The organism is Methylobacterium oryzae (assembly GCF_021398735.1).
Taxonomy (GTDB): domain Bacteria; phylum Pseudomonadota; class Alphaproteobacteria; order Rhizobiales; family Beijerinckiaceae; genus Methylobacterium.
In genome coordinates, this window is the sequence record NZ_CP090349.1 from 5665039 (window position 1) to 5776521 (window position 111483).

108 protein-coding genes and 2 tRNA genes (2 of these 110 cut by a window edge) are annotated in these 111483 nt (G+C 71.7%); 47 read left to right on the plus strand and 63 right to left on the minus strand.

Annotation, left to right across the window (positions count from 1 at the left end; all coding sequences use genetic code 11):
• A protein-coding gene (locus tag LXM90_RS27025; protein WP_020095643.1) for a type II secretion system F family protein crosses the window boundary here: on the plus strand, positions 1-3 show its 3' end. Its footprint begins 975 nt before the window's first position; only the last 3 of its 978 coding nucleotides appear in the window; the start codon falls outside the window, past its left edge; the stop codon is at positions 1-3.
• A 25-nt stretch (positions 4-28) separates the two neighbouring features.
• Here LXM90_RS27025 and LXM90_RS27030 read toward each other — a convergent pair whose 3' ends face one another.
• Positions 29-286 (minus strand): GcrA family cell cycle regulator, encoded by a 258-nt coding sequence (locus tag LXM90_RS27030; RefSeq protein WP_012320730.1) that lies wholly within the window; start codon positions 284-286, stop codon positions 29-31.
• A 378-nt stretch (positions 287-664) separates the two neighbouring features.
• Here LXM90_RS27030 and sseA point away from each other — a divergent pair, with 378 nt between their 5' ends.
• Both sseA and LXM90_RS27040 read left to right on the plus strand, forming a co-directional pair.
• Positions 665-1510, plus strand: coding sequence for a 3-mercaptopyruvate sulfurtransferase (gene sseA, locus LXM90_RS27035; RefSeq protein WP_234081270.1), 846 nt, complete (start codon positions 665-667; stop codon positions 1508-1510).
• Between the two features lie 126 nt (positions 1511-1636).
• Positions 1637-2125, plus strand: a complete 489-nt coding sequence (locus LXM90_RS27040) for a hypothetical protein (RefSeq protein WP_020095640.1) — start codon at positions 1637-1639, stop codon at positions 2123-2125.
• A gap of 147 nt (positions 2126-2272) precedes the next feature.
• On the opposite strand, the gene LXM90_RS27045 is transcribed toward LXM90_RS27040, so the two are convergent.
• From LXM90_RS27045 to LXM90_RS27060, 4 genes are read right to left on the minus strand one after another with little or no spacing between them, the layout of a single operon-like run.
• Positions 2273-3097 carry an FTR1 family iron permease gene (locus LXM90_RS27045; RefSeq protein ID WP_020095639.1) on the minus strand — a complete coding sequence of 275 codons (825 nt, stop codon included), beginning with the start codon at positions 3095-3097 and terminating at the stop codon, positions 2273-2275.
• Between the two features lie 53 nt (positions 3098-3150).
• The gene (locus LXM90_RS27050) at positions 3151-4584 is read right to left on the minus strand and encodes a 4Fe-4S binding protein (protein WP_020095638.1); all 1434 of its coding nucleotides are present in this window, start codon (positions 4582-4584) and stop codon (positions 3151-3153) included.
• Positions 4581-4931 (minus strand): cupredoxin domain-containing protein, encoded by a 351-nt coding sequence (locus LXM90_RS27055; protein WP_091683039.1) that lies wholly within the window; start codon positions 4929-4931, stop codon positions 4581-4583. The genes LXM90_RS27050 and LXM90_RS27055 overlap by 4 nt, the downstream gene beginning before the upstream one ends.
• A 17-nt stretch (positions 4932-4948) precedes the next feature.
• A complete protein-coding gene (locus tag LXM90_RS27060; protein ID WP_207904130.1) occupies positions 4949-5512 on the minus strand; it encodes an iron transporter in 564 nt (187 codons plus the stop codon).
• A 353-nt stretch (positions 5513-5865) separates the two neighbouring features.
• Here LXM90_RS27060 and LXM90_RS27065 point away from each other — a divergent pair, with 353 nt between their 5' ends.
• Complete coding sequence (locus LXM90_RS27065) at positions 5866-7989, plus strand: carbohydrate porin (protein WP_234081272.1); 2124 nt, start codon at positions 5866-5868, stop codon at positions 7987-7989.
• 148 nt (positions 7990-8137) lie between these two features.
• On the opposite strand, the gene lipB is transcribed toward LXM90_RS27065, so the two are convergent.
• Complete coding sequence (gene lipB, locus LXM90_RS27070; protein ID WP_091927707.1) at positions 8138-8869, minus strand: lipoyl(octanoyl) transferase LipB; 732 nt, start codon at positions 8867-8869, stop codon at positions 8138-8140.
• Positions 8870-8958: 89 nt separating this feature from the next.
• Here lipB and LXM90_RS27075 point away from each other — a divergent pair, with 89 nt between their 5' ends.
• Positions 8959-9264 (plus strand): FliM/FliN family flagellar motor switch protein, encoded by a 306-nt coding sequence (locus LXM90_RS27075; protein ID WP_020095633.1) that lies wholly within the window; start codon positions 8959-8961, stop codon positions 9262-9264.
• Positions 9265-9382: 118 nt separating this feature from the next.
• Positions 9383-9467: transfer RNA gene (locus LXM90_RS27080), tRNA-Leu, on the plus strand.
• Between the two features lie 200 nt (positions 9468-9667).
• Here the strand turns inward: LXM90_RS27080 and LXM90_RS27085 are convergent.
• Entirely contained in the window at positions 9668-10645 is a 978-nt protein-coding gene (locus tag LXM90_RS27085) for a helix-turn-helix domain-containing protein (protein ID WP_234081275.1), read from the minus strand.
• Positions 10646-11246: 601 nt separating this feature from the next.
• Here LXM90_RS27085 and LXM90_RS27090 point away from each other — a divergent pair.
• A complete protein-coding gene (locus LXM90_RS27090; protein ID WP_020095631.1) occupies positions 11247-12797 on the plus strand; it encodes a DEAD/DEAH box helicase in 1551 nt (516 codons plus the stop codon).
• A gap of 170 nt (positions 12798-12967) precedes the next feature.
• Here the strand turns inward: LXM90_RS27090 and LXM90_RS27095 are convergent, their stop codons facing one another.
• Positions 12968-15106, minus strand: coding sequence for a molybdopterin-containing oxidoreductase family protein (locus LXM90_RS27095; RefSeq protein WP_234081276.1), 2139 nt, complete (start codon positions 15104-15106; stop codon positions 12968-12970).
• A gap of 228 nt (positions 15107-15334) precedes the next feature.
• On the opposite strand from LXM90_RS27095, the gene LXM90_RS27100 reads away from it, so the two are divergent.
• The 4 genes from LXM90_RS27100 to LXM90_RS27115 all read left to right on the plus strand — a co-directional run bounded on the left by LXM90_RS27100 (position 15335) and on the right by LXM90_RS27115 (position 16718).
• Positions 15335-15520: a YegP family protein gene (locus LXM90_RS27100; RefSeq protein ID WP_026605317.1), complete on the plus strand. Its 186-nt coding sequence runs from the start codon at positions 15335-15337 to the stop codon at positions 15518-15520.
• A gap of 162 nt (positions 15521-15682) precedes the next feature.
• Positions 15683-15952 (plus strand): hypothetical protein, encoded by a 270-nt coding sequence (locus LXM90_RS27105; protein WP_020095628.1) that lies wholly within the window; start codon positions 15683-15685, stop codon positions 15950-15952.
• Positions 15953-16101: 149 nt separating this feature from the next.
• Complete coding sequence (locus LXM90_RS27110; protein ID WP_020095627.1) at positions 16102-16239, plus strand: hypothetical protein; 138 nt, start codon at positions 16102-16104, stop codon at positions 16237-16239.
• Between the two features lie 26 nt (positions 16240-16265).
• Positions 16266-16718, plus strand: a complete 453-nt coding sequence (locus LXM90_RS27115; RefSeq protein ID WP_020095626.1) for an acyl-CoA thioesterase — start codon at positions 16266-16268, stop codon at positions 16716-16718.
• On the opposite strand, the gene LXM90_RS27120 is transcribed toward LXM90_RS27115, so the two are convergent.
• Positions 16711-17250 carry a superoxide dismutase family protein gene (locus LXM90_RS27120; RefSeq protein ID WP_020095625.1) on the minus strand — a complete coding sequence of 180 codons (540 nt, stop codon included), beginning with the start codon at positions 17248-17250 and terminating at the stop codon, positions 16711-16713. The two genes, LXM90_RS27115 and LXM90_RS27120, sit on opposite strands and share 8 nt — an antisense overlap.
• A 109-nt stretch (positions 17251-17359) precedes the next feature.
• Between LXM90_RS27120 and LXM90_RS27125 the strand changes: the two genes are divergently transcribed.
• From LXM90_RS27125 to LXM90_RS27195, 15 genes are all read left to right on the plus strand, one after another.
• Positions 17360-18151: a TlyA family RNA methyltransferase gene (locus LXM90_RS27125; protein WP_020095624.1), complete on the plus strand. Its 792-nt coding sequence runs from the start codon at positions 17360-17362 to the stop codon at positions 18149-18151.
• The gene (locus LXM90_RS27130) at positions 18148-19413 is read left to right on the plus strand and encodes a class I SAM-dependent RNA methyltransferase (protein ID WP_042672474.1); all 1266 of its coding nucleotides are present in this window, start codon (positions 18148-18150) and stop codon (positions 19411-19413) included. Before LXM90_RS27125 ends, LXM90_RS27130 begins: the two co-directional genes overlap by 4 nt.
• A 53-nt stretch (positions 19414-19466) precedes the next feature.
• The gene (locus LXM90_RS27135; protein ID WP_020095622.1) at positions 19467-19739 is read left to right on the plus strand and encodes a hypothetical protein; all 273 of its coding nucleotides are present in this window, start codon (positions 19467-19469) and stop codon (positions 19737-19739) included.
• A 490-nt stretch (positions 19740-20229) separates the two neighbouring features.
• The gene (locus LXM90_RS27140) at positions 20230-22158 is read left to right on the plus strand and encodes a methyl-accepting chemotaxis protein (RefSeq protein WP_103986039.1); all 1929 of its coding nucleotides are present in this window, start codon (positions 20230-20232) and stop codon (positions 22156-22158) included.
• Positions 22159-22212: 54 nt separating this feature from the next.
• Complete coding sequence (locus tag LXM90_RS27145) at positions 22213-23796, plus strand: chemotaxis protein CheW (protein WP_020095619.1); 1584 nt, start codon at positions 22213-22215, stop codon at positions 23794-23796.
• A 50-nt stretch (positions 23797-23846) separates the two neighbouring features.
• Complete coding sequence (cheB, locus tag LXM90_RS27150; protein WP_091980855.1) at positions 23847-24902, plus strand: chemotaxis-specific protein-glutamate methyltransferase CheB; 1056 nt, start codon at positions 23847-23849, stop codon at positions 24900-24902.
• Between the two features lie 19 nt (positions 24903-24921).
• Positions 24922-25521 (plus strand): HEAT repeat domain-containing protein, encoded by a 600-nt coding sequence (locus LXM90_RS27155; RefSeq protein ID WP_100253164.1) that lies wholly within the window; start codon positions 24922-24924, stop codon positions 25519-25521.
• Positions 25522-25533: 12 nt separating this feature from the next.
• Positions 25534-26397, plus strand: a complete 864-nt coding sequence (locus LXM90_RS27160) for a CheR family methyltransferase (protein WP_091927700.1) — start codon at positions 25534-25536, stop codon at positions 26395-26397.
• Between the two features lies 1 nt (position 26398).
• Positions 26399-26770: a response regulator transcription factor gene (locus tag LXM90_RS27165; RefSeq protein ID WP_020095615.1), complete on the plus strand. Its 372-nt coding sequence runs from the start codon at positions 26399-26401 to the stop codon at positions 26768-26770.
• Entirely contained in the window at positions 26767-29349 is a 2583-nt protein-coding gene (locus LXM90_RS27170; RefSeq protein ID WP_234081278.1) for a chemotaxis protein CheA, read from the plus strand. Before LXM90_RS27165 ends, LXM90_RS27170 begins: the two co-directional genes overlap by 4 nt.
• Positions 29350-29610: 261 nt before the next feature.
• Entirely contained in the window at positions 29611-30408 is a 798-nt protein-coding gene (locus LXM90_RS27175) for a ParA family protein (RefSeq protein WP_234081280.1), read from the plus strand.
• 51 nt (positions 30409-30459) lie between these two features.
• Positions 30460-30828: a response regulator gene (locus LXM90_RS27180; protein ID WP_085986780.1), complete on the plus strand. Its 369-nt coding sequence runs from the start codon at positions 30460-30462 to the stop codon at positions 30826-30828.
• Between the two features lie 93 nt (positions 30829-30921).
• Positions 30922-32169, plus strand: coding sequence for a methyl-accepting chemotaxis protein (locus LXM90_RS27185; protein ID WP_042672510.1), 1248 nt, complete (start codon positions 30922-30924; stop codon positions 32167-32169).
• 138 nt (positions 32170-32307) lie between these two features.
• On the plus strand, positions 32308-33312 hold the full coding sequence (locus LXM90_RS27190; RefSeq protein WP_012320756.1) for a magnesium transporter CorA family protein: 1005 nt from the start codon (positions 32308-32310) through the stop codon (positions 33310-33312).
• Positions 33313-33409: 97 nt separating this feature from the next.
• A complete protein-coding gene (locus tag LXM90_RS27195) occupies positions 33410-35095 on the plus strand; it encodes a methyl-accepting chemotaxis protein (protein WP_234081282.1) in 1686 nt (561 codons plus the stop codon).
• A 15-nt stretch (positions 35096-35110) separates the two neighbouring features.
• Here the strand turns inward: LXM90_RS27195 and LXM90_RS27200 are convergent, their stop codons facing one another.
• The 5 genes from LXM90_RS27200 to LXM90_RS27220 all read right to left on the minus strand — a co-directional run bounded on the left by LXM90_RS27200 (position 35111) and on the right by LXM90_RS27220 (position 40866).
• Complete coding sequence (locus LXM90_RS27200; RefSeq protein ID WP_020096241.1) at positions 35111-35431, minus strand: DMT family transporter; 321 nt, start codon at positions 35429-35431, stop codon at positions 35111-35113.
• A 128-nt stretch (positions 35432-35559) separates the two neighbouring features.
• Entirely contained in the window at positions 35560-37245 is a 1686-nt protein-coding gene (locus LXM90_RS27205) for a B12-binding domain-containing radical SAM protein (protein ID WP_020096240.1), read from the minus strand.
• A 264-nt stretch (positions 37246-37509) separates the two neighbouring features.
• Complete coding sequence (locus LXM90_RS27210; RefSeq protein WP_234081285.1) at positions 37510-38352, minus strand: SDR family NAD(P)-dependent oxidoreductase; 843 nt, start codon at positions 38350-38352, stop codon at positions 37510-37512.
• The gene (locus LXM90_RS27215; RefSeq protein WP_234081288.1) at positions 38349-39116 is read right to left on the minus strand and encodes an enoyl-CoA hydratase-related protein; all 768 of its coding nucleotides are present in this window, start codon (positions 39114-39116) and stop codon (positions 38349-38351) included. Before LXM90_RS27215 ends, LXM90_RS27210 begins: the two co-directional genes overlap by 4 nt.
• 10 nt (positions 39117-39126) lie before the next feature.
• Entirely contained in the window at positions 39127-40866 is a 1740-nt protein-coding gene (locus LXM90_RS27220) for an acyl-CoA dehydrogenase (protein WP_234081290.1), read from the minus strand.
• Between the two features lie 137 nt (positions 40867-41003).
• Here LXM90_RS27220 and LXM90_RS27225 point away from each other — a divergent pair, with 137 nt between their 5' ends.
• Positions 41004-42002, plus strand: a complete 999-nt coding sequence (locus LXM90_RS27225) for an L-threonylcarbamoyladenylate synthase (protein ID WP_234081292.1) — start codon at positions 41004-41006, stop codon at positions 42000-42002.
• 133 nt (positions 42003-42135) lie between these two features.
• Here the strand turns inward: LXM90_RS27225 and wrbA are convergent, their stop codons facing one another.
• Positions 42136-42738: an NAD(P)H:quinone oxidoreductase gene (gene wrbA / locus LXM90_RS27230; RefSeq protein WP_091683025.1), complete on the minus strand. Its 603-nt coding sequence runs from the start codon at positions 42736-42738 to the stop codon at positions 42136-42138.
• Between the two features lie 135 nt (positions 42739-42873).
• Here wrbA and LXM90_RS27235 point away from each other — a divergent pair, with 135 nt between their 5' ends.
• Positions 42874-43746: a LysR family transcriptional regulator gene (locus LXM90_RS27235; RefSeq protein WP_234081294.1), complete on the plus strand. Its 873-nt coding sequence runs from the start codon at positions 42874-42876 to the stop codon at positions 43744-43746.
• A 6-nt stretch (positions 43747-43752) separates the two neighbouring features.
• Here the strand turns inward: LXM90_RS27235 and greA are convergent, their stop codons facing one another.
• Complete coding sequence (greA, locus tag LXM90_RS27240) at positions 43753-44226, minus strand: transcription elongation factor GreA (protein WP_020096234.1); 474 nt, start codon at positions 44224-44226, stop codon at positions 43753-43755.
• Between the two features lie 129 nt (positions 44227-44355).
• Here greA and LXM90_RS27245 point away from each other — a divergent pair, with 129 nt between their 5' ends.
• Positions 44356-45165 (plus strand): class I SAM-dependent methyltransferase, encoded by an 810-nt coding sequence (locus LXM90_RS27245; RefSeq protein WP_100253155.1) that lies wholly within the window; start codon positions 44356-44358, stop codon positions 45163-45165.
• A gap of 12 nt (positions 45166-45177) precedes the next feature.
• Here LXM90_RS27245 and LXM90_RS27250 read toward each other — a convergent pair whose 3' ends face one another.
• The 14 genes from LXM90_RS27250 to tuf all read right to left on the minus strand — a co-directional run bounded on the left by LXM90_RS27250 (position 45178) and on the right by tuf (position 64613).
• A complete protein-coding gene (locus LXM90_RS27250) occupies positions 45178-46164 on the minus strand; it encodes an MDR family oxidoreductase (RefSeq protein ID WP_026605425.1) in 987 nt (328 codons plus the stop codon).
• A gap of 73 nt (positions 46165-46237) precedes the next feature.
• Complete coding sequence (locus tag LXM90_RS27255) at positions 46238-46822, minus strand: hypothetical protein (RefSeq protein ID WP_020096231.1); 585 nt, start codon at positions 46820-46822, stop codon at positions 46238-46240.
• A 212-nt stretch (positions 46823-47034) separates the two neighbouring features.
• Positions 47035-48132 (minus strand): cell wall hydrolase, encoded by a 1098-nt coding sequence (locus tag LXM90_RS27260; RefSeq protein ID WP_103986048.1) that lies wholly within the window; start codon positions 48130-48132, stop codon positions 47035-47037.
• A gap of 425 nt (positions 48133-48557) precedes the next feature.
• A complete protein-coding gene (gene rpoC, locus LXM90_RS27265) occupies positions 48558-52769 on the minus strand; it encodes a DNA-directed RNA polymerase subunit beta' (protein ID WP_026605423.1) in 4212 nt (1403 codons plus the stop codon).
• Positions 52770-52945: 176 nt separating this feature from the next.
• Positions 52946-57070: a DNA-directed RNA polymerase subunit beta gene (rpoB, locus tag LXM90_RS27270; protein ID WP_020096228.1), complete on the minus strand. Its 4125-nt coding sequence runs from the start codon at positions 57068-57070 to the stop codon at positions 52946-52948.
• Between the two features lie 245 nt (positions 57071-57315).
• Complete coding sequence (gene rplL / locus LXM90_RS27275; RefSeq protein WP_020096227.1) at positions 57316-57693, minus strand: 50S ribosomal protein L7/L12; 378 nt, start codon at positions 57691-57693, stop codon at positions 57316-57318.
• A gap of 49 nt (positions 57694-57742) precedes the next feature.
• Complete coding sequence (gene rplJ / locus LXM90_RS27280; protein ID WP_026605422.1) at positions 57743-58261, minus strand: 50S ribosomal protein L10; 519 nt, start codon at positions 58259-58261, stop codon at positions 57743-57745.
• A 539-nt stretch (positions 58262-58800) separates the two neighbouring features.
• Positions 58801-60444, minus strand: coding sequence for a B12-binding domain-containing radical SAM protein (locus tag LXM90_RS27285; protein WP_020096225.1), 1644 nt, complete (start codon positions 60442-60444; stop codon positions 58801-58803).
• Positions 60445-60702: 258 nt separating this feature from the next.
• Positions 60703-61401 carry a 50S ribosomal protein L1 gene (rplA, locus tag LXM90_RS27290; RefSeq protein WP_020096224.1) on the minus strand — a complete coding sequence of 233 codons (699 nt, stop codon included), beginning with the start codon at positions 61399-61401 and terminating at the stop codon, positions 60703-60705.
• A gap of 11 nt (positions 61402-61412) precedes the next feature.
• On the minus strand, positions 61413-61862 hold the full coding sequence (rplK, locus tag LXM90_RS27295; RefSeq protein ID WP_010686899.1) for a 50S ribosomal protein L11: 450 nt from the start codon (positions 61860-61862) through the stop codon (positions 61413-61415).
• A gap of 218 nt (positions 61863-62080) precedes the next feature.
• Positions 62081-62614 (minus strand): transcription termination/antitermination protein NusG, encoded by a 534-nt coding sequence (gene nusG / locus LXM90_RS27300; protein ID WP_012320778.1) that lies wholly within the window; start codon positions 62612-62614, stop codon positions 62081-62083.
• Positions 62615-62690: 76 nt separating this feature from the next.
• Positions 62691-62987, minus strand: a complete 297-nt coding sequence (secE, locus tag LXM90_RS27305; protein WP_020096222.1) for a preprotein translocase subunit SecE — start codon at positions 62985-62987, stop codon at positions 62691-62693.
• 182 nt (positions 62988-63169) lie between these two features.
• Positions 63170-63246, minus strand: a tRNA-Trp gene (locus tag LXM90_RS27310).
• A gap of 176 nt (positions 63247-63422) precedes the next feature.
• On the minus strand, positions 63423-64613 hold the full coding sequence (gene tuf / locus LXM90_RS27315) for an elongation factor Tu (RefSeq protein WP_020093754.1): 1191 nt from the start codon (positions 64611-64613) through the stop codon (positions 63423-63425).
• Positions 64614-64921: 308 nt separating this feature from the next.
• Between tuf and LXM90_RS27320 the strand changes: the two genes are divergently transcribed.
• Complete coding sequence (locus LXM90_RS27320) at positions 64922-65785, plus strand: outer membrane protein (protein WP_020093755.1); 864 nt, start codon at positions 64922-64924, stop codon at positions 65783-65785.
• 173 nt (positions 65786-65958) lie between these two features.
• Here the strand turns inward: LXM90_RS27320 and phnN are convergent, their stop codons facing one another.
• From phnN to phnG, 9 genes are read right to left on the minus strand one after another with little or no spacing between them, the layout of a single operon-like run.
• Positions 65959-66489, minus strand: a complete 531-nt coding sequence (gene phnN / locus LXM90_RS27325; protein WP_234081296.1) for a phosphonate metabolism protein/1,5-bisphosphokinase (PRPP-forming) PhnN — start codon at positions 66487-66489, stop codon at positions 65959-65961.
• Positions 66489-67625, minus strand: coding sequence for an alpha-D-ribose 1-methylphosphonate 5-triphosphate diphosphatase (locus LXM90_RS27330; RefSeq protein WP_234081297.1), 1137 nt, complete (start codon positions 67623-67625; stop codon positions 66489-66491). The genes phnN and LXM90_RS27330 overlap by 1 nt, the downstream gene beginning before the upstream one ends.
• A gap of 11 nt (positions 67626-67636) precedes the next feature.
• Positions 67637-68344 (minus strand): phosphonate C-P lyase system protein PhnL, encoded by a 708-nt coding sequence (gene phnL / locus LXM90_RS27335; protein ID WP_020093758.1) that lies wholly within the window; start codon positions 68342-68344, stop codon positions 67637-67639.
• Entirely contained in the window at positions 68341-69114 is a 774-nt protein-coding gene (phnK, locus tag LXM90_RS27340; protein WP_234081299.1) for a phosphonate C-P lyase system protein PhnK, read from the minus strand. Before phnK ends, phnL begins: the two co-directional genes overlap by 4 nt.
• The gene (locus LXM90_RS27345) at positions 69111-69584 is read right to left on the minus strand and encodes a GNAT family N-acetyltransferase (RefSeq protein WP_234081301.1); all 474 of its coding nucleotides are present in this window, start codon (positions 69582-69584) and stop codon (positions 69111-69113) included. The genes phnK and LXM90_RS27345 overlap by 4 nt, the downstream gene beginning before the upstream one ends.
• Before the next feature lie 8 nt (positions 69585-69592).
• Entirely contained in the window at positions 69593-70480 is an 888-nt protein-coding gene (locus LXM90_RS27350) for an alpha-D-ribose 1-methylphosphonate 5-phosphate C-P-lyase PhnJ (protein ID WP_234081303.1), read from the minus strand.
• Positions 70477-71583, minus strand: a complete 1107-nt coding sequence (locus LXM90_RS27355; RefSeq protein ID WP_234081304.1) for a carbon-phosphorus lyase complex subunit PhnI — start codon at positions 71581-71583, stop codon at positions 70477-70479. Before LXM90_RS27355 ends, LXM90_RS27350 begins: the two co-directional genes overlap by 4 nt.
• Positions 71584-71586: 3 nt before the next feature.
• Positions 71587-72174, minus strand: a complete 588-nt coding sequence (gene phnH, locus LXM90_RS27360; protein WP_234081306.1) for a phosphonate C-P lyase system protein PhnH — start codon at positions 72172-72174, stop codon at positions 71587-71589.
• Positions 72175-72176: 2 nt separating this feature from the next.
• The gene (gene phnG / locus LXM90_RS27365) at positions 72177-72659 is read right to left on the minus strand and encodes a phosphonate C-P lyase system protein PhnG (RefSeq protein WP_091980051.1); all 483 of its coding nucleotides are present in this window, start codon (positions 72657-72659) and stop codon (positions 72177-72179) included.
• A gap of 79 nt (positions 72660-72738) precedes the next feature.
• Here phnG and phnF point away from each other — a divergent pair, with 79 nt between their 5' ends.
• Entirely contained in the window at positions 72739-73482 is a 744-nt protein-coding gene (gene phnF, locus LXM90_RS27370; protein ID WP_103985862.1) for a phosphonate metabolism transcriptional regulator PhnF, read from the plus strand.
• A 163-nt stretch (positions 73483-73645) separates the two neighbouring features.
• On the opposite strand, the gene phnE (LXM90_RS27375) is transcribed toward phnF, so the two are convergent.
• The 7 genes from phnE (LXM90_RS27375) to LXM90_RS27405 all read right to left on the minus strand — a co-directional run bounded on the left by phnE (LXM90_RS27375) (position 73646) and on the right by LXM90_RS27405 (position 79914).
• A complete protein-coding gene (gene phnE / locus LXM90_RS27375) occupies positions 73646-74512 on the minus strand; it encodes a phosphonate ABC transporter, permease protein PhnE (RefSeq protein WP_103985861.1) in 867 nt (288 codons plus the stop codon).
• Positions 74509-75390 carry a phosphonate ABC transporter, permease protein PhnE gene (gene phnE / locus LXM90_RS27380; protein WP_103985860.1) on the minus strand — a complete coding sequence of 294 codons (882 nt, stop codon included), beginning with the start codon at positions 75388-75390 and terminating at the stop codon, positions 74509-74511. Before phnE (LXM90_RS27380) ends, phnE (LXM90_RS27375) begins: the two co-directional genes overlap by 4 nt.
• A gap of 16 nt (positions 75391-75406) precedes the next feature.
• A complete protein-coding gene (phnD, locus tag LXM90_RS27385) occupies positions 75407-76333 on the minus strand; it encodes a phosphonate ABC transporter substrate-binding protein (protein WP_234083068.1) in 927 nt (308 codons plus the stop codon).
• Positions 76334-76477: 144 nt separating this feature from the next.
• Entirely contained in the window at positions 76478-77326 is an 849-nt protein-coding gene (gene phnC, locus LXM90_RS27390; protein WP_103985859.1) for a phosphonate ABC transporter ATP-binding protein, read from the minus strand.
• Positions 77327-77440: 114 nt separating this feature from the next.
• Complete coding sequence (locus LXM90_RS27395) at positions 77441-78061, minus strand: chloramphenicol acetyltransferase (protein ID WP_103985858.1); 621 nt, start codon at positions 78059-78061, stop codon at positions 77441-77443.
• Positions 78054-78740 carry a DUF1045 domain-containing protein gene (locus LXM90_RS27400; protein WP_234081308.1) on the minus strand — a complete coding sequence of 229 codons (687 nt, stop codon included), beginning with the start codon at positions 78738-78740 and terminating at the stop codon, positions 78054-78056. Before LXM90_RS27400 ends, LXM90_RS27395 begins: the two co-directional genes overlap by 8 nt.
• A gap of 25 nt (positions 78741-78765) precedes the next feature.
• Entirely contained in the window at positions 78766-79914 is a 1149-nt protein-coding gene (locus LXM90_RS27405; RefSeq protein ID WP_234081310.1) for a ceramide glucosyltransferase, read from the minus strand.
• Between the two features lie 197 nt (positions 79915-80111).
• Here LXM90_RS27405 and LXM90_RS27410 point away from each other — a divergent pair, with 197 nt between their 5' ends.
• Positions 80112-81740, plus strand: a complete 1629-nt coding sequence (locus tag LXM90_RS27410; protein WP_103985855.1) for an inorganic phosphate transporter — start codon at positions 80112-80114, stop codon at positions 81738-81740.
• Between the two features lie 89 nt (positions 81741-81829).
• Here LXM90_RS27410 and LXM90_RS27415 read toward each other — a convergent pair whose 3' ends face one another.
• The 7 genes from LXM90_RS27415 to LXM90_RS27445 all read right to left on the minus strand — a co-directional run bounded on the left by LXM90_RS27415 (position 81830) and on the right by LXM90_RS27445 (position 88175).
• Positions 81830-82081, minus strand: coding sequence for a hypothetical protein (locus LXM90_RS27415; RefSeq protein ID WP_020093774.1), 252 nt, complete (start codon positions 82079-82081; stop codon positions 81830-81832).
• Positions 82082-82084: 3 nt separating this feature from the next.
• The gene (locus LXM90_RS27420) at positions 82085-82492 is read right to left on the minus strand and encodes a MucR family transcriptional regulator (protein WP_020093775.1); all 408 of its coding nucleotides are present in this window, start codon (positions 82490-82492) and stop codon (positions 82085-82087) included.
• Positions 82493-82969: 477 nt separating this feature from the next.
• Positions 82970-84298 (minus strand): MFS transporter, encoded by a 1329-nt coding sequence (locus LXM90_RS27425; protein ID WP_020093777.1) that lies wholly within the window; start codon positions 84296-84298, stop codon positions 82970-82972.
• Positions 84299-84637: 339 nt separating this feature from the next.
• On the minus strand, positions 84638-85564 hold the full coding sequence (locus LXM90_RS27430; protein ID WP_020093778.1) for a hydroxymethylglutaryl-CoA lyase: 927 nt from the start codon (positions 85562-85564) through the stop codon (positions 84638-84640).
• Entirely contained in the window at positions 85561-86754 is a 1194-nt protein-coding gene (locus LXM90_RS27435) for a CaiB/BaiF CoA transferase family protein (RefSeq protein WP_020093779.1), read from the minus strand. The genes LXM90_RS27430 and LXM90_RS27435 overlap by 4 nt, the downstream gene beginning before the upstream one ends.
• Positions 86755-86854: 100 nt before the next feature.
• Complete coding sequence (locus LXM90_RS27440; protein WP_020093780.1) at positions 86855-87775, minus strand: LysR family transcriptional regulator; 921 nt, start codon at positions 87773-87775, stop codon at positions 86855-86857.
• A gap of 25 nt (positions 87776-87800) precedes the next feature.
• Positions 87801-88175: a hypothetical protein gene (locus LXM90_RS27445; protein ID WP_020093781.1), complete on the minus strand. Its 375-nt coding sequence runs from the start codon at positions 88173-88175 to the stop codon at positions 87801-87803.
• A 230-nt stretch (positions 88176-88405) separates the two neighbouring features.
• Here LXM90_RS27445 and LXM90_RS27450 point away from each other — a divergent pair, with 230 nt between their 5' ends.
• The 9 genes from LXM90_RS27450 to LXM90_RS27490 all read left to right on the plus strand — a co-directional run bounded on the left by LXM90_RS27450 (position 88406) and on the right by LXM90_RS27490 (position 97054).
• The gene (locus LXM90_RS27450; RefSeq protein WP_376738905.1) at positions 88406-89029 is read left to right on the plus strand and encodes a LemA family protein; all 624 of its coding nucleotides are present in this window, start codon (positions 88406-88408) and stop codon (positions 89027-89029) included.
• 34 nt (positions 89030-89063) lie between these two features.
• Positions 89064-89876 (plus strand): TPM domain-containing protein, encoded by an 813-nt coding sequence (locus LXM90_RS27455; RefSeq protein ID WP_234081312.1) that lies wholly within the window; start codon positions 89064-89066, stop codon positions 89874-89876.
• Positions 89866-90498, plus strand: a complete 633-nt coding sequence (locus LXM90_RS27460; protein WP_026605021.1) for a TPM domain-containing protein — start codon at positions 89866-89868, stop codon at positions 90496-90498. Before LXM90_RS27455 ends, LXM90_RS27460 begins: the two co-directional genes overlap by 11 nt.
• A 303-nt stretch (positions 90499-90801) precedes the next feature.
• Positions 90802-92118 (plus strand): glycosyltransferase, encoded by a 1317-nt coding sequence (locus LXM90_RS27465; RefSeq protein ID WP_234081313.1) that lies wholly within the window; start codon positions 90802-90804, stop codon positions 92116-92118.
• Positions 92118-92354: a ferredoxin gene (locus tag LXM90_RS27470; RefSeq protein ID WP_020093786.1), complete on the plus strand. Its 237-nt coding sequence runs from the start codon at positions 92118-92120 to the stop codon at positions 92352-92354. The genes LXM90_RS27465 and LXM90_RS27470 overlap by 1 nt, the downstream gene beginning before the upstream one ends.
• The gene (locus LXM90_RS27475; RefSeq protein ID WP_020093787.1) at positions 92351-93676 is read left to right on the plus strand and encodes an NAD(P)/FAD-dependent oxidoreductase; all 1326 of its coding nucleotides are present in this window, start codon (positions 92351-92353) and stop codon (positions 93674-93676) included. The genes LXM90_RS27470 and LXM90_RS27475 overlap by 4 nt, the downstream gene beginning before the upstream one ends.
• Positions 93669-94910, plus strand: a complete 1242-nt coding sequence (locus tag LXM90_RS27480; RefSeq protein WP_020093788.1) for a cytochrome P450 — start codon at positions 93669-93671, stop codon at positions 94908-94910. Before LXM90_RS27475 ends, LXM90_RS27480 begins: the two co-directional genes overlap by 8 nt.
• 185 nt (positions 94911-95095) lie before the next feature.
• Positions 95096-96271: a zinc-dependent alcohol dehydrogenase gene (locus LXM90_RS27485; protein WP_020093789.1), complete on the plus strand. Its 1176-nt coding sequence runs from the start codon at positions 95096-95098 to the stop codon at positions 96269-96271.
• 114 nt (positions 96272-96385) lie between these two features.
• On the plus strand, positions 96386-97054 hold the full coding sequence (locus LXM90_RS27490) for an SOS response-associated peptidase (protein ID WP_234081315.1): 669 nt from the start codon (positions 96386-96388) through the stop codon (positions 97052-97054).
• A gap of 6 nt (positions 97055-97060) precedes the next feature.
• On the opposite strand, the gene LXM90_RS27495 is transcribed toward LXM90_RS27490, so the two are convergent.
• The 3 genes from LXM90_RS27495 to LXM90_RS27505 form a co-directional block, all read right to left on the minus strand.
• A complete protein-coding gene (locus LXM90_RS27495; RefSeq protein WP_234081316.1) occupies positions 97061-97831 on the minus strand; it encodes a lytic transglycosylase domain-containing protein in 771 nt (256 codons plus the stop codon).
• A gap of 72 nt (positions 97832-97903) precedes the next feature.
• Positions 97904-98164 carry a hypothetical protein gene (locus tag LXM90_RS27500; RefSeq protein WP_020093792.1) on the minus strand — a complete coding sequence of 87 codons (261 nt, stop codon included), beginning with the start codon at positions 98162-98164 and terminating at the stop codon, positions 97904-97906.
• Positions 98165-98199: 35 nt separating this feature from the next.
• Positions 98200-98490: a hypothetical protein gene (locus LXM90_RS27505; RefSeq protein ID WP_170855206.1), complete on the minus strand. Its 291-nt coding sequence runs from the start codon at positions 98488-98490 to the stop codon at positions 98200-98202.
• Positions 98491-98627: 137 nt separating this feature from the next.
• Between LXM90_RS27505 and LXM90_RS27510 the strand changes: the two genes are divergently transcribed.
• Positions 98628-98849 (plus strand): hypothetical protein, encoded by a 222-nt coding sequence (locus LXM90_RS27510; RefSeq protein WP_100252755.1) that lies wholly within the window; start codon positions 98628-98630, stop codon positions 98847-98849.
• An 80-nt stretch (positions 98850-98929) separates the two neighbouring features.
• Here LXM90_RS27510 and LXM90_RS27515 read toward each other — a convergent pair whose 3' ends face one another.
• The gene (locus LXM90_RS27515) at positions 98930-100159 is read right to left on the minus strand and encodes a hypothetical protein (protein WP_234081318.1); all 1230 of its coding nucleotides are present in this window, start codon (positions 100157-100159) and stop codon (positions 98930-98932) included.
• Between the two features lie 115 nt (positions 100160-100274).
• On the opposite strand from LXM90_RS27515, the gene LXM90_RS27520 reads away from it, so the two are divergent.
• From LXM90_RS27520 to der, 3 genes are all read left to right on the plus strand, one after another.
• Positions 100275-100886, plus strand: a complete 612-nt coding sequence (locus tag LXM90_RS27520; RefSeq protein WP_234081320.1) for an NnrU family protein — start codon at positions 100275-100277, stop codon at positions 100884-100886.
• A 128-nt stretch (positions 100887-101014) separates the two neighbouring features.
• Positions 101015-101725 carry a tetratricopeptide repeat protein gene (locus LXM90_RS27525; protein ID WP_234081322.1) on the plus strand — a complete coding sequence of 237 codons (711 nt, stop codon included), beginning with the start codon at positions 101015-101017 and terminating at the stop codon, positions 101723-101725.
• Positions 101726-101756: 31 nt separating this feature from the next.
• Entirely contained in the window at positions 101757-103106 is a 1350-nt protein-coding gene (gene der / locus LXM90_RS27530; protein WP_234081323.1) for a ribosome biogenesis GTPase Der, read from the plus strand.
• A 123-nt stretch (positions 103107-103229) separates the two neighbouring features.
• Here der and LXM90_RS27535 read toward each other — a convergent pair whose 3' ends face one another.
• The 5 genes from LXM90_RS27535 to LXM90_RS27555 form a co-directional block, all read right to left on the minus strand.
• A complete protein-coding gene (locus LXM90_RS27535; RefSeq protein ID WP_020093799.1) occupies positions 103230-104348 on the minus strand; it encodes a carboxylate-amine ligase in 1119 nt (372 codons plus the stop codon).
• Between the two features lie 61 nt (positions 104349-104409).
• Complete coding sequence (locus LXM90_RS27540) at positions 104410-104820, minus strand: dihydrofolate reductase (protein WP_012320823.1); 411 nt, start codon at positions 104818-104820, stop codon at positions 104410-104412.
• A gap of 196 nt (positions 104821-105016) precedes the next feature.
• Entirely contained in the window at positions 105017-105766 is a 750-nt protein-coding gene (locus tag LXM90_RS27545) for an SDR family NAD(P)-dependent oxidoreductase (RefSeq protein WP_026605024.1), read from the minus strand.
• A 246-nt stretch (positions 105767-106012) separates the two neighbouring features.
• Positions 106013-107488: an amidophosphoribosyltransferase gene (purF, locus tag LXM90_RS27550; protein WP_026605025.1), complete on the minus strand. Its 1476-nt coding sequence runs from the start codon at positions 107486-107488 to the stop codon at positions 106013-106015.
• Between the two features lie 131 nt (positions 107489-107619).
• Positions 107620-108228 carry a CvpA family protein gene (locus LXM90_RS27555; RefSeq protein ID WP_020093803.1) on the minus strand — a complete coding sequence of 203 codons (609 nt, stop codon included), beginning with the start codon at positions 108226-108228 and terminating at the stop codon, positions 107620-107622.
• Positions 108229-108504: 276 nt separating this feature from the next.
• Between LXM90_RS27555 and alr the strand changes: the two genes are divergently transcribed.
• Positions 108505-109614: an alanine racemase gene (gene alr / locus LXM90_RS27560; RefSeq protein ID WP_020093804.1), complete on the plus strand. Its 1110-nt coding sequence runs from the start codon at positions 108505-108507 to the stop codon at positions 109612-109614.
• Between the two features lie 45 nt (positions 109615-109659).
• A complete protein-coding gene (gene radA / locus LXM90_RS27565; protein ID WP_020093805.1) occupies positions 109660-111096 on the plus strand; it encodes a DNA repair protein RadA in 1437 nt (478 codons plus the stop codon).
• Positions 111097-111202: 106 nt separating this feature from the next.
• Here the strand turns inward: radA and moaA are convergent, their stop codons facing one another.
• Positions 111203-111483: the end of a GTP 3',8-cyclase MoaA gene (gene moaA / locus LXM90_RS27570; RefSeq protein ID WP_234081326.1), read on the minus strand. Its footprint extends 772 nt past the window's final position; the window shows 281 of its 1053 coding nt (coding positions 773-1053); the start codon falls outside the window, past its right edge; it ends in the stop codon at positions 111203-111205.

Genomic DNA, 111483 nt, shown 5'->3' on the forward strand with positions numbered 1-111483 from the left:
TGACGGCCGGGATGGCGCAAGGAGAGGCTCAGCGGATGCGGCCGGGGCGGGTCGGCTCGAACACGATGCGGCGGTGGTAGGCGCACCAGCTCTTGCCGTCGGACACGGGGGCGCCGCAGCAGACGGCGCGGTCGTTCGGCTCGCCGATGATGTACTTGCACACGAAGGCGCCGGACTGCGCGAAGGGCACGCGCAGGTCGGCCGACGGCTCCTCGACGGTCTCGGCGTCGCCGATCTGGGACATGCGGACGAGTTGATTCATGGTGTCGATCGGCTCAATAAGCATCCTGCACGGTGGGTCGGGCGCCCGGGCAGACAGGGAAGGTTTGAACGCATCTCGTTCAGGCGACGTCCCCGTATCGCGTCCGCGAGCGGAACGTCCGGGGCGGCCAACACGATGCCGGCCGGACGGCCGACGCGATTGGCGTCATCATGGTGTCGTAACTGGGGTTACGGCTCTTTAAAACAAGACCAGCCTGCGCTGGATGCATCGGACCACGGTGCGGGATGCGTAGCTCATCCGATCCGGCGCGCGCTCGATTGGCATTGGCGCGGCTGACGAATCCGCCCGAACGCCGCCGTCCCGCGGTGACCCAGGCGTGCAACGCCGGGCGACCTGTGGTTCTGTGAGCCCGCAACGCGAACAGAGCCGGATCCGCCGACCATGGCCCAGCCGCCCCTCGTGTCACCCGAATGGCTGCACGACCGCCTCGCGGCCCCCGACATCGTCGTGCTCGACGCCTCCTGGTACCTGCCCGCAGCGGGCCGCGATCCCGAGGCCGAGTTCCGCACCGCCCACATACCCGGCGCCCGCCGCTTCGATCTCGACGCCATGAGCGACACCGAGTCGAACCTGCCGCACATGCTGCCACGGCCCGAGGTGTTCGCGGCGCGGATGCGCGCGCTCGGCGTCGGCGACGGCATGCAGATCGTTGTCTACGACGGGCAGGGGCTGTTCTCCGCCCCGCGGGTCTGGTGGATGCTCAAGGCCTTCGGCGTGCGCGACGCGCTGGTGCTGGACGGCGGCCTGCCGGCCTGGGTGGCGGCGGGCTACCCGACCGAGGAGGGCGACCCGCGCCAGCCCGAGCGGCGGCACTTCACCGCCCGCTTCGACCACGGCGCCGTGGCGGACGCGGACGACGTCGCCCGCGCCCTGGACAGCGGCTCGGCGCAGGTCGTCGACGCCCGCTCGGGGACGCGGTTCCGCGGCGAGGAGCCGGAGCCCCGCCCCGGCGTCCGGCCGGGGCACATGCCCGGCGCGCGCAACCTGCACTACGCGGCCCTCCAGCGCGACGGCCGGATGAAGAGCCCCGAGGAGTTGAAGACGGTCTTCGCCGAGAACGGCGTCGATCCGGACCTGCCGATCGTGACCACCTGCGGCTCCGGCGTGACCGCTGCGATCATCGCGCTGGCGCTGGAGACCATGGGCCGCCCGGCGCGGGGGCTCTACGACGGCTCCTGGTCGGAATGGGGCGCCGACCCGGCCCGGGCGGTGGCGACGGGTCCTTGAGAGGCGGTTCTCCGGCCCTCAGGTCCGCCGACGTGACCGGGCCGCCCCGGTCGCCCGCTTGAAAGCTCCGTGATCGATTTCGATATATCGATTGCGCCTGCGGTTGGGCGCCCTACGGAGAAAATCATGCCGCATCACGACACCACCGCCCTCTCGGGCACGATACGACACGTCTTCGCCCATCGCTTCACCGTCGAGGCGGGCGGCGAGACGCACCTCGCCGATCTCGGCCCGAAGGGTGCGGAGGCGTTCCCGCTCGCGAGCGGCCTGCACGTCACCCTCACCGGAGAGCGTCGCCCCTCGGAGATCAAGGTCACGCGGATCTCGGCGGAGGGCCGGGATCCGGTGGAGATCCATCACAAGAAGCCCCATCACGCGCCCGGCACCGGGCGGCCGGACGGGGCAACGGACGCCCCGTCCGATCCCGCGCGCGCTCTGGCGGCGGTGGCCGCGGCGGGGTGGGCGGTGGCGGACGCGCCGCGCCGCAAGCCGAGGCATTTCGAGGTGCTGGCACGTCGGAGCGACCGCGCGGCGACGGAACTGCACGTCGACTTCGCCGGCACGATCTACAGGGAGAAGCCGGCCGACCGGGCGAAGTGGACCGTGCTGGCCTGAGGGTCGCGGGCCGACCGACCCACCGCACCGATGGACGGTGCGGCGGGACCCGTCGCGTCGAGCCGAGGATGCACAGCCGGGCCGCCACGCAGCCCGGCGCCTCGACGCCTAGCTGTCGGATGTATCCCCGCGGCGCCGGACGGTTCGCTACGCCGCCCGCACCGCGCGGCGCTTGTCGGCGGCGCTCCACTGCATCAGGCCGACCATCACCGCGATGGTGGCGACGTAGACCAGCCCCTGGAGGGCGGTCGGACGGTCGGTGTAGCCGACCAGGGCGTGCAGGACGCGGCCCGGCCAGGAATTCTCGGCGATCACGCCGGAGCTGTTCCAGAGGGTGTATCCGAGGACCTCGACCACCCCGGCATTCGCCAGGAACTGCGCCGCCTGCGCGGCGAGGCCGGCCGCGAGGAAGATGATCAGGACGCTGGTCACCGAGAAGACGTAGCGGCTCGGAATCGAGGCGAGCCCGAGATAGGTCACCGCCGAGAGGAGCGCGCCGGCGCCGATGCCGGCGACCGCACCGAACTGGATGTCGGCGCCCGAGGTGCCCGAGGCCACGAGGCCGTAGAGGAACAGGACCAGCTCGGCCCCCTCGCGCAGGATCGCGGCGCCGATCACGATCGACAGGGCCGCTGCCTCCCGCTCGCCCGAGCGCACCGCCGCGCCGGCGGCGCGCAGTTCGCCCGCCAGCTCCTTGCCGTGCTTGCTCATCCAGGTGTTGTGCCAGATCAGCAGCAGCACCGCGACGATCAGGACCGCGGCGTTCAGGATGTCCTGCCCGCTGCCCTCGAACGCGTCCGAGATCTTCTCGGCGAACAGCGCCACCAGGGCGGCGCCCGCGAGGCCGCCGGCGATGCCGAGCAGGACCCAGCGCATCCGGCCCGGGATGCCGCGGGTGGCGGCCAGCACGATGGAGATGATGAGGCCCGCCTCGATGACTTCGCGGAAGGCGATGACGAAGGCGCCGATCATGGCGGTCTCCAGGGTTTGTGAGGTCGTGTGACGCGGCGCGCGCGGACCGCGCGCTACCAGATCCAGAACAGGAGCACCCAGTTGGCCACCGAGAGGGCGGCCGCGCCGGCGATGCAGGCCGAGGCCGCCACCCGGCGGAGGCCGCCGGCGGCGAGACCCGCCACCCGCCAGGCCAGCCAGACGCTCCACAGGCTGGCGCCGGCGAGCAGGCCCGCGCGGATCTCCGCCACGTAGGGGATCACGATGCCGTCGCCGCGCAGGAACGTCACGGTGAGCGCCGACAGGCCCAGGAACACGCCGCAGCCCGCGACCGGGATCAGGGTCTGGGTCAGGTGGTGGAAGCGCCGGAGCGACCAGCCGCCGAGGCTCAGGGTCGCGAGCGCCACGATCCCCGACAGGGCGAGCCCGAGGACGAGCGTCGCGGCGCCGATGTAGGCCAGCAGCAGCCCGCCGTCGAGGAGCGTCATGACGTCGTTGCGGTCGGGGTAGTTCGTCAGCACGAACCAGGGCGCCGAGTGCTCCAGGGGCCACGTCGTCCCGCGCTCGATGAGCCACGTGGCCGCCCATTGCTTGGCATCGACGAACCAGGGGCTCGAGGACCACTGGAAGGCGCCCACCGCCAACGCCAGCATGCCGAACAGGATCAGCATGGTCTGGTCGAGGCTGGGCTCCGCGCCGGCCACGTGGACGATCTCGTGGTTGGGCGAGCGCAGGGCGAGGCGCACGGCGCCGCGGTGGCCGCTGCAGCGGCCGCACATGTGGCAGGCGCCCGCGCCGCGCATGGTCTTGACCGGCACGAGGGGCGCGCAGTTGAAGGACTCGGTGCCGCCGACGGGTTTGGGCGAGTCCGCCCAGGCGGCGCGGTCGACCTGGAAGCTCACCGGCGCGAGCTTCGACAGCACCGCGAAGACGCCGTTGACCGGGCAGAGGTAGCGGCACCAGACGCGCTTGTTGCGCCCGTACAGCAGCCCGACCACGATCGCCGCCAGGGTCGAGCCGCCGAGCACCGCGAGGACCGGCTTCGGGTAGCCGTAGACGCTGGTCATCTGGCCGTAGACGGTGGTTCCCGCGAAGGCCACGAACGGCCAGCCCTGCCAGGTGATCCAGCGCGGCACGGCGTAGCCGCGGCTCCACCGGCTCGCGAACTCGCTGAGGGCCCCCTCCGGGCAGAGCACGCCGCACCAGGCCCGGCCGACCAGCACCATGCTGACCAGCACGAACGGCCACCAGATCCCCCAGAAGGCGAACTGCGCGGCGAGCGTCAGGTTGGTCCAGATGTGGGCGGCGTTGTCGGGCAGCGGCAGCAGGGCCGGCACGATCACCAGCACCGCGTAGACGGCGACGATCAGCCACTGCACGGACCGGATGATCCAGCCGTACCGGCGCAACGCGTCGCCGAACCGGGCGAGCCGCGCGTCGACCGCGGAGCGGCGCGGCGTGACGTCGGCGAGGGCCAGGGAGCCGGGCGCTGTCGTGAACGCGCTCATTTGGCCACCAGGGTCGCCTTCGCTTCCGGGTGGAAATCGTCGAACACCTGGTACGTGCCGGCATCGAGGGTGCGGAACACGATCGCCGAGGTCGAGCCAGCGGCCAGCGCCTTCTCGCGGCGCAGCTCCGTGCTCTCGAACTCCACCGGCGTCTGGCCGGTGTTCGAGATCTCGAGCTTGAACCGGGTGTTGGCCGGAACCTCGATCACCGTCGGGATGATCACGCCGTCGCGCATCTCCACCTTGATGACCGGCATGTCGTCCGCCCGCGCGGGCACGGCGGCCGACGCGGCGGCGACCAGCAGCAGCGGTAGGGCTCGGAGGAGGGAGCGCGGCAGGCGGGACACGGTCAGCTCCGGCACTCTCAGTAGGCGCCCTTCTTGCCGACGCCGGCGAAGGTGAAGTCCTGGGTGATCTCGAAGGGCTCGAACCACGGGCCGACGCCCGTCTCCTTGTCGACGTGGCGGCCGAAATGGCTGTCCTTGCCCGGGGGCGCGACGGTGACCTTCAGACGGTAACGACCCGGGCCGAACAGCTTGACGTTGTCGCCGTAATGCGGCCCGTCATTGGCGACCATCGGCATCAGCATGCCCGACACCGTCTGGTCGGTGGGCTTGTCGCCGTCGAGCTTCACCGCCTCGAAGCGGACGGCGAGCGCCGGCACCCAGTCCCCTTCCGCGAAGCCGTTGCGGTTGTCCTTGGCGGCGCGGATATCGGTCTCGAGGTGGATGTCCGACTTGGCGGCCTCGCGCATCATGCCGGGCGGATCCATCTCGATCGGCTGCAGATAGACGGCCGCGACCTCCAGGCCGTTGCGCGTCACGTGCGGACCGATCGGCACCTCCTTGGCGGCCGCGGCACCGGCGAACGCCAGGAGCGAGGCCGCGGCGAGGCCGCGGAGAACCGGGAGGATGTGCGAGGCGTGCATGCGACCGCACATAATCCAGGCCGCGGGAAGATCAAACCGGAATCGCACGACAGTCAAATAATAACAATTCTAATCTGTCCATCAGCCGAATCGACATTACGGTATTCGCATGTCGTTGCATCGAAAAAGGTCGATCACGGCGCACTTTCACGAAGCTATTCGCGGTGCGATGCCCTCTGGATCTTGACGAATCCAACGCGGGCTGGATCGTCACGCCAGTGCCATGCGACGAACCGAGGATGCGAGGCAGCAAGGCCATGGATCGCACGATGGCCCGCGATCACGAGCGCGCGACCCGGCTTGCGCGGCCCCGTGCCGCGTTTTAGCAAATGCTATACTTTTCTGTGAGTCGGATGAGATCCCGTTCCGTGTCCCTGGTCCGCACTGCGGCGCTCGTCCTGGCCGCCCTTCTCCTGGCGCCCGCCGCCGCGTGGGCGGCCGACATCTCCCCGCCGCGCCCAGTCGAGGCGCCGTCCTACACCGACTGGTCGGGGGGCTATGTCGGCCTCGAGGGAAGTGCCGGCGGGTCCTACGGCACCTACAATTTCGGTCCGACGACGATCGGCGCCCGGCCGGTCCCGGCCTTCAAGAGCGGCGATTCCACCGGCCGCAGCGACCAGGGCAAGAACGCCACGACGGCGGTCGGCGGCCTGTTCGGCGGCTGGAACTGGCAGGCCGGGCCGTGGGTCTACGGCGTCGAGGCGAGTCTCGACGCGGCGAATCTGAAGCGGCCCGTCCCCTCGACGATCGCGGGCTTCGGCTACGCGGACGTGGACCCGGCCTTCAACATCGTGCGCGCCAAGACGGATCTCTACGGCACCCTGCGCGCCCGGCTCGGCTACAGCTTCGACCGCTACCTGATCTACGGCACCTTCGGCCTCGCAGGGGCGAACGCACGTATCCTGGCGAATTACCCGGACCTCGACACGGGCGGCCAGACCACTGCGCGGCGGGACCTCGGCTACGTCGGCTTCACCCTCGGCGCGGGCGTGCAGTACGCCATCACCGACAGCCTCGCGCTGGGCATCGACTACCGCTACATCGATCTCGGGGGCAGCCCGCGCTTCCCGCTGGGCACGGTGCCCGGCGACGCGGGCGGGCCGGTCACGACCCGGGCGCGCTTCACGTCCAACGAGCTGTTCGCGCGGCTGATGTGGTTTCCGGACGGGCTGAAGGTCCCCCCGGACCGGGACGAGACCGCCCCGCACGATCCCGACAACGGCGATACCGGCCGCTTCTCGCTCCACGGCCAGACGACGCTGATCGCGCAGGGCGTTCCCGGCTTCCGCTCGCCCTACGAGGGTGCGCAGAGCCTGATCCCCCATCAGGCCCGGCAGACCACGACGGCCACGATCTTCCTCGGCCTCAAGCTCACCGATAGCACCGAGGTCTACTACAATCCCGAGTTCAGCCAGGGCTTCGGCCTGTCGCGGACGCTGGGCGTCGCCGGCTTCGTCAACGGCGAGGCGCAGAAGGCCGGCGCCCCGTTCCCGAAGCTGCGCTCGAACCGCTACTACGTGAAGCAGACCTTCGGGCTGGGCGGCGAGACCGTCGAGGTACCGGACGGCCCGAACCAAGTGGCCACCCGCTACGACGCCGAGCGGATCACGCTGATCGCCGGCAAGTTCGCGCTGGGCGACTTCTTCGACGGCAACATCTACGCGCACGACCCGCGCGTGGACTTCTTCAACTGGTCGCTCTGGGGTGCCTCGGCCTGGGATTTCCCGGCGAATCTCCCGGGCTTCACGCAGGGCGTCTACGCCGAGTACAACCGGCCCGAGTTCGCGATCCGCGCCGCCTACACGCAGGTGCCCAAGGAGCCGTCGAGCGACGTGCTCGACCCGCGGGTGTTCCGGCGCGCCGGGCTGAACGTCGAGTTCGAGGAGCGCCACGTCCTCCCCTGGCTCGATCAGCCCGGCAAGATCCGCATCGGGCTGTTCTCGAATGTCGGCGTCTCGGCCAACAACCGCGACGTCGTCACCCTGACGCAGCTCGGCCTGTTCGACGACATCAACGACGCCGTCGCGGCGACCCGCCGCCCCCGCCGCAAGACCGGCGGCTACATCAACCTGGAGCAGGCGCTGACGCCCGAACTCGGGCTGTTCGCCCGGGCGAGCCTGAACGACGGGCGCACCGAGAACATCTCGTTCACCGACATCGACCGGAGCTTCTCCGGCGGCCTGTCGCTGAAGGGCAAGGCCTGGGACCGCCCCGACGACACGGTCGGCATCGGCGCCGCAATGAACGGGCTCTCGCCCTCGCACCGGGCCGCCTTCGCGGCCGGGTATCTCGGGCTGCTGATCGGCGACGGGCGCCTCAACTACGGTACCGAGCGCACGCTGGAGACCTACTACGCCCTGAACCTCACGAAGTTCGTCACGCTGACCTTCGACTACCAGTTCATCGACAATCCCGGATACAATCGCGACCGCGGGCCGGCGCACTTCTTCGCCTCGCGGCTGCACGCCGATTTCTGATCGGCGCCGGTGAGACGGCCTCCGACCGGAGCGTTCGGACGCTATGCGTATTCGCGAGCGAAGCGATCCGGTCCGGGCTCCGGACGACACGCACCCTGGGTCGCTGCGCTCGCTACGACGGCGGCATCGCCCGATGGCGCGGCCCTGCTCACTCCGCCGCCTCGATCGCGGTCGCCCCGAAGATCGCCTCGAAGGCGGCGCGGAGCTGCATGTCGACCTCGGCCATGCTCACCGGCAGGCCGAGATCGACGAGGCTTGTCACGCCGTGCTCCCGGACGCCGCACGGCACGATCCCGTCGAAATGCGCGAGGTCGGGCTCCACGTTCAGGCTGATGCCGTGGAAGCTGACCCAGCGGCGGACCCGGATGCCGATCGCCGCGATCTTGTCTTCGACGCCGGGCCCCTTCTCGGGCCGGCGCACCCAGACGCCGACCCGGTCCTCGCGGCGCTCGGCGCGGACGTTGAAGGCGGCCAGCGTCTCGATCAGCCACGCCTCCAGGCTCGCCACGTAGGCGCGCAGGTCGCGGCTGCGCCGGTCGAGGTCGAGCATCACGTAGGCCACCCGCTGGCCCGGACCGTGATAGGTGTACTGCCCGCCCCGCCCCGTCGCGTGGACCGGGAACCGGTCCGGCGCGACGAGATCCTCCGGCCGGGCCGACGTGCCCGCCGTGTAGAGCGGCGGGTGTTCCAGCAGCCAGACGCATTCGGGCGCCGCGCCGCGGGCGATCGCCTCCGCGCGCGCCTCCATCCAGGCGAGGGCGGCGGCGTAATCCACCGCCGCGTCACTCACGCGCCAGCCCACCGGGCCGGCGACCGGATCGGTGCCGGGCCGCTTCGGGAAGGCGGGCGGGCTGACCGTGAGGCGGGGCGCGTTTACCAAGAGTTCACCATCCTGCGTCGATGGTCGAAGCCTTCAACATCCGCGGCCGGCGGTTGCAAGGTTCCGGCTGCGAGACGGGATGGCGGACGGTGGCGGTCTTCGAGACCCTGAAGGTCGATCTGACGGTGGTGCTGGGCCGGGCCCGCATGCCGCTGCACATGCTCCTCCGGATGGGCCGCGGCGCCGTGATCGAGCTCGAAGCCAGCGACAGCGACATGGTCGAGATCCTGGCCAACGACCACCCGATCGCGCGCGGGCAGATCGTGGTGACGGGCGACCGCATCTCCGTGGAGGTGACCGAGCTGATCCGCAAGGCGGCCTCGATCGTCGAGCCGGGCGTCAGCATCGGCGACGGCGCGGCGCCTTTCCTGGAGGGCGGCTACGATTCCCCGTGACTGCGCTTGTCGGCGGCCGGACGATCTGTTATCCGCTGCGCCGCGCGACACGAAAGCGGCCCCGGGTTCTCCCGCGGCGCGCGACGGTCGAGCGAACGGACCGGTCTTCGCGTCCGATGCGGCCATGGCGGAATTGGTAGACGCGCTAGCTTGAGGTGCTAGTCCCGAGAGGGGTGGAGGTTCGAGTCCTCTTGGCCGCACCACATTGTTTTGGTTGCCCGGATCTTCGGCAACCCGGATGTGGCGCATGACAGGGCGGTGCGCCGCCGATCACGATACACCATTATCTGAGCCGACACGCCGGGCGCAGGCGCCTGCGCCCGGCCAGGGGTTGCGCGAGAACCGCGCGCATCATTCCGCGCCGGGACGTCGCGGGATCGGCGGAGGCCGGCCACCGTCCCGATCAGGGAGCCGACGGAGCACCGGAAGCCCGCAGCAGGGCGGCCTCCCTGTACTCGCGCGGGGTCAGGCCGTGGCGGTCCTTGAACCGGCGGGAGAAGTGCGCCTGGCTGGTGAACCCGCAGCCGTAGGCGAGCATCCCGATCGACAGGTGCAGGCAGGCTGGGTCGGACAGCCGCTTGGCCGCCGCCGCCAGCCGGCGCTCCCAGATCCAGTCGGAGATATGCTGGCCGCGCTCGTGGAACAGCTCCTGAAGCCGGCGCAGCGAGACCCCCGTGGCGGCCGCGAGCTGGGGAGGGTCCAGTCCCGGATCGTCCAGATGGGCCTCGACATGTGCCTTCGCGCGCTGAACGACGACGCTGCCGTGGACGGGGCGAGGCACATCCTGCGCGAGCCGCTCGGCGAGGCTCGCCACGATCAGGTCGACCGCGATCTCCGACATGCGCTCGGCGGCGTCGGGCGTGAGCTGGTGCCGCACCCGGATCAGGTCGTGGATGAAGCCGGTCGCCAGCGTGGCCGACGCGAGGTCCGCCCCGACCGACAGGCCGGTGTAGAGCCGTGTCGAGCCGAGCACGCCTTCCAAGCGCTCCCGCGGCAGCTCCAGGAACAGGGCCTGGCTGTCCCTGTGGGTCGTCAGCACGGAGGGGCGATGGTCGAGCACGACCATGTCGCCCGGCCGCTGCACGGCCTCCCGGCCGTCCTGAACGCTCGTCGACAGGCCCGCGAGCTTGAACAGCACCACGACCATCCCGGCCCTGTCGTGGCGCCGGGCCGCGCTGGGCGTCGTCTCGCATCGCAGGGCGCTCTGCGTCAGGCGCGAGAGGTACAGCGCGCCGATCTCCGCGACGTCGAGCCTGCCCCGGAACGGCCCGTCGTCGAGGCGCTCGACCTCGATCGGCACGAGCCGCTCCCCGAGAAGGTCTCGCCAGAGCTTGAAGCCGCTCCGGGGGTGGAGACCCTCCGTCGAAAACACTGTCTGCATAGGCAATATCTGAAGTCGCGGCTGCGCCGTTCGGCCGCGCAGCGATCGTTGAATACCGATCGCTGCGTATCTTTAGATACACTTTCACGCCCGGACGATCCAACAATACCGTCAATTCCGAAACAATTATATCTCAACGGACAGATCAGAGGCTATCCTCGGCCACAACGCCGATAAACGCCCGCCCCGACCACATCGGGAAGACGGGATCGACACGTATCGGCAGCCGAGCCGCGTCTTCGGGCGATCCCGAGTACACGGGGCACGGCACCCTCGGACGAGCGCCCGCTGTTCACCGGCGCGACGGCGGCGCTCAGCCTGAGCGGACCGCAACCCGGCCCTGGTCCGGCCCTGCATTGACTTCGCAGCCGCACACACGCATATCGGCGATGCAGCGTCAGCGGCCGCCACGGCCCGCTTGAGGGGGCTGCGTGACGGATCGGGCGCTACCCGGCGTGATCCGGCCCCCCTCTTCATAACGTGCATGCACCCGGGCCGCCCCATCACGCGGGCTGCCCCCTGCCAACGGACCGGCTCATACACGGCACAGCTCGCGATCGACGCGAGGCGCCCGGCCGGCCCTGCTGCATCGGATACATCCTTGACCCAATTCACCGATTTCGGCCTCGCCCAGCCCGTGCTGCGGGCGCTTAGCGAGGCCGGCTACGTCGCGCCGACCCCGATCCAGGCCCAGGCGATCCCGCCGGCCATGGCGGGCCGCGACCTCTGCGGCATCGCCCAGACCGGCACCGGCAAGACCGCGGCCTTCGCGCTGCCGATCCTGCACCGCCTCTCGCTCTCGGACCGCCGCGCGCCGCGCCGCGGCTGTCGGGTGCTGGTGCTCTCGCCGACCCGCGAGCTCGCCAACCAGATCGCCGAGTCGTTCACCGATTACGGTCGGCACCTGTCCTACACCACGACGGTGGTGTTCGGCGGCGTCACCATCAGCCGCCAGGAGCGGGCGCTGGCGCCGGGCGTCGACGTCCTCGTCGCCACCCCCGGCCGGCTGATCGACCTCGTCGACCGCCGCTCGCTGACCCTGGAGGGCGTCGAGATCCTCGTCCTCGACGAGGCCGACCAGATGCTCGATCTCGGCTTCATCCACGCCCTCAAGCGCATCGTGAAGATGCTGCCGCAGAAGCGCCAGAGCCTGTTCTTCTCGGCCACCATGCCCAAGAACATCGCGGGCTTGGCGTCCCAGTACCTCACCGATCCGGTCCAGGTCGCGGTGACGCCGGTCGCCACCACGGCCGAGCGGGTCGAGCAGGAGGTGATCTTCGTCCATACCGGCGCCAAGCAGGCGCTGCTGGGGCACATCCTGCGCGATCCGGCGATCGAGCGCGTGCTCGTCTTCACCCGGACCAAGCACGGGGCGGACCGGGTCGTGCGCGGCCTCGACAAGGTCGGCATCGCGGCCGCCGCGATTCACGGCAACAAGAGCCAGCCCCAGCGCGAGCGGGCGCTGGCCGCCTTCAAGGACGGCTCCTGCCGGGTCCTGGTCGCCACCGACATCGCGGCCCGCGGCATCGACGTCGAGGGCGTGAGCCACGTGGTCAACTTCGACCTGCCGAACGTGCCGGAGAGCTACGTCCACCGGATCGGCCGCACGGCCCGCGCCGGCGCCGACGGCCTCGCCATCTCGTTCTGCAACGACGAGGAGAAGGCCTACCTGCGCGACATCGAGCGCGTGACCCGGCAGAAGGTCCCGGTGGCGGGCTTCCCCGAGGGCTTCACCCCGCCGTCCCGCCAGGAGGCCGCCGAGATCGCCCGCGAGGAGGAGCGCCGGCCCGAGCGTCCGCAGCAGCGCCCCGGCGGCGGCCGCCAGGGCCAGCGGCCCCGGCAGCAGCAGGGCCGTCCCCAGCAGGGCCGGCCCGAGGGCGGCCGCGGCTTCGGCGGTCCCGGCCAGGGCGCGCCCCGGCAGGGCCGACCCCAGGACGGCCGCGGCGACAACCGCGGTGACAATCGCGGCCACGCCCCGCAGGGCCGCGACGCCCGCGCGGACCGGCCCGCCCGCCCGCAGGGCGAGCGCCCGAATCAAGGTCGCCCGAGCCGCGACGCCCGGCCCCAGCGCGCCGATGCCCGTCCGCGCAGCGGCGGTGGCGGCGGCGAGGGTCGCAGCATCGGCTGGCTGGAGCGGGCGCCCCGTTCCTGAGCGAAGATGGCCTGAGTGACGATCGAGCCGCCCGGGACGGATCCGTCCCGGGCGGCTTCGTTTCCGGTGACCGCGCCGGACGAGCGGCGAAACCGCAACCGGATGACGGCTCGACTCTCCGTGTGAACCCGGCGCGGCGATCGGGAGCGGATCGCCGCGCGCGGAGCCGTTCAGTTCGCCCGTGAGACCTCGACGAGGTTGTCGGAGAACGAGGGCGCGTGGCCCATATCGGTGAAGGCGCCGGACGAGATGCTGTTCACCGTGCCCTCGTTGAGCTGGCGCCAGTAGCCCAGCGTCGCCACCACGATCCCGGCCTTCACGTCGTCGGTGATACGGGCCACGCCCTTGAAGGCGCCGCGGTCGTTGGCGACCTGGACCCGGTCGCCGTCCCGGATGCCGCGCGCGTCGGCGTCGGCTTGGCTGATCATCACGAACTGCTCGCCCTGGCCCTTCTGCTTGTCCTCCATGTTGGCGTAGCAGGAGTTCAGGAAGTAGTGGCTCTTGGGCGAGACGATGTTGAGCGGGTAGCGCTTGGCGAGTTCGGGATCGTTCGTGTGCGACTCGCGCGGGCCGAGGTAGTCCGGCAGCGGGTCGAGCGCCTCGCCGGGCTGGAAGCCCTCGTACATCTGCCGGAAGGGCGGGGCGACGAAGTTCGTGGCGCCCTCCACCTTCAGCATGCACTTGCCGGTCGGTGTCGGGAAGTTGCCCTCCCGGTGCGGCGCCCGGTCGTCCGGCGTGCCGACCTTGAGCCGGGCGAAGCCGTGCTCGCGCATGTACTGGAGGTCGATGCCCTCGCAGGCCGGCGATGACCAGTCGACGTAGTGCTCAAGGCACTCGCTGTCGCTCCACTTGAAGTTCTCCTCCTCGAAGCCGAGCCGGGCGGCCAGCCGGCGGAAGATCTCGTTGTTGGGGATCGCCTCGCCCGGCGCCTCGGCGCACTTGGTGTTGTAGGTCAGGTAGAGGTGCCCCCAGGAGAGGATCATGTCCTCCATCTCGGCGCCCATGGTGGCGGGCAGCAGGATGTCGGCGTAGGAGGCGGTGTCCGAGATGAAGTGCTCGGCCGAGACCATGAACAGGTCCTCGCGCATCAGCCCCTCGACGATCTTGTCGGTCTCGGGCGCCTGCGTCACGGGGTTCGAGTTCCAGCACATCATCGACATGATCGGCGGGTCGAGCTGCATCTCGCCGGTGAGCGCCCGGCCGATCTGAAGGTTCGAGACGACCCGGGTCCCCTCCGGGATCAGGTCCGGGCGGCAGATGACGTCGAACTTGTAGGGATGCTCCCAGACGCCGAACTGCGTGATGCCGCCGCCGACATGGCGCCACGCGCCGGTCAGCGCCGGGATGCAGGTCACCGCCCGGATGGTCTGGCCGCCGCCGTAGTGCCGCTCCAGCGCCACGCCGATGCGGATGCCCACCGGCTGCTCGGTCGCCATCTCGCGGGCGAGCTTCCGGATGTCGTCGGCGGAGACGCCGGTGATCGCCGCGGCCCATTCGGGCGTGCGCGTGCTGGCCCGCTCCTTCAGCTCCGCGAAGCCGACCGTGTGGTTGTCGACGTAGTCCTGGTCGACGAGGCCCTGTTCGATGATCGAGTTGATCAGCGCCATGGCGAGCGCGCCGTCGGTGCCGGGCTTCGGCGCGATGTGCCAGTCGGCGGCCTTGGCGGTGCGCGACGCGTAGGTGTCGATCACCACGACCTTGGCGCCCTTCTTCTGGGCGTCCTTCACGATCGCCCAGTGGTGCAGGTTCGTGCTGACCGAGTTGCAAGCCCAGATGACGATGTACTTGGAATGGATGTAGCTGTCCGGGTCGAGGCCGGCCGTCGGACCGACGGTGAGGAGCCAGGCCGTGCATGAGCCCTCGCCGCAGAAGGTCCGCTCGGTCACGGTGGCGCCCATGCGGTTGAAGAACGCGTCGCCGCCGTTCAGCCCGTGCACGAGGCCCTGGTTGCCGAGGTAGCTGTAGGGCGCGATGGCCTGCGGCCCGTACTGGTCGATGATCGCCTTCCAGCGGGTGACGATGGTGTCCAGCGCCTCGTCCCAGGTGATCCGCTCGAACTGCTTCGAGCCCTTCGGGCCGACGCGCTTCATCGGGTAGAGTAGCCGGTCGGGGTGGTAGTGGCGCTTCTCGTAATCCTTCAGCTTCACGCAGAGACCGCCGCGGGTCATCGGGTGGTCCGGGTTGCCGCGCACGCTCAGGAGCTCGCCGCCCTTCACCTCGAACAGCATCGAGCACGTGTCGGGGCAATCGTGCGGGCAGCCTCCGTAGAAGACCTCCGAGTAGGCCTCGGGCTGGACGATCTCGTTCATACTCTCTTCCTCACCGGCCGCGGGCGTCCCGTTATTGTTCAGGCGTCCCGGATCCCGATCGGCGAAGCGTACAATGAGAGGAAGAAAAATTCTAACTCGAATCCCGGCGGCCGATCGCGCACGCGCGCCGCTCGGTGGCCCGTCCGCCCCGCGGCGCCCTCACCGCCCCGCCTTCCCTTGCGCGGGCGCGCCCCCATCTGAGGGATGGACGAAGCGGGGGCCTGCGACATGCGGTTCGAACTCTACCGGGACGCCAAGGGCGAGTGGCGCTGGCGCCTGCGGGCGCGCAACGGCGAGGTGATCGCCGATTCGGGCGAAGGCTATGTCCGCCGCGAGGATTGCGAGCACGGCATCGCGTTGGTCCGCCAGAGCGCCGAGGCGCGCATCGAGGACATGACGACGAAGATCGCCTGACCCCGCGCGTCTCAACCTGCGATCAACCCTGTCCGAAACGTCGCAGCGGTTAAGCTGCAACGCTTCCGCTCGCCCACGCGTTGCAGCGGTTCGGACCGAGCGGAGCCCGTCGCCCTGCGCGGTTCGTCGACCAGGACGAATGACACAAAGGGAGTCGAGACCGTGCTGAGGAAATTCCTGCTCGCGGCCCTGCTGGCGCTGGGCTTCGCGGCCGCGGCGCCGGAGGGCGCGTCCGCCGCGCCCATCGGCCCGGGGCTGGCTCTGCCCGCCGAAGCCGCGCCGGCGGTGGCCGAGAAGGCCCAGTACTACTACCGTCGCCGGTTCTACGGCCCGCGGCCCTACTGGCGCCGCCCGTACTACGGCCGCCGGTTCTACTACGGCCCGCGGCCCTACTACCGTCGTCCCTACTGGCGCCGTCGGTTCTACTACTGATCGGCTCTCCGACCTGACCGGCCCGGCGGCTCCAGCGAGCCGCCGGGCTTTTTCACGCCCCGATTCGGGGTGCGCGACCGCGAGCCTTGCTTTATCGTGCCGGTAACGGGACCGCCGACGGCAGATCGGCGCGCCCGAGAGGAAGCTCGATGAACGATATTGCGCAACGCGCCGAGCCCGCGGCGGCGGCGCCGGACCTCTGGCAATCCATCCCGCTCGAATGCATCCTGAGCGCGGTCGCCGTTCTGCTGGCGGCGGGGCTCAAGCTCGCCGGCGTGATGTCCTGACGGCGTGCGGGGGGCGGATGGACGGCATGCAGCACGTCGCACTCTCACCGGCCGGAGGCGCGCCGCCCGCTGAGGTCGATCTGCCCAAGGGCGATCTCACGGTGCGCACCATCGCCATGCCGGCCGACACCAACGCCAACGGCGACATCTTCGGCGGCTGGGTGCTGTCGCAGATGGACCAGGCCGGCGGCATCGCGGGCGTCGACCGGGCGCAGGGCCGGGTGGTCACCGTGGCGCTGGAATCGATGACCTTCATCCGGCCGGTCCGGGTCGGCGACGTGCTGTGCGTCTACACCCGGGTGTCGCATGTCGGCCGGACCTCGATGAAGATCGAGGTCGAGGCCTGGGCACGGCGGTTCTGCACCCAGGTCCGCGAGCGGGTCACGCAGGCCACCTTCACCTTCGTGGCCATCGACGAGGACGGCCGGCCGCGGCAGATCCCGCCGGCCGTGCCGTCCCCGTCCGCGACGACTACTTGATCACCCCGCAGGCGACGCGGTCGCCGGCACCGCCGATCGGCTGGGTGTTGTGGTCGTCCTCGTTGGCGTGGATGATCAGCGCCGCGCCGTCCCCGTCCTTCAGGCCGCCCTCGCCGTTCAGCGGCGTCTCGCTGGAGACCTCGGCATTGGCCGAGCCGTCCTGCGCCGCGTAGAGGTTCGGCAGGTCGCCCTCGTCGGGGCCCTCCGCGTTGAGCAGCCCGTGCTTGCTCTGGTCGTGGTTCACGTGCGCCTTGGAGTTCATGAACTTCGGGTCCGAGCAGTCGCCCACGGCGTGGAAATGCATCCCGTGCCAGCCGGGCGGCAGGCCACCGGGCTGGATCGTCACGCGCAGGACCAGGGCATTTGCCCCGTCGCGGATCGCCAGCGTGCCGATCGGGTCGCCCTTCGCGTTCTTGATCGGCGCCGTGTAGGTCTCTGCCGGTTTGGCCGCCTCCTTGGGAGGCTCCTGTGCCAGGGCGCCGCCGGCGGCGGCGGTCCCGAGCAGTGCGAGCAGCGGCAGGGTGCGGGTCATGCGGTGGCTCTCCTTTACGGCCCGGTCTAGTTAGGGAGCGCGCCGGCCTTCGACAGGGCGGCGGCCCGAAACCTCCGCCGCAGACCTGCCGGAACCGCACGAAGCCCCGATGACCCGAGACCGGACCAGCCCGGACCGCGCGGCCCCCGCGGACGATCCCGCGGAGAACCCTGCGCCGCGGCGCGCCGACCTGTATCTCGTGGCGCACGGCCATTTCGAGAGCCGGGCCCGGGCCCAGGCGGCGATCCGTGCCGGGCTCGTGCGGGTCGACGGGCGCCCGCTCGCGCGCGCCTCGGACCCGATCGCCCCGGGGGCGCGGGTCGAGGCGGAGCCCGAGCACCCCTACGCCTCCCGCGGCGGCCTCAAGCTCGCCGCCGCGCTGGACGCGTTCGGCGTCGATCCGGAGGGCCGGGTCGCCCTCGACGTCGGCGCCTCGACGGGCGGCTTCACCGACGTGCTGCTCGCCCGCGGCGCCCGCCACGTCCACGCCCTCGACGTGGGCCGAGGCCAGCTCCATCCGCGGCTCGCCGGGGACCCGCGCGTGACCAACCGCGAGGGCACCGACATCCGCGGCCTCGGCCCGGAGGCCCTCGTCCCGCCCCCCGACCTCGCGAGCGTGGACGTGAGCTTCATCGGCCTGCGCCTCGTGCTGCCGGCCCTCCCGGGCCTGCTGAGGCCGGGCTCGGCGATCGTCGCGCTGATCAAGCCGCAATTCGAGGCCGGCCGCGCCCGGGTCGGCCGCGGCGGCCTCGTGCGCGACCCGGCGGTCCACGCCGAGGTCTGCGCGGCCGTCCGCGGGACCCTCGAGGGGCTCGGGGCCGCGATCCTGGGCCTGATCGACTCGCCGGTGCCGGGCGGCGACGGCAATGCCGAATTCCTGATCGGTGCGAGGTTGCCGTGAGCGAGCCAGCGGATAGCGAGACGGTCACGATCCGGGAGCTCGGCGCCCGCGGCGACGGGATCGCCGAGGACGGGACCTTAGTCCCCTACACGCTGCCCGGGGAACGCGCGGAGATCCGCCGGGAGGCGCGGCGCGGCGCCCTGCTCGGCCTAGCGCAGGCCTCGCCCGACCGGGTCGAGCCGTTCTGCCCGTACTACATGCGCTGCGGCGGCTGCCGCACCCAGCACCTCGCGCGGACCGCGGAACTCGCCTGGAAGCGCGACCTCGTCGCCCAGGCCCTGTCCCAGGCGCGCCTCGACGTGACGCCCGGGCCGGCCATCGACGCCCACGGGGCGGGACGCCGCCGCCTCACCCTGCACGTGCGGGAGATCGGCGGCCGGGCCGAGGCTGGGCTGATGCCGGCGCGCAGCCACGCGCTGGTGCCGATCGACCATTGCCCGATCACCGTGCCGGCGCTCCACCCGGCCCCGGAGGTCGCGCGCCGCCTCGCCGCCCCGCTGGGCCACGGGCGCAAGCCCCTCGACGTCGCCGTGACGGCCACCGACCAGGGCCTAGACGTCGACCTGCGCGGTCACGGACCGGTCAGCGCCGGCGTCGGCGCCGCGCTGGTGCGGATCGCCGGCGAACTCGGCCTCGCTCGGCTCTCCCTGCACGGCGAGCGCCTGATGGAGGCCGAGCCGGTCTCGGTCACGGCGGACGGCCCCGCCGCGGCGACCCGCCTCTACCCGGCCCCCGGCGGATTCCTCCAGGCGACCGCGGCCGGTCAGGCGACGCTCTGCGACCTGACTCTGGCGGCCCTCGGCCCCCGCATCCGGCGCGTCGCCGACCTGTTCGCGGGCTGCGGGCCGCTGACGCTGGCGATCGCCCGGACGGCCGCGGTCCACGCCGTCGAATCCGATGCCGCGGCCCTCGCGGGCCTCGAGCGGGCCGCGCGCGCCGCCGCGGGCCTGCGCAAGATCAGCGGCGAGCGCCGCGACCTGTTCCGGCGGCCCCTGCTGCCCCCCGAACTCGATGCCTTCGACGCGGTGGTGTTCGACCCGCCGCGGGCCGGCGCGGAGGCCCAGGCCCGCCAGCTTGCCGCCGCCCGCGTGCCCCTGGTGATCGGCATCGCCTGCGACGCCGGAACCTTCGCGCGGGACGCGGCGACGCTGGTCGCCGGCGGTTACCGGCTGGAGACCGTCACGCCGGTCGACCAGTTCCGCCATTCGGGCCATGTCGAGATGGTCGGGGTGTTCCGGCGCGAGCCCGCGCGGCGGCGCTAGGCCACGCAACCGGCGGCCACGTTTCCCGTTCTCCCGGCGACGGGAGACCTTCCATGATCCGCGGATTCCTCGGTACCGCGACGCTCGGTGCGCTGAGCCTCGCCCTCATCACCCCGCTCGCGGTGCAGACGCGAGCGCCCGACCAGACCGGCACGGGCGGCGGCCCGGTCTCGACCATCACGGCGCCGAACACCAACAGCCTCGGCGTCACCAAGCCGCCCGGCACGTCTCTCGGCCCCGGCGAGGTGCCGACCCCGGAGCAGCGGCGGCGCGAGCGCGCTCTGACCGACAAGATCGAAGGCAGCATCTGCGACGGTTGCAACTGAGATCGGGTCGGGGTCGCTCGGGCCGGGTTCCCGCTCAGACCATCGCCAGTCCGGGTTGCGGTGTTCGACCGGGCCGTGCCCCACAAACGGCTCTCCATTCGGCGCGACCTCGGGCGGCGCGGAACTTCAGATCGCGCTCGCTCCGGCCTGCGGGCCCCGCGGGTCCGCCGAGGGGCTTGGCCAAACCGCCGGCTCGATACAGCAGCGACCGGCGAACAGGATTGTTGCCAGCGCATATTTCCATATTGGTTGCAGTATATCCATATTCATAATCCAATGTCCTATCTTCAAGCCAGTCATTTTGTAGATATACTCCAAATATTGATCTTCATATGCACGGATATGGCGGCACCTACAGCGGATCATTGCTCAAAAATCGTGTTCTCGTTCATTGATTCGCAACTTGATGCTTCGTAAGACTTGCGCGTCGCGGGTCCTAGCCTGGGGGCGGCGACGTACAGCCGCGACTTCAAGTGAAGGAAACGCCGCCATGGCCCTCGTGAAGAAAGCCGCCCTGTCGGGATCGCACGCGCAGGTCCGGAAGGGCGAGCCGGCCAGTCTGAGCCAGCTCGGGCGCCTCAACGAGGAGAGCCGGCGCAAGGCCCGGACCTTCGCCAAGCAGCAGAAGGCGGCGGAGCGCATCGCGGCGGCGACAACCCAGCTCGCCAGCGGCGTCGCCGAGGCCTCGTCGGCGGCCGAGGAGCTGCGCAAGGCGATGGAGCAGATCGCCGCCGGCGCCGAGGAGGCGGCCGGGGCCTCCGAGCAGTCGCAGCGCGCCGTCACGACCGTGTCGGAGGTAATCGGCACCGCCCGCACCGAGGCCGAGACCTCGCGCCAGAAATCGGAGGCGCTCCAGGGACTCATCGCCGGCGTGAGCCAGCAGATCCGGCTCAGCGTCGGCTCGATCGCCACGGCGGCCGAGCGTCAGGCGGCCTCGGTCACGCTGATCGTCGAGCTGGAGCGGCAGGCGGCCAATATCGGCGACATCGTCCGCGCCGTCGCTCGCATCGCCGACCAGACCAATCTCCTGGCCCTGAACGCCGCCATCGAGGCGGCCCGGGCCGGCCAGCACGGCAAGGGCTTCGCGGTGGTCGCCGACGAGGTCCGCACCTTGGCGGAGACCTCCGAGCGCAGCGCCCAGGAGATCCAGGCGCTGATCGGCCGGATCCAGGAAGACGTGAAGGTCATCGCCGAGGGCATCAACCGCGCGGCCGAGGGCGCGCGCCAAGAGGTCGCGCGGGGCGAGACGATCACCGCCCAGCTCGAGGCGGTGCGGCAGGCCATGGTCGAGATCATGCGCGGCGCCGAGACCATCGCCCGGGTGGCCGTCGAGTCTGAGAAGGCCGCGGTCGAGGCGCAGAAGGGGTCCGAGCTGATCGCGGCGGCGGCCGAGGAGCAATCCTCCGCCTGCCAGCAATCGCTCAAGACCATCGAGCAGCAGACCACCGCCCTCGGGGAGAGCGAGCAGGCTGCCACCGAGCTCGCGACCCTGGCGGACGAGCTGAAGAACGCCACCGACGTCGGCAAGAGCGCCGAGGAGGTCGCCTCGGCGGCCGAGGAGCTGTCCTCGGCGGTGGAGGAGATCAACCGGGCCGCCGCGCAGATCACCACGGCGCTCGACCAGATCGACCGGGGCGCCCAGCAGCAGACGGCAGCCGCGCAGCAATCGGCCGCCGCGATCGCGCAGATCGAGAAGGGAGCGCTCCTCGCCCAGGACAGCGCCCGCGACGCCCTGGAGAAGGGCGGCCTGATCACGAGCCAGCTTCAGGAGAACCGGGCCGCGGTAGACGGACTGGTCGCGGGCGTCGGCAATGCCCTCGCGGAGACCGACCGGAGCCGAGAGCAGATCAACGCCCTGGAGCAGGTGAGCCGGAAGATCGACAAGATCGTCGACGCGATCACCACGGTGGCGATCCAGACCAACATGCTGGCGGTGAACGGCTCGATCGAGGCGGCCCGGGCCGGCGAGTTCGGCAAAGGCTTCATGGTGGTCTCCACCGACATCCGCAACCTCGCCCGGGATTCCTCGGAGAACGCGGAGCGGATCAAGGACCTCGTGAAGGCGATCCAGGACCAGATCGTGGTGGTGCGCCGGGACCTGGAGGCGATCTCCGCGGCGGCCGCCGCCGAGGTCGAGAAGAACCGGGCGATCACCCGCGACCTCGAGACCACCGCCGACGACATGGGCGTGGTGCTCGACGGCAACCGGCAGATCCTCCAGGGCGCCGACCTGATCATCCGCAACGTCGAGGAGGCGAAGCGCGGCGTCGACCAGATCGCCACGGCGGCCCGCCAGGGCGGCCAGGCGGTGAACGAGGCGCAGCAGGCCGCCCGCGAGCAGGCGAACGGCGCGGAGGAACTCGCCGCCGCCATCGAGGAGGTCGCGTCGCTGGCCGACGAACTCCAGAACCAGGACTGAGACGCGCCCGGCCGGGACGGCCCCACCCGAATCCTGCTCAGCCCGGAGCCCGCCATGTCCAACGACGCCTCAGCCTCGGCCGCGACCGACCGGTCGGAGACCGCCTCCGCGCTCCAGTTCGTGACCTTCCACGTCGCCCGCGAGACCTACGCGGTGCCCCTCGCGGAGGTGCAGGAGATCATCCGCCTGCCCGACATGGTCGACGTTCCCCTGGCACCCCCCGCCCTGGTGGGACTGGCCAACCTGCGCGGCTCGGTCCTGCCGGTGGCGAGCCTGCGGCGGCTGTTCGAGCTGCCCGACCGGGTCCACGACGACGCCGCCCGGGTGGTCGTGGTCGGCCAGGGGTCCGGCGACGGCGGCGGCGCTGGCGGGACCTCCGGCTTCGTGGTCGACCGGATGGCGAGCGTGATCACCGCCGAGCCCGGGGAGATCGAGGGGACTGACGGCCTCACCGCCACCGCGGCGACCGAGCTGCTCGCGGGCGTGATCAAGCGGCCGGCCGGCATCGTGCTGATCATCGATCTCGGGCGCCTGCTGCAGCGCAGCGGGTCCGTGCGCGCCGGCGCAGAGGGCGGGTCGGGCGGACGGAACGCGGTCGGGCCGATCGAGGCCGGCGGCGCGGCCTCGGCGCGGCCGGAGGGCGAGGCCGGGCTCTCCGACGAGATCCAGCTCGTGTCCTTCGAGCTCGCGGGCCAGGAATACGCCCTGCCGATCGAGCAGGTGCAGGAGATCGTCCAGGTCCCCGACCGCGTCAGCGAGCTGCCGAAGGCCGAGCGCCACGTCATCGGTGTGATCAACCTGCGCGACCGGTTGCTGCCCCTGGTCAGCCTGCGGGCGCTGTTCGGGCTGCCGGGCGTGCCCCTGGGAGAGCAGAACCGGATCGTGGTGGTCGCCTCCCGGGAAGCCGCCGGCTCCGTCGGCATCGTCACCGACACGGTGAAGGAGGTGCTGCGGGTGCCCCGCGCGGTGGTCGACCCGCTGCCCGACCTGCTCGCGCAGGGCGACGCGCTGCGCGAGGTCGAGGCGATCTGCCGGCTCGGCGGCGGCAGGCGGCTGGTCTCGATCCTGTCGGCCGCCCGCCTGTTCGCCACCACCGGGATCGCCGGCGGCCTCGCCGGCCTCGGAGCCGCAGAGGAGGGACCCGTGCAGGAACGTCAGACCGCGACCGCGCCGACGCGCGCCGACGAGGAGGAGCAGTTCGTCGTCTTCCGCCTGGCGGACGAGGAGTACGGCGTGCCGATCGACGCCGTGCACGAGATCGTCCGCGTCCCCGAGCAGCTCACCCACGTGCCGCGGACGCCCGGCTTCATTGAGGGCATCGTCAACCTGCGGGGGGCGGTGCTGCCGGTGGTCGACCAGCGCCGCCGCTTCCGGCTCCCGGAGGCCGCGCGCAACGACCGCCAGCGCATCATGGTCTTCGCGATCGCGGGGGTGCGGACCGGCTTCATCGTCGACTCGGTCTCGGAGGTCCTGAAGATCCCCCGCTCGGCCATCGTGCCGGCGCCGGACCTCGCGCAGGACGAAGACAGCGCCGTGGAGTGGGTCGCCAACCTCGCCGCCGCCAAGCGGATCATCCTGATGGTGAACGTCGACCGGCTCCTCAGCCGGCACGAGGTCGCGGATCTGCAGGCGGCCTGAGCCGCCGTCTCCGGGCCCGGTCCGAGGCCGCTCCTGCCACGCAACCCGCCATGCCCAAGCTCCTGATCGTCGACGACTCCGCTCTGATGCGCAAACACCTTCGCCTGATCTTCGAGGAGACGGGCCAGTTCGAGGTGCGCACGGCGCGCAACGGCCGCGACGCCCTGGACCAGATCGACAGCTTCGAGCCCGACGTGGTCACCCTCGACATCAACATGCCCGAGATGGACGGACTCACCTGCCTCGGCGAGATCATGGCGGCGCGCCCGCGCCCGGTGGTCATGGTCTCGTCGCTGACCCGCGAGAGCGCCGCCGTGACCCTGGAGGCGATGCAGCTCGGCGCCGTCGATTACGTGGAGAAGCCCGGCGGCACCGTCTCCCTCAACATCGGCGAGGTCCGGGACGAGATGGTCGCCAAGGTCCGCGTCGCGGCCCGGGCCAAGCCCGGCCGCGCCCGCGGCCTCCTCGACCGGGTCCGGCGCGGGCGCGGCGAGATCGCGAAGCGCCGCCCGGCGCCCCGGACCGCGGCCCGCGTGGAGGGCTGCGTCCTGATCGGCGTGTCGACCGGGGGACCGCGGACGCTGGAGGAGATCCTGCCGGAGCTTCCGGCCGACCTGCCCTGGCCGGTCGTGATCGCCCAGCACATGCCGGGCTCCTTCACGGGGGCCTTCGCCCAGCGCCTGGACCGCCTCTGCGCCCTGGGGGTGGTGGAGGTGACCGCCCCGGTCCCCCTCGCGGCGGGCCGCGTCTACATCGGCCGGGGCGACGCCGACGTGGTGATCGAGCGCCGGCTCGGCCGGCTCGCGGTCGCCACCGTCCCGAGCGACCCGGCCCTGCGCTGGCACCCCAGCGTCGACCGCCTCGTCCGCAGCGCCCGGGATCACCTGCTGCCCGAAGCCCTGATCGGCGTCGAACTCACCGGCATGGGCGACGACGGCGCCGCCGCCCTGGCGGCCCTGCGGGCTGCCGGCGGCCGCACCATCGCGGAGGCCGAGTCGAGCGCCGTCGTGTTCGGCATGCCGGCCGAGCTGATCCGCCTCGGCGGCGCGACCCTGACGCTGCCCGCCCGCTCCATCCCGGCCCAGCTCGTCGGCTGGCTGTCCTGAGATCGACACCGAGACTGCCATGGCCCTGGTCCGCAAGCACCCCGCCCTCCCCGCGCCGGCGGAAGCCCTGGAGGATCCCCGGATCGCCCTGGAGGGCCCGACGGCCGCCGGGCGCCGCGACGCGGCCCATCGCCTGGCCGCCGATCCCGACGCCGCCGGCCTGCTGGCCGACCGCCTCGGCCGCGAGGCGGACCGGAGCGTCGGCGAGGCGATCCTCGGCGCCCTCGGCCGCATCGGCACCCCGGCGGCGGCCGAGCGCCTGTTCGGCCTGCTGGGCTCGGAGGACGTCTGGTTGCGCAACGCCGCGATCGAGACGCTGCAGGAGATGGACGCGGCGGTGCTCGGCGCCCTCGAGCGGGCCCTCGCCGATCCCGACAGCGACCGCCGGATCTTCGCGGTGAACGTGCTGGTCTCCCTGCGCCACCCGGCGGCCGCGACCTACGCCCGCCGGGTCCTGGCCGAGGACGGGCACGTCAACGTCTGCGCCGCCGCCCTCGACGTGCTCGCCGAGATCGGCACGCCCGAGATGGTGCCGGAGATCGAGGCCGCCGCCGCCCGCTTCCCCGACGCGCCGTTCCTGCGCTTCGCGGCCAGGGCCGCCTGCCGCCGCATCACCTGACCGGCGGCCGGCATGACCGCACCGTTCCCGCCGCCGACGCCCGTCGTCACCGATGCCGACTTCGTCCGCTTCCGCGACTTCTTCTACCGCAAGACCGGCATCATGTTCGCCGACAACAAGCGCTACTTCGTCGACAAGCGCCTGCAGGAGCGGATGCTCGCGAGCGCGCTGCCGGTTTTCCGCGACTACTTCAACACCCTGCGATTCCAGGCCAGCGGCCAGGAGTTCCAGACGCTCGTCAACCTGATGACCGTCAACGAGACCTACTTCTACCGCGAGGAGTACCAGTTCCGCTGCCTCGTCCGGTCGATCCTCCCGGAGGTCACCCGGCGCAAGCGGCCGGGCGAGCCGGTGCGGATCTGGTCGGTGCCCTGCTCGACCGGCGAGGAGCCCTACTCGATCGCCTTCCAGCTCCTCGACACGTGGCCGGAGGTCGACCGGTACGACATCGAGATCGTCGCCTCGGACATCGACACCGCCGTGCTCGACCAAGCCAAGCGCGGCCTCTACGGCGACCGCGCGGTCCAGCACGTCCCCCGGGCGACCCTGGAGCGCTACACCCGGCGGGTGCAGGGCGCCCACGAGGTGATCCCGGACATCCGCGAGTCGATCGCCTTCGCGCGGGTCAACCTCTCGGACCCGCTCTCGACCCGGCAGTTCCGCGGCTTCGACGTCGTGTTCTGCCGCAACCTGCTGATCTACTTCGACGACGCGTCCCGCCGCGGCGCCGCCCAGACGCTCTACGAGGCGCTCGATCCCGGTGGCTTCGTCTGCCTCGGCCATTCCGAGTCGATGAGCCGGATCTCCGCGCTGTTCGACCTCCGGAAGTTCGCGGAGGCGATCGTCTACCAGAAGCCCCTGAGCGCGGAGGCCTGACATGGCCAGGATCCTCGTCATCGACGACGCCACCACGGTGCGCCTGTACTACCGCGACGTGCTGGAAGAGGCCGGCTTCGCGGTCGAGGAGGCCGTGAACGGCTACGAGGGCCTGGAGAAGGCCGTCGCCGAGGGCTTCGACCTCGTCCTCGTCGACGTGAACATGCCCAAGATGGACGGCTACGCCTTCCTGCGGCAGGGCCGGACCATGCCGGAGCTCCAGGCGGTGCCGGCCGTGATGATCTCCACGGAGAGCGCCGGCGCCGACCGCGCGCGGGCCTTCGCGGCGGGCGCCAACCTCTACCTCGTCAAGCCGGTGCGCCCGGACGCCCTCGTCGCGGTCGCCACCGTGATGGCCGGAGCCGCACCGTGACCAACGCCCTGCTCGCCCAGTTCATCCCCGAGGCCCGCGAGCTCCTGGAGCGCGCGGGGAGCGGCATGCTGGCCCTGGAGAAGTCGCCGGGCGCCGAATCCCTCGACGACGTCTTTCGGGCGGTGCACACCCTCAAGGGCACGTCCGGCCTGTTCGAGATCGCGCCGCTGACCCATCTGGTCCACGCGGCCGAGGACCTTCTGGTCGAGGTCCGGGCCGGTACGCTCGTCCTGGAACCCGCCATCGTGGACGGGCTCCTCGACAGCCTCGATCTGGTCGGCCACTGGATCGACGTCCTGGAGAGCCGCGCGGTCCTGCCGGACGAGGCCGACGCCGTGATGGCGAGCCGGGTGACGGCCCTGCGGGCGTGGCTCCCCGCGGCGATCGAGGCCACCGTCGCGCGGGCCGATTACGGGCCGCCGGACTGGCTCGCCGACCTCCCCGAGGCGGACCGGCAGGCCGCCTGGAGGCGCGCCGCGGCCTCGGGCGCCCCCCTGACCGTCTGGCACTACGAGCCCGACGAGACCTGCTTCTTCCGCGGCGACGACCCGGCCCATCTGGTGGCGCAGGCCCCGGGCCTCGTCGCGCTGCGGGTACGGCCGCGCGCCGCAACTCCGTCGCCGGAGACCTGCGATCCGGTGCTGAGCTGGCTCCGCTTCGAGGTTCTGTGCGTCGCCGACGCCGAGGCGGTCGCCGATCATCTGCGCTACGTCGCCGATCAGGTCCGGGTCGGCGCGATCCGGCCGGACGACCTGATCGTCCTGACCGGGACGGAGGATGAGGCCGAGGTGTTCGGCGACTTCGCCGCGCGGGCCGGGACGCTCCTCGCCGAGGACGCCCGGGCGGACCTCGCCGCCGCCGCCGCCGCCCTGCTGGGGATCGTCGGCGCCGGGACCCGGCAGGCCTGCGCCCTGCGCTGGATCGCGGCGCTGGCCGCCACGGCGGAGACCGAGACGCTGCGCCGCCTCGCCGCCGACCTCGGCGGCCCGCGGCCGGCCTCGGGTTCGCCGCCGACCGATCGGCCGCCCGCAGAGGCGCCCGCCCCGGACCTCGCCCTGCGCCAGCAGGCAGAGGCGATCCTCGCCGCGCAGGCCGAGATGCTGGCCGTGCCGACGGACCCGGCCGTCGCGGAGGGCCGGTTCGAGTCCGTGCGCACGGTGGTGCGGCGCTGCCTGCCGCATCTGGTGCCCGGCCGGGCCGCCGCCCTGGAAGCAGCCCTGGGCCGAGCGCGCGCGGGCGCCACCGAGACCCTCGGCGCCGTCCTCCGCGGCGTGGCGAGCGGCGCGGCCGCCGCACCGCCGATGCCGACACCCTCCGGAGATCCCGCGCCGCGGCCCACCGCGGCCCCGCCGCCGGCGACCGGGCCGCGCGATGCCCCGGAGGGATCCGGCCCCGACGCCAAGGGTCCGGCGCGCATGCTGCGGGTCGAGCAGGGCAAGGTCGACGCCCTGATGAACTTCGCGGCCGAGCTGACGGTCGCCAAGAACGGGCTCGCCTATCTCGCCGGACGCGTCGAGCAGGTCAGCGGCTCGCGCCAGCTCGGTCGGGAGATCAAGGAGCAGTACGCGGTCATCGACCGGATCGCCCAGAGCTTGCAGGTCGGCGTCATGGCGATCCGCATGATGCCGGTGAGCCAGGTTTTCCAGCGCTTCCCCCGGCTCGTCCGCGACATCACGCGCAAGCTCGGCAAGGAGGTCGAGCTGGTGATCCTGGGCGAGGAGACCGAGGCCGACAAGAACGTGCTGGAGAGCCTCGCCGACCCGCTGATCCACATGGTCCGCAACGCCCTCGATCACGGCATCGAGACCCCCGCGATCCGGATCGCCGCCGGGAAGCCGGCGCGCGGCACCCTGCGGCTCGCGGCGCGGCAGGAGAACGACAACGTCATCATCGAGGTGGCCGATGACGGCCGCGGCATCGACCCGGAGGCGGTCCGCGAGAAGGCGCTGCGCAGCGGCCTGATCGGCCCGGATCAGGCCGCCCAGATGACCGCGGAGGATCTCGTCAACCTCGTCTTCGCGCCCGGCTTCTCGACGCGGGATCAGGTCTCGGACCTCTCGGGTCGGGGCGTCGGGATGGACGTCGTGCGCAGCGCGGTGCGCAGGGCGGGCGGCGACGTCTGGCTCGCGAGCCAGCCGGGCGCGGGCACCTGCGTGACCGTGCAGCTGCCCCTGACCATGGCGGTGACCCGCATCGTCACCGTGGTGGCGCGGGGCCAGCAATACGGGGTCGCCATGGACGCGGTGGCCGAGACCGTGAAGGTTCCGCGGGACCAGATCCACCGGATCAAGCAGCGCGAGACCTTCGTCCTGCGAGACGCGATGATCCCCCTGATCCGGCTCGCCGACAGCCTGGGCCTCCCGGCGGCCTCGGACGCGCCGCCGGAGGAGGAGGCCGTCATGGTCGCCCGTGTCGGACGCGAGCGGGTCGGCATCGTGGTCGACGGCTTCCGCGAGCGCATGGAGGTCATCGTGCGGCCCCTCGACGGTCTCCTCGCCGGCCTCGCGGGCTTCTCCGGGACGGCGCTCCTCGGCGACGGAAGGGTTCTCCTCGTCCTCAACCTGTCGGATCTGCTCTGATGGCCCTCGAACACAGCGGCGCCCGCATCCGGCTCTCGGGCCACTGCCCGGTCGAGGATGCCGAGCCGCTGCTCGATATCCTGCGCGCCACCCCGGAGGCCGTCGTCGACCTCACCGGCGCGGCGTGGCTCCACACGGCGGTCCTCCAGGTGCTGATGGTCGCGGCACCCGCCCTCCGCGGCCGGCCGGAGCCGTGCCGGCGGCCTGCCTGGCCGCGCTGCCCGAGGCCGCCGCGGAAGGCGCCGCGGAGGCCGAGCGCGGATGACCGAGCCGGGGACCGGGCGCATCCTCGCCGTGGCGAACCGCAAGGGCGGCACCGCCAAGACCACGACGGCCGTGAATCTCGCCGCAAGCCTCGCGGAGCGCGGCCGGCGGGTGCTGCTCGTCGACCTCGACAGCCAGGGCCATGCCGGCCTCGGCTTCGGCGTGCGGGCGAGGCCCGGCGAGCCGACGGTGCACGACCTGTTCCGCGGCACCGGGGTGACGGATCTCGGGCGCGCCGTGCGGCGCACCGCCGTGCCGAACGTGGACGTGCTGCCGGCCGATCGCGGCTTCTCGGGCCCCGACGGCGCCGTCGCGCCCCTCGGCCTCGCGGCGGCGCTGAAGCCCCTGGCGACGGATTACGCGGTGATCCTGATCGACACCGCACCGACGGCCGACGCCCTGCTGATCAGCGCCCTGGCGAGCGCGCACCACGTCTTGGTTCCGACACAGCTCAGCCACCTCGCGGTGGACGGCGTCGGGCAGTTCGCGCGCGCGTTCTTCCGGGTGGCGACGAGCCTCAATCCCGGTCTGCGCGGCCTCTCGATCGTGCCGGTGCAGGTGGATCTCCGGATCACGATGCAGCGGGAGGCCCTCGAGCAGCTCGCGAGCCGGTTCGGCCGGGAGCGCCTCCTGGCTGGGATCCGTACGGACATCGCTCTGGCGGAGGCCTTCGGGTGCGGACAGCCGGTTCGGTACGTGAAGCCCCGTGCGCGGGCGGTGCAGGACTTCGAGCTGTTATGCGACCACGTCATGGAAAAATGCATTGCCGGGCAGATTGGAACGATTAAAACTTAGCCGTTCGCACAGACATGGAGTTCAGAGCGAGAAATGAATACGATATTACTGGTGGACGACTCACCCACCATTCTTTCGAGCATGTCAGGAATACTTCGCAGTTCGGGATATGAAACCGAACAGGCTGCCGATGCCGAGACGGCACTCGCGAAGGTCAAGGCAGGCCTGAAGCCGGCCCTCGTGATCACGGACTTCCACATGCCCGGCATGGACGGCGTCCAGTTGATCCAGGAGTTGCGGAAGCTCGCGCCGACCCGCTTCACGCCGATGCTCGTTCTCACGACGGAATCGCAGCAGGAGAAGCGCGACGGCGCGCGCCAGGCGGGGGCGACCGGCTGGCTGGTGAAGCCGGTCCAGGCCGACAAGCTGCTGCAGGTCCTCACACAGGTCGCCCCCGCGATTCAGCGCCGCGCCGCCTGATCCGGGCGACCCCTCTCCGCTGAAGCCCGCTCCGCGGGCCTCGGCCTCGCCCGGCCCCGCGCCACCGTTTCCGACCGAATGACCGTTCCCGCGATGCAGATTGCTGCCCGTCCCTCCGCGAAGACCGAGCTGCGGACGCTCCTGCTCAGTGCCGCGGCCGGCGGCGCGGTCGGGGCCGTGCCGCTGATCCTGGGGATCGCGCAGCCGGCGCAGCTCCTCTTCGCGGCCGCCGCCGCGCTCTGCGGAGGCCTCGTGACCCGCGGGCTGCAACCGTCCTGCCGCGCGGTCGAGCCGGATGCCTCGCCGATGGCGGTCACGCTTCGGGCCGAACCGGCGGCCGCCCCGGCGCACGGAGCGGCCTGCGCCGAGGCCGTGGCCCGGGATCTCGGCGACCTCGACCCCTATTTCGCCGTGACGGGCGAGCAGCTGCGCAGCATCGTCGCGCAGACCGAGGCGGCCGCCGCCGCGATCCTCGCCTCGCTGCAGAGGCTCGACGCCGCCCAGGCGCGCAGCGCCGCCTGCATCGGCGGCGCGCACGACCGCATCGTCGGCTTCGCCGAGCAGAGCGACGCCGCGCTGCAATCCCTGGCGGCGGCCCTCGGCGCCTATCTCGACCGGCGCCTGAACGAGACCCGCGAGGAACGCGGCACCGTCGAAGTGGCCGTCGGGCAGATGCGCGGGCTCGATGCCCTGATCCTCAGCCTCGAGAAGGTCGGGGCGGCGACCCGGATGCTGGCGCTCAACGCCAACATCGAGGCGGCCCGCGCCGGGGCCCACGGAGCCGGATTCCGGGTCATCGCCCGGGAGCTCCAGGATCTCGCGCAGACCTCCCAGACCGCGATGGCCGAGGCGCGCGTGCAGGTGGCGGACGCGCAGCAGACGATCAGCCGGGTGCTGATCGCCGATCGCGGGGACGACGCGACCCGCACCGAGCAGGAGCGCCTCCGCGCGCTGATGGCCGAACTCGGCGGGATCGCCGAGACGACCACCCGGGTCCTCCTCGGGATGGCGCGGACGGACCTCGCCGAGGTCAAGGCGCAGAATGCGGCGGTGGGCGACGAGGTGCTGTCGGTCTTCGGCCAAGTTCAGTTCCAGGACGTCGTCCGCCAGCAGATCGAGGCGGTCGATGCCGCCAACGCGGCGCTGCAGCTCTGCCTCGACGGCCTGCGCCGGCGACTGATCGGCACCGGGCCGGGGCGGGCGAGCGCGCCGGCGGCGATCCTCGAGACCGCGCGGGCGCGCTACGTCACCCAGATCCAGCGCCGCGTCGACGCCCAGGCCCTTGACCAAGTCGTCGACCAAGCCCTCGACCCGGTAGCGCCCGACATCGAGCTGTTCTGACGGGTCGGGCCGCGATGTCACGGAAGCGTCAGAAAACAGCGCCACATCCGCGGCACAGCTTGCATCGACCGTCGCGGTGCCGGATGCGGGCTGCGGCCCCGCGCTGTCCCGTGACCGATCCGCATCCGAGACCCGTACGTGATCTTCATCCACCAGCCCGCCGTCGGCGCCGGAGCCACGCTGCTTGAGCGCCGCGTCATCGATCTCCAGGACACAATCCCCGAGGACACGGTCTGGCTCGATCTGATCCGCCCGAGCCGCGAGGAGGAACTGAAGGTCGAGTCGTTCGCGGGCATCGAGGTGCCGACCCGCGAGGAGATGAAGGACATCGAGCCCTCGGAGCTGCTCTACGTCGAGGACGGCGCCCGTTACATGACCGGCCGGGTGCTCTCGAAGGTCAGCGACGCCGAGGAGCCGGGGCTGGCCGGCATCACCTTCATCCTGCGCGGCAACCGGCTGGTGACGGTGCGCCACGAGGAGCCGCAGGCCTTCCGCATGTACACGCAGCGCGCCGGGCGCTCCATGGGCAACGGCGGCGCCTCGACACCCTCGGGCGAATCGATCCTGGCCGGGCTGATCGAGGCGGTGATCGACCGCGCCGCCGACGTGCTGCAGCTCCAGGGCGAGCGCATCGACCGCCTGTCGGGCAAGATCTTCGAAGTGCAGGAGGATCCCTCCGCCCGCAACACCGCGCTGCAGGACACGCTGCGGGCGCTGGGCCGGCACGGCGATCTCATCTCCAAACAGCGCGAGAGCCTCGTCTCCATGGAGCGGATCCTGCTCTCGCTGTCGGCGACCTACCGGACCAACAAGGCCCCGCGCGACCTGCGCGAGGACGTGCGCTCGACCCTGCGGGATCTTCAGTCCCTCGAGGAGCACGCCACCTTCCTGTCGACGAAGATCCAGTTCCTGCTCGACGCGACCTTGGGGCTCGTCAACCTCGAGCAGAACAACATCATCAAGCTGTTCTCGGTCATGGCGGTCGTCTTCATGCCGCCGACCCTGATCGCGTCGATCTACGGCATGAATTTTAAGTCCATACCGGAACTAGATTTCGCCTTCGGATACCCGATGGCGCTGATCATGATGGTCGTGGCGGCGGTATTTCCCTACTTCTTCTTCCGGTGGAAGAAGTGGCTCTGACAACAAACGCCGGTATAGAGCCGACAGAATCTTAAGACCTCCACGGGAGCATGGTTGGGCCTGAAGGCGCGGCGCGGCCGCGAAGACGGAACCTCCCATGCGCTTCTCCCTCAAGACGGTCCTCGCCGGTGCCATCGGCCTGCTCGCCCTCGCCGCCGTCGGCCAGGGCATCGCCAGCGTCGTGAGCCTGTCGGAGATCGAGCGGAACGCCGCGGCGATCTCGCAGCAGGCCCTGCCCGCGCAGAACCAGGCCGAGGCCATCGGGACGGCCGTGCGGGACGCGCGCCTGCGGCTCTACCGGCTCGCGGTGGCCTCGCCCGACGCGGCGGCCCTGGACAGGAACCAGACGGCGCTGACCGACGCCCTCGGCGAGCTGTCCGGCCTCCGGCAGGCCTATCAGGACCGCCTGACGAGCCCGGAAGCCCGGGCGATCTACGAGCGCTTCACCAACGCGTGGAACGCCTACCAGAACATCCAGCTGCAGGTGGTCGAGCTGATGATCGCGGGCGACCAGCCGGGCGCCCTCGCGCTCGTGCTCGATCCCGCGACGGGCGCGCAGAACGACGCCGCGGTGGCCAGCCTGACCGAGTCGATCGCGGCGGCGCGGGGCCAGACCGAGGCCAACGTCACCCAGACCGTGCAGGCGGCGACGCGGGCCAAGCTGATCGCGCTGATCGCCACGGTGGTGGGCCTCGCGGTCGCGGCGGCCGCGATGCTGTTCGCCCTGTTCGGGATCGCGCGGCCGATCCAGCGCATGACCGGCGCGATGGGCCGCCTCGCCGAGGGCGACGAGACCGTGCCGGTCCCGCATACGGGACGGCGCGACGAGATCGGCGCGATGGCGGCGGCCGTGCAGGTCTTCAAGGACAACCTGATCCACACCCGCGCCCTGGAGCGGGAGACCGCGCTGGCGCGCGAGGGCGCCGAGGCGCAGCGCCGGCGCGCGGTCCACGCCATGGCCGAGTCCTTCGAGGCCGCGGTCGGCGGCGTACTGGCCCGGGTGGCGGACGCCGCCCTCGGCCTGCGGGCCGACGCCGAGGCGATGAGCGGTACGGCCACGCACACCGCGGAGCGCTCGGCCACGGTGGCGGGCGCCGCGCAGGAGGCCGCCCAGCATGTCGGCACGGTCGCGGCGGCCGCCGAGGAACTCGGCGCCTCGGTGCAGGAGATCGGCCGCCAGGTCGACGGGTCCGCCGAACTCGCCCGGAGCGCGGTGGTCCAGGCCGGCGACACGGCCGGCCTCGTGCAGGAACTGAGCACCGCCGCGGGCCGGATCGGCGACGTCGTGCGCCTCATCACCGACATCGCCGGCCAGACGAACCTGCTGGCGCTGAACGCCACGATCGAGGCGGCCCGCGCCGGCGATGCGGGGCGCGGTTTCGCGGTGGTCGCCAGCGAGGTGAAGCAGCTCGCCGCCCAGACCGCCCGGGCCACCGAGGAGATCGCCGGTCAGGTCGGCCGTATCCAGGGCGCGACCGGGCAGACCGTGGACGCGATCGACGGGATCACGGCGCGCATCCGCGAGATCGACGGGGTGGCGACCTCGATCGCGGCCGCCGTCGAGCAGCAGGGCGCGGCGACCCGGGAGATCGCCCGGAACGTGGCCGAGGCGGCGTCCGGGACCGGCGCGGTCACCGGGACGATCGACGCGGTGGCGCGGGCGGCCGACGACACGGGCACGGCCGCCACGCGGATGCTGGCCTCGGCGTCGAGTCTCTCGGAGGAGGCCGCCGAGCTGCGCCGGGAGATCGACGCCTTCCTGCACACCGTGCGCGCGGCCTGAGGCTCGGCCTCAGGCTTAGCCGGGGCTCGACAGCTTCATCAGGACGAGCCCGGAGCCGATCAGGCCGGCCGCGAGGATCCGGCTGGCGCTCGCCTGCTCCCCCAGCACGGCGATGCCGATCAGGAAGGCGCCGACCGCGCCGATTCCGGTCCAGATCGTGTAGGCGGTGCCCAGGGGCAGCGTGCGCATGGCCAGCGCCAGGAAGCCGACGCTGCCGGCCATCGACACGGCCATGATGGCGGTCGGCCAGAGGCGCGTAAAGCCCTCCGACTGCTTCATCGCGAAGGCCCAGACGACCTCCAGCACGCCCGCGGTGACGAGATAGATCCAGGCCACGGCGGCCCTCCCGAAAGGGCCGGGCCGTCCCGGACTTGTGCCCCGCGTGGCGGGGGGAGGACGTGGCCTCGCGGCGGGTCAGCTAGCGATGATCGGCCGAGCCCGCAAGCGCAGCGGCCGCGGATCCCTCAGGCCACCGCGGCGAGGTGCTTGACCTCGGCCTTGGCCACCACCTTGCCGACCGGCGGCGCCTTGCAGGTCTCCGCCTCGGGCGCCAGGACCGGCGGCTGCACCCAGCGGCCGGCATCGAGGTCGGCGATCCGGCCGTTGATCTCGCGGATGACGTAGCGCGAGAACGGGTAGACGTGGAGGTAGATCACCATGTTGGTGACCACGGCCTCCAGGGCGGCCGGGTTGCGGCGGGCGGTCTCCAGGAACACGCTCCAGAAGTGCTTGGCGAGTTCCGGACGCCGCACGGTCATCCGCCAGCACACCCGCAGCAGCGAGTAGAGATCGTGGGCGATGTGGCCCCAGTTGAGCTTCTGGGCGGCGAATTTCGGCCGCTTCACCCGCCGGGCGACCACCCGGACCCGGTCGAAGAAGTTCGGCGGGTCGTAGATCTCCTGGAGGACGTCGCGGTAGTCGGCCAGCACGTCGCGCTGCGGCCGCAGGGTCACGAAGTTGATGCCCTGCGTGCACTGGTCGCCCTGGTCGGCGGTGGTCGCCGCGTAGTTCTCGTAGAGGCGGCCCTCCTTGCGCAGGCGGCGCGAGAGCTGCGTGTTCGGCAGCGCGAAGAGCAGGCCGACCATGGCGATCGGGATGCCGGTCTGGCCGATGCACAGCGACATCGCCTTGCTGATGCTGTCCTTCTCGGTGTCGAAGCCGACGATGAAGCCGGCCGTGACGAACATGCCGTGCTCGTAGAGCTTGTGCACGCTGTCGGCGATCGAGCGCTTGGTGTTCTGCTTCTTCTGCGTCTGGATCAGCGTCGCCTCGTCGGGCGTCTCGATCCCCGTGAACAGGGCGAAGAAATTCGCGTCCCGCATCATCCCGAGCAGCTCGTCGTCGTCCGCGAGGTTCAGCGAGGCCTCGGTGGAGAACTTGAACGGGTAGCCGTGCTCCTCCTGCCACTTGATCAGGTGGGGCAGGAACAGCTTGATCGCCTTCTTGTTGCCGATCAGGTTGTCGTCGACGAAGTCGACGTGCCCGCGGTAGCCGAGGCCGTAGAGCCGGTCGAGTTCCGCCAGCATCTGCGGCGTGGTCTTGGTCCGCGGGGCGCGGCCGTAGAGCTCGATGATGTCGCAGAACTCGCAGGTGAACGGGCAGCCGCGTGAGAACTGGACGCCGATGTAGAGGTAGTGGCTGAAGGTCAGCAGGTCGAAGCGCGGGATCGGGCTCTTGGTGACGTCGGCCTTGAACTTCTCGGCCGTGAGCCGGCCGCGGCGCTCGCCGGCCTCCCAGGCGGCCACGAACGTGTCGAGGATGCCCTCGGCTTCGCCCAGCACCAGGAAGTCGGCCTTGTCGTAGACCTCCGGCGTCGAGGTCGGGGCCGGGCCGCCGACGCAGACCGGGGTTCCGAGCGCCACGCAGCGGTCGATGACCACGAGGCAGTCCGGCTCCTGGGGCAGCATGCCGCCGGTCATCACGAGGTCGGCGGCCTGGATCTGCGCGTCCGTCAGTTCCTCGCAGTTGCGGTTGACGAGCGTCACCTGCCAGGCCGGCGGCAGCATCGCGGCCAGCGTGATGAGGCCCAGCGGCGGCGCCGGCGCGCGGGCGCCCTGCAGCTCCATGGCCTCTTTGAAGTTCCACATCGAGTTTTCGTAGAACTTCGGGAACACCATCAGCACGCGCGGGGCCGTGTTCGCTTCCGACATGCCAGTTTCCCTCGTTCACACGCACGGTCCCGGCCCGACCGGAGATCGGGGCGGGTACAGGATCGCTCCCCTGACCTGCGGGCGAATTAAGGCCGTTTTTCGCTCCCGCAGCAATCGGAGCCGCCGATCCCGACAGGACGCGCGTCCGGGCCCCGCGAATCAACCCCGCCGACGGGTCCCGGGGCGGATCCGGCCCGTTTGCCGCGGGGCTGCGCCATTCGGGCGACAGGTCCCGCCAAAACCGTCCCGGCCCGTCACGGCCTGTCACGGCCCGACGCGGAACCGCTCCGGCCGCGTCCCATCGGCGTCGGTGAAGCCGTAGATCCGCGCGAGGTCGCCGGCATGCAGCACGGCGCCCGCCCGGGCGGCGATGCCGGGGTCGGCGGCGAGCGCCGCGAGCGCCCGGCCGGCGTAGAGCGGGCTCTCGGTGGCGTGCTGGATGTGACCGAGGTCGCGCGCCCGCTCGGTGGCGACGAAGCCCGGCGAGAGGCCGAGGGCGGTGACGCCGTGGGGCGCGAGTTCCCGGGCGAAGGCCAAGGTCAGCCGGTTGGTCGCGGCCTTGGCGGAATCGTAGAACACGTCGCCGAGGTAATCCTCGGTCCCGAAGGAGACGAGCGCCAGCAGCCCGGCCCGCGCCGCCACCATGGCGGGGGCGACCGCCCGGGCGAGCAGCAGGGCCGGCAGCGGCCCGGCCTCGAGGAGGCCGATGTACGGCTCCGCCGAGCGGCGCCAGAACGGCGTGCCCCAGCCGGCCCCGTCCGGGTAGCGCTCGCCGTCGTAGCCCTCGTTGCCGCTCCACACGCTGCAGGCCGCGACGTCGATCCGCCCGAACCGGCGCAGAGCCCAGTGGACCAGCGCATCGGTGGCACGCTCGGAGCGGTGATCGCAGAGGTAGTGGTGACCGCGGCCGCCGGCGGCGTCGACCGCGCGGGCCGTGTCCTCGATCGCCTCGGCGCGCATCTCGGTGCGCGGGCCGGTCTCGCTGGAGCGGGCCGTGACGATCACCGTGGCCCCCGCCTCGCCCAGCGCCCGGGCGAGGCCCCGGCCGACGCCCCGCGACGCGCCCGCGACGAGGCAGATCTTCTGGGAGAGGTCGGGCGGGCTCACGCCGAGGCGGCGGGCTTCGACCGCGACAGGAAGGCGGCGAGCCGCTCCTGGGACTCGGGCGAGCGCAGCTGCGCGTCGAAGGCTCTGGCCTCCGCCTCCAGGGCCGCCTCGACCTGCGCCTGGTCGCCCCGGATCAGCGCCCGGGACGCCGTCAGCGCCCCGCGCGGCAGGGCGGCGAGGCGCGCGGCCTGCGCGATGGCCTGCTCGACCAGCATGTCGGCGGGTAGCACCGCGTTGACGAGGCCCAGGGCCTGCGCCTCGTCGGCCTCGAGCGGCCGGGACAGGAGCAGCAGCTCGGTCGCCCGGAGCCGGCCGACTCGCAGGGGCAGCAGGTAGCTCGACGCCGCCTCCGGCACGAGGCCGAGCTCGACGAAGGGCATGCGCAGGCGCGCCGCCGGGCTCGCGTAGACGAGGTCGCAGTGCAGGCAGAGGGTCGCGCCGATGCCGACCGCGATCCCGTCGACCGCCGCCACCATCGGGGTGCGGGTCCGGGCGAGCTGGCGGATGAAGGCCAGCGCCGGCGAGGAACTGAATCCATCACCGGCATGCCCCATGAAATCGGCGAGGTCGTTGCCGGCGCTGAACATGCCGGGCTGCCCGGCGAAGACCACGGCGCCGACCGCGTCCGACGCGTCGGCCTCCGTCAGGCCCGCGCGCATCGCGTCGTACATGGCGCACGTGAGGGCGTTCTTCTTCTCGGGGCGGTTCAGGGTGATCAGGCGGACGCCGCCCGCGAGGTCGTCGATCGTGACGGGTTCGGCCATGATCCGCTCCTCAAACCGCCAGCGCCAGGGCGGCGTCGTCCGTGAAGGCGCCGCCCTCGACCACCGCCTGCTCCAGGCCGGAGGCGGCCACCAGGAGGTTCTCGGCGTAGAACCGGGCGAGCACGATGCGGGCCGCGTGCGCCGGGTCCGTCTCGCCAGCCTTTCGGGCAGCGCTCGCGGCGAGCGCGCCCCGGGCGAGGCAGGCGGCGCCCAGCGTCAGGCCGAACAGGCGCAGGTACGGCGTCGCGCCGGCGAGCGCCGCCTCGGGGCGGTTCGAGCTCAGCGCGGCGAGCTGGTGGCTCGTCGCCCGGTCGAGACTGCCGATCCCGTCGCGCAGCCGCGCCGCCATGTGGCCGAAGGCCGGGTCGCCGGCCTTGAGCAGTCCCTCCGCGGCGCGGCGCATCCAGGCGATCTGCGACCGCGCGGTGGCCCCGCCGTTCAGCGGCAGCTTGCGGGCGGTGAGGTCGATGGCCTGGATGCCGTTGGTCCCCTCGTAGATGCCGAGGATGCGGGCGTCGCGCATGAGCTGCGCCGCCCCGGTCTCCTCCACGAAGCCCATGCCGCCGTGGACCTGCACACCGAGCGAGGTCACCTCGTTGGCGAGGTCCGTCGCGAACGCCTTCGCGACCGGGGTCAGCAGCGAGGCGCGGTCCAGGGCCGCCTGCCCCTCCGGTCCCTTCGACGCGTCGAGGGCCGCGGCGGTGAGGTAGCAGATGGCGCGGGCGGCGGCCGTCGAGGCCTTCATGGTGAGCAGCATGCGCTGCACGTCCGGATGGGCGGCGATCGGGCTGGTCGCCTCGGCGGCGCCCACCGCCTTGCCCTGGCGGCGCTCCTGCGCGTAGGCGAGCGCCCGCTGGGTCGCGGCCTCGGCGATTCCGACGCCCTGCAGGCCGACATTGAGCCGCGCCGCGTTCATCATCGTGAACATGCAGGCCAGACCCTTGTTCTCCTGGCCGATCAGCCAGCCGGTGGCGCCGCCGCCGTCGCCGAACGCCATCGAGCAGGTCGGCGAGGCGTGGATGCCGAGCTTGTGCTCGATGCCGGAGCAGCGCAGGTCGTTGCGGGTGCCGTCCGGCAGCACTTTCGGCACCAGGAACAGGGAGATGCCCCGCGTGCCGGCGGGCGCCTCGGGCAGCCGGGCCAGGACGAGGTGGACGATGTTGTCGGCGAGGTCGTGCTCGCCGTAGGTGATGTAGATCTTGTTGCCGGTGATCCGGTAGGTGCCGTCGCCCGCCGGCACCGCCCGGGTGCGCAGGAGGGCGAGGTCGGAGCCCGCCTGCGGCTCGGTCAGGTTCATGGTGGCGGGCCATTCACCCGAGACCAGCTTCGCGAGGTAGCGCGCCTTCAGGTCGTCCGAGCCGTGGGCCGCGAGCGCCTCGATGCCGCCCTGGGTCAGGAGCGGGCAGAGGCCGAAGGCGAGGTTGGCGCCGTTCCACATCTCGGTGCAGGCGGCCTCGATCAGCTTCGGCAGGCCCTGCCCGCCGTGGTCGGCCTCGGCCGAGAGCCCGTTCCAGCCGCCCTCCGTGAAGGTGCGGTAGGCCTCGCGCCAGCCGGGCGGCGTGGTGACCTCCCCGTCCGCGAAGGGAGTGCCGTGCCGGTCGCCGACCCGGTTGAGCGGCGCGATCACGCCGGCGGCGATGCGCCCGGCCTCGGTCAGGATCGCCTCGGCATCGTCGGGATCGACCGCGTCGAGCCCGGCCACGTGCCGCAGCGTGAAGAGCATCTCGGGGACCGGGGCGCGGTAACTCATACGATCCTCCCGTGTGGCGGCCCGCCCGCTCGTTCGATCCGGGGCGGGTTTGACCGCGCCCGCGCACCGGCGCTAGGGCGGGGCGAGGATAGGCGCGCGGGGCTCGCACCGCCATGACCTCGGAGACGGCTTCCCGCATGAATGATCCCGGGTCAACGGTCCCGGCCGCGACCCGGCGGCTCACCGCCGACGCGGCCGGCCTCGCGGAGGCCGCCGCTCTCCTGCGGGCTAGCCGCCTCGTCGCCTTCCCCACCGAGACCGTCTACGGGCTCGGGGCGGACGCAACCGACCCCGGGGCGGTGACGGGCATCTTCGCCGCCAAGGCGCGGCCGCGCTTCAACCCGCTGATCTCGCACCTGCCCGACGCGGCGGCAGCCCTGGCGGAGGGCGTCTTCGACGCGCCGGCGCGCCGCCTCGCGGAGGCCTTCTGGCCCGGACCCCTGACCCTGGTCGTCCCGGCGCACGCGGGCACGCGGGTCTGCGACCTCGCCCGCGCCGGCCTGCCGAGCCTCGCCCTGCGGGTTCCGGCGCACCCGCTCGCGCGGGATCTCCTGGCGGAGGTCGGGCGGCCGGTCGCGGCGCCCTCGGCCAACCGGTCCGGGCGGGTGAGCCCGACCCGGGCCGCCCACGTCCTCGACGATCTCGCCGGCCGCATCGCCGCGGTGCTCGACGGCGGCGACACGCCGGTGGGCGTCGAGTCCACGGTGGTGGCCTGCCTGGGCGGCACGCCGCGGCTGCTGCGGCCCGGCGGCGTCACCCGGGCGGCGCTCCGGGCGGTGCTCGGCCTCGACCCGGCGGCGCCCGTGGCGGCGGATGCCGACCGGCCGGCGGGCCCGGGCATGCTCGCCTCGCACTACGCGCCGCGGGCGCGGGTCCGCCTCGACGCGGTGCGGGTCGAGCCCGGCGAGGCGGTCCTGCTGTTCGGGTCCCGCCCCCCGACCGGTCACGAGACCGCGCGCGCCAGTCTCAACCTGAGCCCGGCGGGCGACCCCGCGGAGGCCGCTGCCCGGCTGTTCGGCGCCCTGCGCGACCTCGACGCCTCGGGGGCGGAGACCATCGCGGTCGCGCCGATCCCCGAGGACGGGCTCGGCGAGGCGATCCGAGATCGCCTCGCCCGGGCGGCCGCGCCCCGCTGACGGCGAAGAAATTTTCGCCGGCCGCGGAACAGATTTCGGCCTGATCCGTTTATTGATCACGAAGGCCTTCTCAGCCCCCAATGGCCTTTTTCCTTTCAGGCTCGGAGCAATCCGAGCCTTTTTTCTTGGCTTCTCAGTCTCGGGCCAGCTTGGCGGCAATGCCCGCCACGTGGCGGCCCTGGAACCGCGCGCCCTCCAGCTCGACAGCACTCGGCTGGCGGGACCCGTCGCCGTCCGCGATCGTGCTGGCGCCGTAGGGCGTGTTGCCCTTCACCGCCTCGACGCCCGCCTGCCCCTGGAAGCTGTAGGGAAGGCCGACCACCACCATGCCGTGGTGGAACAGCACCGTGTGGAAGCTCGTCAGCGTCGTCTCCTGGCCGCCGTGCTGGGAGGCCGTGGAGGTGAAGACCGAGCCGACCTTGCCGACCAGGGCGCCCTTCATCCAGAGCCCCCCGGTCTGATCGATGAACTGCTTCATCTGCGAGGCCATGTTGCCGTAGCGGGTCGGCGTGCCGAAGATGATCGCGTCGTAGTCGGCGAGTTCGGCGACGGTCGCGACCGGCGCCGCCTGATCGAGCTTGAAGTGGCTCTGCCGGGCGACCTCCTCCGGGACCAGCTCGGGCACGCGCTTCACGACGACCTCGGCCCCCGTCTCGCGGGCGCCCTCGGCGACGGCGTAGGCCATCTGCTCCACGTGACCGTAGGTCGAGTAGTACAGCACCAGAACCTTCGCCATCGGGTTATCTCTCCTGCGGGTCGGACGTCCGGCCGAATCGTCGGCCGACGGAAGGCCCCTGCATCGCGCATTTGCCGCCTTGCAAGAATGCGCCGACATGCAAGATTGATCTTGCACAGATGCAAGGTTCGGGGCGTGGCGCTCGATTGGGACGAATTCCGGTTCGTGAAGGCGGTGGCCGATCGGGGCGGCCTGACCGCGGCGGCGGCCGAACTGGGTATCAATCACTCTACGGCGTTCCGGCGCCTCGCCGCCCTGGAGGCGCGGCTCGGCGCGCGCCTGTTCGAGCGGCTGCGCACGGGCTACGTGCCGACCGCCGCCGGGCAGGCGATGATCGAGGCGGCCGGGCGCATCGAGCTGGACGTGGCACGGTTCTCCCGCGCGGTGGCGGGACAGGGCGAGACACCCTCCGGCGAGCTGCGGGTGACCGCGCCGGCGGGCTTCGCCGCCGAGCTGCTGATGCCGATGCTGGCGAGCTTCGCGGAGCGTTATCCTGAGATCCGGATCGAGCTCATCCTCGCCGAGGCGACCCTCAACCTGTCGCGCCGGGACGCCGACGTGGCGATCCGGATCAGCCGGGAGCCGAGCGAGACCCTGGTCGGGCGCCGCCTCGCCCTCACCGCCTGGGCGGTCTACGGCCGCGCCGACCGCGCTTACGGCGACCTGGCCCGCGAGACGTGGATTAGTCCGAGCCCGCTGGTGGCGGGGGGCTCGCTCACGCGGTTCGTGGAGGCGCGGGTGCCGTCCGACCGTGTCCGCCTGCGGATCAACGCGGTGCTGGGCCTGGAAGCGGCGGTCGAGGCCGGTCTCGGCATCGGTCCGCTTCCCTGCTTCACGGCCGACCTCAATCCGGCGCTGCGACGGCTGTCAGGGCCGCACCCGGAACTCGGGGCGGACCTCTGGATCCTGACGCATCCGGACTTGCGCCACGCGGCGCGAGTCCGGGCCTTCATGGAGCACGTTGCCGAGGCGTTGCTGCCGCTGCGGGCCCGGTTCGAGGGCCGTTGACCCGCCTCAGCGAATCTCGACGACCTCGACCTCGTGGCCGTTCACCTCGACCACGTCGCCGATCGTCTTGCCCGTGATGGCGCGGGCGAGCGGTGCCACGTACGAGATCGAGCCCTTGTGCGGGTCGGCCTCGTCCTCGCCGACAATCCGGAAGGTCTGCCGGGTCTCCTTGCCGGATTCGTCCTCGCGGACCACCGTGACGGTGGAGCCGAACTGCACGGTGTCGCCGCCCCTGGGCTCCACGAGCTGCGCGGTGTTCTTCCGGGCCGCCCAGTAGCGCAGGTCGCGCCCGATGCGGGAATCCTCCGCCTTGTCGGCGGGGTCCAGCGAGGCGACCTCCTTCTCGAGACGCGCGACCTCGGCCTCGATCTGCGCGAGCCCCTCCGGCGTGACGAAGTTCGTGTGCGGCGAGATCGGCCGGTCCGGCAGATTCTCGAACGCTTCCCCACCCTCGGGCTCTTTGACGAATGCGACGCTCATGAAGACGCCAACACGCGAGGTACGGCAAAGGTTCCCGCGCGACGGCGGTTCGGCCGGCCCGGCGTTTTCGCCGTGGCGCGACACGGGCACCGCTCGCTAGACTCTCCGGCGATTCACCCGGAGCCGTCGATGTCGTCCCTGTCCGCCGCCGAGGCCGTCGCCGCCAACCGCCAGGCCTGGGATGCCTCCGCGCCCCTGCACCGGAGCGACCCGTCTTGGGACCGGCTGACGCAGAACTTCGCGCGGGATCCCGGCTTCTCCTGCTTCGACCCGCCGATGGAGGCGGCCTTGCGGGCGATCGGCCTCGCCGGGACCTCCGTCGCGCAGCTCTGCTGCAACAACGGGCGGGAGACGGTGTCGCTGATGAATCTCGGCGCCCGGTCGGCGACCGGGTTCGACCAGTCGGAGGCGTTCCTCGCCCAGGCCAGGGACCTCGCCGGCATCGCCGGGCGCGACTGCCGCTTCGTCGCGGGCGACGTGCACGCGATCGACGCGGAGCACGACGGTGCCTACGACCTCGCGGTGATCACCATCGGCGTGCTGGGCTGGATGCCCGACCTGCCGCGCTTCCTGGCCGTGGCGGCGCGCCTCCTGCACCCGGGCGGCCGGATCCTCATCCACGAGGAGCACCCCGTCGTGAACATGTTCGAGCCGCGGGCGGAGCAGCCGCTTCTGGTCCGGCACTCCTATTTCCGCACGGCGCCGTTCGTTGGCGAGGACGCCATCGTGTACGGCGACGGGCCGGCCCCGCGGGTCGGACCGCATTACTGGTTCGCCCATCCCGTCGGGATGCTGATCGAGAGCCTGATCGGTGCCGGCCTCGCGATCGAGCGGTTCCGGGAGTTTCCTGACAACATCAGCAGCACGGCCTGCGACGTGCTCGCCGCCGACCGGCTCCTGCCGATGAGCTACCTGCTCCAGGCCCGGAAAGCCGCCTGACGGGCGCCGGACCTACGCCACCGTCACGACGGTCCGGCCTCGGACCTTGCCGGCCAGGATCTCCTCGCCGAGCCGGCCGACCTCCTCCAGGCGGACCGTGCTCGTCATGGCGGCGAGCTTGGCCAGGTCGAGTTCCCGAGCGAGGCGCGCCCAGGCCTCGCGGCGTTTCTTCTGCGGGGTGGTGACGCTGTTGATGCCGAGCAGCGAGACGCCGCGGAGGATGAAGGGCGCCACCGAGGTCGGCAGGTCCATGCCCTGCGCCAGCCCGCAGGCCGCGACGGCGCCGTCCGCCCGGGTCATGGCGAGCACGTTGGCGAGGGTCGTGGAGCCGACGGCGTCGACCCCCGCGGCCCAGCGCTCCTTGCCGAGGGGTTTGCCGGGCTTCGACAGCTCCGCCCGGTCGAGGATCTCGGCGGCCCCGAGGCCCTTCAGGTACTCGGACTCGCCGTCCCGGCCCGTGGAGGCGATCACGTGCCAGCCGGCCCGGGCGAGGAGCGCCACCGCCACCGAGCCGACGCCGCCCGAGGCGCCGGTGACGATGACCGGGCCGTGCTCGGGTTTCACACCGTGGGCGTCCAGCGCCATGCAGCACAGCATCGCCGTGTAGCCGGCAGTGCCCACCGCCATGGCCTGCTCGGCCGTGAGGCCCTGGGGCAGCGGAACCAGCCAGTCGCCCCGGACCCGGGCGCGCTGCGCGTAGGCGCCGAGATGTGTCTCGCCGACGCCCCAGCCGGTGAGCACGACCGCGTCGCCCGGCCTGTACTCCGGATGGTCCGAGGTCTCGACGATCCCCGAGAAGTCGATGCCGGGGATCATCGGGAAGCGGCGCACCACCGGCGACTTGCCGGTGAGCGCGAGGCCGTCCTTGTAGTTCAGGGTCGAGTGCGTCACCCGCACGGTGACGTCGCCGTCCATCAGGTCGGCGTCGTCGAAATCCCGGAAGGCGAGGCTCTGGCCGGCCTCGTTCTTCTCGACCACCCAGGCCTTGAACGTCCCCATCATCACCTCCCGTGCTGCGCGGTGAGGTGTGGCCGGGACGCCCGGAATCAAGGCGACGGCGGTCGTTACCGGCTCAGTATCCGTCGTACCGGCTGCCCGTGTAGAAGCCGAGACCGACGCCGATGTCCGAGGAGCTGGCCCCGGTGATGCCGAGGGCGTCCGGGATCGAGCCGACGAGCGGGCCGCCATAGGCCGCGGGCCGGTAGCCGTAACCGCCGCCGATCGGCGCCCAGCCGGCCCGGGCGGGCGCGACGAGGACGCGGCGGCTGACGCTGGCGTATTCCGGCGGGATCGTCTCGGGGATCGTCTGCGCCGGGCGGATCAGCACGGTCCGGGTGCGGACGGCGAAGCGCGGCGGCGTGGTCACCCAGCAGCCGATCAGCTCGCCGCCGGGGCCGCGGCTGGTCTGCCAGTAGCGGCCGCCGGGCGAGACCATCACGCGCTCCGACACCGTATCGTAGACCGGCGGCGTGGTCCGGTAGACCGTGCGGGGCGGGCGCACCAGCACGTTCTCCTGCACGGTGTCGTAGACCGGCGGCGTGACGACGCGGCGATAGCATTCGGAGCCGTAGCAGCCGCCGGCCTGGGCGGGTGCGGCGAGGAGCACGCCGCCGAGGGCGGCGGCGAGGAGAGCGGTGCGAGCGACCGGCGCGGTCATGGAAGTCCTCTGATACGCATTACTGCGAGACGCGGCGCGGACGCGGCGCTCGTCTCGACGTACCAGAGGCCAGACTCGTTGCCCGGCGCGCAAGCATTATCGGGAACGAAGGTAAAATTAACCCTTGGTTTCGACTGCTTAGGCGTCGCCTACCTAGGTAGGATTGTTCGGATCTTCGACAGTCTCTCTTATGAAGTCCGGTCCGGCCCGGGTCAGGTCTGGCCGGCCCGGAGCTGGTAGAAGATGTGCCGGCCGATCACGTCCATCTTGCGCAGACGGCGGGCCCAGCCCGGACGCACGTAGTCGGCGTGGTAGTGGGTCGCGGCGCCGACCTCCGCGAGGTAGGTCCGGCCCTCGATCACCGAGCGGGCGATGCGGGTGGCGGATTCCCAGGCGCCGGCATCGGTGATGCGCAGCGACTTGCCCTCGCAGGCGAAGGAGAACTGGCACCCCATGTAGTGGTGCCGGTTCTGGTAGACGACGCCGCAGACGCTCGCCGGGTAGAGGCCGCTCTTCACCCGGTTGAGCACCACCTGGGCGACGGCGGCCTGGCCGGCCTCGGGCTCGCTCCGGGCCTCGAAATAGACCGCCTCGGAGAGGCAGCGCTGCTCCTTGTCGAGGGCGTTCGGGTCGATCAGGTCGGCGTAGCGCCGGCGCGCGTCCTCGGGCACCGGCTGGGCGCTGTCGGGCCGCTCGGTGCGGAGCGCGAAATCGGGGAGCGCGAGGCTCGCCGCGGCGATCTCGACGGGGATGGCGTCGGCGGGTGCCGGCGTCGTGGAGGACAGCGCGATGGCCCGCGGCACCGGCGGGGTCGAGCCGTCGAAGCGCTCGGGGCCGCCATCCTCGGTGAGGTCGGCCGTCCCCGCGCCCGTGGAGGCGGCGGTGCCGCTGCCGGTGGTGAGGCCGAGATCCGGCACGGGGACGAAGGCGGCTTCCGGCTCGGATTCCGGGTCCCAGATCGCGGAGCCCTGCGTCAGCACGCCGGTGACGCTGCCGGTAACGTCGCCGAACACCAGGGCGCCGCCCGCCTCGCGCAGGTTCGCGGCCCGGCGCGCGAAGCTCTCGGCCGGCGGCCGGGCGGGGTCGCCCTTGCCGGCCCGCTGCACGACCGGGAAAACGTGCGCGCCGGTCTTGAAGGTCGCCTGGGGCGGCTCGTCGCCGAGGCGGCGGAGGGCCGATCCGATCAGCAGGGTGCCGGGCGGCAGCGGCGGGACCGTGTCGGCATCGATCACCCCGAGCCGGCTCGCCCCGATGGCGTTCTCCGTGCCGGCGTCGGCGGTGAACGACACCAGCAGGCCCAGACCGACCATCCAGGGCGTCAGGGCCGCCGAGAGCCAGCGCAGGCTCGATTCCCGTCCTCGTCTCGTGCCCACGACGCCAGACCCGCACTCACGCACCCGAACCGGCCCGATCCTCCCCGTTTCCAGGGTGTTTCTGCGGCCGCGCCGAATTTATCGCGCGGTATGGTTGAGCTGCCGTTAAGGCCGGACGGTCGCGCGCGTCTCGATACGGTTTCGGGGTTGCAGTCGACACTGCCCGGCCCGTCATCACGAGCGCAGCGAAGTGACCCAGGGCAGCGGGACGTCTTCCAGCGTGGCGCGACACTGGGTTGCTTCGCTGCGCTCGCAAAGACGGCGTTCGAGTTGGTGAGGGGACACGGCCGGACAAAGGCAGGCCGGAACGAGAAAGGGCGGCCCGAAGGCCGCCCTCTCGCGTCACGAACCTGCCGACGGCCTCACTCGGCGGCGGCGGGCGGAAGCTCCTCGACCGGCATGGCGCCGCTCTCGGCCTGCTTCTGCTGCAGGATCATCGCGTCGCGGCGGCGGGCGATGGAGCGGATATCCGCCACCATCGAGCCCGTGCCCGCCGGGATCAGCGACCCGACGATGACGTTCTCCTTCAGGCCCTCCAGGGTGTCGACCTTGCCGTTGACCGCCGCCTCGGTGAGGACGCGGGTGGTCTCCTGGAACGAGGCCGCCGAGATGAACGACTTGGTCTGCAGCGACGCCTTGGTGATGCCGAGCAGGACCGGAACGCCCTGGATCGGCTTCTTGCCCTCGGCGAGCAGCTTCTCGTTAAAGTCGGTCAACTCCGTCCGGTCGATCTGGTCACCCGAGAGGATGTCCGAGTCGCCGCCGTCGGTCACTTCGACCTTCTGCAGCATCTGACGGACGATCACCTCGATGTGCTTGTCGTTGATCGACACGCCCTGCAGCCGGTAGACCTCCTGGATCTCGTTGACGAGGTAGGCCGCGAGTTCCTCCACGCCCTTGATCGCCAGGATGTCGTGCGGGGCCGGGTTTCCGTCGACGATGTAATCGCCGAGCTCGACCACGTCCCCGTCCTGCAGGTGGATGTGCTTGCCCTTCGGGATCAGGTACTCGACCGCCTCCGAGCCGTCGTGCGGCGTCAGCGTGAGCCGACGCTTGTTCTTGTAGTCGCGGCCGAACGCGATGGTGCCCGACTTCTCGGCGATGATCGCCGCGTCCTTCGGGCGCCTTGCCTCGAACAACTCCGCCACCCGCGGCAGACCGCCGGTGATGTCGCGGGTCTTGGCCGAGTCGGTCGAGACGCGGGCGAGAATGTCGCCGGCATTCACCTTCGCGCCGGGATCGAAGCCGATGATGGCGTCGACCGGCAGGAAGTAGCGGGCGTCCGAGCCGCGGGGCAGCTTGAGCGCCTTGCCGTCCCGATCGACCACGACCATCGCGGGCTTGAGGTCAGAGGTCCGGGCCGAGCCGCGCCAGTCGACGACGACGCGCTTGGCGATGCCGGTCGACTCGTCGGTGGTCTCGGTCATGGACTGGCCGTCGACCAAGTCCTCGTAGGCCACGATGCCGTCGACCTCGGTGAGGATCGGACGGGTGTAGGGATCCCACTCGGCGATGCGCTGCCCACGCTTGATCTTGTCACCCTCGTCGACTCGGAGCTTGGCGCCGTACTGCAGGCGGTGGACCGCCCGCTCGACCCCGTCCGACCCGACGACCACCACCGCCACGTTGCGGCCGGTGGCGATCAGATCGCCATCGGAGTTCTTGGCGATCGCGCGGTTGCGGATCTTGATCGTGCCCTCGAAGCTCGACTCGATGAACGACGAGTCGGCGATCTGGGCCGCACCGCCGATGTGGAAGGTGCGCATCGTGAGCTGCGTGCCCGGCTCGCCGATCGACTGCGCCGCGATGACGCCGACGGCCTCGCCCATGTTGACGGGCGTGCCGCGGGCGAGGTCGCGCCCATAGCAGGTGGCGCAGACGCCACTCTTGGTGGCGCAGACCAGCACCGAGCGGATCTTCACCTCCTGGATGCCGGCGGCGTTGATCGCCGGAAGGTGCCGCTCCTCGATGGTCTCGCCGGTCTTGACGATCACCGTGCCGTCCGCGGCCACCAGATCCTCGGCCGTGGCACGGCCCAGGATGCGGGTGGCGAGCGTCGCCACGACCTGGCCGGCATCCACGATGGCGCGCATCTTGATGCCGTTGGTCGTGCCGCAATCGACCTCGCGGATGACGGCGTCCTGGGCCACGTCGACGAGGCGGCGGGTCAGGTAGCCGGAATTCGCGGTCTTCAGGGCGGTGTCGGCCAGGCCCTTACGGGCACCGTGCGTGGAGTTGAAGTACTCCAGAACGTCCAGGCCTTCCTTGAAGTTCGAGATGATCGGGGTCTCGATGATCTCGCCCGACGGCTTGGCCATGAGGCCGCGCATCGCCGCAAGCTGCTTCATCTGGGCAGGCGAGCCGCGGGCACCCGAGTGGCTCATCATGTAGATCGAGTTGACCTGCTTGTCGGCCCCGTGCTCGTCCTTCTGGACGGCCGAGATCCGGCCCATCATCTCGGCGGCCAGCTTGTCCGAGCACTTGGCCCAGGCATCGACGACCTTGTTGTACTTCTCGCCCTGGGTGATCAGGCCGTCGTTGTACTGCTGCTCGTAATCCTTCACGAGCGCGCGGGTCGTGTCGACGATCGACCACTTGTTCTCCGGCACGACCATGTCGTCCTTGCCGAACGAGATGCCGGCCTTGAACGCGTGGTTGAAGCCGAGCGCCATGATCCGGTCGCAGAAGATCACCGACTCCTTCTGACCGCAGTGGCGGTAGACGGTGTCGATCATCGCCGAGATCTCCTTCTTGGTCATCAGCTTGTTGACGACGTCGAAGGGCACCTTGGCGTGCTTCGGCAGGGCGCCGGAGAGGATCACGCGGCCGGGGGTGGTCTCGTAGGTCTTGGTCAGGGGCTCACCGTCCGGGCCGATACCGGTCCAGCGCCACTTGATCTTCGAGTGCAGCGACACGGCCTTGGCGGCGAGAGCGTGCTCCAGCTCGCCCATGTCGCCGTAGACGCCCTGCATCGGGTTCTTGGTGTTGCCCGGCTTGAACTCGCCCGGCGCGCCCTCGGCCACGATCGACAGGTAGTAGAGGCCGAGAACGATGTCCTGCGACGGCACGATGATCGGCTGACCGTTGGCCGGGTGCAGGATGTTGTTGGTCGACATCATCAGGACGCGCGCTTCCAGCTGCGCCTCGAGCGACAGCGGGACGTGCACGGCCATCTGGTCGCCGTCGAAATCGGCGTTGAACGCGGCGCAGACCAGCGGGTGCAGCTGGATCGCCTTGCCCTCGATCAGCTTCGGCTCGAAGGCCTGGATGCCGAGGCGGTGCAGCGTCGGCGCGCGGTTCAGCATCACCGGGTGCTCGCGGATCACCTCATCGAGGATGTCCCAGACCTCCGGCTTCTCCTTCTCCACGAGCTTCTTGGCCTGCTTGACGGTGGCCGAGAAGCCCTTGGCGTCGAGGCGGGCGTAGATGAACGGCTTGAACAGCTCCAGCGCCATCTTCTTGGGCAGGCCGCACTGGTGCAGCTTCAGCTCCGGACCCACCACGATGACTGAGCGGCCCGAGTAGTCGACGCGCTTGCCGAGCAGGTTCTGGCGGAACCGGCCCTGCTTGCCCTTGAGCATGTCGGCGAGCGACTTCAGCGGGCGCTTGTTGGCACCCGTGATGACGCGGCCGCGGCGGCCGTTGTCGAACAGGGCGTCGACGGCCTCCTGCAGCATCCGCTTCTCGTTGCGGATGATGATGTCGGGCGCGCGCAGCTCGATCAGCCGCTTCAGGCGGTTGTTGCGGTTGATGACGCGGCGGTAGAGGTCGTTGAGGTCGGAGGTCGCGAAGCGGCCGCCGTCCAGCGGGACCAGCGGGCGCAGGTCCGGCGGGATCACCGGCACGACCGTGAGGATCATCCATTCCGGCTTGTTGCCGGACATCTGGAAGGCCTCGATGATCTTGAGCCGCTTCAGGAGCTTCTTGGGCTTCAGCTCCGAGGTGGTGACGGCGATCTCCTCGCGCAGATCGTTGGCGATCTTGTCGAGGTCCAGCTCCTGCAGGATGCGCCGGATGGCCTCGGCGCCGATCATGGCGGTGAACGAGTCCTCGCCGTACTCCTCCTGCGCGCGCAGGTACTCCTCCTCCGACAGGAGCTGACGCTCCTTCAGGGGGGTGAGGCCCGGCTCGATGACGCAGTACGACTCGAAGTACAGGATCCGCTCGAGGTCCTTGAGCGCCATGTCGAGCAGCAGGCCGATGCGGCTCGGCAGCGACTTCAGGAACCAGATATGCGCGACGGGGGCGGCCAGCTCGATGTGGCCCATGCGGTCGCGCCGGACGCGCGCGAGGGTGACCTCGACGCCGCACTTCTCGCAGATGACGCCCTTGTACTTCATGCGCTTGTACTTGCCGCACAAGCACTCGTAGTCCTTGATCGGCCCGAAGATGCGCGCGCAGAACAGGCCGTCGCGCTCGGGCTTGAAGGTCCGGTAGTTGATGGTCTCGGGCTTCTTGATCTCACCGTACGACCAGGAGAGGATCTTCTCCGGGGACGAGATCGAGATCTTGATCTGATCGAAGCTGACCGGCTGGGCCTGCTGGTTGAAAAGGTTCATGACCTCTTGGTTCATGATCCGCTCCTTGTTGACGCCGGCAGCCCCGCGCCGGGCCACCGCGTCCTGAAAAAGATCCGGCGCCGCGCCCCGCGCGGGCGCTGCTCACCGTCGTCGAACCCCGGAAGGCCCCTCCCCTTCCCGCTCGACCGTGGCGGCGGGCAACCGCCGCCACGGGAGGTGTGGTCTCTCTCTTACTCGGCCGCGTCGGCCGGGGGCTCAAGCTGGTCGTTGGCGGCCTTCTTGGAGGACGTCAGCTCGACGTTGAGGCCGAGCGAGCGCATCTCCTTGACGAGCACGTTGAACGACTCGGGGATGCCGGCCTCGAAGGTGTCGTCGCCGCGGACGATCGCCTCGTAGACCTTGGTGCGGCCGGCCACGTCGTCCGACTTCACCGTCAGCATCTCCTGCAGCGTGTAGGCCGCGCCGTAGGCCTCCAGCGCCCAGACCTCCATCTCGCCGAAGCGCTGGCCGCCGAACTGCGCCTTGCCGCCCAGCGGCTGCTGGGTGACGAGCGAGTACGGGCCGATCGAGCGCGCGTGGATCTTGTCGTCCACGAGGTGGTGGAGCTTCAGCATGTAGATGTAGCCCATCGTCACCTTGCGGTCGAAGGGCTCGCCGGTGCGCCCGTCGTAGAGCGTCGACTGCGCCGAGCGGTCGAGACCGGCCATCTCCAGCATCTGCTCGATATCGGCCTCCTTGGCGCCGTTGAAGACCGGCGTGGCCATCGGCACGCCGCGGCGGACGTTGTTGCCGGCCTCGGCCAGCTCCTCGTCCGTCAGGCCGTCGAGCTCGCCCGGGGAGTAGATCGCCTTCATCTCCTCTCGCAGCGGCGCGATGTCCTGCGACTTCAGATAGGCATCCACCGCCTTCGACACCTTGCGACCCAGGCCCGCAGCCGCCCAGCCGAGGTGCGTCTCCAGGATCTGGCCGACGTTCATGCGCGAGGGCACGCCCAGCGGGTTGAGCACGATGTCGGCATGCGTCCCGTCCTCTAGGAACGGCATGTCCTCGATCGGCACGATCCGCGACACGACACCCTTGTTGCCGTGACGGCCGGCCATCTTGTCGCCCGGCTGGATCTTGCGCTTCACCGCCACGAAGACCTTGACCATCTTCATGACGCCGGGGGGCAGCTCGTCGCCGCGCTGCAGCTTCTCGACCTTGTCGAGGAAGCGCTGCTCGAGGCGCTTCTTCGACTCGTCGTACTGCTTCTGCATCGCCTCCATCTCGGTCATGAGACGGTCCTCGATGACGGCGAACTGCCACCACTGCGAGCGCGGGTAATCGTTGATCAGCTCGCGGGTGAGCGTGGTGTCCTTCCGGAAGCCCTTCGGGCCGGCCACCGGCGCCTGACCGATCAGCACGTCCGCGAGGCGGGCGTAGGTGTTGCGGTCGAGGATCGCCTGCTCGTCGTCGCGGTCCTTGGCGAGGCGCTCGATCTCCTCGCGCTCGATCGCCTGGGCGCGCTCGTCCTTGTCGACGCCGTGGCGGTTGAACACGCGGACTTCCACGATGGTCCCGGTGACGCCCGGCGGCACCCGCAGGGAGGTGTCGCGCACGTCCGAGGCTTTCTCGCCGAAGATGGCGCGGAGCAGCTTCTCCTCGGGCGTCATCGGGCTCTCGCCCTTCGGGGTGATCTTGCCGACGAGGATGTCGCCGGCGTTCACCTCGGCACCGATGTAGACGATGCCGGCCTCGTCGAGGTTCTTGAGCGCTTCCTCGGAGACGTTCGGGATGTCGCGGGTGATCTCCTCCGGCCCGAGCTTGGTGTCGCGGGCCATCACCTCGAACTCCTCGATGTGGATCGAGGTGAACACGTCATCCTTCACGATCCGCTCGGAGAGCAGGATCGAGTCCTCGAAGTTGTAGCCGTTCCACGGCATGAACGCGACGAGCACGTTCCGGCCGAGGGCCAACTCGCCGAACTCGGTCGAGGGACCGTCGGCGATGATCTCGCCCTTCTTGACGAACTCGCCGACGCGGACCAGCGGCTTCTGCGTGATGCAGGTCGACTGGTTGGAGCGCTGGAACTTCTGCAGCCGGTAGATGTCGACGCCCGGCTTGTTGGCGTCGGCCTCCTCGGTGGCGCGGATGACGATGCGGGTGGCGTCCACCTGGTCGACGATGCCGGCCCGGCGGGCCGCGATGGCGGCGCCGGAATCCCGGGCGACCACCGCCTCCATGCCGGTGCCCACGAACGGGGCGTCGGCGCGGACCAGTGGCACCGCCTGGCGCTGCATGTTCGAGCCCATCAGCGCGCGGTTGGCGTCGTCGTTCTCGAGGAACGGGATCAGCGCCGCGGCCACCGAGACGAGCTGCTTCGGCGACACGTCCATGAGGTCGACGCGCTCGGGCCCGACGACGATCACCTCGCCGGCCCGGCGGCAGACCACGAGGTCCTCCGTGAGCTTGCGGTTCTCGTCCATCTGGGCGTTCGCCTGGGCGACGTAGTACTTCGCCTCCTCCATGGCCGAGAGGTAGGCGACCTCGTCGGTGACCACGCCGTCGCGCACGCGGCGGAACGGGGTCTCGATGAAGCCGTACTTGTTCACCCGCGCGAAGGTGGCGAGCGAGTTGATCAGGCCGATGTTCGGGCCTTCCGGCGTCTCGATCGGGCAGATGCGGCCGTAATGGGTCGGGTGCACGTCGCGCACCTCGAACCCGGCGCGCTCGCGGGTCAGACCGCCCGGGCCCAGCGCCGAGAGGCGGCGCTTGTGCGTCACCTCGGAGAGCGGGTTGGTCTGGTCCATGAACTGCGACAGCTGCGACGAGCCGAAGAACTCGCGCACGGCCGCGGCCGCGGGCTTCGCGTTGATCAGGTCCTGCGGCATGACCGTGTCGATGTCGACCTGACTCATGCGCTCGCGGATGGCGCGCTCCATGCGCAGGAGGCCCAGGCGGTACTGGTTCTCCATGAGCTCGCCCACCGAGCGGACGCGGCGGTTGCCGAGGTGGTCGATGTCGTCGACCTCACCCTTGCCGTCGCGCAGCTCCACGAGCGCCTTGACCACCGCCAGCATGTCCTCCTTGCGGAGCGTGCGCACGGTGTCGGCGGCGTCGAGGTCGAGGCGCATGTTCATCTTCACGCGGCCGACCGCCGAGAGGTCGTAGCGCTCGGAATCGAAGAACAGCGAGTGGAACATCGCCTCGGCGGTCTCGAGGGTCGGCGGCTCGCCCGGGCGCATGACCCGGTAGATGTCGAACAGCGCACCCTCGCGGTTGGAGTTCTTGTCCACCGCCAGCGTGTTGCGGATGTAGGGGCCGATGTTGACGTGGTCGATGTCGAGCACCGGCAGCTCGGTGATCCCGACCTCCTCCAGGCTCTTCAGGAGCTTGTCGGTGACCTCCTCGCCGGCCTCGGCCCAGATCTCGCCGGTCTGCACGTTGACGAGGTCTTCGGCGACGTACTGGCCGACGAGATCCTCGTCGGTCGCCTTGAGGGACTTGGTGCCCTTCTCGGTGATCTGGCGGGCGTTGCGGGCATTCAGCTTCTTGCCGGCCTCGAGCACGACCTCGCCGGAATCGGCGTCGATCAGGTCGACGGTGGCCTTCATGCCCTTCATGCGCTCGGCGTCGAACGGCACGCGCCAGTCGGCGCCGTCCCGGTCGTAGACGACCTTGTTGTAGAAGGTCGACAGGATCTCCTCGCCGTCGAGACCCAGGGCGTAGAGCAGCGACGTCGCCGGCAGCTTGCGCTTCCGGTCGATGCGGACGTGCACGATGTCCTTGGCGTCGAACTCGACGTCGAGCCAGGAGCCCCGGTACGGGATGATGCGGGCGGCGAACAGGAGCTTGCCCGAGGAGTGGGTCTTGCCCTTGTCGTGGTCGAAGAACACGCCCGGCGAGCGGTGCATCTGCGAGACGATGACGCGCTCGGTGCCGTTGACGATGAAGGTGCCGTTCTCCGTCATCAGGGGCATGTCGCCCATGTAGACGTCCTGCTCCTTGATGTCCTTGACGGACTTCGCCTGGGTGTCCGGATCGACATCGAACACGATGAGGCGCAGCGTGACCTTCAGCGGGGCCGCGAAGGTGATGCCGCGCTGGCGGCACTCGTCGACGTCGTATTTCGGGGCCTCGAAGGTGTAGCGCACGAACTCGAGCAGCGCCGTGGAGGCGAAGTCGGAGATCGGGAACACCGACTTGAACACGCTCTGCAGCCCCTCGTCGGCGCGCCCGCCCTCGGGCTCGTCGACCATCAGGAACTGGTCGTAGGACGCCTTCTGAACCTCGATGAGGTTCGGCATCTCGGCAACTTCCTTGATCTTGCCGAAGAACTTCCGAATGCGCTTGCGACCGACCAGCGTGTTGGCCATGTGACCTCGCTCCTACCCGCGTGCCTCGCGCCCGGGGAAGCGTTCCCGAAAGGGACCTCCCGCACCGGGCCGTGACGCGCGCCCCGCCGAGCCGCGCCACCGAACCGAATCTCTTGCCGGTCCCGTTCCGGGACCATCCGCCGAAGCGGCCTAAAGCCCGCGGGCGCTGACCCGCGGGCTCCGGTCACGACAGGCTCGCGCGGAGCCTTCGTGGGGTGATGGGCCGGGACCGGCCCATCGTCGACTTACTTGAGCTCGACCTTGGCGCCGGCCTTCTCGAGCTGGGCCTTGAGCTTCTCGGCCTCGTCCTTGGCGACGCCTTCCTTGATCGGCTTCGGCGCGCCCTCGACCAGGTCCTTGGCCTCCTTGAGGCCGAGGCCGGTGATCGCGCGGACCTCCTTGATGACCTCGATCTTCTTGTCGCCGGCGGAGGCGAGGACGACCGTGAACTCGGTCTGCTCCTCGGCAGCGGCGGCGGCGCCACCGGCGGCCGGGCCGGCGGCCACGGCGACGGCAGCGGCGGCCGAGACGCCCCACTTCTCCTCGAGCATCTTGGCCAGGTCAGCGGCCTCGAGCACGGTCAGCGAGGACAGGTCGTCGACGAGCTTGGCGAGATCAGCCATTTTGAATTCCTCTCAGATATCGGTTTGAACGGATGGATTTTGAAGGGCCTCAGGCGGCCTCGTCCTTGTTGGCATAGGCCCCGAACACGCGGGCGAGCTTCGCCGCCGGCGCGTTGACGACCTGAGCGATCTTGGTCGCGGGCGCCTGCACGAGGCCCACGATCTTGGCGCGCAGTTCGTCGAGGGACGGGAGCGAGGCGAGCGCCTTCACGCCGTCCGGGTTCAGGGCGGTCTTCCCCATCGCGCCGCCGAGGATCACGAGCTTGTCGTTGACCTTGGCGAAATCGACCGCGACCTTCGCGGCAGCGACCGGATCGCCGGAATAGGCGAGCAGGGTCGGGCCCTTCAGGAGCGGCTTGATGGAGGCGACGTCCGTGCCATCGAGTGCGATGCCGGCGAGGCTGTTCTTGGCGACCTTCACGGTGGCGCCGGCCTGCTTCATCTGCGCGCGCAGCTTCTGCATGTCGGCGACCGTGAGGCCCTTGTAGTGGGCCACGACGACGACGGCGCTCTGATTGAACACGCCGTTGAGCGTCGAGACGAGATCAGCTTTAGCTGTCCGGTCCACTGGGCTCTCTCCGGTTGGCGGAACCCGGTCTCGGGTCCGCCGGTTGCACATGCCGCCCGGACGTGGTCTCGGCCTTCAGGAAGACCGGGAACGTCCGAACGACGCTTCGCGGCCCTGTCCCCGCGCGTGCCCCTTCGGGCCGCCTCGGGCGAGTTGGTTCAAACCGACACCCCTCCGCGGCCGGGGCCGGGGCGAGGCTTTTCGAATTCGGTCTTCCCCGTCTGTGCAGGCTGGCGGATTAAGCCGGCGAACCGGCACCTGCAGTCTCGGACAGGACATGGCCGGACAAGGCTCCGCGGGACTCGTCGCCCCTGGGATCCTTCCGGCCAGTGCCACCCGGTTGCCCGGGCGACATTTCGAGCGGAAACCGGCCGATCGGCCGCTCTCCTTCCGTGAGGATGAAATGCGTGAGGCGCGGTGTATAGAGCCTAGCAAGCCGCCTGCCAAGGGCCGGAGCGCGACTTTTCCGCCGCAGGCAAGGACTTGCGCGGGTACCCTGCCGCCGCTGCATCGCTCGGGGCCCTTCCCGGGATCCCCGGCTAGGCCGCCTCGCGCTCCGGCACCAGCTTGCGCCGCGCGGTCTCCCACCAGCTGCGGTCGCGGGCGGCCTTCGCCTCCGCGGCCTTCGCGGCGTAGAACGAGGCGTTGTGCTCGCCGCGCAGGGCCTCGCGGGTGAAGCGGATCAGGTGGTGGGCCACGAAGCCCATGTTGAAAACCGCCTCGATCTGCCCGCGCTTCAGCGCGTAGCCGGCCGCGCTCCAGAACGGCCTGCGGTAGTCGGAGAAGATCCCGACGCGGGTGATGATGTTGAAGCCCAGGATGAGGCCGCGGCGCAGGTTGGTGAACGTGAGCTTGCCGGCCGTCGGCGTGGTGATGCGGTTCGGGTAGGTCACCGCGCACTGGTGCTTGAAGCGCTCGAAGATCTTCTCCGGCTCGTAGGCGTGCGCGATCGCCCGGCGCCAGCTGCTCACCACCGAATCGTGGGGGCGCTTGAACAGGACGTTCGACTCGAGGCTGGCGTCGTGGAGGAGCCGGCCCTCGCGCTCCAGCCGGTCCCAGAGCGGGGTCTTGGGCAGGGCCTGGAGCAGGTTGATGGTCAGGACCGGGATCGCCGAGCGGTCGATGAAGTCGATCAGGTTCTGCTCGGATTTGTCGGTGTCCGAATCGAGGCCCAGGATGATGCCGGAGGTCACCTCGAGCCCGTAGGAATTGAGGGTCTCGATCGCCTCGTACATCGGCACGGCGGCGTTGTGGGTCTTGTCGATGCCCTTGAGGGCGTCCGCCTCCGGGGTCTCGATCCCGACGAACACCGTCATGAAGTTGGCCTGCCGCATCAGCTCCAGGATCTCGGGCTGCTTGGCCATGTTCAGCGTCGCCTCGCAGGCGAACTGGAGCGGGTAGCTGTTCCGCTTCTGCCATTCCACGAGGTGCGGCAGCATCTCGCGGGTCGCCTTGCGGTTGCCGATGAAGTTGTCGTCGACGAAGTAGACCACCGCCGGGTGGCCCGGCTGGCTGACGATGGCGTCGAGCTCGGCGCACATCTGCTCCGGGCTCTTCAGGCGCGGCTGGCGGCCGTAGAGCTGCGGGATGTCGCAGAACTCGCAGCGGTAGGGGCAGCCCGAGGAGAATTGCAGGGAGCCGATCAGGTAGCGCTTGAGCGGCGCCGCCTCGTAGGCCGGTGCCGGGAAGTCCGCGAGCGGGAGGCGATCCTTGGTCTCCAGCACCACCTGGGCGGGCGGCGGCGTGAGGTCCGCGTCGAGGCGGGCGACGAGCTGGTCGGTGGCGTCGCCGATCTCGCCGATATGGAGGTAGTCGAAGTCGCCGTACTTCTCAGGCGCGCCCGAGACCGAGGGGCCGCCCAGCACCGTCACCTTCCCGGCCGCGCGGGCGCGGTCGCGGATATCGTGGATCTGCGGCTCCTGGATGTGCATCCCGGAGACGAAGACCGCGTCGGCCCAGGCGAAGTCGGCCGGGCCCGCGCGGCGGATATTCTCATCGATGAACCGGCATTCCCAAGCCTCCGGCATGTAGGCCGCGATCAGCAGCAGCCCCTGCGGCGGCATGAACGCCTTCACCCCGCCCATCAGCGGGTAGGCGTGGGAGAATGTCCCGAAGGACGGCGTGTAGGCGGGAAAGACGCACAGGATGCGTCGCTTGGAGGTGACCGTCAGGGTGCATCGCATGCCGGCCTATCTAGCACAGCCGCGGCCGTTGGCGCCCCCCTCGGCGGTTAAGAATGGCGTGAGGGACGCAGGTTCGGGCCGGCCCATCGCGGCTTGTCTTCCTGTCGCGTCACCGACCGTATTCCGCGCCTGCCACGCGCCCTGGACAGGCCTGCGTCGGAGACAGGTCCGAGACAGGGACGAGCACCGATCCCGCGAACGCAGAGCGCCCGGCCGTTCCCGGCCGGGCGCTCCGCAGCGTCGACGATTCGTCGCGCCTCAGGCGGTCAGGACCGTGTTCGGCTCGACCTTCACGCCCGGGCCCATCGTCGAAGTGACGGCGATGCGCTGGACGTAGGTGCCCTTGGCGCCCGCGGGCTTCGCCTTGGCGACGGCGTCCGCGAAGGCCTTGATGTTCTCGACGAGCTTGTCGGCGTCGAACGAGACCTTGCCGACGCCGGCATGGACGATGCCGGCCTTCTCGACGCGGAACTCGACCGAGCCGCCCTTGGCGCCGGCGACGGCGCCCTTCACGTCCATGGTGACGGTGCCGACCTTCGGGTTCGGCATCAGGCCGCGCGGGCCCAGCACCTTACCGAGACGGCCGACCAGCGGCATCATGTCGGGGGTCGCGATGCAGCGATCGAACTCGATCTTGCCGCTCTGCACGATCTCGAGGAGATCCTCGGCGCCGACGATGTCGGCACCGGCGGCCTTGGCGTCGTCCGCCTTGGCGCCGCGGGCGAAGACCGCCACGCGCACCGTCCGGCCGGAGCCGTTCGGCAGGTTGCAGACGCCGCGGACCATCTGGTCGGCGTGGCGGGGATCGACGCCGAGATTCATCGAGACCTCGACGGTCTCGTCGAACTTCGCGGTCGCCCGCTCCTTGACCAGCTTGATCGCCTCGTCGAGCGCGTAGAGCTTGGTCGCCTCGATGCCCTCGCGGGCGGCGCGGATGCGCTTGCCTTCCTTAGCCATGCTGCCCTCCCTTACGCGACGACTTCGAGGCCCATGGCCCGCGCGGAGCCACGGATCATCGCGACGGCCGACTCGACCGTGTCGCAGTTGAGGTCGGGCATCTTCTTCTCGGCGATCTCGCGAAGCTGCGCCTCGGTGATCTTGCCGACGGTCGGGCCCTTGCCCGGGGTCTTGGAACCGGAGGCCGGCTTCTTGCCGAGCTTCAGGCCGACGGCCTTCTTCAGGAAGAAGGTGACCGGGGGCTGCTTCATCTCGAAGGTGAAGGAGCGGTCCTGATACGCGGTGATGATCACCGGGATCGGGGTGCCCTTCTCCATCTGCGCGGTCTTCGCGTTGAAGGCCTTGCAGAATTCCATGATGTTGAGGCCGCGCTGACCGAGCGCGGGGCCGATCGGCGGCGACGGGTTGGCGGCGCCGGCCGGGACCTGAAGCTTCACGTAGCCCGTGATCTTCTTCGCCATGGGACTGCTCCCAATGAAAATCCGCCCCCGTGCGGCCTGAAGCGCGGCGGGTCGGACGGTTGCAGGTCGCGGTGCGAGCCGTGGATCCCGGAGGCGAAGCCGGGCGGTTCTCCCGCGGATGGTGCCGCATCCGCGAACGGGATGCGGCGGCTTCGCGGCCGCCGCTCAGCGAGGGCCGGGAAAGATGGGCGGCCGGGCGGCCGCCGGACTCAGGAGGCTCAGGCCTTCTCGACCTGGGCGTATTCGAGCTCGACCGGCGTGGCGCGGCCGAAGATCGACACGGCCACCTTGAGGCGGGAGCGGGCGTCGTCGATCTCCTCGACGGTGCCGTTGAAGCTGGCGAACGGGCCGTCGGCGACCCGGACGGTCTCGCCGATCTCGAAGGAGATCGAGGGCTTCGGCCGGTCGACGCCCTCGGCGACCTGGCCCTTGATCCGCTCGGCCTCGGCGTCCGGGATCGGCACCGGCTTCGACTTGTCGGCCCCGAGGAAGCCCGTGACCTTCGGGGTGTTCTTGATCAGGTGGTAGACCTCGTCGGTGAGGTCGCACTTCACCAGCACGTAGCCGGGGAAGAACTTGCGCTCCGCGTCGACCTTCCGGCCGCGGCGGACCTCCACGACCTTCTCGGTCGGGACCATCACCTCGTCGAACAGCTCGGTCAGCCCGCGCTGGGCCGCCTGGTCCTTGATGGACTGGGCAACCTTGTTCTCGAAGTTCGAGTAGGCGTGGACGATGTACCAGCGCTTCGACACGGTTCCGTTCAACTCCGACAAGTCCCCGGGGTCACCCCCGATCGGCGGCGAGCCGCCCCCAGACGCCCAGGATTTCTCAGACGCCCAGGATCAGGCCGACCAAGAAGCGCAGGGCCTGATCCACGACCGTGAAGAACAGGCTCGCGGCGACGACCATCACGAACACCATGATGGTCGTGATCGTGGTCTCCCGGCGGGTCGGCCACGTGACCTTGCGGGCCTCGTCGCGCACCTGGGCGAAGAACTCGCCCGGCGTGGCGCGCTTCTGCGGCGCGCGGGCGGGGGTCGCGGGCCGGGCGGGCGGCGGATTCGCGGGACCGCGGGCCGCGCCGCGCACTAGGTCCACCTTCTTGGTCGCTTCGTTCGATGCCATGGCGCCAGTGTCTGTGCGTGTTCGGCCCCGAGGCAGAGACCGCATCCGGGAATGCGAATGTCGGCGCCGAGGACCCGGATGGGCCCGCACCGACGGTCGCTTCAGATCTCGGATTGCGCCCGCTCTAGCGCAAGTCCCCTGGCTTGTCGACCGGGCCGCCGCGCGGGATCGGGCTGAATGTCTGGCAGGAGTGGAGGGACTCGAACCCGCAACCTCCGGTTTTGGAGACCGGCGCTCTGACCAGTTGAGCTACACTCCTAGCGCACCGCCCAATGCCCCATCGCGGCGCGGCTTGCAAGGGGTCGCTTGCGGGAAGCAGACGGGAAGCGGCGCCGACAGGACCCCGCCCGCCCGAAACGACGACGCCGGCCCCGTCGAGACGGGAGCCGGCGTCGGAGAGGCGGGGCGGCGCGCGGCGCCGCCCCGGATCGATCGTCAGTCGTTGATGGCGGCGACGACGCCGGCGCCGACGGTGCGGCCGCCCTCGCGGATGGCGAAGCGCAGCTTCTCCTCCATGGCCACCGGCACGATCAGCGCTACGTCCATGGTCACGTTGTCGCCCGGCATCACCATCTCGGTGCCCTCCGGCAGCGTGCAGATCCCGGTCACGTCCGTGGTCCGGAAGTAGAACTGCGGCCGGTAGTTGGTGAAGAACGGCGTGTGGCGGCCGCCCTCCTCCTTGGTCAGGATGTACGCCTCGGCCTTGAACTTCGAGTGCGGCTTCACCGAACCCGGCTTGCACACGACCTGGCCGCGCTCCACGTCCTCGCGCTTCGTGCCGCGCAGCAGCACGCCGACGTTGTCGCCCGCCTGCCCCTGGTCGAGCAGCTTGCGGAACATCTCCACGCCCGTCACCGTCGTCTTGGTGGTCGCCCGGATGCCGACGATCTCGACTTCCTCGCCCACCTTCACGATGCCGCGCTCGACGCGACCCGTCACCACCGTGCCGCGGCCCGAGATCGAGAACACGTCCTCGATCGGCATCAGGAACGGCATGTCGATCGGACGCTCCGGCTGCGGGATGTAGCTGTCCACGGTCGCCATCAGCGCCAGGACCGCCTCCTTGCCGATCTTCGGCTCCTTGTCCTCGAGCGCCATCAGCGCCGAGCCCTTGGTGATCGGGATGTCGTCACCGGGGAAGTCGTACTTGGAGAGCAGCTCGCGCACCTCCAGCTCGACCAGCTCCAGGAGCTCCTCGTCGTCGACCATGTCGACCTTGTTGAGGAACACCACCAGCGCCGGAACGCCGACCTGGCGGGCCAGCAGGATGTGCTCGCGGGTCTGCGGCATCGGGCCGTCGGCCGCCGACACCACCAGGATCGCGCCGTCCATCTGCGCCGCGCCCGTGATCATGTTCTTCACGTAGTCGGCGTGGCCGGGGCAGTCCACGTGCGCGTAGTGACGGTTCTGCGTCTCGTACTCCACGTGCGCCGTCGAGATCGTGATCCCGCGCGCCTTCTCCTCAGGCGCCTTGTCGATCTGGTCGTAGGCCGTGAACGTCGCCCCGCCCGTCTCGGCCAGGACCTTCGTGATCGCCGCCGTCAGAGACGTCTTGCCGTGATCGACGTGGCCGATCGTGCCAATGTTGCAGTGCGGCTTGGTGCGGGAGAACTTTTCCTTGCCCATGATTCCCATTCCTGCGGCGGGGACCACGCAAGGGCCCCGAATCCTGGTCCGCCGCCCCGAAGTTCCGACAGGGGCGAAAAACGCGGTCCGCTTAGAGGGTCGGCCGCCAGGGATCAAGCTCCGCGACGCGCGGGGGCCCGCCGACCGACCGCGCTGTCAAGCTGCGGATGCGAGTCTTGAACGGAGAAAGATCAATCACAGGCAGTATCCGCGCCGCTTTCGCGCCACAGTGTGGCTTCGCGGGCATAGCGGGATCCGTGCGGCCGAGCTTAAGTGGCGACAACAACGCGTCACCTCGGACCCCCGCCATGATGAAGAAGCTCCTCCTCGCCACCGCCGCGACGGCCCTGGTCACGACGGCCGCCTCCGCCGCCGACCTGCCGCGTCGCGCCGCGCCGCCGCCGGTCTTCACGCCGGTGCCGGTCTTCACCTGGACGGGCTTCTACGCCGGTCTCGAGTCCGCCTACACCTTCACCGACCGCGAGCGCATCACGACCGTCGGCGTCCAGCCCGGCAACGCCACCAACGTCGCCCTCGGCCGTCGCCCGTTCGCGACCTCGACCTCGCAGGACGGCTTCGCCAACATCGGCGGCACCGCCGGCTACAACTACCAGTTCACGCCGGGCGCCGGCATCGTCGTCGGTATCGCCAACAGCATCGACTGGACGGACATCACCAAGAACCGGGTCGTGCTCGGCACCGGCAACGTCGCCGGCGGCCCGCCGAACATCAGCCAGTTCCGCCAGAGCCTCGACTGGCTCGGCACCCTCACCGGCCGCGTCGGCTACGCCTTCGACCGCGTCCTGGTCTACGGGATGGGCGGCCTCGCCTACGGCAACGTATTCCACGACGCCAACTTCTACACCCCGGGTGGCCGCCTCCAGTTCGCCGGCCGCTACGACGACTTCAAGACCGGCTTCGCCTACGGCGGCGGCATCGAGTTCGCCCTGCCGACCGACAGCTTCCTGAACACCTTCGCGCTCGGCCGCTACATCGGCATCAAGTACGACGCCATCACGGTGAAGGCCGAGTACCTGCACTACGACCTCGGCAGCCAGAACGTTCTCGTCGGCGCGGTCCCGGGCGTGGGCAACGGCGCGTACATCTCGCGCTTCCGCACCGAGGGCAGCATCGTCCGCGCCGGCTTCAACTACAAGTTCGGCGGCATCTGAGTCGGACGACGCCGGGGTCTCCCCGGCGGATCACAGCGAGGGCGGGTGCCGGCATCGGCGCCCGCCCTTTTTTCGTGGCGCACGCGCGCCGCGCGGCCGGCGCGCGAGCCCCGGATCGCGCCCCACGATCTGCGACCGGGATCGCGGCCCGAGCCGCCGAGAGCCGCTCCGCGTCAGCAGGCGCGCAGGTGCGCCACCAGCCGTCCGGCCGCAGCCTCCGCAGAGCCGGTATTGAGGATCGTCAGGTCCGCGGTGACGCCGCCCTCCCGGGCGAGACGCGCGGCCAAGTCGCCGTCCTGCGCCCGGCCGCGGGCGGCGATGCGCCGCGCCAGGATCTCGGCCGGCGCCGTGATCTCGACGACGCTCACCCGCGAGAGGCCCGAACGCGCCCGCGCGACGACGCGGCGCGAGACGTTGCAGACCACCACGTGGCCGTCGGCGACGCGCCGGCCGACCGTCTCCGGGAGCGCGTAGCCGAGGCCGTGGGCGCGCCAGCTCAGGGTGAAGCGCTCGGCCGCGCAGCCCTCGGTGAAGGCCGCCTCGTCGATCTCGTCGTTGTCCTCGTCGGCCGAGGGCGGGCGGGTGACGAGGCGGCGCGGGAAGACGTAGCGCGGGTCGTCGGCGAGCGCCGCCCGGGCGAGCCGGATCAACGTGTCCTTGCCGGCCCCGCTCGGGCCGACCACCAGGACGAGGCAGCCCGCCATCAGGCGACCCGCCGGCCGGCGCGCCAGACCTCGCGGACGACCGGCACGCCCTCGGCCCGCTGCACGCGCACGAGATCGGCCCGCAGCCCGGGCGCCAGGGCGCCGCGATCGGTCAGGCCGGTGGCGCGGGCGGGGTTCGACGTGACGGTGGCGAGCGCCGCGGGCAGCGTGATCCCGGGCGCCTGCTCGGGCAGCAGGAAGGCCGCCATCAGCAGGCTCGCCGGCACGTAGTCCGACGACAGGATGTCGAGGTGCCCGGCCTCGGCCAGCGCCAGGGCCGCGACGTTGCCGGAATGCGAGCCGCCGCGAATCAGGTTCGGCGCGCCCATCATCACGGTGATGCCCTGCCGGTGCGCGGCTTCGGCCGCCTCCAGGGTGGTGGGGAACTCGGCTAGCCGCACGCCCTCGCCGACCGCGAGGTCGACGTCGGCCAGGGTGGTGTCGTCGTGGCTCGCCAGCGGGATGCCCATCTCGCGGGCGAACTGGACGAGGGCCGGCCGGTTCTTCGCGTTGAGCGCGCGCCCGTCGCGGACCTTGCGCTCGGTGTTGGCGCGGATCTCGTCCATCGGCCGTCCGCCGCGGGTGGCGTAGGTGTAGTACTTCTCCATGTCGCGGAACTGCCGCTGGCCGGGCGTGTGGTCCATCAGCGAGATCAGCCCCACCGGGTAGCGGGCCGTGAAGGTCGCCACCGTGTCGAGCACGTCCAGGGAGGGCAACTCGCAGCGCAGGTGCGTGAAGTGCTCGGCCCGGAACAGGTCGGCGGCGCGCGCGGTGGCGATGGCGCCGGCGAGCTGCTCCAGCTCGGAGCCGAGGCCGCTGCCGTCCGGATCGCTGCCGGCACGGAGCGAATCGAACACCGTGGTGATGCCCGAGGCGGTGATCTGCGCGTCGTAGGCCAGGACGGCGCCGAGGGGATGCCAGCGCACCTTCGGGCGCGGCGCGAAATGGCTCTCCAGGTGGTCGGTGTGCAGCTCGATCAGGCCGGGGATCAGGTGGTCGCCGCCGAGATCGAGGCCGCGCGCGGGCGGGCGCCCCTCGCCGATCTCGGCGATCGCTCCGTCCGAGACCGCGAGCCAGCCGCGCTGCACCCGGTCCGGCAGGACCAGGGTCGCGTTCTCGAGGATGAAGTCGTCCATCGTGAGGATCCTCAGGCTGCCCGGGCTTGCGGCGCGAAGCGGGTGACATCGACCACCCGGGTCGCCACAGCGTCGCGCATCTCGCTGTCGTGGAAGATGCCGAGCACGCCGGCCCCGGCCCTGAGCTTCTCGCGGACGAGCTCGGCCACCACGGCGCGGTTCTCCGCGTCCAGGGAGGCGGTCGGCTCGTCGAGGAGCAGGAGCGGCCGGTCGGCGATCAGGCCCCGAGCGATGTTGACCCGCTGCTGCTCGCCGCCCGAGAAGGTCGCGGGCGGCAGGCCCCAGAGCCGCTCCGGCAAGTTGAGCCGGGCCAGCAGGGTCTCGGCCCGCGCGCGTGCCGCCGCTTCGGACAATCCGCCCTCGCGGCCGGCGGCCTCGACGACGTCGAGGGCTGGGACCCGCGGGATCACCCGGAGGAACTGCGACACGTAGGCGATCACCCGCGCCCGCAGCGCCAGGACCGCCCGCGGATCGGCCCGGACGACGTCCACGACCGTCGCGCCGTCGCGGACCAGGATCGCGCCGCCGTCGCAGCGGTAGTTGCCGTAGGCCATCTTCAGCAGCGAGGATTTCCCCGCTCCGGACGGGCCGCCGAGCACCACGCACTCGCCGGGCTCCACGGACAGGCTGACATCGCCCACCACCGGCAGCACGACGCCGCCGCGCAGGTGCAGAGTGAAGCTCTTGGCGACGGTCTCGAAGGTCAGGAGCGCGGTCATGCGGCGAGCACCGAGGCGACGAGGAGCTGGGTGTAGGCGTGCTCGGGATCGTCGAGCACGCGGTCGGTGAGGCCGGTCTCGATCACCCGGCCGGCGCGCATGACCATGATCCGGTGCGAGAGGAGCCGCGCCACCGCGAGGTCGTGGGTGACGATGATCACCGCGAGCCCCAGCTCGGCCGAGAGCCGGCGGATCAGGTCGAGGAGCCGGGCCTGGACCGAGACGTCGAGGCCGGAGGTCGGCTCGTCCATCAGCACCAGGCGGGGGCCGGTGACGAGGTTCCGGGCGATCTGCAGGCGCTGGCGCATGCCGCCGGAGAAGCGCGTCGGCGGGTCGTCGATCCGGTCGGCGGCGATCTCGACGCGGCCGAGCCAGTCGAGGGCCTGGGCGCGGATCCGCCCGTAATGGCGGTCGCCGAGCCCCATCAGCCGCTCGCCGACATTGCCGCCGGCCGAGACCGCCATGTGCAGGCCCTGGGCCGCGTCCTGGCGAACGAAGCCCCACTCGGTGCGCATCAGCGCCCGGCGCCCGGCCTCGCTCAAGGTGGCGAGGTCGCGCAGCGCGCCGTCGCGCATCCGATAGGCGACCGTCCCGGAATCGGGCGCCAGCTCGGTGGCGATGAGGGAGAGGAGCGTCGACTTGCCGGAACCGGATTCGCCCACGATCGCCAGCACCTCGCCGGGGACGAGGTCGAACGACACGTCGGCGCAGGCGAGCCGGGCGCCGTAGCGCTTGGTCAGGCCGCGGACCTGAAGCAGGGATTCGCTCATCGGGTCGCCTCCGCGGCGTCGGGCAGGAAAGGGGGATCGAGACGGAAGCTGTAGCCGTAGCGCTCGAAGCCGAGGCTCTCGTAGAAGGCGTGGGCCGGCTTGGCGTCGACGTTCGACGACAGGGCGAGCTTGTAGCAGCCCCGCGCCTCGGCGAGCCGGGCCGCCTCGTGCATCATCGCCCGGCCGTGGCCGCCGCCGCGGTGCTGGGACGCGACCACGACACTCTCGACGAGCGCCGAGGGCGTGCCCCAGTGGGCGATGTTGTCGAGGATGACGAGACAGAAGGTGCCGACGACCGCGCCGTCGCGTTCGGCCACGTAGAGCCCGTAATCGGGATAGGCCGCGAGCCGGTCGAGCAGCGCCCCGGCCTGTGCCAGGGTCGCCACCTGCCCGCCGTTCAGCTCGGCGTAGAGGTCGAGGATCGCGGGCAGGTCGGGCTTTCCGGCCCGGCGGACCGTGAGGTCGGTCATAGCGCGTCTCATGCCGCGTCCCCCGTGCCGACATGGCCGTCCGCGCGGCGCCCCTCGCAATGGTCGGTGTCCGAGCAGACGAACATGCGCCGGCCCGCATCGTCGAGCAGCACCTCGTCGAGATAGACGCCCTCGGCACCGCACAGCGCGCAGGGATGCTCGAACGCCTGGATCCGGAACGGGTGGTCCTCGAAGTCGAGGCTGCGCACCCGCGTGTAGGGCGGCACCGCGTAGATCCGCCGCTCGCGGCCCGCGCCGAAGAGCTGGAGCGCCGGGCAGTCGTCCATCTTGGGGTTGTCGAATTTCGGCGTTGGCGACGGGTCCATCACGTAGCGGCCCGCCACCTCCACCGGGTACGCGTAGGTGGTGGCGATGTGGCCGTGGCGGCTGATATCCTCGTAGAGCTTCACGTGCATGGCGCCGTACTCGGCCAGCGCGTGGAGCTGGCGGGTCTCGGTCTCGCGGGGCTCGAGGAAGCGCAGGGGCTCGGGGATCGGCACCTGGTAGACCAGGGTCTGGCCCTCGGTGAGCGGCGTCTCGGGGATGCGGTGGCGGGTCTGGATCACCGTCGCCTCCGCGGTGCGGGTGGTGGTGGCCACCCCGGAGGTCTTGGCGAAGAACCGGCGGATCGAGACCGCGTTGGTGGTGTCGTCGGCGCCCTGGTCGATGACCTTGAGCACGTCCGTGCGGCCGAGGATCGCGGCCGTCACCTGCACGCCGCCGGTGCCCCAGCCGTAGGGCATCGGCATCTCGCGGGAGGCGAAGGGCACCTGGTAGCCCGGCACCGCGATGGCCTTGAGGATGGCCCGGCGGATCATCCGCTTCGTGCCCTCGTCGAGATAGGCGAAGTTGTAGCCCGGTTCGCTCTCCGGGCGGTGCGCGATCGCGGCGCTCATTCGGCGGCCTCCTGCATCTCGACGGTGTCGGACCCGCGCTCGAACTCGGTACGTAGCCGGCGAACCAGTTCCAGCTCGGCCTGGAAGTCGACGTAGTGGGGCAGCTTCAGGTGCTCGACGAAGCCGGTCGCCTGGAGACTGTCGCAGTGGGCCAGCACGAATTCCTGGTCCTGGGCCGGGCTCGCCACCGGCTCGCCCAGCTCCTCAGCGCGGAGCGCCCGGTCGACCAGGGCCATCGCCATGGCCTTGCGCTCGCTCTGCCCGAAGCTCAGCCCGTAGCCGCGGGTGAACTGGGGCGGGGCAGCCCCCGAGCCCTTGAACTGGTTCACCATCTGGCACTCGGTGAGCCGCACCCGGCCGAGCGGCACCGCGAAGCCCAGTTCCTCGGGCACGAACTCGACCGCGACCTCCCCGACTCGGATCTCGCCGACGAACGGGTGGGTGCGGCCGTAGCCGCGCTGCGTCGAGTAGGCGAGTCCGAGCACGAAGCCCTCGTCGCCCCGGGCGAGCGCCTGGAGGCGGAGCGCCCGGTTGGCAGGGTAGTCCACCGGCTCGCGGGTGAGGTCGCCCGCGGGCGCGCCGTCGTCGGGGGGCGAGGGCTCGATCAGGCCGTCCCGGGCCAGCAGGTCGGTGACCCGCGGGCAGGTGCCGGCATCGGCCCGCGGCGCGGCCTCGGCGGCGGGCTCGATCCCGGCTTCGGCGGCGAGCGCGAAGTCGACCAGCCGGTGGGTGTAGTCGAAGGTCGGCCCGAGCACCTGCCCGCCGGGCAGGTCCTTGAAGGTCGCGGAGATCCGGCGCTCAACCGCCATGGCGCCGGTGTCGACCGGCGCGGAGGCGCCGAAGCGCGGCAACGTGGTCCGGTAGGCGCGGACCAGGAACACCGCCTCGACCACGTCGCCGCGCGCCTGCTTGAGCGCCAGCGCCGCGAGGTTCGGATCGTAGAGCGAGCCCTCGGTCATCACCCGGTCGACGAGCAGCGCCATCTGCTCCCGAATCTGCTCGACGGAGAGCTCCGGCACGGCCGGATCGCCCCGGCGCGCCTCGGCGAGGAGACGGTGAGCGTTGTCGATGGCGGCCTCGCCGCCCTTCACGGCCACGTACATGGATCAGGCCTCCGTCACCGTCGTGGAGCGCGGCAGGCCGGCCACGCGGCCGGGCGCCGTCAGGATCAGGTCGACGCCCAGGGGGAAGCCCGCGCGGTTCTCCGCGAGCTGCGCCGCGAAGCCGTCCGGCAGGGGCGCCGGCGCGATCCCGGCGGTGCCCCGGATGCCGGGGCCGGACAGGCACAGTCCCTCCCCCTCCGCGAGCGCGTCGAGGGCGAGCACCAGCGTCGTGGCGGTGTCGGGATAGGCCGGCGTCCCGGCGGCGAACTCCGCCAGCGGCGGGCAGCGCGCCGGTTCGCTGACCAGCGCGAAGGCCGCCGCGGCCGGGTCGCCGGTGAGCGGCGCGCCGGTGTGGAAGCGCAGGTATTCCGCGACCTCCGGCGCCGCGGCGAGGGCCGGATCGAGCCAGACCGGCGTGTCGGCATCGGTGAGCGTCAGCGCGACGGCGGCCAGTTCCGGCGTCAGGGGCGCGGGCGGCGCGAGGCCCGGCGTGAGGGGCCGGACGCGTCCGGGGCGGGCGAGGGCGTCCATCACGGCGCGGAACGTGTCCTGCGCGTCGTGAACCGGGTCGGCGAAGCCGGGGGCGAGCATGCTCAATCCTCTCCGCGGGCGAGGGTCAGGAAATCGACGCGGGTGGCGGCCGTGCGCCGGGCGGCCCGATCCCGGGAGGCCGCGAGCCGCCGGGCGGCGGGCTCCAGGGCGGCCTCGACCCGGGCGCGCCGGACCGGATCCTGCCAGAGGGCGTCGAGGATCGCGGCGAGCCGCGCCTTCGCGCGGTCGCGGCCGAGATGGTAGGCGAAGCCCGCCGGACCGTCCGCGAGGCGGATGGCGGCCCGGGTCACGCTGACCTCTCCGAGATTGAACGGGCGACCGTCGCCGCCGATCCGGCCCGACGCCATCACGAGACCGGTCTCGGGCGGACGCAGGTCCGCGGCCGCGGGCGCTTCGAGGCCCGACACGGCCGCCTCGAGGGCCGCCTCGAGATCCGCGCGGCTCGCCTCGGCACAGAGGGCCATGACCGCCTGGCGCGCCGCGGTCTCGCCCTCGGATCCCGGATGTCTCGGGGTCGTCGTCATCGCGAATCCCTTCGTCGCTCGGTTGTATAGGTGTATAGACAACTGGCGTGCGCCGCACAAATGAAGTTTTGATGACAGGATGGATGCGCAGGAGCAGGCGGCCGGCCTCGTCCGGGGCGAGGGGCTGACGGCGTGGCGGCAGATCGCCGACGCGCTGACGGCCGAGATCGCGGCGGGACGCTACGCGCCGGGACAGCAGCTCCCCGCCGAGGCCGCCCTGGCGGCGCGGTTCGCGGTGAACCGGCACACGGTGCGGCGCGCCCTCGCGGCGCTGGCCGAGGGCGGGCTCGTGCGCGCCAGCCAGGGCCGCGGCACCTTCGTGGAGGAGGCGCCGCTCGCCTACCCGATCGGGCCGCGCACGCGCTTCTCCGAGATCGTCGCCGGGGCCGGGCGCGAGGCCTGGGGCGACCTCGTCGCGGCGACCACGGTCCCGGCCGGGACCGAGCAGGCGGCGTCCCTGGCCCTCGCCCCCGGCGCGCCGATCCTGGAGCTGCTGACGGTCCACCGGGCGGACGGCGCCCCGCTCTCGACGGCGCTGACCTGGCTGCCGCTGCCGCGCTTCGCGGGTTTCGCCGAGGCCTACGCGGCGCGCGGCTCGATCACCCGGGCCTTCGCGACCTGCGGCGTCCACGACTACACCCGGCTCTCGACGCGGATCCGGGCCCGCCCCGCGGACTCCGCGGAGGCGCAGCGCCTCGACATCGCGCCGGCGCGGGTCGTGCTGGTGGTGTCGAGCGTCAACATCGATCCCGCCGGCGTGCCGATCCAGGCGAACCGCACCCTGTTCGCCGCCGACCGCGTGGAGCTGGTGATCGGCGGGTGATGCGATGTCCGCGCGACCTCCGCGCGACCTCCGCGCGACCTCCGCGCGATGTCCGCGCGAGGGCCTCGGCACTCCGTCCTCGCGAGCGGAGCGAAGCGACCCGGGGCAGCGCGACCCTGGGTCATTGCGCTCCGCGCGTGATGCCGGAAAGCCGAGGCCTCCCTCAGCGCGCCGCCGGCCCGATGATCGCCCGGCGCAGGCGGGTCGAGACCCAGTCGATCGCCGCCACGGTCACGAGGATCATCAGAACCAGGAATGCGACCTGCTGCAGCTCCAGCACGCGGATCAGCTCGGTGAGGTACTGGCCGATGCCGCCCGCGCCGACGATGCCGATGATCGTCGCCGAGCGGGTGTTCGACTCGAAGAAGTAGAGAACCTGGCTCGCCAGCACCGGCAGCACCCCGGGGATCAGCCCGAAGCGGATGCGGTGGAGCGCCGAGCCGCCCGAAGCGACGACGCCCTCGCCGGCCCGCTTGTCGCAGGTCTCGATCGCCTCCGAGAACAGCTTGCCGAGCGCGCCGAAATCCGAGCACGCGATCGCGAGCGCCCCGGCGAACGGGCCCAGGCCGACGACGTTGATCCAGATCAGCGCCCAGATCAGCACGTCGACCGAGCGCATCACGTCGAGGCCGCGGCGGACCGCGAACCGCGCGAACGGGTTGGGCACGACGTTCCGCGCCGCCAGGAACGCCACCGGGAAGGCGAGGATCGCCGCCGTCAGCGTGCCCAGGAAGGCGATGCCGAGGGTCTCGCCCAGCGCGTGCAGGAAGGTCCAGAACTGGCCCTCCGGCGATGGCGGCAGCATCAGCACCGCGAAGGTGCCGAGCCGCCCGAGCCCGTGGAGGATCCGCGCCACCGAGAAGTCGAGGCGCCAGTAGCCGAGCGCCGCGAGCCCCACCAGGACGACGAGCAGGGCGGCGAGCCGCGCCCGCCCCGGCCAGTCGGCGCGGAACTGCGCGGGGTAGCGCGCGCGCAGGCGGCCGAGGTCGGCCCGGGCCGCCGCCCGCAGGGTCTCGGGACGCGCGCTCATCGGGCGTGCTCCGCGCCGATCAGGCGGTGGCGGACCCGCTCGGTGACGAGGTCGATGCAGAAGACGGTCAGGATGATCAGCACGAGGATCGCGCTCACGTCCGCGTAGTAGAAATTGCGGATCGCCACGAGGAATTCCTGGCCGATGCCGCCGGCGCCGACGAAGCCCATCACCCCGGCGCCGCGCACGTTGATCTCGAAGCGCAGCAGCGCGTAGGAGGCGAAGTTCGACAGCACCTGCGGCAAGACCGCGAAGCGCACCGTCTGGACCCAGGTCGCGCCCGAGGCCGACAGGCCCTCGACGGGCCGCATGTCGATGTTCTCGACCACCTCGGAGAACAGCTTGCCCAGCGCGCCCGTGGTGTGGATCGCGATGGCGAGCACGCCCACCATCGGGCCGAGGCCGAAGGCGATGACGAAGATCAGCGCGAACACGACCTCGGGGACGGTGCGGCACAGTTCCAGGAGGCGCTTGGCGCCGACGCGCAGCACGCGCGACCGCACGAGGTTGGCGGCGGCCACGAAGCTGAGGGCGAAGCCCGCCAGCCCCCCGAGCAGCGTCCCGAGATAGGCCATGAGCAGGGTCTCGCCCAGCAGGCCCAGCCATCTGGGCAGGCCCCAGTACCAGGCGCGGACGTCCTCCAGCGGGTGCTCGAGGCTGATCGGCGGCAGGATCTGCTGGATGTAGGCGGTGAACTTGCCGATGTTCTCGGCGAAGACCAGCGGCCGCACCTCGGCGATCAGGCCCGCGACCACGGCGAGCGCCGCCACCAGGGCGAAGCCCGCCAGCGTGCGGCGGCGGGCCTCGCCGGTCGCCGCCGCGTAGAGGCCGGAGAGGGCGGCTGCCCGCTCCGGCGACAGGGGTGTCAGACCGCGCAAGGCGGGCGGCTCCGGATCAGGACTTCCGACGCTGCTCGTCGTTGAACCGCAGCATGTCGATGATCGGCTGGTAATCCTTGAGGGTCACCGGCGTGAGATCCTGGTCCTTGCCGTCGGAGAGCCGGTCGAACGCGGCCTTGTCGGCCTTCGGCAGGGCCACGAAGGCGTCGCGGATCTTGGCCTTCAGGTCGTCCGGCAGGCTCGCCAGCACGGCGAAGGGCCCCTCCGGCAGGAAGTCGGACCTGAACACGACCCGGAAGTCCGACTGCTGCATCGGCGTGCCGTCGGGCTTCTTGAGCATGCCCTTGGCGGCCATGCGGGTGACCATCGTGTCGGTCTCGGAATTCCACAGGTTGGCGGCGGCGTCGGCCGTGCCCTGGGTGAGCGCCAGGACGGCGTTCTCGTGGCTGCCCGCGTAGAAGGTCTTGCCGAAGAACTTCTCGACGTCGTAGCCGGCCCGCTTCAGGAAGAAGCGCGGCGCCTGATTGCCGGAGGTGGAGTTCGGATCGACCAGCGCGAGGTTCTTGCCCTTGAGATCCTCGACGGTCTTGTAGGGGCTGGAGGCCAGCACGTAGACCACCGAATAGTAGCCCGAGGCGCCGGTCTCGTGCTTCTGGTTGACGATCGGCTCGATCTTCACGCCGGTCATCACGGCCCGCGCGAACGAGGCCGGCCCGTACCACGCGATCTGGATGTTGCCGGCGCGCTGGCCCTCGATCACGGCGGCGTAGTCGCTCGCCACCCGCAGCTTGACCGGCACGCCGAGCGTCTTGGTCAGGTAGGCGGTGAGCGGCGCCCAGCGGTCGGCGGTGCCCGAGGCGTTCTCGGCCGGGATCACGCCCAGCGTCAGCTCCGGATACTGGGCCTTCCAGTCCTGGGCGGCGGCCGGCAGGCCGAGGAGGGCGAGGGCCGCGGCGGCGGCGAGGGTGCGTCGGGTGATCATCGGGTCGTCCTTCGTGGCGTCGGCGAGGTTCAGCCGGCCGGAGGCCGGTCGGGCGTTTCCAAGACGGTGCATTTTGGCGGTGCGCTCTGGCGGTGCGCTCTGGCGGTGCGCTCTGGCGGTGTTCGTTGGGGCCCGGGGCCCGGATCAGGCGCCGAGGGCGGCCTCGCGGACCGGCCGCGCCGGCACGTGACCGGGCCGGCCCGGCATCGCGGCCCGCTGCTCCGCCTCGCGCTGCGCGGAATCGTCCAGCACCTCGCCGGCCTCCAGGCCGTAGAGCCGGCGCGCCACGTCCTCGGTGAGGTCGAAGGGGCCGCCCTCGAACACGACCCGCCCGGCCGCGAGGCCGACGAGGCGGTCGCAGTAGGCGCGGGCGAGGTCGAGGGAGTGCAGGTTGCACAGCACCGTGATGCCGTAGCGCCGGTTCACGTCGGCGAGCGCGTCCATCACGAGCCGCGTGTTGCGCGGGTCGAGCGAGGCGACCGGCTCGTCGGCGAGCAGGATCTCGGGTTCCTGCACGAGGGCGCGGGCGATGGCGACGCGCTGCTGCTGGCCGCCCGACAGGCCGTCGGCCCGCTGGCCGGCGAACTCGCCCATGTCGAAGCTCTCCAGGGCGGCGAGGGCCATGGCGCGGTCCTCGGCGGACCATTGCCGGAGCAGGGCGCGGTGGGTCGGCACGTGGCTGAGGCGCCCCATCAGCACGTTGGTCATAACGTCGAGCCGGCCGACGAGGTTGAACTGCTGGAAGATCATGGCGCAGCGGGTGCGCCACTCGCGCAGCGGGCGGCCGCGCAGGGTGGTGACCTCGCGGCCGTCGTGGAGGATGCGCCCCGAGCTCGGATCCGCCAGCCGGTTGATGAGGCGCAGCAGCGTGGACTTGCCGGCACCGGACCGGCCGATCACCCCGACGAAGCTGCCGGGCTCGATCCGGAGCGACACGCCGTCGACGGCGCGTCGGTCGCCGTACTGGCGCGTGAGATCCTCGATAACCAGCATGCCACCATCCGCCGGGGAACGGCCGCACGTAGACGCCGGTTTGACGACGATTGGATGACGTATTCGGGACGATTATATTTGCCGGCGCAGCATCTCGGCTTTTCGATAGCCGACTTAATCTTCGTGGCGCTCCAGGAATGCTTCGATGGGCAGCCCGCGGAAATCCGGCAGCGCCCGGCGCAGGCGCTCGTGGTCCCAGTCCCACCACGCCAAGCGGGTCAGACGGTCCGCGACCGCCTCGGGGAAGCGGCGCCGGACCGGCCGGGCGGGATTGCCGACGACGATCGTGTAGGGCTCGACGTCGCGGGTGACGATGGCGCCCGCCCCCACCACCGCGCCGGTGCCGATCGTGCGCCCGGGCAGGACGACCGCGCCGTGGCCGATCCAGACATCGTGGCCGATCGCCACCGGGCTCGCCCGGCGCCGGTCGAAGAAGGCGGGCTCGTCCGATTCTTCCGGCCAGTAGGCGCGCGCCCGGTAGGTGAAGTGCGCCTGCGACGCCCGCTCCATCGGGTGGTTGCCGGGATTGATCCGCACGCTGGCGGCGATCGAGCAGAACTTTCCGATCGCGGTGTAGATCACCTCGCCGTCCTCACCGATGTAGGAATAGTCGTCGAGGGTCGTCTCGGTGAGGCGGGTGCGGGCGCCGACCTCGGTGTAGCGGCCGAGGCGGCTGTCAACGACCCGGGCGCTCGGATCGAGCGCGGGTTCGAGGCCGAGGGGGCGGTCAACCACGGGCCTCTCCGAAGGGCAGGCGCGCCAGGAGCCGGAACGGTCCCGACCCGTCCTGGGTCAGGAGGCTGACGGCGTCGATCCGCAGGGGCTCCGGTCCCGCGGCGGCGTAGGCCTCGGACAGGCGCCGGTGCCAGAGGTCGCGCTCCGCCTCCGGCAGGGCGTCGGTCAGGGTCATGTGGAAGCGGAAGGCCTCGAACACGTAGGGGTAGCCCCAGCGGTCGAGGAGCGCGCGGCCGCGCGGGTCGAGGCGCTCCGGCCGGCGCTTGGCGCGCTCGGCCTCCGTGAGCGGTGCCCGGAACGGGTCGAGGGCGGCGACGCACTCGGCGGCGAGGAGCCCGAGTTCCGGCGGGGGTGTCTCCGGCACCAGGGCGAGGAACGGCCCGAGGGCGGCGACCCGGAGCGGCCCCACCGCCACCGGCGGGTGCGCGGCCGCGAGGGCGCGGGCGGCGGCCACGAGGTCGGCCTCCCCGGTGCCCGGGGCGAGGCGCAGCGGCGCCTTGAGGGTGGCGTGGAACCCGTAGACCCGCGCGCCCGCCGTGACGGGTGCGAGATCGCCGAGCCCCTCCGGGTGCGGGACCGGCAGCCCGGCGACGTTGTCGGTGCCGAGGATCGCCCGGCCGAAGCCTTCGAGGCGCGAATCCGGGGCGGGCAGCCAGTAGAGGGCGTAGCGGCGCGACACGTCAGGGCCTCCGATCGCCGGGCGGTCAGGCCGTCGGCGCGTAGGTGCGCGCGTCGGCGGCCCGCCGGGGGCGCACGTCCATGGCATTGCCCCGCCACACGATGGCGCTCCGCATCCAGGCGCCGACCCAGATCGCCGGGATCAGGGCGTCGCGCGCCAGGAAGGCGGCCAGCGTGCGGGGCGAGCGGTGCCAGCCCGCGCGGAGAGCGAGCCGGTGCTCCGCGGCATAGCACAGGGCGGCGAGGCCGGCAGCGCCCGCGAGGCCCGCGAGGCTTCCGGCCCAGAGGGCGACGAGGAGCGCCGGCAGCAGGACGCCGCTGCCGATCTCGGGGGCGAAGAACAGCGGGAAGGTCACGCGGCGCAGGCGCGCCCAGCGCAGCTGCCGCGCCCAGACCTCCCGGAAGCCGCGCGGGCCGAGCGGCTGCTCGAACGGGCTCGCCACGAGGTGGACCCGCTTGCCGGCGGCGCGCACGAGCTTGGTGGCGGCCGCGTCCTCGGCGATCTCGGCCGCGAGCGCCTGGAGGCCACCCTGCGCCTCCAGGAAGGGCTTGTGCCAGAGCATGCTCTTGCCCTGCGCGAAGCCCAGCCCGAAGGCCTCGGCGGCGTATTGCCAGCGCGCCTGCAGGGTGTTCAGGAAGGCGCACTCCACCTCCGCCATGAAGCTGCCCGGGCGGGCGCCGGCCGGGGTGGAGCAGACGAGGCCGGTATCGGCGCGCCACGCCGCCTGCAGCCGCTGGAGGTAGTCCGGCGGCATGGCGACGTTGGAATCGGCGAGCACCACCCAGTCGTGGGCGGCGGCGCGCCAGCCGCGCAGGCAGTTGTTGAGCTTCGGGTTCGCGCTGACGCGCTCGTCGCCGAGGATCAGGCGGGCGGGCACGTGCGGGTGGGCCTCGATCAGGCGCTCCACCATCGGGACGATCGGGTCGGCCGGGTCGGCCACGCAGAAGATCAGCTCGTAGGACGGGTAGTCGAGGCGGACGCTGCGGAGGAGCATCTCCTCGCTGTAGGCCTCGACCCCGCGCAGGGGGCGGACCAGGGAGACGGGCGCGCCGTCCGGGAACCGCGACGGGCCGTGGTCCCGGCCGAGGCGCCGGGCCGCGACGGCGATGCTGCCGATCTGGACGACGGCCAGGAGCGCGCCGAGGGACAGGGCCGGCACCGTGGCGTCAATCATGCGGATCCCTCGTGCGATCGGGCGAGCGGTCCGGTCCGCTAGCGGCCGGACCGCGTCAGGCGTGTGACAGCGCCGCCCGACGCTCTCGGACACGCACTCGGACACGCTCGCCGACGCGCGGCGTCGCGGGCCGTCACCCAACCGTCACCGCGCGGTTTTAATCCCCGCTCACCACGAAAGATTCCGCGCGAGGGTTCATGTCCGATACCGCCGTGATGCCGTCGGGAGCGGTGGGAGGCCGGAAGGCGGGCGGCCCGCGCCTCGACCACGGGATGCATCTCGGCGGGGTGGTGGCGTTCCTGCTCGTCCTCGTGGCGGGCCTGGGCTACGCGGTGGTGAGCCTCATCGCGGACATGAACGCGGTCGGGGAGGCGCCCCTGGCCTACGGCGCCTTCGCGCTGCTCGGCCTCGCCCTGCTGATCGCCCTCGCCTTCGAGTTCGTGAACGGCTTCCACGACACCGCCAACGCGGTCGCCACGGTGATCTACACCCACTCGATGCCGCCGCTCGTCGCGGTGATCTGGTCGGGCGTCTTCAACTTCCTCGGCGTGATGCTGTCCTCGGGCGCCGTGGCCTACGCGATCGTCACGCTGCTGCCGGTCGAGCTGATCCTCAACGTCGGCTCGCACGCGGGCTACGCGATGATCTTCGCGCTGCTGCTGGCGGCCATCATCTGGAACCTCGGGACCTGGGCGTTCGGGCTGCCGAACTCGTCGTCCCACGCGCTGATCGGCTCGGTGCTCGGCGTCGGCCTCGCCAACCAGCTGATGAACGGCGGCGACGGCACCGCGGGCGTCGACTGGACCCAGGCGCTCAACGTGTTCAAGGCGCTGCTGTTCTCGCCGGTCTGCGGCTTCGTGCTCGCGGCGCTGCTGCTGCTCGCCCTGAAGGTCACGGTCCGCCGCAGGGACCTCTACGAGGCGCCCGCGGGCGAGGCGCCGCCGCCCCCGTGGATCCGCGGCCTGCTGATCCTCACCTGCACGCTGGTCTCGTTCTTCCACGGCGGCAATGACGGGCAGAAGGGCATGGGCCTGATCATGCTGATCCTGATCGGCGCCGCCCCCACCGCCTACGCGCTCAACCGCACCATGGCGGACGACACGACGCCCGCCTTCGTGCAGGCCTCGACGGCGGCGAGCGCGGTGTTCTCCGCCCGCGCCCCCGGCGCCGCGGTGCCGGACGCCGCGGCCGCGCGCCGGACCGTGACGGAGGCGCTCAAGACCAAGGCGCTGAACACGCCGCCCGTCTACGCGGCGCTGGCGGCGCTCTCGAACGACATCGCCGCCAGCGTGAAGAATTACGGCGCGATCCGCACGGTGCCGGCCGCCCAGACCCAGAACCTGCGCAGCGACATGTACCTCGCCGCCGACGCGGTGCGCGTCCTGCCGGGCGCCGGGGCGGACTTCTCGGAAGCCGACAAGGCCGACCTGAAGCGCTACGCGGGCCTGCTCAACGACGGCACGCGCTACATCCCGGGCTGGGTCAAGGTCTGCGTCGCCCTGGCGCTGGGTCTCGGCACCATGGTCGGATGGAAGCGCATCGTCGTCACGGTGGGCGAGAAGATCGGCAAGACCCACCTGACCTACGCGCAGGGCGCGTCGGCCGAGATCGTCGCCGCCGGCACGATCGGGCTGGCCGAGCTCTACGGCCTGCCGGTCTCGACCACCCACATCCTGTCGTCGGGCGTCGCCGGCACGATGGCGGCCAACGGCTCGGGCCTCCAGATGTCCACGGTGCGCAACATGGCGCTCGCCTGGATCCTGACCCTGCCGGCGGCGATCACCCTCGCGGCCGCTCTCTTCTACCTCCTGCGCCACGTGTTCTGACGCGGGTCCGGCCGGACGGGCCGGAGACCGCGCTCCGCCCCCCGACGAAGTGACCCGGTCTCCGGCCTCCCGCAGCGCGCCACGGCGCTTCAGGAACTCGCCATCGCCCGCACGAAGGCCAGGCAGGTCCGGCGCGCCGCCGGACTGTCGATCGCCACGAAGGCCGAGACGAGGTCGGCCGCCTGGGTCATGGCCGCGTCGGGCCGGTCGGCATCCGGGTAGAAGCTCGCCACCGGCACGTCGAGGATGCCGGCGATGCGGCTCAGGGCGTCGCTCGTGCGCGCCGCCCCCGGTACCGGCGCGCGGTCCCGGGCCGGATCCGCGGAAGCGTCGGGCGCCATCGCTCAGGCCGCCTTGTGGCCGAGCTGGATCGCCCGGGCGATCTCCGAGCGCCGCGCGGCGTAGCCCGGGGCCACCATCGGGTAGTCGGCCGGCAGGCCGTACTTCGCCCGGTACCGCTCGGGGGTGAGGCCGTGCGCGGTGAGGTGGCGCTTCAGAGTCTGGTAGGACCGGCCGTCGATGAAGCTGATCAGGCCGTCCTGCTGGATCGAGGCATCGACCTGCGACTGGCTCAGCCCGACCCCGCCGAACTCCGACGGCGCGCAGCGGAGCACCGCGATCGCCGTGTGCACTTGGTCGATCAGCGCCGGCAGTGCCGTGACCTCGATCGCGTTGCGCGAGACGTAGGCCGCGACGATCGCGCCGACCTTCTCCAGCATGAAGGTTGAACGGTGGTCGGTGAGGTGGTCCATCTGAGACATCGCTGTTGGAGGGCGTCCCGATCCTCGTGCCCCGTCTCCGGTGGGCCCGCTCGCGCGGGCTTTGCGGGACGAAACCGAGACGACGGGCCAGCCGAGGGATTTCTACCTCAAGTTGATTTCACTCCGTTTCTTGAGGTTGCAGATAATATACAATATGAGCGGCCGGCGGTTTGTCCGGCAGCGCGAGGTTTTTTGCTCCACCGCGCAACCGGCGGCATTCCCGCCATGGTTACTGATACGTTCACTGATTTCGGCCGCTGAGATCGGCGACTGAACCGGATGTCGGCATCGGCCGATCCCGGCGGCGCGCAACCTCGGGGGCCCCCGGCGCCGATCCGGGACCGCTCGGTCGCGGCGGTCGCGCGCCTGACCGATCCCGCCCGCGCAGCGTGCGGCCACGCCCGTCTCGCCCCGCTCCGGGGCCAGCCGCGGCCCGCCGCCCCGGCCGCGCCGGGGCGGCGGGCCGTCTCACGCCGCGCGGTCGCTCCGGCGCAGGCTCGCCGGCATGGCGAAGAGCGCGAGCCCGGCGGCGACGAGGCAGAGCACCCCGATCCCGTAAAGGGCGGGCGTCGTCGAGCCGGTGAGATCCTTCACCCAGCCGACCATCACGGGGCTGACGATGCCACCGAACTGCCCGAGCGTGTTGATCAGCGCGATCCCGCCCGCCGCGCCGACGCCGGTGACGAGCTTGGCCGGCAGGGTCCAGAAGGTCGGGATCGAGGCGACGATGCCGGCCCCCAGCAGCGCCAGGGCGAACATCAGCGGCACGATGTGCTTGTCGAACAGGCCGGCGCCGAAGAAGCCGAGCGCCGCCGCGATGGCGAGGCCCGCGACGAATTTCGGCCGCTCGCCCGAGGCGTCGGACAGGCGCCCGATCACCACCATGCTGATCGCCCCGCAGATGTAGGGGATCGCCGTCAGGAAGCCCACCGAGGCCGCCTGGCCGCCGCTCGCGGTCTTGATCAGGTCCGGCCCCCAGAAGTTCAGACCGTACGAGCCGATCTGGAGCAGGAAGTAGATCAGCGCGATCATCAGGAAGCCGGGCTGCTTGATCGCCCCGATCAGCGAGTGGTCGCCGATGTCCCGGTTGTGGTGTGCGATCCGGCTCGACAGGAGCGCCTTCTCGGGCTCGGACAGCCAGCGGGCATCGGCGATCCGGTCGTCGAGGCGCGTCAGCACGAGCATTCCGAGCACGAGGCAGGGCAGGCCGCCGGCCAGGAACAGCCATTGCCAGCCGGCGAGGCCGCCGACGCCGTTGAGGCCGCCGAGGATCAGGCCCGCCACCGGCGCCCCGAAGATCCCCGAGAAGGCCGAGGCCACGAACATGAACGAGGTGATGCGGCCGCGATGCGAGGCCGGGAACCAGATGGTCAGGTAATAGAGGATGCCCGGCGCGAAGCCCGCCTCCATGGCGCCGATCAGGAAGCGCAGGGCGTAGAAGTGCCACTCGCTGCGGATGAAGATCATCAGCGCGGTGGCGATGCCCCAGGAGATCATGATCCGGGCGATCCAGCGCCGCGCCCCGACCCGGTAGAGGAACAGGTTCGAGGGCACCTCGAAGATCACGTAACCGACGACGAACATGCTCGCGCCGAGCCCGTAGGCGACGTTGCTGAAGCCGAGGTCGCTCTGGAGCTGGAACTTGGCGAAGCTGATGTTGATGCGGTCGAAGAACGCGAACATGTAGCAGATCATGATCAGCGGCATGAGCCGCCACGCGACCTTGTGGACGACGCCGGTCTCCGTCACCGCGCCGGCCTCGGCGGCGGCCGGCGACCCGGACAGGGCTGCAGTCATGGTTTCCTCCGTGGTGTGTTCTTGAGGGACGTGTCGTGGGCGGTGCCGCCTTCGGGCGGGCGGCTTCCCGCGAAGTCAGGTTCGGGCGCAGCTCACGGCACACGACGGCGACGCCGCCTTCGCCGGACGAGGCGCGGGTACCCTCTCCCGTGCGGGAGAGGGACAGGGTGAGGGATCAGGTCTGTCTGGATGAGAAGCGTCCTGCCGGCGCGTCGACGGTGTGCCGCATCCGGAGAGTTCTCATCCCTCACCCCGACCCTCTCCCGAACGGGAGAGGGAGCGCGTCGCGTCCAACGCGTGGGGCCGGCCATTGTGAGCCCGCCCCTCCCCGTCTCCGGCTCAGGCCGCCCGGGCGGGGGCCGGATGCAGGTCGCAGGGCCGTCCAGCCTTGGCGACTTGGCCGGGCACGTCGTGGCCGACGAGGCGCGGCAGGTCCCGCGACAGGCCGATCAGCGCCGGGAGGTCGAGGCCTGTCGGCAGGCCCATCTCGTGGGCCATGCTGACGAGATCCTCGGTGCAGATGTTGCCGGTGGCACCGGGCGCGAACGGGCAGCCGCCCAGGCCGCCGAGCGCCGCATCGAAGCGCCGGGCGCCCGCGTCGTAGGCCGCCAGCACGTTGGCGAGGCCGAGGCCGCGCGTGTTGTGGAAGTGGAGCGTCAGGCGCCCGGGACCGACCAGGGGCAGGACCCGCGCGACGAGGCGGCTCACCTGCCGGGGATTGGCCATGCCGGTCGTGTCGGCCAGCGTCACCCCGTCGACGCCCAGCGACAGGTAGCGCTCCACCTGCGCGACGACCCTGTCGGCCGGCTGGTCGCCCTCGAACGGGCAGCCGAAGGCGGTCGCCACCGTGGCGTTGGTGCTGAGTGGGGCGCCGCGCACCGAATCCATGATCCGCGCGAAGCCGGCGATCGAGTCGGCCGGGCTCATGCCCATGTTGGCGCGGTTGTGGGTCTCACTCACCGAGGCGACGAGGTTGATCTCGTCGACCCTGGCGGCGAGCGCCCGCTCGGCGCCCTTCGGGTTCGGCACCAGGGCGACGTAGACGGTCCCGGACCGGCGCCGGATCCCGGAGAAGACCTCGGCCGCGTCGGCGAGCGCCGGCACCGCCTTCGGCGAGACGAAGGACGAGACCTCGATCCGGCTGAAGCCGGCCGCCGCCAGGGCGTCGATCAGGCGGATCTTCTCCGCCGTCGGCACGAAGACCGGCTCGATCTGGAAGCCGTCGCGGGTCGCGACCTCCTGGACGATCAGCGCGTCGCCGCTCATGCCACGGCTCCCTTCTCGCGCAGCGCGGCGATGCGCGCCGGGTCGAGACCGAGCTCGGCGAGCACGGAATCGGTGTGGGCGCCGAGGGCCGGCCCCTGCCAGCGGACCTCGCCGGGCGTGTCGGAGAGCTTCGGGACGATGCCGGGCATCTTCACCGCGGTCCCGCCGGGCAGCTCCGCCTGCAGGATCATGTCGCGCGCCTGATAATGCGGGTCGGCCACGATGTCGGCCACCGAGTAGATGCGGCCGGCCGGCACGTCGGCGGCGTCGAGGGCGGCGAGCGCCTCCTCGACCGTCTGCGTCTTCGACCAGTCGGCGATGGTGCCGTCCAGCATGGCGGATTGCCTGGAGCGTCCCTCGTTGTTGCGCAGCGCCGGGTCGTCCGCGAGGTCGGGCCGGCCGATCGCCGTCATCAGGCGGCGGAAGATCGGGTCGCTGTTGCCGGCGATGACCACGTAGCCGCCGTCCCGCGTCGGGTAGGTGTTCGACGGGGTGATGCCCGGCAGGGCGCCGCCGGTGCGGGTGCGGACCTCGCCCAGCAGGTCGTATTCCGGGACGAGGCTCTCCATGACGTTGAACACGCTCTCGACGAGCGAGACGTCGATGACCTGGCCCGCGCCCTGCCCGGTCTTGACCCGCAGCAGGGCCATCAGCGCGCCGATGACGCCGTGGAGCGAGGCAAGGGTGTCGCCGATGCTGACGCCGACCCGGGCCGGCGGGGCCTCCGGGCTGCCGGTGGTGAAGCGGATGCCGCCCATCGACTCGCCGATGGCGCCGAAGCCGGGCCGGTCGCGGTAGGGGCCGGTCTGGCCGTAGCCCGAGATCCGGACCATCACGAGCTTCGGGTTGAGGGCGGAGAGCACGTCCCAGCCGAGGCCGAGCTTCTCCAGGCCGCCGGGACGGAAGTTCTCGACCACCACGTCGGCGCTCGCGGCGAGCTGCTTGACGATGTCGAGCCCCTCGGGCGACTTCAGATTGACGGCGATCGACTTCTTGTTGCGCGACTGCAGGTACCACCAGAGCGAGGTGCCCTCGTGCATCTTGCGCCACTTCCGGAGGGGATCGCCCTCACCCGGGGGCTCGACCTTGATGACCTCGGCGCCGAACTCGGCCATCAGCCGCGTCGCGAAGGGCGCGGCGATCAGCTGACCGAGCTCGAGAACGCGGATACCGCTGAGCGGACCGGACACGGCTTTCCTCCATCGTTTGTTGCCCCGGAGATAGGGCTCTTCCGGTAGCCAAGTCCAAACGCCATGCACCACCCTGCGTTCGCCGACGGAGAACGCGGGCTCAGCGCCCGGCCTCCCGGAGATGCTCCAGCAGGAGGGCGGCCGCGGGCGACAGGGCGCCCGGGCGGACGACGAGGCGCAGCGTGCGCACGGCCCAGGGATCGGTGAGCGGCACCGCGCCGAGCCGCATCGGGGGGCCGAGCAGGGCGTAGACGCGCTCCGGCACGGTCCCGAGGCCGAGCCCGACCTGCGCCATGCGGCAGATCGCGTCGAAGCTCGGGACGTGCATGCGCAACCGCAGGGGCCGGCCGAGGCGCCGGGCCTCGTCGCGCAGGGCGGCGTAGATCGAGCTCTCCGCGTGCAGCCCGACATGGTCGTAGTCGAGGGTGTCGGCCAGCGCGACGGCGCCGCGGCCGCTCAGGGGATGTCCGGCCGGCATCACCAGGACGAGGCGGTCGCTCCGGTACGGGTAGGCGGTGAGGCTGCGGGTGTCGGTGTTGCCCGCGCAGAGGCCGAGATCGGCGAAGCCCTCCTCGACGCCGGCGACGACGCCTCCGCTCGGCCGCTCCTCCAGGTCGACCCGGATCCCGTCCTGCGCCGCCAGGAACGCCTGCAGGTCCTCGGGCAGGAACTCCACGATGGCCGAGAGGTTGGCGAGCACCCGCACGAAGCCGCGCACGCCCCGGGCGTGCTCGGCGAGTTCCAGGGCGATCTGCTCGGCGCTCGCCAGCATCCGCCGGGTGTGGTGCAGCAGGGTCTCGCCCGCCGGGGTGAGCCGCATGCCGCGCGGCTCGCGGGTGAGCAGCGTGCAGCCCAGCGCGTGCTCCAGCTCGGCGAGGCGCTTGCTCACCGCCGAGGGCGCGATCGCCGCCCGGCGGGCCGCGCCGTTCAGGGTCCCCTCCGCGCAGATGGCCGCGAACAGCCGGAGCGTCTTCAGGTCGAGGCGGCTCAGGGTCGCGGCCGCGGGCAGGTCGGCGGACATCCGGCGGCTCGGTCCGGGCGCGCCGTCAGTCGCGGGATCCGACCGGCTGGCCGTAGGTGCCGAGACCGGCCTTGGCCCCCTCCCGGTTGACGAGGCCGAAGCGCAGCACAGCCTGCTCCAGGTAGTCGATCGCGTCGACGAGGTGGGCGCGCGCCGCGGCGACGCTCTCGTCCCCCTCCTCGACCGGCGTCTCTGCGAGCTTCACGGCGGCGATCAGGACGCGGTCGCGCTCGTCCTCGATCCGCGGATCGCGGGCGAGGTGGCCCCGGACCCGGGCGTCGAACGTCGCGATGACCGACCAGGGCAGCGCGTCCTTGCCGGACGGCGCCCGGTACGCCCGGGCGTGGCGCCGCGCGTCGGCGCTGGCGGCCCTGACATCGTCGGCGAGTGCTGCATCCATTCCCGGCCTCCGCGGCGCCGCGCCGATCGGTCCTCGGCCGGACCATCGGCTCGAGGGTCCGAACGTGCGCCGGCCCGGTCCGTTGCCGACGCCCTTAGCGGGCCGCGCCACAAACCTTCAAGACCCGTCGGGCGAGGGCCTTACCTTGGCGGTTCCGGCCCTTATCTCTCGGGCTCGTGATCAAGCGGCCGAGTCTCGGCCGGCAGATGGGGGACGATATGGGAACGACGCTGACGGCCGGCGCGGTGCGCCGGACATCGCCCGCGGCGCGCCTCCTCGGCGTGCTCTCGGTGATCCTGGTGGCCGCGGGTCTCTCCGGCTGCGGGGCGGTCAACCGGGTGCCGACGCTGCAGGAGCAGGCCAAATCCGCGTGGAGCGAGGTGCAGAACCAGTACCAGCGGCGGGCCGACCTGATCCCCAACCTCGTCGAGACCGTGAAGGGCTACGCGCAGCAGGAGAAGGACGTGCTGATCGGCGTCACCGAGGCGCGCGCCAAGGCGTCCAGCGTGAAGGTCGACGCCTCCACGGTCAGCGATCCGCAGAAGTTCAAGGAGTACCAGGACGCCCAGAACCAGCTCTCGGGCGCGCTCGGACGCCTGCTGGTGACGGTGGAGCGGTATCCCGACCTCAAGTCGAACCAGAACTTCCTCGCCCTGCAATCCCAGCTGGAGGGCACCGAGAACCGCATCGCGGTGGCGCGGCGCGACTACATCACGGCCGTGCAGGCCTACAACACCGAGGTGCGCACGATCCCGGGCCGCTGGATCGCGGCCGTGCTGTACCCCGACGCCAAGCCGATGGAGACCTTCACGGCGACGCCGAACGCCGACCGGCCGCCGAACGTGAAGTTCTAGGATGCGGCGCGTGGGGCGGCGCGTAGGACCGACCATGACCCGGACCCGGGGCGGGATCCTGCCCGACCGGGTGCGGCTCGCCCTGTCGCTCGCCGTCCTGGCGGCCTGCCTGACGGTCTTCGCGCTCGGGGCGCTGGGGGCCGAGCTGACCTTCCCGGCGCTGACCGGCCGCGTCGTCGACGCGGCCGGCATCCTGACGCCGGAGCAGCGCGGCACCCTCGAGGCCAAGCTGAAGGCGCACGAGGACAAGACCTCGGACCAAGTGGTCGTCGCCACGGTGCCGAACCTGCAGGGCACGACCGTCGAGGACTACGCCAACCGCCTGTTCCGGGACTGGAAACTCGGGCAGGCCAAGACCAACAACGGCGTCCTGCTGCTGGTGGCCCCGAGCGAGCGGAAGGTCCGGATCGAGGTCGGCTACGGCCTGGAGGGGGCGCTGACCGACGCCCTGTCCAAGGTGATCATCGCCGGCGCCATCACGCCGCGCTTCAAGACCGGCGACTATTTCGGCGGCCTCGACGCCGGCGTCGACGGCATCCTGTCGATCCTGGCCGGCGACGCGCAGGACTGGCAGCGCAAGCCGCAGGTGCGGTCCGACGAGGTCGATCCCGCCCAGGTGGCGGTCTTCGTCGTCCTGCTCCTGATCGTGGTGTTCGTCGCGTGGCGCATGAGCCGGGGCGGCCGGTCGGGACCCGGCGGCCTCGTCATCCTGCCGGGCCCCGGCTCGGGCGGGTGGGGCGGCGGCTTCTCGGACGGCGGGTCGGGCGGCTCCTCGGGCGGTTTCGACGGTGGATTTTCCGGCGGCGGCGGCTCGTCGGGCGGCGGAGGGGCCTCCGGTGACTGGTAGACGCGCGGCTGTCCTGACTCCGGAAGCGCGGGAGCGGCTCGCCCAGGCGGTCGGGCGCGCGGAGGCCGGGACCTCCGGCGAGATCGTCGTGATGGTGAGCCGACGCGCCGGCGCCTACCGCTCGATCGTGCTGCTCACCGCCCTCGTCGCGGCGCTGGTCCTGCCCTGGCCGCTGATCGCCCTGACGGCCTGGAGCGCCGCGTCGATCCTGCTGGCGCAGGCAGCCCTCGTGACGGCGATCCTCGCGGCGAGCCAGAACGAGCGGCTGCGCATGGCCCTGGTGCCGCGCCGTCTGCGCCGCGCCCGCGCCCGGGAGGCGGCCCGGCGGGCCTTCTGGTCGCGCGGCCTGAGCCTGACGCGCCGGCGCACCGGCATCCTGCTCTACCTGTCGCTCGCCGAGCGGCACGCCGAGATCGTCACCGATCTCGGCGTCCTGCGGGAGATCCCGCCCTCCGCCTGGGACGGGATCCTCGCCGAGCTCATACCGGCGCTCGGGCGCGGCGCGATCGAGGACGGCCTGACGGCGGCGGTCGCGCGCGTCGGGGCCTGCCTGGCGGAGCATCTCCCCGCGGGCCCGGGCGATCCCGACGAGCTGCCGAACCGGGTCGTCGTGGTCGACTGACGGCGCCGCCGGCCGTCGCGGTCGGGCGTCCGTGACGCGTCATCCGAACGGTGGAGGCGCCGAAATCCGGCAGGCCGCACGATCGCTGTGGCCTGTGACACTCCGATATTGCGTCGGACTTCAACCGGATGCCATGGTGCGGCGCCGCACCAAGCACCTTGGGGTTGTGTAACTGCGCTGGACCGGCCGCGATTTCCCCTGTGAGTCCGGCGCGCCGGGGGCCACGGGGCACCCGCGCGTGAAGGCGCCGGCACCCGAGCAGGAGCGACGCCGGCCCGACCGGGGGCGCTCGAGGAGGCCGTGATGAAGATCCTGATCGCCGCGACGCCGCTCACCGGCCACGTGAACCCGCTCCTCGCCATCGGTCGGACGGTGGCGGCCCGGGGGGACGACGTCCTCGTGCTCACCGACCCGGCCTTCCGGCCGAAGGTCGAGGCGGCGGGCCTGCGCTTCACGCCCTACGCGGACAACCACGCGGCCGAGTACCGCGAGACCGAGCTGCCGGCCGGCCCGGAGCGCTACCGCCGCGAGTTCGAGCGGCGGTTCGTGGATCCGATGCCGGTCCAGGCCGCCGCCCTGCGGGCGCTGATCGCGGCCGAGGCGCCCGACGTGATCCTGGCCGGCAGCATGTTCCTGGGCGCGCTGCCGCTGCTGCTCGACAGCGCGCCGCGGCCGCCGATCGTGACCGTCAACGTCAGCATCCTGTTCCTCGACCGGCCCGACCACGCGCCCGTGGGCCTCGGCCTGCCGCCGGCCCGCGACCGGGACGATCTCGTCCGCTACGCGACCCTGAAGGCCGGCATGGACGCGGCCTTCGTCAACCCGGTGCGGGCCTACACGGACGCGAAGCTCGCCGCGCTCGGCCTGCCGCCCCTGCCGGCGTCCCTGCCCCACTCGATCGTGGTCCTGCCGGACCTGTTCCTGCAGCCGACCGTGCCGGGCTTCGAGTACGAGTACGGCACCCTGCCGCCCGGCCTGCGCTTCATCGGCCTGCTCGATCCGCCGACGCCGCCCGCGCCGCTCCCGGACTGGTGGCCCGATCTGGAGGCGGCGAACGCGGCGGGCCGGCCCGTCGTGCTGGTCACCCAGGGCACACTGGCCAACGCGGATTTCGGCGAGCTGGTCGAGCCGACACTGACCGCCCTGGCCGACCGGGACGATCTGCTGGTCCTGGCCACCACCGGCGGCCGCCCGGTGGACGCGCTGAAGGTTCCGGTCCCGGCCAACGCCCGGGTGTCGTGCTTCCTGCCGTTCCGCGAATTGCTGCCGCGGGTGAGCGTGCTGGTGACCAACGGCGGCTACGGCAGCGTCTCGCAGGCGCTCGCCGCCGGCGTGCCGATCGTGTCGGCCGGCCTGACCGAGGACAAGGCGGAGGTGAACGCGCGCATCGGCTGGTCCGGCGTCGGGATCAACCTCGGGACCAGCGCGCCGGCCCCGGAGGCGGTCGGCGCCGCGGTGGCGCGGGTGCTCGGCGAGCCCGACTTCCGGGCGCGCGCCGGGGCGCTGCGGGACGCCTTCGCGGCCCGGGACGCCATGGCGTCGATCCTGACGGCTCTGGACGATCTCGCGCGCGCCGGGACCGATGCCGGGACCGCGCGCCGGCTGGCGAGGTCGGCGTGATGCCGGCCTCCGACACCGCGGCGCTCCGGGTCGTCGTGGATCTCAACCGCTGCCAGGGCTACGCCCAGTGCTGCTACGCCGCGCCGGACGCCTTCGCGATCCGCGGCCACGAGATCCTGTTCTACGATCCCGCGCCGCCGGCCGATCGCCGCGGCGCCATCGAGCGGGCCGTGCAGGCCTGCCCGGTCCGCGCCATCAGCCTCCAGGCCGGCCCGGACGACGGAGACGCGCCGTGACCCCCGAACCCGCCGGCATCGTCGTGGTCGGCGCCTCCCTCGCCGGCCTGCGCGGCGCCGAGACGCTGCGGCGGGGCGGGTACGACGGCCCGCTCACGCTGGTCGGCGCCGAGCCGTACCGGCCCTACGACCGGCCGCCCCTGTCGAAGCACGTGCTCGCCGGGGAACTCGCCGCCGACGCGACCCGGCTGCCGGAACTGGCGGATCTGCGCGCCCGCTGGCGTCTCGGGAGCCCGGCCGTCGCCCTCGACCGGGCAGCCCGCACGCTCCGGCTCGCCGACGGGTCGGCGCTGGCCTACGAGGCCCTGCTCATCGCCACCGGCGCCGAGGCCCGGCCCTGGCCGGCCGAGACCGGCGGCGGGCTCGCCGGCATCTTCACCCTGCGCGGGCGCGACGACGCGGCCGCCCTGCGGGACGCCCTGCTGGCGCGCCCGCGGCAGGTGCTCATCGTCGGCGGCGGCCTGATCGGTTGCGAGGCGGCCTCCTGCCTGCGCGACCTCGGCCTGCCCGTGACCCTGATCGACCCGAACGCCGCGCCCCTGGCCCGGGGTCTCGGGACCTTCGTCGGCGGCGTGATCGCCGAGCGTTTGCGCGAATCCGGCGCCACGTTCCACCCCGGCACGATGGTGCGGGCGTTCGAGGGCGACGCGGCGGGGCACGTCGCCCGGGCCCGGCTGGCGGACGGCAGCACCGTCGAGACCAACCTCGTCATCGCCGCCCTTGGGGCGACCCGGGCGACGGGCTGGCTGCGGGGCGCGGGCCTGCGCGCCGATGCCGGCGGCGTGACCTGCGACGCCGCCTGCCGGGTCCTCGACGCCGACGGGGTGCCCTGCCCGGACATCTACGCCGCGGGCGACGTCGCTCGGTGGCCGATCCCGCTCTACGGCAATCGGCTGATCGCCGTGGAGCACTGGGGCAACGCCGTCGAGCAGGCCGCCCACGCCGCGCGCAACATGCTGGCCGGCCCCGGCGAGCAGCGCCCCTACGGCCACCTGCCGGCCTTCTGGTCGAGCCAGTTCGGGATCAACATAAAGCTGGTCGGCCTCCCCGACGGCGCCGATTCCGTCGCGGTGGTGCAGGGGTCGCGGGCGTCCCGCCGCTTCCTCGCCGTCTACGGACGCGCCGGGCGCAGCATCGCGGCCGTCTCGTTCGATCAGGCGCGCTGGCTGCCGGCCTACGCGGAGGCGATCACGGCCGGCGACCCGTTCCCGCCGATCACCGACGCCACCGACCGGCCGCGCGTCGAGATGGCGGCCCCGGGCTTCCCGACACCGCGCCGCGCCGCCCCGGCGCCGCCTTCCACCGAGGCCGTCCATGTCTGACGACGCGCTGTTCGCCGCCGTGATGGATCCGGCCAACCGGGCCGACCCGTACCCGCTCTATCGACGGTTGCGGCAGCAGCCGGTCTCCCGCCAGCGCGACGGCAGCTACGTCGTCTCCACGCACGCGGCGATCCGCAGCCTGCTGTTCGACCCGCGGCTCAGCTCCGAGGATCTGCCACCGCCTCGGCGGCCCCGCACTGGCAATCCGCTCAAGGACCTGATCCTCAACCCGATCAAGAACCGCATCAGCGCCACGCACCGCCCGTTCATCTTCCGCGATCCCCCGGACCACGACCGGCTGCGCAGCCTGGTGATGCGGGAATTCTCGATCGCGCGGGTTCAGGCGCTGCGGCCGCGGATCGCCCGGGAGGTGGACGGCCTGATCGACGCCTGCCGGGACCGGCGGGAGGTCTGTCTCGTGAGCGACCTCTCCTACCCGCTGCCGGTGACGGTGATCTGCGAGCTGCTCGGCGTGCCACGCGAGGACGAGCCGCGGTTCCAGGCCTGGGCGACGCAGCTCGCCACGGCCGTCGAGCCGGACGCGCGCCACGACGACGCGACCCGGCGCCAGATCGTCGGCGCCTTCGACGAGATCGCCGCCTACATGCGCGACCTCATCCGCGAGAAACGGCGGCGCCCGGCCGACGACATGCTGAGCGGCCTCGCCGCCCCCGGTCCGGACGGCCGGAAGCAGATGAGCGACTTCGACCTCCTGTCGACGGCGGTCCTGCTGCTGGTCGCCGGTCACGAGACCACCGTGAACCTCATCACCAACGCCATGCTGACCCTGCTCCGGCACCCCGAGGAGCTGGAGCGGCTCCGGGCCGATCCGGAGCGCGCGCCGCGGCTGATCGAGGAGGTCCTGCGCTACGAGCCGCCGGTGCACTTCCGGACCCGCAAGGCCCTCGGCGCGATCGCGGTGGCCGGCGAGATGATCCCCAAGGGGGCACCCGTCATCCTGATGTTCGCCGCCGCGAACCGGGATCCCGACCGGTTCGCGGAGCCAGACCGCTTCGATCCCGACCGGGGCGACATCGAGCATTTCGGCTTCGGCGGGGGCCTGCACTACTGCGTCGGCGCGCCCCTGGCGCGGCTCGAGGCCGAGATCGCCCTGGTGGCGCTGAGCCGCCGCCTCGTCGCCCCGCGGCTCGCGGTCGATCCGCCGCCCTACCGGCCGGGCGCGTCGCTCCGGGGGCCCGAGCAGCTCGGCATCGGCATCGACGGGATCGCCTGATCCGGACCGGGCCGGCGCGAGTCGTAAAGCGACGGTGAACGGGGCTGTTTCACGTGAAACATTCGTAAACCCCTTCGCCGCGGTCGCCCGGACGGCGACGCCGGAACTTGGCCGTGCCGAGGCGGGCTTTACGGGAGAGCGGCCGAGACGGCCGCAATCCCGAGAGCTTCCGGAGAGACGACGCCATGAAGGCATTGTGCTGGCACGGCCGCAACGACATCCGCTGCGACACGGTCCCGGATCCGGTCATCGAGGATTCCCGCGACGTCATCATCAAGGTGACGAGCTGCGCGATCTGCGGCTCGGACCTGCACCTGATGGACGGCCTGATGCCGACCATGAAGAGCGGCGACGTCCTCGGCCACGAATTCATGGGCGAAGTCGTCGAGGTCGGACAGGGCTTCACCAAGTTCAAGAAGGGCGACCGGATCGTGGTGCCCTTCAACATCAATTGCGGTGCATGCCGGCAGTGTAAGCTCGGCAACTTCTCGGTCTGCGAGCGGTCGAACCGCAACGCCGAGATGGCGGCCGCGCAGTTCGGCTACACGACGGCCGGCCTGTTCGGCTACTCGCACCTCACCGGCGGCTACGCGGGTGGCCAGGCCGAGTACGTGCGCGTGCCCATGGCGGACGTCGCCCCCATGAAGGTGCCGGACGGCATGGACGACGAATCCGTCCTGTTCCTCACCGACATCCTGCCCACCGGCTGGCAGGGCGCCGAGCACTGCGAGATCCGGGGCGGCGAGACGATCGCGGTCTGGGGCACCGGCCCGGTCGGCATCTTCGCGATCCAGTCCGCGAAGATCATGGGGGCCGAGCGGATCATCGCCATCGAGACCGTGCCCGAGCGGATCGCCCTGGCCAAGAAGGCCGGTGCCACCGACGTCATCGACTTCATGAACGAGGACGTGTTCGAGCGGATCAAGGAGATCACCAAGGGCCAGGGCGCCGACGGCGTGATCGACTGCGTCGGCATGGAGGCGAGCGCCGGCCACGGCGGCCTCACCGGCATGCTGTCGACGGTGCAGGAGAAGCTCACCGCCACCGAGCGCCCCTACGCGCTGGCCGAGGCCATCAACGCGGTCCGCCCCTGCGGGATCGTCTCGGTGCCGGGCGTCTACGGCGGCCCGATTCCGGTCAACATGGGGGCGATCGTCCAGAAGGGCCTGACCCTCAAGAGCGGCCAGACGCACGTGAAGCGCTACCTCGAGCCGCTGACCAAGCTGATCCAAGAGGGCAAGATCGACATGACCTCCTTGATCACCCACCGCTCGCAGGATCTCGCGGAGGGCCCGGACCTCTACAAGACCTTCCGCGACAAGAAGGACGGCTGCGTGAAGGTGGTGTTCCACCTGAACTGAGGCGGCGGCGTCCCGGTCGGCGATCGGCCGGGACGCCCCTCTCCGCCGGGCTGGGCGCGGCGTCCCGAAAGCGTGTAGAGCCGGCAACGCGCTCACCGACCACGCGGGGTGTCCATGTGCAATCTCTACAGCCTGCGAACCGGCCCGGCGGACTTGCGCCGGGCCTTCGAGATCGCGGAGGATCGCACCGGAAACCTCCCGCTGTTGCCGGCTATCTTTCCCGACCAGCTGGCGCCTGTGGTCCTGAACGGCGCGACCGGCCGCGACCTCGCGATGATGCGCTGGGGCATGCCGGGGCCGAAGGCGTTCGGCGAGCATCCGATCACCAACGTGCGCAACGTCGCGAGCCCGCACTGGCGGCCCTGGCTCGGGGTCGCCCATCGCTGCCTCGTGCCGGTCACCGCCTTCAGCGAGTACGCCGACACCAAGCCGCGCAAGACGCCGGTCTGGTTCGCCCTCGACGAGGACCGGCCGCTCTTCGCCTTCGCGGGGATCTGGCGGCCCTGGACCGGCGTGCGGGGCACGAAGCGCGAGAACCCCGACCGGGTCGCGGAGGAGCACCGGCTCTTCGCCTTCCTGACCACGGAGGCGAACGGCGTCGTCGGGCCGGTCCATCCCAAGGCGATGCCGGTCCTGCTCACGAAGCCGGAGGAGTGGGCGACGTGGCTGGAGGCGCCGACCGCGGAGGCGCTCCGGCTCCAGCGGCCGCTTCCGGACGCGGCGATGCGCGAGGTCGCCCGCGGCGCGCGCTCGGACGGGCCCGAGGCCGAAGCCGAGGCGTGAGAGGCGCTAGCCGCCGGCCGGCTCGCCGGAGGACCCGTCGGGCGCGGCCGACCAGCCGCGCGCCCGCCAGCGCGACACCACGGCGGCGTTGAGCCGGGCGATGCGCGCCCGGTGCGCCTCCCAGAACGACATCGGCTTCGCCGGGACGGCGGCGACGCGCGTCCGGTGGACGGGGCCCGCCGAACGCGCGGCGAGGCGGTCCGGCGCGGCCGCGCGGGCGCTCGCCCGGACGACGCGCGCCTCCGGGTTGCCGAGAATCGCCTGAGCGCGGGCGCAGTAGAGCTGCGACAGCGGCGACATCGCCTCCGAACCGTGGCCGGCCCGGTACTTCATCAGGGCCCGGCAGAGGTCGCCGTCGGCCCGGCGCCACGCCTCGGCGAGGTAGCGGACACCGTAGCGGACGTTGATCTCCGGCGATGCCAGCTCGGCGACGGTGCCGCGGAAGCCGAGCATCGCCGCGGTGGTCGGGCGGACCTGCATCAGGCCGACCTCACCGACGCTGCCGACCACTGTGGGGTCGTAGCCGCTCTCGATCCGCGCGACGGCGTCGGCCACCGCGAGGGGCAGGCCGGTGCCGGCGGCCTCGCGGGCGATGAGCGGCAGGTAGCGGGCGCGGGCGTCGGCGGCGACCGGTGCGGGTGCGGGCATGGCCGCAGGCGCGGGCGGGACCGGCGGCAGCGCGGCCATGCCGACGGCGTGCACCGCCAGGAAGGTGGCGGGCCGGGCCTGCACGGGGGCGGCGCAGGTCAGCAGCAGGAGAAGCAACGGAGCGCGCATCGGCCGCCACGGAGAGGAACCGGGACCTGTCTATCCCGGCCGCCTCAACGAAGCCTTTCGCCGGCGCGCGCCCTACTGGATGGGGCCGCGGTCCCGCGCCTGCAGCAGCCGCAGGGCCTCACCCAGGACCGCGTGGAGGTCGGCCGCGCCCTGCTGGCTCAGCGGCAGGCCGACTCGCTGCCCGTGGATCGTGTCGAGGACCAGCATGGCGAGGTCCTCGCCGATCAGCAGGTTGGATCCCGGCAGGCAGAGCGGCAGGACGAAATCGCCCTCGACCTCGCCGAGGGCGTCGACCGCGTCCGCGGGCCGGAAGGGCGGCTTCCGATCGGTCATCGCTCCCCTCCTCGAATTCCTCCCGGCGCCGCGGCTCAGCCGCGGTCCGGCATCCGCACCGACCGCACCGTGAGCGTGTCGATCTCCAGCGAACCGACCTCCAGGGTGCCGACCCGGGCGCGGCCCACCGAGAGGCGGCCGATCGCGAAGGCGCCGACCGCCACGACGCCGAGGGCCGCGGCCCCGAGGGCCAGCGCGCCCAGGGCCGACGCCCCGATCGCCCCCGCGCCGACGGCGCCCGATCCCAGGATCGCCGTGTCGTGGGACGGGATCACCCCCGTCCCGTCGGGGCGGCTCTGCGCCTCCGGAACCCTCGAACGCGACATGCGGATTCCTCTCCGAGCGGGCGATTGCGGAGCCAGCTATACCCGACGTTAACCGCGTTTTCACGCCGCTCGGAGACGATGGCGCTCGATCCCGGCCGGCCCGGACCGCGCGTCCGCCGCCAGAGAGGACGTCGCCCGTGCAGCACCTGTTCCAGGCCGTCGCGATCTTCGCGTTCGGCTGCCTGCTGATCCATGCCGGTCGCGCCTATGCCCGGGCGACCACGCTCCTGCTCTCCGCGACCGCGCTGATGCTGAGCGTCACCCTCGGCACCGTGCTCTGCCAGCGGATCGGCCTCCCGGGGCGTTCCGTCGCGGCCGGCCCGTCCTACACGGTGGCGCTCGGCAGGCCCGCTCCGTAGAGCCGCGTCCGGTCGGACGGGATGCGCCCGAGGCTCGGGACGGCGTCGCGCGCGGTTGGGGCCGCGCCGGTAGAGCGGGATCAGGGCCAGACGCGGATCGCCACCGGGCGGCGCAGCAGGTCGCGATCGGAAGTGATCGTGCAACCCTCCGTGCGCAGGCTCGCGTAGGTCAGCAGCGCCCGGTCGCCGACGTCGTCGAAATTGCGGCCCCGCGCGTCCGGGTCGAGCAGCGACGGATAGGCGAGGAGCGGCACGGTCGCCGCGCACGGGTCGTCGTAGAGGGTCGCGCCCTCGAGCAGCAGGCGCGGGCTGTCCCAGGTGATCAGGTCGCGCGAGGTCGTCCAGTAGAAGCCCGACCGGGGAAAGCCCTCCCCCGCCTTGGCCATGAACACGGCGATCCAGGCGCCCGTGCCGCGGTGCCGGACGACGGCGCCGACCGGGCCCGGGAACGGCCCGACCGGCCGGCAGGTGGCGGTACTCGGGCGGCCGGCCCGGTAGGGATCCGGGAAGGCTGCGGTGAAGCCGGTGCCGGTCCAGGCCCGCCAGCGGGTCGGATCGGCCGGGTCGTCGCTGCGGAACAGGCAGACCCCCGCCTCCTGGTCGCTGCCGGGCCGGGTCCAGCCGGTGGTCGAGGCGAGGAAGTACCGCCACGTCCCGTCGGCCACGATGTTCGACGGGTTGAAGAAGCCGCGGTGGCGGCCCTGGTCGACCTCCTGCCGGAACGGCGCCCCGGCGACCACCGCGGGCGGGCTCTGGCGCTTGAAGCTGCGGCCGCCATCCGTCGAGGCGGCGGCCGTGATCGTGTTGTACCAGCAGGCCATGTAGCTGGCGGCCGGGCAGCGGCCGGGATGCTCGTTGGCCTGGTACTCGTGGTGGAGGAGCGCGGCCACGCGGCTCCCGTCCTCGGTCCAGGTGGCGGTGATCCAGGAGCGGTCGTCGTAGGCGGCCGGGTCGGGCTTCTCGCCCGAATCGAGCACCACCGCGCAGTCGATCCTGAGATGCTCGAGGTCGGGACCGCGCAGCGCCCGGTTGCGGTAATGCATCCCGTAGAGCGCGACCGCGCCCGACGCGTCCCGGAAGGCGCGCGCCGGCGCGTCGGGCACGTCGGCGCCGTCGCAGGCGTCGCGCCCCGCCTTGAAGACGAGCGCGGGCGGCCCGACCAGCGTCAGCGCCGAGAGCGGCGGCTCAGGCGCGGCCGCGGCGGCGTGCGGGAGGAGCGGCAGAAGCGCCAGGGATAGCGCCAGAGTGAGCGTCAGCAGGATCCGGCGCGCGGCGCGCGCCCATCCGGCGATCCCGTTCGCCCAATCCATGATCGCCACCCGGCTGCGTCCCGGCTGCGCCTGGACAAACAGGCGGAGATTCGCTTGAGAACCATTACAGAGTGCTTGCCGCCGACCGCGCGCGCGGCCCGACCGAAAGTCATCCATGGTTCTCCTGATCCTCGGGCTGGTGCTGTTCCTCGGCACGCACGCCTTCTCGATGGCCCGTACCCGGCGCGCCGCGATCGTCGGCCGGATCGGCGAGGGCCGCTACAAGCTCGGCTACACCGCCCTGTCGCTGCTGGGGCTCGTGCTGATCGGGATCGGCTTCCACGATTACCGGCTCGCCGGCTACATCCCGGTCTGGGATCCGCCGGTCTGGACGCGCCACCTCGCCCTGGCGCTGGTCTGGCCCGCCTTCGTGTGCCTCGCGGCCGCCTACCTGCCGGGCCATATCCGCGCCAAGGCCAAGCACCCGATGCTGCTCGCCGTGAAGATCTGGGCGACGGCGCACCTCCTCGCCAACGGCGATCTCGGCTCGATGCTGCTGTTCGGCGGCTTCCTCGCCTGGGCGGTGACCGCCCGGATCAGCGCCAAGCGCCGGGGCCTCGCCCCGGGGGCGGTCGCGGCCCAGCACGGTGGTCCGGCGGCGGCCCCGCTGGGCTGGCGCAACGACGTCCTGGCCCTGTTGATCGGCACGGCCGCGTGGTTCGTCTTCGCCCGCTACCTGCACTACCCGGTGATCGGCGTGCCGGTCTGGCCGGGCACCCCGGCCTGAGCCGGCACCCGAGACGACACACGAGGCGGCCCAGAGACATGGCCTGTCGCCAACCCGGCGCCCGTGTGTTAGGCGCGGGGCCCGAACGCGACGAGGTGGCCCGCTGAGATCATGCGGGCCGGGATAGAATGGCCGAGAACAACGAGTTCCTTCGCGAGGTCGACGAGGATTACCGCCGCGACCGGATCCTCCAGATCTGGAAGCGCTACAGCGGCGTGATCATCGCGCTCGCCGTGCTCTTGGTGGCGGGCGTCGCGGGCTGGCGCTACTGGCAGGCCCAGCAGCGCGCGGCGGCCGAGGTCGCCTCGGTGCAGTTCGACGACGCCAACCGCCTCGCCAAGGACGGCAAGGTCGCGGAGGCCGACAAGGCCTTCGACGCCCTGGAGGCGCAGGGCCCGGCGGGCTACCGCCTGCTCGCCCGGTTCCGGGCGGCGGCCGAGACCGGCAAGCGCGACCCGGCGGCCGGGGCCGCGGAGTTCGACAAGCTCGCCGACGATACCGGCGTCGGCGACGGCCTGCGCGACCTCGCGCGCCTGCGCGCCGCGCTGCTGCGCCTCGACGGGGCGAACCCGGATCCGGCGCTCGCCAATCTCCAGGGCCTCGCCGCCGGGACCCCGTTCCGCCACACGGCCCGCGAGATGCTGGGCCTCGCTGCCCTGAAGAAGGGCGATTACGAGGACGCCAGCCGCTGGTTCGACCAGATCGTGGCCGATCCCGACACGCCGCGGAACCTGCGCGAGCGGATCGAGGTCTACGCGGCGATCGTGGCGGGCGGCCCCGTGACGGTGACCGCGGCCAAGCCCGAGCCTGCCGCGCCGCCCCCGCCGATCACGCGCTGATTTCATCGTCCGGACTGTTTCGAGAACCACCATGGATATGCCGACCGTCGCGATCGTCGGGAGGCCGAACGTCGGCAAGTCGACCCTGTTCAACCGCCTCGTGGGCAAGAAGCTCGCGCTGGTCGACGACCGCCCGGGCGTGACCCGCGACCGGCGCGAGGGCGACGTCGCGTTCGGCGGCCTCCAGTTCCGGGTGATCGACACCGCCGGCCTGGAAGAGGCCGACGCCGCGACCCTCACCGGCCGGATGCGGATGCAGACCGAGGCGGCGATCCTCGCCGCCGACGTGGTGCTGTTCGTGATCGACGCCCGCGCCGGCGTGCTGCCGGCCGACCAGCCCTTCGCCGAGCTGGTGCGCCGCGCCGGCTGCCCGGTGATCCTGATCGCCAACAAGGCCGAGGGCGGCGCCGGCCTCGCCGGGGCCTACGAGGCCTTCACCCTCGGGCTCGGCGACCCGATCCCGTTCTCCGCCGAGCACGGCGAGGGCCTGGGCGAGCTGCACGAGGCGCTCAAGGGCGCCCTGCCCCAGCGCGACGAGGACGAGGAGGCCGACGACGACGCCCCCGGCCGCCGCGCCCTGAAGGTCGCGATCGTCGGCCGCCCGAATGCCGGCAAGTCGACCCTGATCAACCGCATGCTCGGCGAGGACCGGCTGCTCGTCGGCCCCGAGGCCGGCATCACCCGCGACTCGATCTCCCTCGACTGGGAGTGGCGCGGGCGGCGGATCAAGCTGCACGACACCGCCGGGATGCGCCGCCGCGCCCGGATCGACGACAAGCTGGAGAAGCTCGCGGTCTCGGACGGCCTGCGCGCGGTGCGCTTCGCCGAGGTGGTGGTGGTGCTCCTCGACGCGACGATCCCGTTCGAGAAGCAGGACCTCACCATCGTCGACCTCGTCGAGAGCGAGGGCCGCGCCCTGGTGATCGGCCTCAACAAGTGGGATCTGGTCGCCGACCAGCCGGGCCTGCTCAAGCAGCTCCGCGAGGATTGCACCCGGCTGCTGCCGCAGGTGCGCGGCGTCGGGGTCGTGCCGCTCTCGGGTCTCGCGGGCGACGGCGTCGACAAGCTGATGCAGGCGGTGGTGCAGGCCGCCGAGGTCTGGGACCGGCGCGTCTCCACCTCGCGCATCAACGACTGGCTGAACGAGGCCACCTCCCGCAACCCGCCCCCGGCGGTGTCGGGCCGGCGGATCAAGATCCGCTACGCCACCCAGGTGAAGAGCCGGCCGCCGCACTTCGCGCTGTTCGGCAACCAGCTCAACGCCCTGCCGAAATCCTACACGCGCTACCTCGTGAACGGCCTGCGCGAGGCGTTCGACCTGCCGGGCACGCCGATCCGCCTGTCCCTGCGGACCTCGCAGAACCCGTTCGACAAGGGCTGATCCGAGCTCCTGTCGTCCTTGCGAGCGGAGCGAAGCAACCCAGTGTCGCGCCGCGCTGGTCGAGGTCGCGGCACCCCGGGTCACGTCGCTCCGCTCGTGATGACGGCGCGGATGCGGCAGTGCTCAGCGCGCCGCGTCGGCGATCCAGTCCACCGCGGCCGCCAGCGCGGCGCGCTCGTCCTGATCCGCGGCGAGCGCGGCCTCGTAGGCCGCGATCTGCCCGTCCGCGCTGGTCCCCTCGGCCACGATCGCCCGCGCGCGGGCCACGTCCGCCGCGCAGCCGAGAGCGTCCGCGTCCTCGGCCACCAGCGTGAGCACCGCCTCCAGCGCCTCGGCGAACGGCACGGCCTCGCCGCGCGCCTCGTCGATCAGGGACGCGGCGACGCCGCTGTGCTGGGCGCGCCAGAGATTCTCCGAGGCCAGCGCCCGCGAGACGCCGTCGAGCCCGGCATGGAGGTCCGGCCGGCGCGCGCACAGGCGCACGAGGCAGCGGAACAGCGCGGCGACGCAGAGCGAATCGTCGAGGCGCGTGCAGGCGTCGACGATGCGCAGCTCCAGGGTCGGGAACTTGATGGAGGGCCGCAGCGACCACCACAGGAAGCTCGCGTCCGCGATGGCGCCCGACCGGGTCATGATGGCGACGAACCGCGCGTGGGCGTCCGAGTCAGTGAACAGTTCCGGCAGGCCGGTGCGCGGCAATTCCCCGAAGACGCTGAGCCGGTAGGCCCGCAGGCCCGTCGCCTCGCCCTGCCAGAACGGCGAGGAGGCCGACAGCGCGAGCAGCAGCGGCTGGAACGGCAGCAGCCGGTTCATCAGGTCGACCCGGGCGTCGGGGTCCGGAACCTCGACGTGGACGTGCATGCCGCAGATCAGGGCCCGCCGCGCCGCGATGCCGACATCCGACAGGATGCCCTTGTAGCGCGCGCCGTCGGTGGCGGTCTGGCGCGACCAGCGCGCCAGGGGGTGCGTGCCGCAGGCCAGCAGCCGCAGGCCGTTCTCGGCCGCGATCCCGGCGAGCTGCCGCCGCTGGCCGCCGAGATTCTCCCGGGCGGCCGCCGCGTCAGTGAGCGGCGGCGTGCAGACCTCGACCTGCGCGGCGACCAGCTCGCGGCCCGTCTCGGGGAGCTCCGCCTTGACCCGCGCGTGGAAGGCGGCGAGGTCGCCCCGCGGCGTCCCCCGGGTCTCGGCATCGGCCAGGAAGTACTCCTCCTCGATGCCGAAGCGGTAGCTCGGGGTGCTCATCGTGGTCTCCGGAAAACGCGACGCGTGCGCGCCAACGCGCCGGCGGGGACGAAGGTGCCGCTCAGGGCGTCCGCAGCGGCCCGCCGACCAGCCAAGCGGGGTCGAACCAGCGGTCGGCCTCGCCGTCGTAGGGCAGGCGCGTGATGTCCCAGTTCTGGATGTACCGCGCGTAGACGTTCCACACCGCGATCCCGCCGCCGACGAAGATCCGCCGCCCGGGATAGCGCTTGAGCACCGCCTCCGGATCCTCGTGGCTGCGGATCACGTCGATCGTGCGGTCCTTGAAGGCGAATTCGGGCACCGAGGCCACGGTCTTCGGCCCGGCGATCAGCACGTGGCCCATGGTGAGGGCGAAGAAGCGCGTGACGTCCTCCACGAAGAGCGGGTCGGTGTTGCCCTCCCAGGGCAGGTGGCCGTTGAGGCCGAGCTGGCCTCGCAGGCCGATCGCGCAGATGCAGCGGACGTCGATCATCGTGATGAACTCAGAGAGGAAGATCAGGCCCGTCCTATACAACCCCTCATCCCGAGATGCCCGCGCGAGCGGACCGCGAAGGAGGGCGCCAGGGATCGCGCGACCTCCGGGCCGTTCTCTCGAGGCCTCCGCTTCGCTCCGGCACCTCAGGATGAGGCAGGCGGTGGGATGTGCGTTCGAATAACAGCGCAGGGGCTCACTCGGGTGCGCGGAAACTCAGCACCCGGTCGGTGGGGAAATCGTAGAGCTTGCCGGTCTCGGTCCAGTCCGGGGACGCGAGCCGCACGAAATGGGGCGCGAGCTCCTCGGGCGTCCGGAGGGTCTCGGGGTCCTCGCCGGGCATGGCCGAGCGGCGCATGCCGGTCCGCAGGGGGCCGGGATTGAGCAGCATGGCCCGGATCGCCGCGCTCTCGTTCTCGGCCGCGTAGGTCCGCACCAGGGCCTCCAGCGCCGCCTTCGAGACCGAGTAGGGCCCCCAGTAGGGCCGGCACTTCGAGGCGGCCCCCGACGAGACGAAGATCGCCCGGCCGGCGTCCGACATGCGCAGCAGCGGGTCGAGGGAGCGGATCAGGCGCCAGTTGGCGGTGACGTTCACGTCCATCACCTGCCCCCAGATCTTCGGGGTGATGTGGCCGATCGGCATGAGCGCGCCGAGGATGCCGGCATTGGCGACCAGGATGTCGAGGCGCTTCCAGCGCTCGTTGATCGCCGCGCCCAGGCGGTCGATCGCGTCGTAGTCGGCGAGGTCGAACGGCACCAGGGTGGCGCTGGAGCCGGCCGCCCGGACGGCGTCGTCGAGCTCCTCGAGGGCGCCCACGGTCCGGGCCACCGCGATGACGTGCGCGCCGGCCCCGGCCAGCGCCAGGGCGGCGGCGCGCCCGATGCCGCGGGACGCGCCGGTGACGACCGCGACGCGGCCTTCCAGGGGTCTTTGGGAGTCAGCCATGGGGAGCACGTAGCGCATTCCCGCGCCAAGGGTCGAGGAGTCCGGTTTCAAATGGCCAGTAACCGGGCCCTTTCGACCACTTTCGGTCGATGGCCCCGACCCGCGTCTTTGCGAGCGCAGCGAAGCAATCCAGGCGGCGCCATGCTCACCGATGTTGCGCTACCCTGGATTGCTTCGCTCCGCTCGCAAAGACGGCTGTGCCGAAGCCGTGTCTCTGCTTTGCCGGTCGCGCCCTTCCGGAGAGGCTCAGTCGGCCTCGGCCAGCATGGCGAAGCGCTTCGGGCCGGCGATGGACAGGTCGGTCAGGCCGGTCGGGTAGTCGCCCGTGAAGCAGTGGTCGGTGTATTGCGGGCAGGCCGCGTTGCGCGCCTCCTCGCCCATCGCCCGGTAGAGGCCGGGAATCGACAGGAAGGCCAGCGAATCGGCGCCGATATACTTGCGCATGGCCTCGAGATCGTGGGTCGCGGCGAGCAGCTTCTCCCGCTCGGGCGTGTCGATCCCGTAGAAGTCCGGGTAGGTGATCGGCGGAGAGGCGATCCGGAAATGGACCTCCGCGGCGCCGGCCTCGCGCATCATCCGGACGATCTTCACCGAGGTCGTGCCGCGCACGAGGCTGTCGTCCACGAGGACGATGCTTTTGCCCTCGATCGCCGCGCGGTTGGCCGAGTGCTTCATCCGGACGCCGAGCTCGCGCACCGACTGGGTCGGCTGGATGAAGGTCCGGCCGACATAGTGGTTGCGGATGATGCCCATCTCGAACGGGATCCCGGTCTCCTGCGAGAAGCCGAGCGCCGCCGGCACGCCGGAATCCGGCACCGGCACGACGATGTCGGCGGGCGCCGCGGCCTCGCGGGCCAGCTCCCGGCCGATCGCCTTGCGCACCGCGTAGACGCTCTTGCCGTTCACCACCGAGTCCGGCCGGGCGAAGTAGATGTACTCGAAGATGCAGGGCCGCATCGGCACGGCGTCGGCGAAGCGGATCGACTCGATCCCCTCCTCGGAGATCACCACGATCTCGCCGTTCTCGATGTCGCGCACGAAGCGGGCGCCGATGATGTCGAGCGCGCAGGTCTCGGAGGCCAGCATGTAGCGGCCGTCGAGCTCGCCCAGCACCAGCGGGCGGATGCCCAGCGGGTCGCGGGCGCCGATCAGCTTCTTGTTGGTCAGCGCCACGATCGCGTAGGCGCCCTGGATCGCCTGCAGGGCGTCGATGAAGCGCTCGATGATCCGCGGCTTCCGCGAGCGGGCCGCGAGGTGCAGGATCACCTCGGTGTCGGAGGTCGACTGCGTGATCGCGCCGTCGCGCACGAGGTCGCGGCGGATCGACAGGGCGTTGGTGAGGTTGCCGTTGTGGGCGACCGCGAGGCCGCCGCTGGCGAGCTCCGCGAAGAGCGGCTGGACGTTGCGCAGGATCGTGCCGCCGGTGGTCGAGTAGCGCACGTGCCCGATGGCGGCGCGGCCCTTGAGGCGGGCGATCGTGTCGCCGTCGGAGAAGGAATCGCCGACGAGGCCGGGGCGGCGCTCGGAGTGGAAGACGGAGCCGTCGAAGGAGACGATGCCGGCCGCCTCCTGGCCCCGGTGCTGCAGGGCGTGCAGGCCCAGCGCGACGATCGCGGAGGCGTCCGGATGGCCGAAGATCCCGAAGACCCCGCACTCCTCGCGCAGCGTGTCGCCGTCGAGGTCGAGATCGAAGGTGTCGGTGGTGGCGGCGGCGTGTGACATGGGGCTGTCGATCACTCACAGATCCCGGCGGCGACGGGCCGGCGCGCCGGTCGTCGCGGAAGCAATCCGTACACCACCGGAACCGCTATCTAGGCGTTCCGCGCGATGAGACCTACGGCGAATACCGCAGATCAGCGTCGCGTCGGGGTCGGCGCGGTCTCGGTCCGGCGCTGCGGCGCGGCGTCGGTCTCGGCCGGTGCGTCGGCGGAGTCGCTCGGCGGCGCGCCGGTCTTCGGCTTCTTGAACTGCTTGAGGAAGCCTTCCGGATTCTCGGGCAGCTGCGCCACCAGGGCGTCTCCGGACTTCTCCAGCATCGGGCGCGTGCGGGCCTGGGCGGCCCAGTCCGGCACCTTGCCCTGCACCAGCCAGGACAGGAACACCCAGCCGATCACGCAGATCAGGAAGCCGCGGGCCGCGCCGAACAGGAAGCCGAGGGAGCGGTCGACCGCGCCGATCCGCGAGTCGAGCACGACGTCGGAGATCTTCACCGTGATGATGGACACGATGATCAGGGTGCCGAGGAAGATCGCCGCGATCGACGCCACCAGCGCCACGGTGTCGCTGTTCACGTGCTGCTTCACGGTGGGCAGCAGCATGGGGTGGAGCGTCCACGCGACGGCGGCAGCCGCCACCCAGGCGACGATCGCCAGGACCTCGCGGGTCACACCACGCACGGCCGCGAGCAGCGCGGAGACCGCGACGATGCCGAGCACGGCGAGATCCAGGACGGTAAACGGCATCGTTGAGCTTTTTGGTACCCGCGGGGATGGCGCGTCGGCCGTGCGGCTCCCCCGGACCGCGGCGGATTTATACCAAGCCCGACCTCGGCCGTCACCCTGGCGCGCCCGCCTGATCGCGCGCCTGTGCCGTCCATGCATCAGACCGTGCATCGGACGCGCCGATCACCGTGGCGCGACCCGCCGCGCGGAATGCTCGGCTCCACCCGGGCACCGTCCCGGTGCTATGGGTCGCGCCCGGGGTCCGGTCCGCGCGTCCGGACTCCCGGTGGCGAATGGATGGAGGCGTTCCGCGTGTCCGAGGCCGGACCTGTGACGGAGATCGGCGCCCACGGCGCCCGGCTGACGATCGACCTCGGGGCGATCGCGGCCAACTGGCGGTTCCTGGCGGCCCGCGGCGCGGGCGTCGACTGCGCCGCCGTGGTGAAGGCCGATGCCTACGGCTGCGGCGTCGGCCGCGTCGGGCCGGCCCTGTGGGCCGCCGGCTGCCGGACCTTCTTCGTCGCGCACCTGTCCGAGGGCGTCGCCGCCCGGGCCGCCCTGCCGGACGCCGCGATCTACGTCCTGAACGGTCTGCCCCCGGGCGCCGCGGCGGCCTTCGCGGCCCACGGTCTGCGCCCGGTGCTCGGCAGCGTCGAGGAGCTGTCGGACTGGGCGGCGTTCCCGGGGAACCGCCCGCCCGCGGCGCTGCACGTCGATACCGGCATGAACCGGCTCGGCCTGTCGGTGCCCGAGGCGCTGGACCTCGCCGGGGACGCGCGGATCGCGGCCGCCGGGATCGACCTGCTGCTCAGCCACTTCGTCAGCGCCGAGAAGCCGGAGGACCCGGTCAACGCCCGTCAGATCGCCGATTTCGCGCGGGTCCGGGCGGCCTATCCCGGGCTCCGGGCCTCGCTGGCGAACTCGTCGGGCATCTTCCTCGACGGGGCCCGGCACGACCTGCTGCGGCCGGGCTACGCCCTGTTCGGCGGCAACCCGACGCCGGGCGCCGCGAACCCGATGCGCCCGGTGGTGCGGCTGGAGGCGGCGATCGTGCAGGTGCGCGGCGTCGCGGCCGGCGCCACCGCGGGCTACAACGGCCGCTGGACCGCCGCCGCGCCGAGCCGGCTGGCGACCCTCTCGCTCGGTTACGCCGACGGCCTCCCCCGGGCGATCAGCGAGCGAGGCCAGGCGCTGGTCGGCGGCGTGCCGTGCCCGATCCTGGGCCTCGTCTCCATGGACCTGATCATCCTCGACGTCACGGCGGCGCCCGCGGCCCGGCGCGGGGCGGAGGCGGTGCTGATCGGCGACAGCCTCGACATCGACGCGGTCGGCCGCGCCGCCGGCACGATCGGCTACGAGATCCTGACCGGGCTGGGTTCTCGGTATGTTCGAACTTATGTAGGCTGACGCGACTCCACCCTGACACGCCGGACCGCCGGCGCCCGGACCCGTATGGCCAAGATCCACCAGACCTTCGTCTGCCAGTCCTGCGGGGCGGTCTACAACCGCTGGCGCGGGCGCTGCGAGGCCTGCAACGGCTGGAACACGATCGTCGAGGAGGCGCCCTCGGCCCCCGGCCAGTCCGGGCCGGCGGCGACCCGGCCGTCGCGCAACCGCGGCCGGGTCTTCCCCCTCGAGGGCCTGACCGGCGAGGCCAAGGAGGCGCCGCGCATCCCCTCGGGGATCGGCGAGCTCGACCGGGTGACCGGCGGCGGCTTCGTGCGCGGCTCGGTGATCCTGCTCGGCGGCGATCCCGGCATCGGCAAGTCGACCCTGCTGATGCAGGCCTCGGCCGCCATGGCGGGCACGGGCGAGCGGGTCGCCTACATCTCGGGCGAGGAGGCGGTCGGGCAGGTGCGCCTGCGGGCCGAGCGACTGGGCCTGAGCGCGCGCCCGGTCCAGCTCGCCGCCGAGACCAACGTCGAGGACATCGTCGAGACCCTGAGCCAGGGGCGCCCGCCCGCGCTGGCGATCATCGACTCGATCCAGACCATGTGGACCGAGACGGTGGAATCGGCCCCCGGCACGGTCACGCAGGTCCGCTCCTCGGCCCAGGCGCTGATTCGCTTCGCCAAGACCACCGGCACGGCGGTGATCCTGGTCGGCCACGTCACCAAGGACGGGCAGATCGCCGGCCCGCGGGTGGTGGAGCACATGGTCGACGCGGTCGCCTCCTTCGAGGGCGACCAGGGCCACCATTTCCGCATCCTGCGCGCCGTGAAGAATCGGTTCGGGCCGACCGACGAGATCGGCGTGTTCGAGATGACCGACGCCGGCCTCAGCGAGGTGCCGAACCCGTCGGCGCTGTTCCTGGCCGGCCGCGACCACCAGGCGGCGGGCACCGCGGTCTTCGCCGGCATGGAGGGCACGCGGCCGCTGCTGGTGGAGATCCAGGCGCTGGTGGCGCCCTCGTCGCTCGGCATGCCCCGGCGCGCCGTGGTCGGCTGGGACCCGAACCGGCTGTCGATGGTGCTCGCCGTGCTGGAAGCCCACGGCGGCATCCGGCTCGGCAGCCACGACGTCTATTTGAATGTTGCCGGAGGCTTGCGCATCACCGAGCCGGCAGCGGATCTGGCGGTGGCGGCAGCGCTGGTCTCGTCGCTGTCGGGGGCCGTGCTGCCGCCCGAGACGGTCTATTTCGGCGAGATCGGCCTGTCGGGGGCGATCCGGCCCGTAGCGCAGGCCGGCTCCCGGCTGAAGGAGGCGCAGAAGCTCGGCTTCGCCAAGGCGCTGATCCCGCAGGGCCGCGGCGAGGGCGAGAAGGCGCTCTCCGTGGAGACGCTGCGCCACATCGCCGACCTGGTGGCGGGCATCAGCGCGGGCGCGCCGCGGCGGGGATCCGGCCAGCGCGGGCGGCAGCCGGCCCGCTACGCCGACGAGGAGATGTGAGCGCGTCCGTCCTTGCGAGCGGAGCGAAGCAATCCAGGGATGCGCTACGGTCGGGAAGGGCCCGTTGCCCTGGGTTGCTTCGCTGCGCTCGCTAGGACGGAGGCGGTCAGCCCCCCGTCACGCTCATGTGCCGCGGCACGGCGGCCGGGCGCTGGCGCTCGATGACGAAGTCGTGGCCCTTGGGCTTGCGGGTGATCGCCTCTACCACCGCCGCGGCCAGCACCGCGTCGTCCTGGGAGGCGCGCAGGACCGCGCGCAGGTCGGCCGAATCCTCCTGGCCGAGGCACATGTAGAGCTGGCCCGTGCAGGTCAGGCGAACCCGGTTGCAGCTCTCGCAGAAATTGTGGGTCAGCGGCGTGATGAAGCCGAGCTTCCCGCCGGTTTCCT

What these genes read in the sequence shown, in the direction of transcription:
- LXM90_RS27030 (WP_012320730.1), bottom strand. Translation starts at nt 286, where the DNA reads ATGCTTATTGAGCCGATCGACACCATGAATCAACTCGTCCGCATGTCC.
- sseA (WP_234081270.1), top strand. Translation starts at nt 665, where the DNA reads ATGGCCCAGCCGCCCCTCGTGTCACCCGAATGGCTGCACGACCGCCTC.
- LXM90_RS27040 (WP_020095640.1), top strand. Translation starts at nt 1,637, where the DNA reads ATGCCGCATCACGACACCACCGCCCTCTCGGGCACGATACGACACGTC.
- LXM90_RS27045 (WP_020095639.1), bottom strand. Translation starts at nt 3,097, where the DNA reads ATGATCGGCGCCTTCGTCATCGCCTTCCGCGAAGTCATCGAGGCGGGC.
- LXM90_RS27050 (WP_020095638.1), bottom strand. Translation starts at nt 4,584, where the DNA reads ATGAGCGCGTTCACGACAGCGCCCGGCTCCCTGGCCCTCGCCGACGTC.
- LXM90_RS27060 (WP_207904130.1), bottom strand. Translation starts at nt 5,512, where the DNA reads ATGCACGCCTCGCACATCCTCCCGGTTCTCCGCGGCCTCGCCGCGGCC.
- LXM90_RS27065 (WP_234081272.1), top strand. Translation starts at nt 5,866, where the DNA reads ATGAGATCCCGTTCCGTGTCCCTGGTCCGCACTGCGGCGCTCGTCCTG.
- LXM90_RS27085 (WP_234081275.1), bottom strand. Translation starts at nt 10,645, where the DNA reads ATGCAGACAGTGTTTTCGACGGAGGGTCTCCACCCCCGGAGCGGCTTC.
- LXM90_RS27095 (WP_234081276.1), bottom strand. Translation starts at nt 15,106, where the DNA reads ATGAACGAGATCGTCCAGCCCGAGGCCTACTCGGAGGTCTTCTACGGA.
- LXM90_RS27100 (WP_026605317.1), top strand. Translation starts at nt 15,335, where the DNA reads ATGCGGTTCGAACTCTACCGGGACGCCAAGGGCGAGTGGCGCTGGCGC.
- LXM90_RS27110 (WP_020095627.1), top strand. Translation starts at nt 16,102, where the DNA reads ATGAACGATATTGCGCAACGCGCCGAGCCCGCGGCGGCGGCGCCGGAC.
- LXM90_RS27115 (WP_020095626.1), top strand. Translation starts at nt 16,266, where the DNA reads ATGCAGCACGTCGCACTCTCACCGGCCGGAGGCGCGCCGCCCGCTGAG.
- LXM90_RS27120 (WP_020095625.1), bottom strand. Translation starts at nt 17,250, where the DNA reads ATGACCCGCACCCTGCCGCTGCTCGCACTGCTCGGGACCGCCGCCGCC.
- LXM90_RS27125 (WP_020095624.1), top strand. Translation starts at nt 17,360, where the DNA reads ATGACCCGAGACCGGACCAGCCCGGACCGCGCGGCCCCCGCGGACGAT.
- LXM90_RS27135 (WP_020095622.1), top strand. Translation starts at nt 19,467, where the DNA reads ATGATCCGCGGATTCCTCGGTACCGCGACGCTCGGTGCGCTGAGCCTC.
- LXM90_RS27140 (WP_103986039.1), top strand. Translation starts at nt 20,230, where the DNA reads ATGGCCCTCGTGAAGAAAGCCGCCCTGTCGGGATCGCACGCGCAGGTC.
- LXM90_RS27145 (WP_020095619.1), top strand. Translation starts at nt 22,213, where the DNA reads ATGTCCAACGACGCCTCAGCCTCGGCCGCGACCGACCGGTCGGAGACC.
- cheB (WP_091980855.1), top strand. Translation starts at nt 23,847, where the DNA reads ATGCCCAAGCTCCTGATCGTCGACGACTCCGCTCTGATGCGCAAACAC.
- LXM90_RS27155 (WP_100253164.1), top strand. Translation starts at nt 24,922, where the DNA reads ATGGCCCTGGTCCGCAAGCACCCCGCCCTCCCCGCGCCGGCGGAAGCC.
- LXM90_RS27160 (WP_091927700.1), top strand. Translation starts at nt 25,534, where the DNA reads ATGACCGCACCGTTCCCGCCGCCGACGCCCGTCGTCACCGATGCCGAC.
- LXM90_RS27165 (WP_020095615.1), top strand. Translation starts at nt 26,399, where the DNA reads ATGGCCAGGATCCTCGTCATCGACGACGCCACCACGGTGCGCCTGTAC.
- LXM90_RS27175 (WP_234081280.1), top strand. Translation starts at nt 29,611, where the DNA reads ATGACCGAGCCGGGGACCGGGCGCATCCTCGCCGTGGCGAACCGCAAG.
- LXM90_RS27185 (WP_042672510.1), top strand. Translation starts at nt 30,922, where the DNA reads ATGCAGATTGCTGCCCGTCCCTCCGCGAAGACCGAGCTGCGGACGCTC.
- LXM90_RS27195 (WP_234081282.1), top strand. Translation starts at nt 33,410, where the DNA reads ATGCGCTTCTCCCTCAAGACGGTCCTCGCCGGTGCCATCGGCCTGCTC.
- LXM90_RS27205 (WP_020096240.1), bottom strand. Translation starts at nt 37,245, where the DNA reads ATGTCGGAAGCGAACACGGCCCCGCGCGTGCTGATGGTGTTCCCGAAG.
- LXM90_RS27215 (WP_234081288.1), bottom strand. Translation starts at nt 39,116, where the DNA reads ATGGCCGAACCCGTCACGATCGACGACCTCGCGGGCGGCGTCCGCCTG.
- LXM90_RS27220 (WP_234081290.1), bottom strand. Translation starts at nt 40,866, where the DNA reads ATGAGTTACCGCGCCCCGGTCCCCGAGATGCTCTTCACGCTGCGGCAC.
- LXM90_RS27225 (WP_234081292.1), top strand. Translation starts at nt 41,004, where the DNA reads ATGAATGATCCCGGGTCAACGGTCCCGGCCGCGACCCGGCGGCTCACC.
- wrbA (WP_091683025.1), bottom strand. Translation starts at nt 42,738, where the DNA reads ATGGCGAAGGTTCTGGTGCTGTACTACTCGACCTACGGTCACGTGGAG.
- greA (WP_020096234.1), bottom strand. Translation starts at nt 44,226, where the DNA reads ATGAGCGTCGCATTCGTCAAAGAGCCCGAGGGTGGGGAAGCGTTCGAG.
- LXM90_RS27245 (WP_100253155.1), top strand. Translation starts at nt 44,356, where the DNA reads ATGTCGTCCCTGTCCGCCGCCGAGGCCGTCGCCGCCAACCGCCAGGCC.
- LXM90_RS27250 (WP_026605425.1), bottom strand. Translation starts at nt 46,164, where the DNA reads ATGGGGACGTTCAAGGCCTGGGTGGTCGAGAAGAACGAGGCCGGCCAG.
- LXM90_RS27255 (WP_020096231.1), bottom strand. Translation starts at nt 46,822, where the DNA reads ATGACCGCGCCGGTCGCTCGCACCGCTCTCCTCGCCGCCGCCCTCGGC.
- LXM90_RS27260 (WP_103986048.1), bottom strand. Translation starts at nt 48,132, where the DNA reads ATGGTCGGTCTGGGCCTGCTGGTGTCGTTCACCGCCGACGCCGGCACG.
- rpoC (WP_026605423.1), bottom strand. Translation starts at nt 52,769, where the DNA reads ATGAACCAAGAGGTCATGAACCTTTTCAACCAGCAGGCCCAGCCGGTC.
- rpoB (WP_020096228.1), bottom strand. Translation starts at nt 57,070, where the DNA reads ATGGCCAACACGCTGGTCGGTCGCAAGCGCATTCGGAAGTTCTTCGGC.
- rplL (WP_020096227.1), bottom strand. Translation starts at nt 57,693, where the DNA reads ATGGCTGATCTCGCCAAGCTCGTCGACGACCTGTCCTCGCTGACCGTG.
- LXM90_RS27285 (WP_020096225.1), bottom strand. Translation starts at nt 60,444, where the DNA reads ATGCGATGCACCCTGACGGTCACCTCCAAGCGACGCATCCTGTGCGTC.
- rplA (WP_020096224.1), bottom strand. Translation starts at nt 61,401, where the DNA reads ATGGCTAAGGAAGGCAAGCGCATCCGCGCCGCCCGCGAGGGCATCGAG.
- rplK (WP_010686899.1), bottom strand. Translation starts at nt 61,862, where the DNA reads ATGGCGAAGAAGATCACGGGCTACGTGAAGCTTCAGGTCCCGGCCGGC.
- secE (WP_020096222.1), bottom strand. Translation starts at nt 62,987, where the DNA reads ATGGCATCGAACGAAGCGACCAAGAAGGTGGACCTAGTGCGCGGCGCG.
- tuf (WP_020093754.1), bottom strand. Translation starts at nt 64,613, where the DNA reads ATGGGCAAGGAAAAGTTCTCCCGCACCAAGCCGCACTGCAACATTGGC.
- LXM90_RS27320 (WP_020093755.1), top strand. Translation starts at nt 64,922, where the DNA reads ATGATGAAGAAGCTCCTCCTCGCCACCGCCGCGACGGCCCTGGTCACG.
- phnN (WP_234081296.1), bottom strand. Translation starts at nt 66,489, where the DNA reads ATGGCGGGCTGCCTCGTCCTGGTGGTCGGCCCGAGCGGGGCCGGCAAG.
- LXM90_RS27330 (WP_234081297.1), bottom strand. Translation starts at nt 67,625, where the DNA reads ATGGACGACTTCATCCTCGAGAACGCGACCCTGGTCCTGCCGGACCGG.
- phnL (WP_020093758.1), bottom strand. Translation starts at nt 68,344, where the DNA reads ATGACCGCGCTCCTGACCTTCGAGACCGTCGCCAAGAGCTTCACTCTG.
- phnK (WP_234081299.1), bottom strand. Translation starts at nt 69,114, where the DNA reads ATGAGCGAATCCCTGCTTCAGGTCCGCGGCCTGACCAAGCGCTACGGC.
- LXM90_RS27345 (WP_234081301.1), bottom strand. Translation starts at nt 69,584, where the DNA reads ATGACCGACCTCACGGTCCGCCGGGCCGGAAAGCCCGACCTGCCCGCG.
- LXM90_RS27350 (WP_234081303.1), bottom strand. Translation starts at nt 70,480, where the DNA reads ATGAGCGCCGCGATCGCGCACCGCCCGGAGAGCGAACCGGGCTACAAC.
- LXM90_RS27355 (WP_234081304.1), bottom strand. Translation starts at nt 71,583, where the DNA reads ATGTACGTGGCCGTGAAGGGCGGCGAGGCCGCCATCGACAACGCTCAC.
- phnH (WP_234081306.1), bottom strand. Translation starts at nt 72,174, where the DNA reads ATGCTCGCCCCCGGCTTCGCCGACCCGGTTCACGACGCGCAGGACACG.
- phnG (WP_091980051.1), bottom strand. Translation starts at nt 72,659, where the DNA reads ATGACGACGACCCCGAGACATCCGGGATCCGAGGGCGAGACCGCGGCG.
- phnF (WP_103985862.1), top strand. Translation starts at nt 72,739, where the DNA reads ATGGATGCGCAGGAGCAGGCGGCCGGCCTCGTCCGGGGCGAGGGGCTG.
- phnE (WP_103985861.1), bottom strand. Translation starts at nt 74,512, where the DNA reads ATGAGCGCGCGTCCCGAGACCCTGCGGGCGGCGGCCCGGGCCGACCTC.
- phnD (WP_234083068.1), bottom strand. Translation starts at nt 76,333, where the DNA reads ATGATCACCCGACGCACCCTCGCCGCCGCCGCGGCCCTCGCCCTCCTC.
- phnC (WP_103985859.1), bottom strand. Translation starts at nt 77,326, where the DNA reads ATGCTGGTTATCGAGGATCTCACGCGCCAGTACGGCGACCGACGCGCC.
- LXM90_RS27405 (WP_234081310.1), bottom strand. Translation starts at nt 79,914, where the DNA reads ATGATTGACGCCACGGTGCCGGCCCTGTCCCTCGGCGCGCTCCTGGCC.
- LXM90_RS27410 (WP_103985855.1), top strand. Translation starts at nt 80,112, where the DNA reads ATGTCCGATACCGCCGTGATGCCGTCGGGAGCGGTGGGAGGCCGGAAG.
- LXM90_RS27415 (WP_020093774.1), bottom strand. Translation starts at nt 82,081, where the DNA reads ATGGCGCCCGACGCTTCCGCGGATCCGGCCCGGGACCGCGCGCCGGTA.
- LXM90_RS27420 (WP_020093775.1), bottom strand. Translation starts at nt 82,492, where the DNA reads ATGGACCACCTCACCGACCACCGTTCAACCTTCATGCTGGAGAAGGTC.
- LXM90_RS27425 (WP_020093777.1), bottom strand. Translation starts at nt 84,298, where the DNA reads ATGACTGCAGCCCTGTCCGGGTCGCCGGCCGCCGCCGAGGCCGGCGCG.
- LXM90_RS27430 (WP_020093778.1), bottom strand. Translation starts at nt 85,564, where the DNA reads ATGAGCGGCGACGCGCTGATCGTCCAGGAGGTCGCGACCCGCGACGGC.
- LXM90_RS27440 (WP_020093780.1), bottom strand. Translation starts at nt 87,775, where the DNA reads ATGTCCGCCGACCTGCCCGCGGCCGCGACCCTGAGCCGCCTCGACCTG.
- LXM90_RS27445 (WP_020093781.1), bottom strand. Translation starts at nt 88,175, where the DNA reads ATGGATGCAGCACTCGCCGACGATGTCAGGGCCGCCAGCGCCGACGCG.
- LXM90_RS27455 (WP_234081312.1), top strand. Translation starts at nt 89,064, where the DNA reads ATGACCCGGACCCGGGGCGGGATCCTGCCCGACCGGGTGCGGCTCGCC.
- LXM90_RS27465 (WP_234081313.1), top strand. Translation starts at nt 90,802, where the DNA reads ATGAAGATCCTGATCGCCGCGACGCCGCTCACCGGCCACGTGAACCCG.
- LXM90_RS27470 (WP_020093786.1), top strand. Translation starts at nt 92,118, where the DNA reads ATGCCGGCCTCCGACACCGCGGCGCTCCGGGTCGTCGTGGATCTCAAC.
- LXM90_RS27480 (WP_020093788.1), top strand. Translation starts at nt 93,669, where the DNA reads ATGTCTGACGACGCGCTGTTCGCCGCCGTGATGGATCCGGCCAACCGG.
- LXM90_RS27485 (WP_020093789.1), top strand. Translation starts at nt 95,096, where the DNA reads ATGAAGGCATTGTGCTGGCACGGCCGCAACGACATCCGCTGCGACACG.
- LXM90_RS27490 (WP_234081315.1), top strand. Translation starts at nt 96,386, where the DNA reads ATGTGCAATCTCTACAGCCTGCGAACCGGCCCGGCGGACTTGCGCCGG.
- LXM90_RS27495 (WP_234081316.1), bottom strand. Translation starts at nt 97,831, where the DNA reads ATGCGCGCTCCGTTGCTTCTCCTGCTGCTGACCTGCGCCGCCCCCGTG.
- LXM90_RS27500 (WP_020093792.1), bottom strand. Translation starts at nt 98,164, where the DNA reads ATGACCGATCGGAAGCCGCCCTTCCGGCCCGCGGACGCGGTCGACGCC.
- LXM90_RS27505 (WP_170855206.1), bottom strand. Translation starts at nt 98,490, where the DNA reads ATGTCGCGTTCGAGGGTTCCGGAGGCGCAGAGCCGCCCCGACGGGACG.
- LXM90_RS27515 (WP_234081318.1), bottom strand. Translation starts at nt 100,159, where the DNA reads ATGGATTGGGCGAACGGGATCGCCGGATGGGCGCGCGCCGCGCGCCGG.
- LXM90_RS27520 (WP_234081320.1), top strand. Translation starts at nt 100,275, where the DNA reads ATGGTTCTCCTGATCCTCGGGCTGGTGCTGTTCCTCGGCACGCACGCC.
- LXM90_RS27525 (WP_234081322.1), top strand. Translation starts at nt 101,015, where the DNA reads ATGGCCGAGAACAACGAGTTCCTTCGCGAGGTCGACGAGGATTACCGC.
- der (WP_234081323.1), top strand. Translation starts at nt 101,757, where the DNA reads ATGGATATGCCGACCGTCGCGATCGTCGGGAGGCCGAACGTCGGCAAG.
- LXM90_RS27535 (WP_020093799.1), bottom strand. Translation starts at nt 104,348, where the DNA reads ATGAGCACCCCGAGCTACCGCTTCGGCATCGAGGAGGAGTACTTCCTG.
- LXM90_RS27540 (WP_012320823.1), bottom strand. Translation starts at nt 104,820, where the DNA reads ATGATCGACGTCCGCTGCATCTGCGCGATCGGCCTGCGAGGCCAGCTC.
- LXM90_RS27545 (WP_026605024.1), bottom strand. Translation starts at nt 105,766, where the DNA reads ATGGCTGACTCCCAAAGACCCCTGGAAGGCCGCGTCGCGGTCGTCACC.
- purF (WP_026605025.1), bottom strand. Translation starts at nt 107,488, where the DNA reads ATGTCACACGCCGCCGCCACCACCGACACCTTCGATCTCGACCTCGAC.
- LXM90_RS27555 (WP_020093803.1), bottom strand. Translation starts at nt 108,228, where the DNA reads ATGCCGTTTACCGTCCTGGATCTCGCCGTGCTCGGCATCGTCGCGGTC.
- alr (WP_020093804.1), top strand. Translation starts at nt 108,505, where the DNA reads ATGGAGGCGTTCCGCGTGTCCGAGGCCGGACCTGTGACGGAGATCGGC.
- radA (WP_020093805.1), top strand. Translation starts at nt 109,660, where the DNA reads ATGGCCAAGATCCACCAGACCTTCGTCTGCCAGTCCTGCGGGGCGGTC.